The organism is Collinsella sp. CLA-ER-H4 (assembly GCF_040092395.1).
Classification (GTDB): Bacteria; Actinomycetota; Coriobacteriia; order Coriobacteriales; family Coriobacteriaceae; genus Collinsella.
This window is the reverse complement of sequence record NZ_JBBNLQ010000002.1, coordinates 172,463-287,805: the sequence shown is the minus strand read 5'-3', so window position 1 is coordinate 287,805 and position 115,343 is coordinate 172,463. Positions and strand designations below refer to the sequence as shown.

The window sequence follows — 115,343 nt, the reverse complement described above, 5'->3', positions numbered from 1 at the left end:
GAGACCGCCTACACCGCCGTGGGCACAACGCGCGAGCGCGTGGTCGTGCAAAGTCTCTCCAAGGAGAACATCGACCAGCCGGTGCTCGTGAACGGCGATTTGCCCGAGAGCGCCGATGAGGTCGCGGTGACTTCGAAGTTCCTGAAGGCTTCGGGCAAAAAGCTCGGCGATACGGTGAGTTTTGCCGCCAATGACGCGAGCTCGTCGAACCAAAGCGCCAAGGATCAGTTTGCCGCGGGCGATTACACCATTACGGCCGAGGTCCTCGATCCCACTGATGTGAGCTCCGACTCGACAGTCAACGCCTTTCGTGCTGCTTCGGCGGCAGACTATAAGTTCTATGTGAGCGAGGACGCCGCGACGTCTTCGTCCTATTCTGCAATCCACGTGGTCGATGAGGGGGCCAAGAGCCTCAACTCCTATTCGGATGCCTACGCGGCAAAGATCAATGAGGTCAAGGGCAATATCGAGAAGATCCGCGAGGAGCGTGAGAAGGCGCGCGCTCAGGAGCTGACTGTCGACACGCCGGCAAGCTTGGATGCGGCCGAGCGCCAGGCGAATATGCTCTTTGGGATTGAGCAGGACAACATCAATCGCATGGCAGAGGGCAGCGAGGAGCGCGTGCAAGCGCAGGCCGACCTGGACCAGCGCCGTGCCGCTGCCGACCAACAGTTTGCCGACGCCCGCGCCGAGCTTTCCGACCTGGGCGAATGCACCTGGTACATCCAGGACCGCGGCAATATCGCAAGCTACTCGAGCGTGGAGAGCGATAGCTCGTCAATTGAAGCCATCGCCACGGTGTTCCCGTTCATCTTCTTTATCGTCGCCGTGCTCATCAGCCTTACCACCGCCACGCGTATGGTCGAGGAGGAGCGCACGCTCATCGGCCTGTATAAGGCGCTCGGTTATTCGCGCGGACGCATCCTGTCCAAATACGTGGACTATGCGCTGTGGGCTTGTCTGATCGGCGGCGTGCTCGGCAACATCATCGGATTTGTGGGCCTGCCGCTGTTCCTGTTTACGGTGTTCGACGACATGTACTCACTGCCCCAGATGCTGCTTTCGTACGACATCGTGTCCTCGATCGTCTCGGTGGCGCTGTTTGCCGTGGGCGTGGTGGGCGCCACGATTATCGCCTGCCGCCACGAGATGGCCGAGACCCCAGCCTCGCTCATGCGTCCCAAGGCCCCGCGTGCCGGCTCGCGCATCTTGCTTGAGCGCATCGGCTTTATCTGGCGCCGCATGGGCTTTTTGAACAAGGTGGCAGCACGTAACCTGTTCCGCTACAAAAAGCGCGCCTTTATGACCATCTTTGGCATCGCGGGCTGTACGGCGCTTGTGATTTGCGGCATGGGCATTCGTGATACGTCGGTCGCGCTTTCGCCCAAGCAGTACGGGCATATCACACGCTACGATCTGCTGGCAGTTGCCAATCCCGACGATTTTTCGCAGACGTGCGCGGCGCTCGACGAGCGCAGCGCGGCCAAGGATTCCAACGTGACCGTGACTTCGACGCTGCCGATTATGACCGACAACGTCACCTTTACATTCGGCGGAAAGAGCGAGACCGTGCAGCTGATCGTGGTGCCCGATGACCGCACGAACGATCTGGACGACTACGTTCGCCTTGAGGATGAGTCCAAAGAACCGCTCGCCTTGCGTGACGGGGACGTGTGCTTGAGCAAGAGCTCGCAACTGGTGCTGGGGATTCAGCCGGGCGACACAGCACACGTCCAGGATTCGTCACTCAACGTCGCTAAGGTCAAGGTTAGCGACATCTCGCTCAACTATCTGGGCAATACGCTTTATATGACGCAGGGCACCTATGAGCGCGCGTTCGGTCGAAGCGTGCGCCTTAACGGCGTCTTTGTGCTGCTTAAGGGCTCATCTTCTGACCAGATTGCGTTTAGCAAGAAGATTAAGAGCGACGGTTGGCTCACCATCTCGAGCACGGCCGAACATTGGCAGAACTACGAGGCGAACTTTACGATTATCAATTCTGTCGTGGTGCTCGTGACCTTTATGGCGGCGTGCCTGTCGTTTGTGGTGGTGTTTACGCTGTCCAACACCAACATTTCGGAGCGCGAGCGCGAGCTGGCGACCATCAAGGTGCTGGGCTTCCGCCGTGGCGAGGTGCACCACTACGTCAACAAGGAGACGTTGATCCTCACGGCGATTGGCGCCGCGTTGGGCGTGCCGCTGGGCGGCCTGCTTGCCGAGAGCTTTACGTACATCCTGCAGATGCCGTCGCTGTACTTTGACGTCGAGGTCGAGCCGCTGAGCTACGCGCTTGCCGTGGTGCTTTCCTTTGGCTTTACGTTTATCGTCAACCTCGCTACCAATCGTACCCTCAACAAGATCGACATGGTCGGCGCCCTCAAGAGCGCCGAGTAGCCTGCCAAAAAGGGACAGGTTTATTTTGGCAGGTTTTATCTGGGCAAACGCCGGACAACCATTAGGTGGTCCGGCGTTTGCCCCGTTTTGCTGGGGATGTTTGTCGTTCAGTGCTCTTACTGGCCAATCCAGTGTCGCGCATAGCTCTTAATGTCCTCGGTAAAACCGTCAAGGTCGTCAAGGGTGATCACGCTGTCGATAAGCAAATTGGCTATCTCGCGGTGCATAGTGCTGCGGCGAATGTCGTTTGCAATTACGCCTGAGGACAGCTTGTCTCTATTGAGGCGCTCTTCTAGTGCCCAAAATCTACTGGACGCTTCGCTGTCGCCGTTCAGCATCTCAACGTACTGACCGATGAGCTTTTCCATATAACGTTCTTGCCATTGAGGAAGCATTTTCTTAAACAGCTTCCAGTCGCTTTCGGCTACGTCGCGCATATGTCCTCCGCTCGTCAAACGGGCTTTCCATTTGCCTTTCATTTTATTTGGTTTTCGCTTGCAGGCGCGGACGAGAGGCTCTCTTTAGCCTTCGAGATTGGGCTTGAATGGGTCGTATGCCACAAAACGGGCCTATCTACTACGTTTAATCGGATACCCTCAACTATGTCGGGAAAACGAAAAATAAAACCGCAGGTAGAAGGCCTGTCGATTTTCGAAAAAGGCGGTCATGGTTGGTCCCATCGAGTTAAACGTAGTAGATAGCCCCTTTTCTTGGCGCTCGGTCAGCTCGATGCTAATCTCCGTGCCGGAACTGACTCAGTTGTTTGTAAGTTGCGGTGATATACGGACTGTTTGGCGCTTTGGAGCCTCAAAACAGTCCCTATTTCACCGCAACTTAGGAGGGATGGTTCGGGGGAGTACTAGTTGGGTGCTGCTGTCGGGCTGGGATGGTTTAGGCTCGCTTGCGATGCTTCCATTGTTTACGGCACCAACGCATGAGTGCTTTTACGACCGGGATGGTGATGAGGATTACCCAGGCGGGATGGGGCTGCCCCAGGCAAAGCCACATATAGAGAAACCATGCAATGGCGGCTGCTGGATAAACGCCGTCAATCAGCTTGGACAGGCGGCGTCGATCGATAAAGTCGCCAAGCGCGTAATAGACGGGAATCAAAAAGACGAGGAAGAGTCCCGTAGCCCATGTGCCGTAGACAATGCCGAGCACCAGATAGGCGAGGGCGACAAGCGCGGGGAAGGGGAATTTGTTCCATGTACGTCCGACCTTGGTGTGGAAATGCTTGCCATGATGGTCGAGCTTGTCGTGTGCTTCCTTCCAGCTGGAAAACGTCTCGCCGTCGATGGTGACGGTGCCGTCGTCATTGGTGTGCACGCTATGTCCATCGTCCTCAAGCGTATCGATATGCAATCCGCCTGGCCCCACATGGACCTCTTCACCCTTGCGCTCGTTAGCTACATGAATGCCACTCCAGCCAACATGAACCTCTTCGCCTTTGTTGGGATCAATAACGTGGATGCCGCGCGCGAGGGAAATATCGACAAGTGGCTTATCGCTGCAATCAGCGTGCTCAGCAGAAGCCTCAGCCTCTTCAGCCTTATCTGAAGCTTTGGTGCCGGCGTCGCTGTCCTGTGCCTCATCATCAGCCTGCGAGTCGTCAGTGCTAGCCACCGCCTCCCCATACAGCAGCTCATCCAGCGACACGCCATACAGCGCGGCGAGCGCAATAAGGTTATCGGTATCGGGCGAGGATTCGCTGCGCTCCCATTTACTGACAGCCTGACGACTCACACCCAGCTGGGCGGCAAGCGCCTCCTGAGAAAGCCCGGCAGCCTTGCGGCGATCAACGAGCCGCTGCGCCATCGCAAGATCCATGACAGTTCCTTTCATGTGGTGATCGTAATCGAATGAGCCGAGTATGCCGAGAACAGCCAGTAGCGACCAGCATTTCTAGTTAGAATCTGCCCCAACCCTACCGCAACTACCGGTAGCAACCCCTAACGACCAGCCATTTCAGGACAAATGTCAGTGCAAGTAGCAGCCAAGAGCCCCCACTCAGTAAGTTGCGGTGGAATAGTTCCTAAATTCAGCCATTTGCGGGCTAAGCAAGAACTATTTCACCGCAACTTAATTTCAGACCAGACACCCGCAGCAAGAAGACGAATAGCCTCGGCCTCCCTAGTTGCCGCAGGAGGCCCCAGGGCTTACCTCCCAAATCTTTCCGCAGGACGGAAGGACCCCGCCGCGCGAAGCGCACGGCGGGATCCAGACATGTCCGAGGACGATTTGGGAGGTAAGCCCTGGGGCCTCCGATGGGGGCGGTTCCAGCCGAGGCTATTCGTCGCCGAAGCTGATGCCCAGCGCCTTGGCCTCGCGCACCAGATCGCTCTGGGGGTCGACATACTTGAGCTTGCCGGCGACATCCTCGAGCGGCATGTGGCACATCTTGCCGTCGCGCAGGGCGATCATGTAGCCAAACTCGCCGCGCAGGCAGCCAAGCGCGGCCTCGACGCCGCACTGGGTCGCAAAGATGCGGTCCTGAGCGTCGGGCTGGCCGCCGCGCTGCGTGTGACCGGGGATAGCGACGCGGGTCTCGCGACCGGTCTTGGCCTCGATCTCCTTGGCGATGTCGTAGACGATCGACGGGCTCGTGCGCTCGGCGAGCTTCTTCTTGTACTCCTTCTTGGACAGCGCCGCGTCTTCCTTGGAGATGGCGCCCTCGGCGACGGCCACGATGGTAAAGCGGCTGCCGGTCTCCATGCGATGCTCGATGGTCTTGATGACGTTATCCATGTCGTAGGGAATCTCGGGAATCAAGATGACATCTGCGCCGCCCGCGACGCCGGCATACAGCGGGATCCAGCCAACCTTGTGGCCCATGATCTCGATAACGAACACGCGCCCGTGACTCGACGCGGTGGTGTGGATGTCGTCGATGCACTTGGTAGCGACGTCGATGGCGCTCGTAAAGCCAAACGTCAACTCGGTGCCCCAGGTGTCGTTATCGATGGTCTTGGGCAGGGCGATAACGTTGAGGCCCTCTTCGCGCAGGCGGTTGGCGGTCTTGGTGGAGCCGTTGCCGCCCAGCATAAACAGGCAGTCGAGCTGCAGCTTGTGATAGGTGTGGACCATTGCGGGCACCTTCTCGACGCCATCGGCCTCGGGAACATCCAGGCGCTTGAACGGCGTACGGCTCGTGCCCAGGATGGTGCCGCCGCGGGTGAGGATGCCACTAAAATCGGCGGGCGTCATGACGCGGAATCTGCTGTAGATAAGGCCCTGGTAGCCGTCCTCAAAACCATAGATCTCGATAGGTTCTTCGCTATTGGTCATAAGCGTTTTGACGATGCCGCGCATGGTGGCGTTTAGTGCCTGGCAGTCGCCGCCACTGGTAAGAAGACCGATCCTAAGCATGATGAATCCTTCCGGGCAAGTTATAACATGCGCATAAGTTTACCCCCGCACACTGTTGATACGGGGGTAAAACGTGTTAGCTCAAGCGTATGGAAATGTAAACAACGTCAGGCGAGCGTAAGGCCGACGGGTCTGGCTCCTTACAGTGCGAAGGCGTCGACGTCGCCCCAGTGGCGGCGCAGCGTAATAGCGGCGGCGGGTTCGGTATTGTCAAAGACGACCGACCATTGCGTATTGCTGGTGATGTCTTCCGGATTGGGTTCTTGCGCTGCGGCGCGCAGGGCTTCCCAGACAATCGTTTCGTCCTGGGCACCGACATGGGCGTCAAGGACATCGGCGATCGCGACGGCGCGCTCTTTGCCATGGCCCAGCTCGCCATTCTTTTGGTTGGGCAGCACTTCGTCGCCATAGCAGGCGTAGAAGTTCGTAACCTGGCGTACGGGAGTCGCTTTGAAAGCGCGGTCCGGATCGCGCGGATCCCACTCTACTACGTGCGCGTCACCGGCGGCGTCGTTGATAAAGAAGTGGTAATCGCGTCCTGCCATGGCGTGCATGTCGTAGGCGGAAAGCAGGTCGACAGCTTCTTGCGTGGTGGCGGCACGGTCGAGCACCAGACGGATGGCGAGCGAGGTATTGATGACGGGACGTTGCGTGTCCTGGTCACAGGGCTTGGAATCCAGAGTGAGTACGGCAATGGACACGCCGCATTCGTTAACACCGTCGAGCTGGGCAAACGGGCCCATCAACGCCGCGGCGCGTCCGGCGACGGAGTCAAGCGGAGTGTTATCGCCCAGGTTGTTAAGGGCGGCAAGCCCGATGGAAGCATAGCCGCCGCGTGGGTGATTGCGCACCAGCAGCGCCGAGGTGTCGTCCTTAAAGTCGTAATTGCGACCGGTGCGCACGCGGCCTTCGGCATCTACGGCGACAAAAGCGCTGCAGGCAAACTGGGGCGCCTGGACATGTGCCGGCACACCGGGCAGCACCTGCGCCACCACGGCATCGATGTAGGCCTGGTCGTCGCGCACGCCAGCGGCGATGATGCGATCGAGATCGTAGTCGTAGGCGATGTCGATTGCGTACAGGTCATAGCCATCCGCGTAGCCGGTCAAGCGTTTGAGCGACGCGGCGGACTTGATTTGCTTGTGATAAACGATACCGGTGGCAGCGGCAAGGCCGACGGCGACTCCCGCGACACCGCAGGTGATGGCAATGTTACGTGGCTTCATGACGGCTCCTCTCGTCCTGTTAGCGCAATTGTCGCAAAAGGAGCGCGGGCATGATGGCTCAACTTGGTGAGTGGCGCGGAATTAAGCACGGAATGAAGAGTGCGGCGCTGGCGTGGCGGGGTATGCTGGAGGGGACCATCAACCCAGCGAAAGGGGAGAGCATGACGGATCAGGAAACGCCCGAGCGCGCGCATGTGACGGCCGATGATATCGAGGCCGCCAACGACCTTATCGACTTTATCGAGGCATGCCCCAGCATGTTCCATACGGCGGCGACCATTATGGCCGAGCTCGACGAGGCGGGCTTTACCTACCTGCCCGAGAATGCGGCGTGGGACATCGAGCCGGGCGGGCGTTATTACACGCAGCGCAACACCTCGAGCGTTGTTGCCTTTAAGGTGGGCGAGGACCTGGCCGCGACGTGGGGCGAGGACGGTGTTGCCGGTGACTATCATTTTCAGCTCACGGCGTCGCACAGCGATTCTCCGACGTTTAAGGTCAAGGCCGTGCCCGAACTTGACGGTGCGGGCGAGACGCTGCGTCTGAACATCGAGGCCTACGGCGGCATGATCGACTACACTTGGTTCGATCGCCCGCTGGCGCTCGCGGGCCGCGTACTGGTGCGCGAGGGCGACCGTATCGAGAGCCGTTTGCTTGCTACCGAGCGCGAGGTCGCTATCATTCCGAGCCTTGCCATCCACATGAACCGCGGCGTTAACGAGGGCTTTGCTCCCAACCGAGCCGTCGACCTGTGCCCGCTCATCAGCGCCGGCGAGCTTAAACAGGGAGATTTTGACGCACTGATCGCTGACGAACTGGACGTTGAACCCGAGCAGATCCTAGGTCGCGATCTGTTCCTGGTCAATCGTCAGGATGCGCGCATTTGGGGCTGGGCCGACGAGTTTATCTCGACGCCCAAGCTTGACGACCTGGCCTGCGCCTATACCTCGCTGCAGGCATTTTTGGGTGCCGAGAATGCGCATGACATCTCGGTCTTCTGCTGCTTTGATAACGAGGAGGTTGGCTCCGAGACCAAGCAGGGCGCCATGTCGACGTTCTTGGCCGACGCGCTGCGCCGCATCAACGGATCGCTGGGCTTTGACGACGAGTCGTACCATCGCGCACTTGCCGCCTCGATGCTTGTGAGCTGCGACAACGCGCATGCCGTGCATCCCAACCACGCCGAGAAGTGCGACGCCCGCAATCAGGTTGTGCTCAACGGCGGTATCGTTATCAAGGAAGCCGCCAACCAGCATTACTGCACCGATGCCTTTAGCCGCGCAGTGTTCCAGGCTATTTGCGATGACGCCGACGTGCCCACGCAGGCCTTCGCCAACAAGAGCGATATGGCGGGTGGCTCCACGCTCGGCAACCTGTCGAACATGCAGGCGAGCATGCATGCCGTGGACGTGGGCCTGCCGCAGCTGGCCATGCACTCAAGCTACGAGACCGGCGGCGTACGCGACGTGATGTACGCCATTCGCGCCCTCACGGCTTTCTACGAGCGAAACCTAACCATCAACGGCGCCGAAAGTGTGGAGCTCTAAAACCTGCTAAAAGGGACAGGTTTATTTTGGCAGGTTTTATCTGGACGAATGCAAAGGGTGAAACCGAACTAGATCGGTGATACGTAGCCGCCGAGGTGCAGTGTGCCTCGGCGGCTTTTTGTGTACAGAGTACGGCTAATGCTTATAAATGCTATACATGCTTTACGTATCTACCATAGAGTTTTATGATGATTGTAAAGTATTAAGGAGAGGTCATGACCACAACAGCCGCTCAGATCAACGTACGTCTCGATGCCGATCTTAAAAGGAGTGGGGACGCCGCTCTCTCCAGGGCCGGTATGACGCCGAGCCAGGCGGTGCGAGCGCTCTGGCGGCTTGCAGCGTCGCTGGCCGATCGCCCCGGTGCGCTCGAGGATATCCTGCTGCCTAGTCGTGCCCGGGCGGAACAGCGCGAGCGCGAAAAGGCCGCCAAACGTAAGCTCGAGCTCATGGATCAGGGGTCGAAGCTGTTCGCTGCCGCTTGCCGTGAGTCGGGAATCGATATGGTCAAGGCTCAGCCATCGGACGACGAAGAGCTCAAACGGAATGCCTATGCGGATCGCTATGGCGAGGAGATGAGCTGGCTCTATGAGTGAGGCTCCAAGGCGCATCTTGGTTGACACCAACGTGTGGCTCGATTACTTCATTCCCCAGCGACGTGGTCGTTCGGTGGCGATTGAGTTTTTACGCGATGCATGCACGGCGCAGGTGGATTTGCTGTATGCGGCGACATCGTCCAAAGACCTGTTCTATTTGATTTCAAGCGAACATAAGGCATGGTATCGGCGCGAGCATGGCTCACTATCCCAAGACGCCGCCGTGGCGGCGACATCACTTGCATGGGATTGCCTCGACGTGTTGTCGCAACTTGCCACGCCGGTACCCTGCGACCTGAGTGACATATGGATGGCGAGCAAGCAGCGTAATCTCCATAGCGATTACGAAGACGATTTAATCATCGCTGCGGCAATGCGCGCAAAGGCAGATCTCCTGGTCACCAACGATGCCAAACTCTGTTCACACGCACCCGTCGCAGCAATGAGCGTAGAAGACGCAAAGAATTACTTAGCAACGCTCTAGCAATTTGAAGACCCCACAGGTTGGCCAAACGGCAGGTTCGCAGCGTCGACCGGTCCGCCGTTCGTTAGAACGGCGGAACCCTAATGTTCGATCCAGCAGCGGAGGGTCTCGCCGGCCTGCAAGTGACGCAGGTTCTCCGCTGCGATGTCGACGACGTTGTTGAGCGTGGCGGCTAGGTGGAACCAGCCGGAGACGTGTGGCGTGATGAGCATGTTGGGCGCATCCCACAACGGGCTTGTCGCGGGCAGCGGCTCGGGGTCGGTGACGTCGACCGTGGCACCGGCGAGATGACCCGACTCCAGGGCGGCAACCAAGTCGTCGGCGACCACAAGGTCGCCGCGGCCGCCGTTGGCAAAGAAGGCGCCCGGTTTCATCGCGGCGAAGAACTCGGCGTTCGCCAGGCCGCGGGTCTCGGGTGTGCTGGGCATAAAGGATGCGACGATGTCAGCCTCGGCCAGGCGCTCGGACAGGGCGTCCATGCCGTCCATGTCCTCAAACACAATGGGATAGACGAGCGGATGGCGCTTGATGCCGCGGACGTGCGCGCCCATGCTGCGGCAGAGCGTGGCAAAGTGGCCGCCGATATCGCCCGCGCCCAGCACCAGCACGTTGGCATTTTTGAGCGAGGTGACCGGGCCCAAGTCCTCCCAGCGATGCTCGCGCTGCAGGTCCTGGTAGCCGGGCAGGTGCTTCATCATAGACAGCACCATGGCAAACATGTGCTCGCTTACGGCTTGGCCGTAGGCGCCCACCGAGCAAGACAGTTTGGCGTCGGCCGGCACGGTGCCGGCGGCAAGGTAGTCGTCATAGCCGGCGGTCTGCAATTGCAACAGTTGGAGATGCTCGCATGTCGTGAGCATGTCAGGGTCGATGTTGCCCAGGATCGCGTCGGCATCGGCGATCTGCTTGCGCGTGGCGGTGTCGGCGCTCGTGTAGATAAAGTCCTCGCCCGGAGCGCTCGACTCGAGGATCGCGCGATGGCGGTCGTTGACGGGCAGCAAAACCAGGATGTTCACAAGCAGTCATCTCCGCTCAGCCTGCCAAAAAGGGACAGGTTTATTTTGGCAGGTTTTATCAGGCAAAACGTTCAAATAAAACGCCGGATGCAAGACGAGCGTGCCCGTCAGCATCCGGCGCATCTGCGGCTACCAGCTCAGCAGCTCGTAGCCGTCCTCGGTCACCACGAGCTGTACCTCGCACTGAGCCGAATCGCTGCCGTCCTTGGTGCGCACGCACCAACCGTCACCCTTGCTAATCTTGATGTCGGGCGCTCCGGCGTTGACCATGGGCTCGATGGTAAAGACCATACCCGGGGCCATGATGGTGTCCACATCGGGCGCCTCGGTGGTAAAGCCTACAAACGGGTCCTCGTGGAACTCCTTGCCAATGCCGTGTCCGCCGTACTCGCGCACCACGCTAAAACCGGCGTTCTCGACCGTCTTTTGCACGGCCTCGGCCATAACGGACAGCGGAAGCCATGGCTTGACGGCTGCCAGACCCGCCTCCACGCTGGCGCGGGTGACGTCTACCAGGCGCTGGCGCTCGGCAGAGACCTCGCCGATGCAGAACATGCGGCTCGAATCACTAAAGTAGCCGTCCAGGATCGTGGAGCAGTCGACGTTGATGATGTCGCCCTCGTGCAGCACGTCCGTATCGCAGGGGATACCGTGACAGACCACATCATTGATCGAGGTGCACACACTCTTGGGGTAGCCCTCGTAGTTGAGGTCGGCCGGCGTGCCGCCGTGCTCGACGGTGTAGTCGTAGATCATCTGGTCGATCTGGTTGGTGGTCATGCCCGCGGCGATGTGCTCGCCTACGTAATCGAGCACGCCCACGTTGATGGCGGCCGAGCGCTTGATGCCCTCGATATCGGCGGGCGTCTTGTAGAGCGTGCGGGGCAGAACCTCCCAGCCCTCTTCCCACAAGCGCTCGAGGCGCTCATCAAAGGTGCTATGGCATTTCTTATATTTTTTGCCGCTGCCGCACCAGCAAGCGTCGTTGCGGCCGGGCACGGGTCCTTTGTCAAACATGGCTAACTTCCTTTCATCCGCAGCTAGTATAGCCCACCCACGCGTCCATATAAGTTGCGGTGATATAGTTCCGATTTAAGCGGTTTAACAGCATAAATAGGAACTATATCACCGCAACTGATGGAGCGGGATGGCGGGCACTGGCTGCTGCGTGGTTTTGCTAGTAGCTCACCTGGCAGGGAATGCCGAGGGCGCGCACGCGCGCGGCAATGGCGTCGAGCACCTCGGGCGCCGCTTTGGCAAGGCCGGCGACCGGTGTCTCGCGCGCCACCGTGTAGATGGTCGCTTCTTGTGGGCGAATGCGCTCAAGCGCCGCGAGCCAGGGGGCGACGTACTCCTCGCCGGTGTTGTCGATGAGCTTGCCCTGATACTCGCCGTTCAAAAAGATCGTCTGGATAATAACGTGACCGTCAAAGCTTGCGAACGTCTCGATCTGGTGCTCTACATCGTAGGGGCCAACGGGCTGGTCGAGCAGCTGGATAAACGCCGAGTCGGCGGTATCGAGCTTAAGAATGTTGTCGTCGACCATCATGAGCGCGTCGTGCACCTCGGGGCGGTCGGCGCGCGTACCGTTGGAGAGCACGGCGATTTTGGAGTTTGGGGCAAGCTCGTCGCGCAGCGCGACGGCGCCGGCGATGGCCTGCGGAAACTCCGGTGCGGCGGTGGGCTCGCCGTTGCCTGCGAAGGTGATCACATCGGGGAGTTCGCCCTCGGCTGCCATCTCGCGCAGCTTTGCCTCGAGCGCGTCGAGTACCACGGCAGCTGTGTTGTGCGGCTCATGGCAGGGGCGCTCGGCGTTGAGGCCGTTTTCGCAGTAAATGCAGTCGAACGTGCAGATTTTGCCGCTGGCCGGCATCATGTTGACGCCGAGCGAGAGACCAAGGCGACGGCTGCGAACGGGCCCAAAGATGGGGCTGGCATTCAAAAACGTAGACATAGGCATATGCTCCTCAAGACAATTGTGCCTAAGCATAGCATCGGCTCCAAAGCAAGGTGCGGGCTCTTGCTTTACAAGTTTCGTTTTTTCACGTCGCTCATTATGCCGTGCCATGAAAAGCCTCGGGTCGGGTACAGTTAATCTGTTAACAAGGCGTAAGGCAATGCGGGTCCATCCAACCGCACTGACGTGCAACTGGATGAGCATTGATGATGGGGGCGCAACATGGATTTTACGGTCGAGAATGCGGGCACCACGATTGCCTGTCGCGAATATGCCGGCCCGGATGTGTCGCCTGATACTCCTGCCTTGGTGTGCGTGCACGGCGCTTGTGTCGACGGCACATTTTTTGACGGTATCGCTTGTGAGCTCAGCCGCAACTACCGCGTAATTGCCTACGACCGCCGCGGCTGCGGTGGCAGCAGCGATGCGGCAGACGGCAGCTATGATCTTGCCGCTCAGGCCGCCGACCTGCAAGCCGTGATCGAACACGTTGGCGCTCCGGCAAATGTGCTTGCGCATAGCGCCGGTACGTTGGTGGCGCTGGAGCTTCTTCGCACCGAACCCCATCTCGTCGCCCGTGTGATTCTGCATGAGCCGGCTGTGTCGGCCGAAGGCGTCGGTATGGGCGCAGCTCCGGTTTTGCTCGATATGATTGCGGCTGGAAAGGTTTCAAGGGCGCTCCGGCTTTTCTTGGGAGCTCTCGGCGACTTGGACCCCGAGGCTCCTGGGACGACCGAAGCGGAAGTCAAACATGCCCTGCGCAATGGTCGTTGCTTTATGGCCAATGAATACGGAACAAATATGACATATGCTCCCGACTGGGAGCGCGCCCGCGCGTCAAAGGCGGTGTCGGCCGTGTTTTTGGGCGAGCTTTCGGTCGATACACCTCGCGAGGCTGGTACGCGAGCGGCTGCCGAATATCTCGATTGCCCCCTTGTGACGATCCCGGGCGCGCATAACGGTTTGCGCGATCGCCCCGTTACGGCGGCAAACGCCGTTTGCGATGTCTTGGAGCGTTAGCACGCTCGATGACCTGCGGGGAGAGGGGCTGTTAGCGTTTCGTCATTGTTAACGAATGCGCCCATAACCGCGCGCCCGCGGCTCCGTTACCGCCGTTTGCCAGGTCATAAAAATGTAACGATAATCGCGCGTTTGCCTTCAGCTGTTAGATGTTACCCTTGTACCAATTGATATGCACCGTTGCCGTGCGTAACGATAGGAAGGGCCCCATATGCTCAATAATCACGAGGTCAATCTAACCGACGAGGAGGCTGCCGCCGAGGTCGCCCGCGTCGCGAAGACCTACCCCGTGGTGCGTTTGTTGTCGGCCGATCAGATTAAGAGCGAGCCTAACTGCTTGTTCGCCGGCGATCGCTGCCCTTGTCTGCGTCAGTCGAGTCTTGAGGCCTTGGCAGGTTCCGATGATGTATCGGAGCAGCTGCTCAATGATGGTACCGAGTACCGCGCTCGCCTGCGCCCTCTGAAGGTCGAGGGCGAGCCTCACGTCCTGCTGATGGTGCGTCCGATCGATGAGCAAGAGGCTGCAGAAGAGGACCTCGTCTACACCGACGTGCTGACGAGTGTGCGCAATCGCCGATATTACGAGGAAAAGCTCCGTAGCGCCCGCATGAATGCCGGCGTTGCGGTGATCGACCTTGATGATTTTAGGGTCTTCAACGATACGTGTGGCCGTCATGCCGGCGACCTTGCGCTCGGTGCTGTGGCGACAGCCATACGCAGCGGAATTCGTTCGACTGACGAGCTTGTACGCTATGGCTGCGACAAGTTTGTGGTCGTCATGCCCAATATTCCCTCCGATGACTTCACTCGTCGCCTGCATCAGGTGTCCGATGCCGTTCATGCCACGATTGTTCCGGGCCATGAGTACGTGAGCTTGACGGCATGTGTTGGCGGTGTTCGCATTCATGGCGAGACGGTCGATGAAGGAGTTGGCCGCGCTGTCCAGTTATTGAGCCGCGCTAAGGCAAAAGCCGGTACGGTCGTGACCGATGCCGATTCCATCGAAGCCTTCCAAAGCGAAAAGCCTTTGGTGCTTATTGTCGATGACTCCGAGATGAACCGAGCCATTCTCAACGAGATGCTCAAGGACGAGTATTGCATCCTCGAGGCCGACAACGGTCGTACGGCGCTCGACATGGTCGACCGCTATGGCGATGAGTTGTCGCTCGTGCTGCTGGATATTGTCATGCCGGGCATAAGCGGCTTTGAGGTGCTGGCCGATCTGTCGCGCCGATCGGGTATCGACAATCTGCCTTTCATCATGATTTCGAGCGAAGATTCCGATGATATGGTTCTGCGCGCGTACGAGCTGGGCGCCTCGGACTATATCAACCGCCCGTTTGACTCCCGTGTCGTGCGCCGCCGTGTAAGCAACACCATCCGCCTATACGCCAAACAGCGCCGCCTGACGAGCCTGCTGTCCCAGCAGTACAACGAGCGCGTCAAGAACAGTCGCATGCTCATCGACATCATGGCCGGCGTCATGGAGCTTCGCAACGGCGAGAGCGGCAGGCACGTTACGAACATCGAGAAGCTGACCGAGCTGCTGCTTGACTGTCTGGTCCAGCGTAGCGACACAATCTCCCTTGACAATGAGGAACGCTCTACGATTGCCCTGGCTTCGGCGCTGCACGATATCGGCAAGATGTCGATTGACGATGCGATTCTCAACAAACCCGGGCGCCTTACGCCCGAGGAGTTCGAGATTATGAAGGCGCATACCACGTTGGGCGCCGACATGTTGCTTGAGCTGGGCCGCCATCACGTCGGCAATGCGCTTATGGAATATGCGTACCAGATTGCGCGTTGGCATCACGAGCGCTGGGACGGCAAGGGTTATCCCGATGGCCTTAAGGGCGACGAGATTCCCATTGCCGCGCAGGTGGTTTCGGTGGCCGACGTGTATGATGCGCTGACGAGCGTGCGTGTGTACAAGGACGCTATCCCGCACGAGGAAGCAATCCAGATGATCCTGGACGGTAAGTGCGGTACCTTTAACCCGCTGTTGCTCGACTGCCTGCTCGAGGTGCAAGACCGTATTGCCGAGACGTTGGCACGCCCCGCCGATGTTGTCGCGTTTCCCACGATTTAGTTTGACCAAAGGAGTTTTTAACCCATGATTTCCATGCGTGAGGCGTATGAGAAGATCGGCGCTAATTATGATGACGCGTGCGCTCGGCTGATGGGCGAGGAAATGCTTAGTCGCTTTGCCCTCAAGTTTTTGGATGACGAGAGCATGGACAAGCTGGAGGCTGCCATGGCGGCGGGAGACGCTGAAGGTGCGTTTATGGCAGTGCATACGCTCAAGGGCGTGAGCCAGAACCTGGGATTCGATAATCTGTACGAGCCGGCGGTTGTGGTGACCGATGCGCTGCGCGGCGCCGATGCCGTTGACGGCGCACGCGAGGGAATGCATGCACTGCAGCAGCAATATGCGGCTACGATGTCGGCCCTGCGCGAAGCGGCTGAATAAGAGCTTGCGAGCCTTGGGCTGTGTGCCTGCCGCATATAGGCAAAAGGGTGCCCCGCCGGACCATGTGGTCGGCGGGGCACCCTGTCTGTTGTGCGGTTCGCGAGCTAGCGGGCCTGCTTTACCTTGGCCGCTGCCTCGACAAACGACTTCCACAGGTTAAAGTCGGTCTCGAGCGTCATCCACGTGTACTCAGGATGCCATTGCACGCCCAGGCAGAATGGCTGGCCTTCGACCTCGATGCACTCGGGAACGCCGTCGGTTGCCTTGGCGACCAAGCGCGTGCTTTTACCCAGACGATCGACGCAGCAGTGATGTGCCGAGTTGGTCTGGATCAGCCTGTGCCCGCCAACCGCGCGCTCCAGCAGCGAGCCCGGCACGACCTCGACGGGGTGCACGGGATCGTTGAGTACGTGGGTATGGCGCCACTGCGTGCGGCCCTCGCGCGCACCCAGGCTCGGCACGTCCATGCACAGGGTGCCGCCGGTGGCGACATTGAGCAGCTGCGTGCCTCGGCAGGTGGTAAAGAGCGGCTTCTTGGCGCGAAGCACCTCGTTAACCAGCTTAAACTCAAAACGGTCGCGAATCTCGCAGCACAGCGTGGGGTCGTAAGGACGCTCGTCGCCCCAGCGTTTGGGGTTGACGTCCGGGCCGCCGGGAATAGCGATACCGTCAGCGATTTCCACGTAATGACGGATAACATCGACGTCTTCGGTAATAGACATCTGCAGCGGCAGGCCACCGGCGGCAAGGATGGCATCGACAAAGACACTTGCGATTTCCTCGTTGGGGGAGAGCGTCTCGCTCAAAAACGGTTTTGCCTCTTCCCAACGCGGCGCGACGAGGATGAGCGGACGGTCGCCGGGGGCAACGTCGACGTGCGGGGTGTATGACGATGAAGTACGAGTTCCGATCATAGGTGTAACTTTCGAGTTTGGATGGTCATGGCGAGCGAACATGGCAATTGAGCTAGTGGCCCTTAATGGAGTTGAGGAAGTCCTGGGCGCGCTTGGTCTGGGGGTGGTCGAAGAACTCGTCGGGCGTGCCGGTTTCCACGATCTGACCGTCGGCCATAAACACGACGCGGTCGGCTACGCGGCGGGCGAAGTTCATCTCGTGCGTGATGACGATCATCGTCATGCCTTGCTGGGCCAGACGGACCATGACCTCGAGCACCTCGTTGATCATCTCGGGGTCAAGGGCGCTCGTGGGCTCGTCAAAAAGCATGGCCTTGGGTTGCATGGCAAGTGAGCGGGCGATAGCTACGCGCTGTTGCTGGCCGCCCGAGAGCTGTGCGGGCACCTTATCGGCCTGCTCGGCAACGCCCACGCGGCCCAGCAGGTCCATGGCACGCTCGCGGGCCTCGTCCTTGGAGACGCCCAGCACGTCGACCGGTCCCAGCATGACGTTCTGCAGTACGGTCATATGCGCGAACAGGTTGAACTGCTGAAACACCATGCCCAGCTCGGCACGCATGCGGGCAAGATCCTTGCCTTCCTGCGGCAGGGGCTCGCCCTCGATGAGGATCTCGCCCGAGTCGATGGTTTCCAGGCGGTTGATGGTTCGGCACATGGTCGACTTGCCCGAGCCCGAGGGGCCAATCACCACGACGACCTCGCCGCGGTCGACCGAGAGATTGATGTCGTTGAGGACGTGCAGATCGCCATAGTGCTTATCGACGTGTCTGAGCTCGATCAGCGGCTGATTGCCGGTGGAAGAGGTGCTCTGTGCCATGTGCTCGGCTCCTTATGACTCGAAATGGTAAAGCGTTAGCGGATGATGGTCGCGCCGGTCTTGTGCGAAACGTAGACAGCAGCCTTGTTAATCGCGACGTTGATGAGGATATAGATGACCGCGATAACCAGGTAGACCGACACGAGGGCGTCGTAGTTGGTAATGAGCACGCGGGCGTTTTGCATGAGGTCGGGGTAGCTCACCACATAGGCGACGGTGGTGTCTTTGACTACGACCACAAGCTGCGAAATCAACGACGGAATGATAAACCGAATGGCCTGCGGCAACACGATTTTAAAGGTGATTTTAGCTTTGGAGAGACCGAGTGCCTGGGCGGCTTCGACTTGGCCGCGCGGTACGGCGTTGACACCGGCACGGAAGATCTCGGCGAGTACGCCGGCGGCAGCGAGCGCGACGGGAAGCGTGAGCATCCAAAACGACGGCAGCGCGATCTTGTACTGGGGCAGCACCAAAAAGAAGAAGTAGATGAACAGCAGGCTCGGCACGCCGCGGAAGAAATCCGTGAGCACGCGGCAGACCAGCTGCAGCGGCTTAATGTCGCTGGTACGGCCGAGCATAAGGGCTAAGCCCAGCACCAGCGCGATGGCGCCGGCGGTGAGTGCGACTTTAACGGTGCCCTCAAAGCCGGCAAGCAGGAACTTCCAGGTGGTGAGGTGCGTAAAGAAATACCAATAGTGGACCGAAAGCTGGCCGGTCACATAAAAGCGCTGCAACACGAGGGCGAAGAGCACGGCGACGGCAACAAGCGAGATGGCGGTGCCGATGCGAATCTTGGCGCGCATTTTGGGGCCGGGAGCCTCGTAGAGCGCATCGCGCATGGTGAGCGCGGAGGTGGAGTGCTTGCTCATCGGAGGATCCTCACCTTCTTATCAATGTAGTTGCCAATGTGGCTCACCACAAAGGCCGTGCCCAGGTAGCCGAGTGCCGAGATAAAGAACGCGGCGACGCCGCCGAGCGAGCGGGTATTGATGTAGCTCACCACGCCGGTGAGCTCTTGCGGCTTAAGCGGCACCTGACTGCCCAAGGCAGTGGTGAGCATGACGGCGATAAAGAGGTTGGTCATGGGCAGCACGCTCGAGCGCAGCGCCTGCGGAATCACGATCTTGGCGAGGATGCGGTTAAAGCTCATGCCCAGCGAGCGGGCGGCTTCGACCTGACCGACGCCGACGGTGTTGATGCCGCTCATAAAGTTCTCGGAGCCAAAGGCCGAGCCCAAAAGGACCGTGGCGACGATAACGCAGGTGCGGTAGGGCAGAACGATCTTAAGCGGCGGCAGCGCGTAGACGACGATGATGAGCAGCGCGATGCCGGGGATGTTACGGAAGACCTGGACATACAGGTCGCCAAAGACGCGCAGCGGCTTGAGCGGCGACACGCGCATCACGGTGACGGCGACGGCCAGCACCATGGCGATGGCAAACGACTCAAGCGTCATGCCCCAGGTTGCTAGCAGGGCGTCGATATAGTTCTGGCCATAGAGCGACCAAAGCTCGGAGAGACTCATGCGGACCTCCTGCCGATAAGGAAAGGGGCTCCCGTGTGTACGGAAGCCCCGACAACTCAGTGAGAAAACAGTTTACCGCAATAAAGCGCATCATGCGTTTCCATATGGTTTCGTTGCGGCCGTTACCAGGCTTGCTGCCTAGGCGCCGATCTCGGGCAGCTCGGGAACATTGGTGTCGCCCGTACGGTCGCCGATGCAGATCTGCCACAGCTCGGTCCAAGTGCCATCGTCCTCAATCTTCTTAAGGAAGTCGTTGACAAAGGCGACACCGTCGGAATCGAGCGGCAGACCGATGCCATAGGGCTCCTTGCTGCCGAAGGGCTTGCCGGCGATCTTGTACTTACCGGGCTCGCGGACCAGGGCGCTCTGCTGCATGTTGTTATCGATGACGTAGGCATCGACGCGGCCCTGCTGGAGTGCCTGGCGGGCCTCCTCGTCGGTCTTGAACTCCTGCTGGCTGGCCTTGGGAGCGAACTCCTCCAGGATGGCAGGGCCGTTGGAGCCGGACTGGACGGCGACGTTCTTGTCGGCCAGGTCGTCGACGCTCTTGATGTCGTCGTTATCGGCGAGCACCAGGATGGCCTGCTGGGTGTAGTAGTAGGGGCCGGCGAAGGAGACGAGCTTCTTGCGCTCATCGGTAATGGTGTAGGTGGCAAAGACAGCGTCGACCTGGCCGTTCTGCAGGACAGACTCGCGCGTGTCCGAGGTCACCTGGGTGATCTCGACCCTGTTCTCGCCCAGAATGTAGTTGGACAGGAGCTGTGCGATGCCGGCGTCGAAGCCGCGGGTCTGACCGTCCTTCTCGTTGAGGAGGGAGAAGAGCGTGGAGGTCTGAACGCCACCGATCTTAAAGACGCCGGCGTCCTTGACGGCCGTGGCCCAGGTGCTGGCGGCGATGGCGTCGTCATCGGCCTTGGGGCCGTCGTTGACGAGCTTGTCGAATGCCTTGGCATCGAGCGTGGCGGAAACCTCGGTATCCTCGGAGCCCTTGGGGGAGCCGGCGGCGGAACCCTTGTCGGCCTCGGCGCTGGTGTCGGAGCAGCCGGCAAGACCAAGGCCGGCGACGGTTGCGAAGGTGGCGGCAACGAAGCCGCGGCGGTCGAGAACGACCTGCTGGGAGAGGTTCTTGCTCATGGTAGAACACCTTTCTCAATAAAATCCCTAGCGGTTGAGTAGAGTTATACCCTATCGCGCTCAAATGGGTCAACACGAAATAACTCAGAAACATACTTACCTTATGGGTAATTCTACCTACCAAAAAGGGACAGGCACCTTTGTGGTGGTTCTGACCGATGCAGCGGCATGCCTTGCTGTTTTGTCTCGATCTGTAACATTTGCAGCCATTTTTGCCGAGTGACTGTTACAGATCGAGATTTTCTCTTCAGGGGAATTCGAATGTCTCGATCTGTAACAGTTAGACGGTCAAAAGGTCCCTATCTGTTACAGATTGAGACAAAGGTCAGGGACTAAGACGTCTTGTCTAGATCTGTAACAGTTAGACGGGAATTCGGGCCATGGATGTTACAGATTGAGATAATCGCGTCGCGAAAACAAAAACCTCCGCAGGGGTGCTTCCCTTGCGGAGGTTTTTTACTCGTTGAGTAGCCTTACGGCTTCGGCTGCCATGTTCTCGACCGTCATGCCGTTCTGGGCGAGCAGCTCGTTGGGGTCGTAGCGGTCGGGGAAACCCTTGGCGATGCCGAAGGTGCGCGTGCGCACTGGCGTGCAGGCCAAGTAGCACGCGACGCGCTCGCCCCAGCCGCCGTCCAAGATGCCGTCCTCGAGGGTGACAACAACGCGATGCTCGGCGGCAAGGCTATCGAGGAACTCACGGTCGAGCTCGGCTGCAAAGCGAGGGTTGACGAGCGTGGCCTCGATGCCGTACTCGGCAGTCAGACGGTTTGCCACGCGCTCACCCAGCTCAAAGAAATCGCCAAGCGCGAGCACGGCAACGTCGCGGCCCTGACGCACCACGTTGTAGCGAACGGCGCTGTAGCCGGTGTCTTCGGCGGGCGCAAGGTCGGGGCGGCTTACCAGGCCGATGCCCGGTACGCGAATCGCCACAGGATGCTCGCGATGGTCGAGCGACCAGCTCAGCATGGACAGGTATTCCTCCATGCAGGAAGGCGCCAGGTAACGCATATTGGGGAGAGCGCCCAGCATGGAAATATCAAAGAACGAAAGATGCGTCTCGGACGTGGTGCCAAAGATCGACGCACCAAACACCAGGATGGTTGCGGGGGCGTCGTTGAGGCACAGGTCGTGCCACAGCTCGTCGTAGGCGCGCTGCAAAAACGTGCCGTACACACCAAAGACTGGCTTGGCGCCCGAGCGCGCAAGCGCGGTGGCAAAGGTCACAGCGTGCTCCTCGGCAATGCCCACATCGACGAACTGTTTGCCGGCGGCAGCGCGAAGCTCGGGTGTAAAGCCCATGATGTAGGGCGTGGCGGCCGTGATGCCAACGACCTGCGGATCGCGCTCGATGGCGGCGCTGAGCGCCTCGCCCGTAATGTCGGCATAGGTGCGCGGCGCAGGCTCGCTCGGATGGCCCGGGCAGAGCTTGCGTCCAGTTGCCATGTCAAACGGACCCACATGATGCCAGCGCTCGGGATCGTTCTGGGCTGGCTCAAAGCCCTTGCCCTTGGCGGTGGAGACGTGCAGCACGATGGGATGATCGATATTGCGCAGCTCCTGCAGCGTGTCGACCAGGGCCAACACATCGTTACCAGCGTCCAGATAGCGGTAGTCGAGCCCCATCGCGCGGAAAACGTTGCGCTCACAGGTGCCGTTGCTGGCGCGCAGCTCGGCCAGATTGCGATACAGGCCGCCATGGTTCTCGGCAATGGACTGGTCGTTGTCGTTGACGACGATGATTAAGTTGCTGTCGAGTTCGGCGGCATTGTTAAAGCCCTCAAACGCCAGGCCGCCCGAAAGCGAGCCGTCGCCAATGATGGTAATGACGTTATACGTGTCACCCGCTAGGTCGCGCGCGTGGGCAAGGCCGCAGCCCAGGCTCACCGAGGTCGAGGTATGCCCCATGGCAAACAAGTCATGCTTGGACTCGTCGGGATTGGCAAAGCCGGAAGCCTCACCATAACGCTCCGGATCGATATAAGTGTACGCGCGACCGGTCAGCGCCTTATGGGCGTAGGTCTGGTGCGAAACGTCAAAGACAATCTTGTCGATGGGGGAGTTAAACACGCGATGGAGCGCGACCGTGAGCTCAACGACGCCTAGGTTGGGGGCAACGTGTCCGCCGACAGCGGCGGAGCTTTCGAGGATGGCGTGGCGAATCTCGTCGCAGAGCTGCGGGAGCTCGGCACGATTAAGAGCCTTGACGTCCTCGGGCGTTGTCGTTTGCGTAAGCAGCATCGTTGTGGGTTACTCCATGCGAATCGAGCGCCGGCGCTCCCTCGGCCGGCACAATTGCACAAGACAGTCTCGCACATTTTGGCGTTTGATATGTGACGGCGGCGCGGTAATTCGCCAACTGGTGGGGCAAAACGTTTTGTCCGATGCCATACTGATGTGTTCCATGATGTTTTTATCGATTGTGCGCAGGCCGTGGCTTGTCGCCGTGAGTCGCTGGAAGGAGGCAGCATGTCCGATGCCGTTCGTGCCGAGAAAGTCGCGCGCGAGGTAGACCATGCTGCCCGTCAACTGGCACAGGCGGGCCGTCTGGACCTGACGCGCGAGTTTATCCAGCATGGTGAAGTGACGGTCTATGCACATGTGACCTCGGTGGCGCGGGCGAGCCTGTCTTTTGCCGAGCGCCTGGGCCGCGTCGGTGTTTCGGTCGACCGTGCCTCGCTGCTGCGCGGAGCCCTGTTGCACGATTATTTTCTCTATGACTGGCACGATCCCGACCCGAGCCATCGACTGCACGGATTCCGGCATCCATTTTTTGCTCTGGCGCGTGCCGAGGAAGATTTTGAGCTGACGCCGCGCGAGCGGAATATTATCGTGCGGCATATGTTTCCGCTGGTGCCAGTGCCGCCGACGTGTCGTGAGGCTTGGATTGTATGCCTGGCAGATAAATGGTGCGCTCTGCGCGAGACGGTCGCCGGTCGTCTGCGGCGCAAGGACGAGGCGGACGATGACGTGAGTGGCGAATCGAGCGAAAAGAGGAGAGGGTAGACGGTGGAAACCGCGATTGATATGGCGTTTGGCGGCGCGACGCTTGCCGCCTGCCCACTCTCGGCACTGGTGCTCTCGTTTGCCTTTTACGGGTTTTGCGGTTGGGCATGGGAGTCGACAGTATGTGCCATGCTCAATCACGGACGATTTGCCAACAGCGGCTTTTTGCTGGGGCCGTGCTGCCCAATCTATGGCGCGGGCGGCATTGCCTGCTGGCTGCTGTTGCACGGGATTCCGGATGCCTCGAGCCAGTTTGTCGCTGCAGCACTCGTATGCAGCGTGATTGAGTACAGCGTAGGCGTGCTGTTGGAAAAAACAACGGGCGCTCGCTTTTGGGACTATTCGCACCTGCCGTTTAACTTGCATGGACGCATCTGTCTGTACTGGGCTTGCGCGTTTGGCTTGGGTGCGTCGTGTATTTGCCGTTTAGTGGAGCCGGCATTGCTGGGGCTGCTTGGCCATCTGCCGGTGCTGATTGTGCGGCTGTCCGCCTTTATCGTCGCGGTCGCGATGATGGTCGACGCGGTGTGCTCGTTGGCGAGCTGGCGCCGCCTGTCCGATCAGCTGGAGCGCGTCCGGGCCGACCTTGCCGACCGCATCAACGAGTCGCTTGCCGATGCCTCGGACTCAATGCTCGAGCGCATTCCCGAATCGACGATTGACTCGGTGGCGCAGACGCACATCCGTAGCCGTGCCGTTAATGCGTGGTTGGCCGAGCTGGGTGACGCCGCGCTCGATGCCCTTCGTGAGAAGGCTTCGATGCCGACGTTTATCGCGGATGGTGCTCGCGGCCTGGCGCTTGCCGCCCGCCGCGTGGCCGACGCCGCGCCGAGCATGCCGCGTCCGTCGCTCAGTCGTCGCCTTGCCGGCAAGCGCATGAGCCGTCCGGTGCCGAGTGTATCGCTCAGTCGTCGCGACCTACGCTTCTTTAACGCCTTCCCGCGCTTGCGCATCAATCGCTACGAAGGTGTCATTCGAGCAACTAATCTCCGCGACCGCGCCCACGAGCTGTTTCGGCGCTAGCCGGGACGGGCGCGCTCACGCCTCCCTTGCTTGCGTATTTCCCGTTCGTTTCGCGTCCGTTGTCGCGCCGTTTCCAAGATTGCGGCACCGTTTCCATTCGACAACGCAGCGTTTAACAACGCCGTATCTGGTCTACACCAGTTGCCCCTCGGCCGCATTATGGGCGCCGACAACGTTCGTGCGACCAAGGGGGAGCGAATGTACGATACGGGATCGACAACGTTTATGCTCATCTGCACCATGCTCGTGTTTTTAATGACACCGGGTCTGGCGTTTTTCTATGGCGGCCTGTCCAGGCGCAAAAATGTCATCAACACCATGCTCATGTGCTTTGGCGCCATTGGCCTGGTTGGTGTGCTGTGGATTGTTGCCGGCTGGTCGCTGGCCTACGGCGGCGACGGTTCCAGCCCGTTTATTGGAGGCCTTGACCAGCTGCTGTGCCTGCCGGTGCTCGGTCAGGTGCTGCAGGCGGCCGAGGGCAATGCCGCGGACGGTGCCGTCTACCCTCAGATCATCAACATCGCCTTTCAGATGGCATTTGCCATGATCACTGCTGCTATCGTCACGGGCAGCCTGGCCGGCCGCGTTAAGTTTGGTGCCATGACGGCCTTCCTGGGCATTTGGCTGCTTGTGGTCTATGCGCCGCTTGCCCACATGGTTTGGGGCGGCGATGGCTCCTTTATCGGCGACATCATCGGCGCGCTCGACTTTGCCGGTGGCGACGTAGTGCACATTTCGTCCGGTCTGACGGGCCTGATTCTCTGCTTAATGCTCGGCCGTCGTCGCGGCTTTGGCATGGTGAGCTACCGTCCGCATAACGTGCCGTTTGTGGCGCTGGGCGCCGGCCTGCTTTGGTTTGGCTGGTTTGGCTTTAACGGCGGCAGCGAGTTTAAGGCCGACGCCGTGGCGGCACTCGCCATCCTCAACACCGTGACGGCCAGCGCGGCGGGCATGGTCTCGTGGCTTGCCGTCGAGCGCGTGCACACCGGTCGCCCCACGCTGGTGGGTGCCAGCACCGGTTTGGTTGCGGGCCTTGTGGTGGTCACGCCGGGTGCGGGCTTTGTCGAGCCGTGGGCAGCGCTGGTCATGGGCCTGATCGTATCGCCCGTCTGCTACCTGGCTATCAGCCATCTTAAGACCAAGTTTGGCTACGACGATGCACTCGATGCGTTTGGTTGCCACGGTATCGGCGGAATTTTGGGCGGCGTGCTCACGGGCCTGTTCTGCGTGCCGGAGCTTTCGTGGACCGGTAAGGGCGGTCTGTTCTACACGGGCGACGTGTCGCTGCTCATCTCGCAGATCTTGGGCATTGTGGTGACGGTCGTCATTGTACTGGTACTCGATTTGGTGATCGCCGCGGTGGTCAAGGCGCTGTTCCATGGCAGCCTGCGCGTGGACGAGGCCGACGAGGCGCTGGGCTTGGATGCAAGTCAACACGGCGAGAGCGCGTATCCCTCCTTCTCGGGACTCGATTAGCAGCTTTCCCAAGCACCGCACCTCGGCCTTCAATCGTCGTTTGCGTACCTTAAGTACGCGGCACTCCTCTTTCAGGCCGATCTGCGGCACTTGGGAAACCTGCTAAGACCAGTCAGTTGAACTTTTTTGATTTCTGAGGTTAGTTTGCGGCACTTGGAAAACCCGCGTCTCATGTAAAGGGATACGTTGATTATTGAGAGGAATTCATTATGAAGAAGATTACGGCGATCGTTCGTGCCGAGAAGCTTGAGGTTCTTAAAGACGCGCTGTTTGCTGCCGATGTTCGTGGCATGACTATCAACCAGGTGCAGGGCTGCGGCGCACAGCATGGCTGGAAGGAATACGTGCGCGGCAACGAGTTGCTTGTCAACACGATCCCTAAGGTGCAGTTCACCCTCATCTGCGCCGATGAACATGTCGACGGCATTGTCGACATCATCTGCAACGCCGCTCGCACCGGTGCCGTCGGCGATGGCAAGATCTGGGTCGAGCCGGTCGAGGAAGTTATCCGCATACGTACCGGCGAACACGGTCCCGCCGCGGTGTAGGACAATCTTTCGCCTAGCGGGCGCGTCTCTCTTGGGGCGCGCCCGCTCTCGTCTACAATATCGTGCAGACGAAGGAGAGGCATATCCATGATCAAGATGTTTGCGAGTGACTTAGACGGAACGCTGCTGAATGCCCTGCACGAGGCAGACGGGACCATCCGCCGTGCCATTCGCGAGCTGACCGAGGCTGGCCTGCATGTGGTTCCCGCGACCGGACGCTCGACGCTGCCGGTCGGCGAGCATGGCTTTACGGGTCTGGCGCTTGACGCCTGCTGCTCCAATGGGTCCATCGTGCGCGACAGCCATGGCGAGGTGCTCAAGACCTGGACCATCGATCCGCAGGTTACCGAGGAGCTGCTCAAGGCATTCCCGGACATTTGCTTTGATTGCTCCACACCCGATGGCACGTTCTCGAGCGGTTCGTTCGAGATGCATCAGGCGGGCTTTAAAAAGGACAGCCCCATCAAGCGTATTGTGATGCGCGGCATGCGTGCACGTGGCGGGTATCATGAGGAGCAGTATTTCGATCAGTCGATCGGCGATATCTTGCGTCACGATGTATGCAAGATCAATTGTCGCGTGACCTCACCCGAGCTGGAGCGCGACCTTAAAGCATATTTGGCCGAGCGATCGGACCGCGTGGTCAACGCGCCGTTCGATCCGGTGATGTTCGAGATCACGGACGTGGCGTGCAACAAGGGCGAGAGCGTGGCCTGGCTGGCGGGCTACTACGGTATTGCCGAAGACGAGGTTGCGGTCTACGGTGACGGCGGCAACGATATCGCCATGCTCAAGCGCTTCCGTCACAGCTACGCGACCAAAAACGGCAGCGATGCCGCCAAGGCCGCCGCGAGTGCAACTATCGGCAGTTGCATGGTTCATGCCGTCCCCAAACACATGCTCGCCACCATGCGCAAGCAAAACTCCCGCACCGTCATCGAATAATGTGATAAAGGGACAGCCCCTTTGTCGCATGGGAGATGCCGGCTTTTGGCGTATAGGACTGTTACGCTTTCGCCACCAACAAATTTCGAGTTATTCGGCCTGCCGGAGGCCGTTCAAGGGCTAAAGTTGCCGTCTCGGGAACATTCACACCTCTAATGGTGTTTGATTCGGCGACGTAAGTGTGCAAATGGGCATGTATGCACTCAAATAAGGACAAAAACCCTCAGATAATCCCAGCGGTGCAGTTATACAGAACCAGCAGCGTGGCCGAATAACTCGAAAAATGTAGGTGACAGTCCGGCAACAAGCTCGGGCATGGCAAAGGAACTGTTCCTTCGCCATGCCCGAGCTCCAATCTTCTTATATACGAACAAACATTCGCATATCTAACTGCGCTTTGATAGAATCGGTATCGTTGACGGCAGTTCCATGTGCCGGGCAGCGCCCTCCATCCGATGGGAGGTGATGCCCATGACCGATTTGATTGATTTCGTGAGACTTCTGACCGCTTTGGTCTCGCTCTTCACGGCGCTTGTCGGGCTTTCCGAGGCACTCAAGCAACGTTCGAAGCAACGTAAAAGGGGTCGCCGCCGCTAAGGCGTTGACCCCTTAATCCAAGCAACGGCGCTGCCCAGCTTTCCAGAACTTGGGCTGCCGTCGACACTATTCTACCCACGAATGACATTTTGGACAATCGGTAATGCCGCTCTAAAAGCCTGGCACAACCGGCACAACCTAGGCGGTCGCTGGATGTGACAAAGAGGCTGTCCCTTCGTCACATTCCAAATATTGCCTTTACGTGTTGATGCACACGGTGTGCAATAATACTCGCACTGTGCAATAGCGCACAGGCTGAGTAACAAGGAGGACGCTTGTCCCAGCTCGAGAAATGCGATCGCCGGTCTCTTCGCTCGCAGCGTGCCCTTCGCCAGGCACTTGCCAGCGAGCTTGCCGAAAGCGGCGACCTTTCGCGCATTAATGTCGCGTCGCTCACCGAGCGTGCCGGCCTTACGCGCCGCACGTTCTATTCGCACTACCGCGATATTCCCGACTTTATCAATCAAATCGAGGATGGCTTGCTGGCCGAGATCCGTGAGCGCATTGAGCTCATCACTGCAGCTCAGTTGCCTGACCTCTATCACAACATCGATGAGCTCGAGCCAGCACCCGGTTCGGTTGAGCTGCTTCGCTATCTTGCGGCTAATCGCGACCTTATCGGGGCCCTACTGGGCCCGAGCGGCGACCCCGCCTTTATTAAAAAGATCATCGATACCGCACGCGAGGCCGTGGTGCCGCGTGCACAGACGGGCATTTTGGGCTTGGCGCTGGGCACCTTCTTTGACTACTACGTCACCTATGTCGTGAGTGCCGAGGTCGGCATGATTCAGCGCTGGTTTGAGCGTGGGCTCACCGAATCGCCCGAGGCCATGGCGCGCATTATGACGGTGCTCGCTTTTGTGCGCCCTGGTGATCTGTATGGCCAACCCATCGATATCAACGTGCCGGAATACGGCATGAAGTTATTGAATTTGCAGCTCGAGGACGCGGCCGACACCGCCGCAGCCGTCGAGTCCAACAACTAAGAGGAGAGAAAATGAGCAAACTCGTCGAGGGCATTAAGGACCGTATGGTTGCTGCCGCGCGCGAGGCCGCGCCTGCCGTGGTGGACGCCGCGCAGAAGGCCGCGACCGCGGCTGCCGAGAAAGTTGCCGAGGCAGTTGCCGATGCCAAGAACGCGGCGGGGGAGACGCTTGCCGCCGACGCAGCCACGTCCGTCGTAGCCGAGCCCGCAGCCGCCACTGCCGCCCAGGCCCCCGAAGGCGCGATCTTCAACCCCGAGAACGCTCGTGGCAACCTGCACCTGGGCATCGACGTGGGCTCCACCACCGTCAAGCTCGCCGTGCTCAACGACGACAACCAGATCGTCTACGCCAAGTACCAGCGCCACCACACCGACGTCCGCGCTTGTGCCCGCGACCTGTTCGAGGGCGCTGCGACCGTGCTGCCGACGGCCCAGATGACCTGCGCCATTACCGGCTCGGGCGGCCTGCTGCTGTCCCAGTGGCTCGACCTGGAGTTTGTCCAGGAGGTCATCGCCAGCAAGCGTGCCGTCGAGACCCTCATCCCGGCCACCGACGTCGCCATCGAGCTGGGCGGCGAGGACGCCAAGATCATCTACTTCGACAACGGCATCGAGCAGCGCATGAACGGCACCTGCGCCGGCGGCACGGGCGCCTTCATCGACCAGATGGCCACTCTGTTGCACACCGACGCCAGCGGCCTTAACGAACTCGCGGCCAACGCCACCACCATCTATCCCATCGCCAGCCGCTGCGGCGTTTTTGCCAAGACCGACGTGCAGCCGCTGCTCAACGAAGGCGCCCGTCCCGAGGACGTCGCCGCTTCCATCTTCCAAGCCGTCGTGACCCAGACCATCTCGGGTCTGGCGTGCGGCCGTCCCATCCGCGGCAACGTCGCCTTCCTGGGCGGCCCGCTGCAGTACCTCTCCGAGCTGCGCCACCGCTTCTACCTCACGCTCAACCTGGACGAGGAGCACCGCATTGTGCCCCAAAACGCTCACCTGTTTGTGGCGAGCGGCGCCGCCATGGCGCATGAGTCCAACAAGCTCAGCACGTTCCCGCAGCTCATCGAGGCTATAGATGCCTTGGGTGACACACAGGGTGCCGAGGTCGAGCGTCTGGATCCGCTCTTTGCCACCGACGAGGATTTTGCCGAGTTCAAGACTCGCCACGACACCGAGGTCGTCCCCAAGGGCAAGCTCGACGGCTACACCGGCCGCGTGTTCATCGGTATCGACGCCGGCTCCACCACCATGAAGGCCGCGCTCGTGGGCGAGGACGGCCAGCTGTTGCACACCTGGTACGGCAACAACAACGGTGACATCCTGGGCACGGCCAAGGTCATCATGGCCGATTTCTACAACCACATCCCCGCTGGCTGCACCATCGGCCACGTGACAACTACGGGCTACGGCGAGGCGCTGCTCATCGAGGCGCTCAAGGCCGACTCCGGCGAGATCGAGACCGTTGCGCACCTGCGCGGCGCCAAGGCATTCCTGCCCGGCGTCGAGTTTATCCTGGACATCGGCGGCCAGGACATGAAGTGCCTGCGCGTCAAGGACGGTGTTATCGAGCACATCATGCTCAACGAGGCCTGCTCGTCGGGCTGCGGTAGCTTTATCGAGAGCTTCGCCGTCTCTATGAACATGGACGTGCGCGCGTTCGCCGATGCCGCTATCCATGCCAAGGCCCCCGTCGACCTGGGTAGCCGCTGCACGGTCTTTATGAACTCGCGCGTCAAGCAGGCGCAAAAGGAAGGCGCCACGGTGGGCGACATCGCGGCCGGCCTGTCCTATTCCGTCATCAAGAATGCCCTGTTCAAGGTCATTAAGCTGCGCGACCCCAAGGAGATCGGCAGCCAGGTGATCGTCCAGGGCGGCACCTTTATGTCCGACGCCACGCTTCGCGCATTTGAGCAGCTCACCGGCGTTCATGCCGTGCGTCCCGACATCGCCGGCTGCATGGGAGCCTATGGTGCGGCCCTGCTCGCTCGCGATCGCGCCGGCGCCGATGGCACCTCGACCATCCTTTCAGCCGAGGACATCGCGCACCTCACCGTGACGCAAAAGCATGTCCGCTGCGGCCGTTGCTCCAACAACTGCCAGCTCACCGTCAACGACTTTGGCGGCGGCAGGCGCTTTATCACCGGCAACCGCTGCGAGAAGGGCGCCGGCCACAAAAAGCAGAAGACCGAGGCCCCCAACCTCTTCAAAAAGAAAAACGAGCTGCTCTTTAACCGCGAGATCCTGAGTCCCGACGAGGCCCCGCGTGGCACCGTGGGTATCCCGCGCGCACTCAACATGTACGAGAACTACCCCTTCTGGCACGCGTTCTTTACGCGCCTGGGCTTTAGCGTGCAGCTGTCCGACCAGTCGAGCAAAAAGACCTACCAGGCGGGCATCGAGTCCATGCCGTCCGAGAGCGTGTGCTACCCGGCAAAGATGAGCCACGGCCATGTGATGAACCTCATCGACCGCGATGTCGACTTCATCTGGATGCCGTGCGTGCGCTGGGAGCGCAAGGAGGATCCGACGGCTGGCAACTGTTACAACTGCCCCATCGTCATGAGCTACCCCACAGCGCTGGCGCTCAACATCGACGAGATTCGCGAACAGAACATCGAGTTCCTGTATCCGTTTGTGCCGTATCACGATAAGACCGAGCTTAAGCGCCGTCTGTACCAGGTGCTCGCCGTCGACCGTGTGGCCGATGCGCAAGCCGGTCGCGGTCGCGTGCGCGGTCCCAAGATCACGCGCTCCGAGGTCGATGCCGCCGTCAACGCTGCTTTTGAGGCCGATGCGCGTTTCCACGAGGATATCCAGACCATGGGCGAGGAGGCTCTTAAGTGGGTCGAGGACCATGGCGGTCACGGCATCGTGCTCGCCGGTCGTCCCTACCATAACGACCCCGAGATCAACCACGCCCTGCCCGAACTTATCTCGAGCTTTGGCTTTGCGGTCTTTACCGAGGATTCGCTTGCGCATCTGGTAAAGCCCGAGCGTCCGATTCGCGTCGTCGACCAGTGGATGTACCACAGCCGCCTGTACGCCGTCGCCCGTTTTGTGACGATGCGCAACGACCTGGACCTGATCCAGCTCAACTCTTTCGGCTGCGGCCTGGACGCTCTGACCACCGACCAGGTGCAGGAGATCCTGGAGGCCAGCGGCAAGATCTACACCGTGCTCAAGATCGACGAGGTGTCCAATCTGGGCGCCGCGCGCATCCGTATCCGCTCGCTCATGGCCGCGCTCAAGGACCAAGAGGCCGAGCGCTTGGCCGAGGCCACGGCTGCGGGCGAGGCCTACGAGCAGGGCGATGCCGCGCCGGTGGCGCCCTCCACGGATGCTCCCGCGTTTGCGAGCCGCAAGTACACGTTTGGGGCTCAGCGCGAGAGTGCTTCGACCGCGTGGCCCAAGGTGCCCTTTACCGAGCAGATGCGCGAGGAGGGCTACACCATCCTGTGCCCGCAGATGGCGCCGATTCACTTTGACCTGGTCAAAGAAGTGTTCCGCGGTGCCGGCTACAACTTGGAGCTGCTGCCCTCGACCGACCACGATGCCGTCGAGGCTGGCCTGCGCTACGTGAACAATGACATTTGCTATCCGTCGATCCTGGTGACGGGCCAGATCATGGAAGCCATCGAGAGCGGTCGGTACGACCTGTCCAAGACGGCCGTGGTTATCAGCCAGACCGGCGGCGGCTGCCGTGCCACCAACTACATCGCACTCATCCGCAAGGCCCTGCGCGAGAGCGGCCACCCCGAGATCCCGGTGATCTCGCTTTCGGCCGTGGCGCTGGGCGAGGACAACCCCGGCTTTAAGATTACGCCGGCGCTGCTTAAGCAGGCAGTCTACGCGGTACTCTTTGGCGACGTGATGATGCAGATGCTCTATCGTTGTCGCGCGTACGAGGCCACGCCCGGTGCCGCCAACGCACTCTACGAGGAGTACATGGCGCGCGCCCGCAAGCTGGCGCCTAAGTTCAACAGGCACAACTACACCAAGTTGTGCCGCGAGGCCATCCGCGCGTTCGACACCATGCCGCTTGTGGGCGAGGGTACCAAGCCGCGCGTGGGCGTGGTCGGCGAGATCTTGGTCAAGTTCCACCCTACGGCCAACAACCACGTGGTCGATGTGATCGAGCGCGAGGGCTGCGAGGCCGTGGTGCCGGGTCTGCTCGACTTCTTCCTGTACTCCATGAGTAATGCCGAGCTGCAGAAGGACGAGCTGGGAAGCTCCGCTACCACGCGCGCGGGCATGCAGGCGCTCATCAAGCTCGTGGACTGGATGCGCACGCCGGTGGAGGAGATGCTCGAAAAGTCCCGCCGCTTTGAGGCGCCCGAGCGCATCGGCACCATGGCCGACAAGGCCCGTACGGTGCTTTCGGTGTGCAACAACATGGGCGAAGGCTGGCTGCTCACGGCCGAGATGCTCGACCTGATCGATCATGGCGCACCCAACATCATCTGCACGCAGCCCTTTGCGTGCCTGCCCAACCACGTGGTGGGCAAGGCCGTGATCAAGGAGCTGCGCCGTCAGCACCCCGAGAGTAACATTGTCGCGGTGGACTACGATCCCGGTGCGTCCGAGGTCAACCAGCTCAACCGCATTAAGCTCATGATCAGCGTGGCCAAGGAAAACATGCGCGCCGGCAAGGGCTTTAAGCTCGAGAAGGTGGCGCCGCTCGCGATGGACGAGGTCACTGGCCAGATGCGTGCCCATGATGGCTGCGTGAGCTGCGGACCGGCCAGCGAGGAGGCCGTTGCATCGGTCGCCAAGCGTCTGGGACACGGCATTAAGAAGTAGCTGGCCTGCTATGGGCTAGATATGAGACAAACGGGTGGTGGCCGTATCGGCTACCACCCGTTTTGCTGGACATATGTTGCGGAAATGACCTTGCTACAGCCTTCCGTGGGCTTGTCCGATTTTTGGGCCGGTTCGGGCTTTGAGGACAAGTTGCTGCAGGCCCAAGGCGATTTTTCGCTCAACGCAGGCCAGCACAGTGTGACCTATCTGCCGAGCTCCGATACGGCGGCAACCGCTCGCTACCAGGTGCTGCTGTACGACAACAACTTTGGTGCGGCCGAGAGCTATCCCAAGTTCGACTGGGGCCAGCTGGGCGCCGCGGTGGTGACCGATTACAACAAGGGCACGCATTCGTTTGGGCGCATCTTTACGGTGGACGAGGTGGCGCGCACCTGCGAGCTCGAAGACCAGATCGCCGTGCCGTTCTCGGGCTACGTCAGCAGTGCGCAGCACGTCGGCGATTCAGATAGTATGCTCGTGGCTTCGGGCCAGGCCAAGACCTTTACCGAGTACGACCGCTACGGTCTGCCCATCACCACCTACGAGATGGAAGCCGAAAAGTATATCTACCGCGTGTACAAGTACGAGCTGTAGGGCCGCGCTCCGCATCACTTCACATCAAACTCCACGCGATCAAGTTCGGGCACGTTGAGGTCGATGAGCTTGCGAGCAACGTGACGGTCGTGTGCCCCAAGCGCCTCGCTCGTCGTTACATGGGCGACAATCTCGCGCTCGACGATGCCTTCCTCGTCGCCTTCGGTGGCCGAGGTCTCGACGGCGACGGTGTAATCCTTAAAGCCTGGCAGCACCGCCGCAAGCTCGCGCGTGGTTTCGGTGACGCCGTAGCCGTCCTGCACGCCGGCCTGCGCCGAGCCAATGGAACCCGCGGTCATAACGATGCAGGGGATGGCAAAGACTACCGTGCCCACAATGATGCGGCGGCGAACCTTGCGTGACAGCTCGTCGACCTCGGCATTTTCCTCGGCAGTCACAATGCCGTCGCCGTTGAGGTCGCGCTTGAGCGGCACGCGCAATAGAAGCAATACGGCTTCGGCCGCGAGTGCGATAAAGACCACGTTGATGCCAAACTCGTAGAGGGCCGAGAGAAACAGCGACCCGCTTGCGATGGCGATGCCGTAGCCCGCCGCGCACAGGGGCGGCATGAGCGCGGTCGCCACGGCCACGCCGGCGATGAGCGTGGCGGGTTCCTGGTCGCGCGAGTTGCCCAGCCCGCCTGCAAAGCCGCCTGCGAGTGCGACGGTAAGGTCCCAGACGGTGGGTGTCGAGTTGTCGATGATGGCGGCCGTGGTGGTGCCAAGGGGCGAGAGCCTAAAGTACAACGTGGATGTGACCAGGCAAAAGGCCATTTGCAGCGCAAGACCAGCGACGGCCTCGACGGTGATCTCGCGGTCGAGCGTGGCAATGCCGTATGCCATGGCAAGAACCGAGCCCATGAGCGGGCAGATGAGCATGGCGCCCACGATGGCGATGTCCGAGTCGATATCGAGGCCGATGCTTGCGATGAGCATGGCGATGATGAGGATGCACAGGTGAGAGCCGGTCAGGCGTGCCCCGTTTACAAAGCGCTTGCGAATCACGTGGTAGGGCGCGCGACCCTCGCGAATGTTGAATGCGCGCTTTAGGAAGCGGGTGGCGTTCTCCATGGCCTCGCTATGGGCGGGGCGGATGCCGTGGCGCCGGTGATGGCGTTCGCGTAGTCGCTTGATCTGTTGTTTGTCGAGTTCCATGTCCACCTCGTTCCAGCGCGGTCCGCGCAACGCGCTCGTTGTCCTAACTCTACACCGTGGCGGGCAGGGCGTCTGTTGGATGCGGGATCCGATAGGGCGGATGACGCGGGAGCAAATGCAAATCACAGACTCAATTCGATCCCGCAAGAATATGATGCACCAGCTCCTACATATGTGACGAAATTGTGAAGCACGAGAGCGCGAATTTCAAAAAAATCCGCTGGTGACCAATGTTGCGCAACAGAATTCAAAAATCAGCTCCTACATTTTGAAGCGTATGGATACATCCGTGTCAAAGGGAGAAAGCCATGGCAAACTATAGCCCACAGCACTTTGAGCCTCGGGCAAAGGCCGTCAACGTCAAAGGCGTTGCCAACCGTGCCGTCGCAACTGTTTTGACGGCGAGCCTCATCGCTCAGCCGCTCATGTCGCCGCTGGCGGCAATCGCCGCGCCGGCAGCCGACAACGGTGCTGCCGCGAAGGGCGACAGCGCTATCGAGAACGCTGTCGTCGCCGGTAGCCAGGCAACCGCAAAGACAGCCGCCCAGTTGGCCGAGGAGTCGGCAAAGCAGCTCAAGGACGCTCAGACCGCCTACGATGCCGCCCAAAAGAAGGCCGACGCGGCAGGTCAGTCTCAAAAGCAGGCGCAGCAGCAAAAGAATCAGGCCTCGCAGACCGTGACCGATAACGCCGCCGAGCAGAACGAGGCCGAGGCAGCCGCGCTTCAGGAGAAGATCGACGAGCTCAAGGCCGCCGTCGACAAGGCCGAGCAGCAGCAGAAGAAGCTGGGCGACCTGAACGATCAGCTCGATCAGGCCAACAAGAGCGTCGAGGATAAGACCCAGGCGCTCAAGGATGCCAAGGCAAAGCAAGACGAGGCCAAGAAGGCCCTCGATGATGCCCAAGCCAAGCTCGATGCCATGGGTATGGACGAGTACGAGGCCGCCAAGAAGGTCGTCGAGGACGCGCAGGCCAAGCTCGACGCTGCCAACAAGGTCGTCGCTGCCGCGCAGGCTGATCTGGACCAGGCCAAGGCCGCCGAGGCCAGTGCTCAGCAGGAAAAGCAGAATGCTGAGGCCGCTCTGACGACTGCCCAGGCCAAGAAGCAGGAGACTACCGCTGCCCTTGCCGCTGCGACCGCTGCACGCGATAATGCTCAGGCTAAACTGAACGACGCACAGGCCGCGCTCAATGTCGCGACTTCGGGCACGGGTGTCGATCTGAACGCGCTCGAGGCTGCCAAGGTCACTGCCGCCAGCGAGCTCGCGACCGCGCAGACCGCGTTCGAAGCCGCGACGACTGCAGACGCCACCGCACAGGCGAACCTGCAGGCTGCGCAAACTGCTGCCACCGCCGCGCAGGAGAAGGCCAACGCCGCCAACGCTGCCGTGGCATCTGCCCAGTCTGCATACGATGCGGCAAACAAGGAGTACAAGGACGCGGCCAGTAAGCGTGACACTGCCAAGGCCGCATACGAGAAGGCGCAGCAGACCGAAGCAGACAAGAAGACCGCGTACGATAAGCTTGTCGAAGTTCGCAAGCAGAAGCGCAGCGAGTGGGAGGCAGCCTGCGCCGCTTCGAACGCCGCGGAAAAGGCTTATGACGCTGCTAATGCCCAGGTTGAGGCTCTTGAGCAGCAGATTGCAGACCTAAGGTCCAACATGACCGTTGACCAGGAAGTCATCAATAAGGGCATGCTCGGCTTTATGGCTTACATCAGCAACAGCAGCGATTTCACTGCCCAGCAGAAAGCAAATGCTAGCGCCGCATCGTCTCTGCTCGCAGGTGCGAATAACGATAATGAGCGGTATGACAAGGCTGGCTGGTATGACAGTTACGTCGATCAGGACATGTCCCGCAACACCAATCCGCTCTCTCTTGAGCAGCTGCGCAATGCTTTGACCTATCTCGATACCCATAACAACATCCGTAAGGCGAACGGGCAGTCCGAGCTGGGCGTCAGCCTTCGCATGACGGCCGCAGCAGCCCTCAATGCGTCGTATTCCTCCCAAATTCTGAAGCACAACGACAGCTTGCAGCATTCCAACCACTACTTCGATAACGCCGAGAACATTGCCGACGGCCTTGGTGCCTATACCGGCGGCGAGACTGTCGACACACTTGGGTGGCCATATACCGGCCTCTATACGCAGGAGAAAAATAGTTACGAGAATTGGATTAAAAAGGTCGGCGCGGATAGTGAAAAGGGCAAAGACCTCATAGCTTATCGCTATGATTCGTACTATATCTCCCACCGCTATCAAGATGTGTATTTCGGCACAAAAGATGAGAACGGTAATGAAAGAGGAGACGGCTGCGGGCACTATCTCAACATTATCGATTCCGGTATGACGGCAATCGGTATTGCGGTCGGTAGCGGCAAGAACACCGATTCCGAGGTAACCGCATTCGATTACACTTCTGACGATGACCAGGCCGACTTCACGGTCTCCGAGTTCAAGAAGCTCGTGAACGACTACATCGATTCTGCCTATAACGCTGGCGGTACGCAGGCGCAGAAGGCGCAGCTCAAGGAGCTTCAGAGCAAGCTCGCCGAGGCGCAGAAGACGCTGGGCGCGGCCGATGCGGCATATCTCGCTGCTCTCAATAATCAGAAAGACACACGCGACGCCTATACCGCGGCCGACACGAACGTGAACACCGCCAAGGGCGAGTACGAGAAGGCTAAGTCCGGCACCGCCGCCGCGAAGACGGCATACGACGCCGCCGAAGCCAAACTCAAGGGTATCGACGTCAAGACGCCCAAGACCAAGCTCGACGCCGCCAAGAGCGAGGCCGCTACTGCCCAGGCAGCTCTCGATAAGGCAAACGCCACGCTTGCTGACAGCAAGACGAAGGCAGCCGATGCCGCTGCTCACAAGGCGAAGGCTCGCAGCGCCCGCGATGCCGCCAAAGCAAAGTCCGACAGGGCCAAAAAGGCCTATGACGATGCCACCGCTTCAGTCGAGGATCTGCGCGCCAAGCGCGATGCCGCAAGGGCGGATCTTGAGAGCAAAAAGAGTGCGTTTGATGACGCCACGAAGGTCGACGCCGCCGCTCAGGCCGAGGTGGAGAGGGCCCAGGCTGCACAGACCGCTGCCGCAACGGCTCTCGCAAATGCTCAGCAGGAGGTCTCCGACAAGCAGCAGGCTCTGGTCGACGCTCGGGGCAAGGCCGCTACCGCGCAGTCCGCGCTTGACGCGGCGAACGAGGCATTCCAGCGCTTCGCCGGCGCCCAGAAGGCGGTCGACGACGCCAAGGCCGCCTATGACGCTGCCGTAGACGGTGTCGCCGATGCTCAGAAGCAGCTCGAGGCCGCCAACGAAGCCGTCGTCGATGCGAACCTCGATATCTTCAAGGCCAAGGCCGAGCTTGCCAACGATGAGGCACTCAAGGCCGATCTTGAGGCTGTCGACCACAAGGCATCCCTTGCCGCGGGCACGACGGGCAACGAGAAGCTGGTCAAGCTGAACGCTGCCTACGCTCGCTACAAGGCTGCCGTCGATGCTGCCGCTGGTCTCAAGGCTGCCCTGAGCGATGCCGATGCCAAGCTGTCCGACGCCAACGACGCCTATGCCGACGCGCTTGCCGAGCTTGACGATGCCAAGGATGCCTTGGCTGCCGCGCAGGCCGAGTACGACAAGTATCATCCCAAGGCTGAGCCGCAGGCCAAGCCTCAGGTTGCGCAGGCTGCTGCAAAGGCCCCCGTTGCCAAGAAACAGGCTGCGCCTGCCGCGCTCGCCCAGACCGGTGATGACTCCGCTCTTGCGGGCGAGGTGTTCGTCATCGGCGGTATCACCCTCGTGGCCGCTGGTGTGACGCTGAGCGATCGTCGTCGCAAGCAGATGTAGCGTTTCGAGCGTAGATTCTGCAACGAACTTCAGTTCATAGCAGGAACGCTTCGATAGCTTAACCGATAAGGCCGGCTCGCTGTTAAACGCAGCGCGCCGGCCTTTCTTTGTTTCGATATCAAAAAGCCCGGTCGGTAGCCGCGAAAGCTACCGACCGGGCAAATCGTAGGCAATATGGTTGCTGTCGAGCAGCTGCTCGACTTAGCCCAGCAGGCTCAGACCGACGGAGACAAACGCTAGGATAACGCCGACGATGGACTCGCCGCCGAGCAGGCCGCTGGCGACAACCAGGCCCTGCTCCTGGAAGGCGGCGTCCTTGGTGGCCTTTTCCTCGTCAGAAAGACCGGCGGCGGCGTCGCGGTGGGCGGACCACTTGTCGTAGGCGAGCTTGACGCAGGAGCCCAGGAATGCCGTGAGTGACATGTAGAACGGCAGGTACACGCCCAGGCCGATCATCATGGCCGGAATGCCGAGCCAGTACATGACGATGCCGGCGATAAAGCCGCCCGCAAACCACGGCACGCTCGGGATGCCCGAGACCATGGTGGCGACAACGCTTGCCTGCGCGGCAACAAAGCTCTTGTCGGGGCCAAAGGCGTCCGGGCCATAGGCGGTGACGAGCGCGACCATGACGGCTGCAGCGACCAGGGCGCCCACGATGCCGCCGATGGCCTGGCCGATCCACTGTGCACGCGGGTTGGTGCCCAGCACGGCGCCGGCCTTAAAGTCGTTCATGACGTCGCCCGCAAGGCCGCACGCCACGGCTACGATGCCGGCGATAAAGAACAGTTTGACCTGCGCGATCTGTGCAAAGGCAGCCACGATGAGCATGACGATGAGGCCGAAGATCTCCATGGGGTCGATGCCCGTCTGGCCGCAGCTCTGTGCGCTCATGATGGTGGTGACAAAGGTGAACAGCGTGATGATGACAGCCGGAACGGGGCCAAGGTCGAGCGCGATGGCGACGATCACGGCGATGGCGGCAGCGCCCAGGCCGATGATGCCGGCGTCGAGCTTAAGGGAGCCCGAGATGAGCGACTGCTCGTCGGTGTCGGTGGAGCTGTCGGCGGCAAGACCGCGGACGATGCCGGCGACCTGCGGCAGGATGTCCTTGAGGACGACGGCGACGCCAAAGCCCATCATGAGGCCCATGCCCAGGGACTTGACGATGCCCTGCGCAGTCACAACGTCGAACAGACCGGCAGCGGTGCCGCCCACGATGATGCCAAAGTTGCCCAGCAGGGCGCCGGCAAACCAGAAGGCGACCGGGGCGAAGCCCACGAGGAAGCCGACGGAGAGCAGCATGGGCGAGTTGTAGATGCCAAAGGTCACGCCGGGGATGTTGAGCGTGCACAGCATGCTGGGCACCACGCCCAGGGCGTCGCGTAGCACGCTATAGATGCCGGCGATAGCCATGGAACCAAAGAGTTGCTTGCCGGTTTTGCCACCGGCCTCGGTTGCGCGCAGGGTCTGAGCTGCGGCGTTGCCGGTGGGGAACTCAAGCGCGGCGTCCACGATAAAGTGACGGTGGATGAGCGCGGTGGCCAGCAGGCCCAGGATGGTGCCGGCGAGTGCCACGATAAACATGTCGAGCCAGCTGATCTGGTCGGCATAGCCCAGCATCCAGGCGCCCGGGATGGTAAACGCCAGGCCGCCGGCGACCATGGCGCCTGCGGACATGATGGTGTGGGTGACGTTGGCCTCGTTGAGACTGGCGTTGCCCATGAGCTTAAGGAAGAACAGCGAGATGACGGCAGCGAAGACGATCGGCCAGGGGAGTGCGCCCATCTTGAGGGCGGTGTAGGCCGAGCTTGCCGTGATGATCACGCAGCCAAGGACGCCGATGACGACGCCGCGCAGCGTGAGTTGCCCGCGCATCGAAGCGCGGTTTGAGGGATTGCTCATATAGAACTCCTTTGCGTATATCCGCTTCCCCCGGGAGCGCCGCTACGGATACGGCGCGGGAAGTCGGGTTACCAAGGGCCGCCGCGTGAGCTCGCGCACGACCGCGCACCAGTATAGCCGCAAGCTAGTCATTTTGGGATGACTGGTTTAGGTAGGCGATATACTGCTGGGCAGACGAAAGGAGCGCCGACGATGGTTAATGGGTGCGCATATATATTAACGGTCGACGTGGGCAACACGTTCATTCGCTTTGGCCTATTTGCCGAGGATTCGGCTGCGGCGCAGGAATGTCCGCTTGCGACGTGCGAGATCACGACGCCGTCGAGCATCACGGCCGATGAGGCTCGTATGAGGCTCGCGCAGGTCATGGGCGCGCTGTCAGCCGATGCGGGCGTGCCGGGTGCACTCGTTCCCGCGGCCGCAGTGCTGAGCTGCGTGGTGCCGGCGCTCGAACGCCCATGGAAGGCGGCGCTTTCCCGTACCTGCACGGGGCGCGTGCTCACCGTGGGTCCGGGCCTCAAGACTGGCATGCCCGTCCACTACGACGACCCGGCCGAGATCGGCCCTGACCGCATCGCCGACGCCGTGGCGGCCCGTGCCGTCTACGGCTCTCCGTGCATCGTGATCGACCTGGGCACCACGACCAATATCGAGGTCATCGACGCGCGTGGTACCTTTGTCGGCGGCGTCATCGCGCCGGGTCTGGCACTTGGCGCCCGCTCGCTCTCGGCCGCTGCGGCGCGTCTGCCGCAGGTCGAGCCCTCGGCACCCACGCATGTGATTGGTCGCAACACGCGTGAGGCCATGCGCTCGGGCGTGGTCTTGGGCGAGGTAGCCCGCATCGACGGCATGCTCGACATGGTGCTCGCCGAGATGCGCGCGACCAAGGCCGCGGGGGAGGGCGACGTGCCCATCGTCATTACCGGCGACGATGCCGAGGCACTCGCGTCGCTGGTCGGTCACAGTCTGACGGTCGACGATGCGCTGACGTTGCGAGGACTGGCCGAGCTCTATCGCATCAACCAAAAGCCCCGCCGCGTGTAAAGGTGAGGGCGCCGGTGGGACAAACGCCCCCACCTTTCACCTGCTACAATGGGTCAAACTATTGCGATTACGGAGGTGTCTGCCATGTCGGACGATCTTCATCAAACTTCGTCAGGCAAGCGCCTGGACGTCATTAGCTGGGACGAGTTCTTTATGAGCGTGGCCATCGCCGCGCAGCGCCGCAGCAAGGACCCCAACACGCAGGTGGGTGCGTGCATCGCCAACACCAACCACCGCATCCTTTCGGTGGGCTACAACGGTACACCCTCGGCGCTCAACGACGACTTTTTCCCGTGGGGTACGAGCGACGACCCGCTGCAGGACAAGCACAACTACGTGGTCCATGCCGAGGCCAACGCCGTGCTCAACTACCGTGGCTCGCTCAAGGACCTCGAGGGTTCCACGGTCTACGTCACGCTGTTCCCGTGCCACGACTGCGCCAAGATTTTGGCTCAGGTGGGCGTGGGCGAGGTCGTCTACCTGGACAACAAGTACGCCGACACCGATGACGGCCGTATCAGCCGCCGCATTCTCGACTCCTGTGGCATCAGCTACCGCCAGGTCATCGTCGATGTTCACATCGGTACCGAGGGGCGGGCTCAGCAGTAGCGCGTGGCAACGCCAGCTGGCAACAAAAGGCAGCCAAAAGAGCCCCGTCCCAAATTGACTACTCGTGAAAGTCGCGTCTGCGCGCATGGACGGCTCGTGAGCGGGTACACGGCTGTAGTAACATAGCTTCTGTCCGCGGGCGCGCCCGCGTAATTGTGAGAAAGGAGCCCCTGTGGCTGTTAACGAAGAGCTGCTTAAGAAGGTTCTTGAAGAGATTCGCCCCAACCTGCAGGCCGATGGCGGCGATATGGAGTATGTGGGCGTTGACGACGAGGGCGTCGTCAAACTGGAGCTGCAGGGCGCTTGCGCCGGCTGCCCCATGAGCTCGCTGACCCTGTCCATGGGTATTGAGCGCATCCTGAAGGAGCATGTGCCCGGCGTTACCCGAGTTGAGCAGGTCAATGCCTCCGGCGAGGCCGAGGACCTGTACGACGAGTACGCGCCGTTCTAAGCTGCGAAAGCTGCGGACGACATACTCCGCATAGACGTTACGCCCAAATATGCGGCTGCGAGCGCAAGGCCCGCGGCCGCATTTGTATGTAGGGAGTAGGAGGGTCGACATGCTCAACGACTTCTACCATATGCTTGATCCCGTCGCGATTTCGGCGGGGCCCATCACCATCTACTGGTACGGCTTGGCCTATGTGGTCGGCGCCCTGCTCACGGCGGTCGTCATGTACCGCACGCAGCGCCGTTGGGGTTTTGACATTACGGTCGACGACCTGACGAGTGTCGTGGTCGGCGTGGTCTTTGGCCTTATCATTGGCGCCCGCCTGTTCTACGTCATCTTTTACGGCGACGGCTACTACTGGGCGCATCCGCTCGAGATCTTTGCCACCAACGAGGGCGGCATGAGCTTCCATGGCGGCCTGGTGGGCGGCATCATCGGCGGCATCATCGTATGCCGCATGTATAAGCTCGATGCATGGACTTTGGCAGACCTTGCCGTCATAGGCGCGCCGCTGGCCTTGTGCTTGGGCCGTTGTGCCAACTTTGTCAACGGTGAGCTGTGGGGCAAGCCGACCGATCTGCCCTGGGGCGTGGTCTTCGGTGGCACCGCGGGCGATATGCCGCGTCACCCCTCTCAGCTCTACGAGGCATTTCTTGAGGGCATCGTGCTCTTTTGCATTCTGCAGGTGCTCAGCCGCAAAAAGCCGCTACTGCCCCAAGGCACGTTTATGGGCGTGTTTGTGATGGGCTACGGCATCGTCCGCTTCCTCATTGAGTTTGTGCGTGTGCCCGATGCGCAGCTTGGCTATCTGCTGGGCGGCGTCATCACCATGGGTCAGCTGCTGAGCCTGCCGCTCGTAATCGCGGGCCTGGCGCTCATCATCTTTGCTCGTCGTCGCAACCAACCCCAGCGCATCTACCTCGACGCCTAACCACCACAAAGGGGACAGGCACCTTTGTGGTGGTTTGCTGGGCAACGATGACAGAACCGTAACGTTTCCCCAGATAAAACCTGCCAAAATAAACCTGTCCCTTTTTTGCAGGTTTCTAGAAAGGCTCTTTGGACTGTGAAGGATTCCGATCTCTCCACAACGGCTGCGCGCGACGCTGCCCGCATCGTCTGGTTTAAGCGCTACCCCGCCAAGCAGACTCTCATCGCATTTTTGCTCGCGCTGTTGGCGACCACGGCGTTTTCCATCGATCCCGCCCCGGTGTCGAGCAACGCAGTCTTGGCGATTGACCCCAAAGCCTCGGGCATGCTGTACGTGTGCTACGAGGTGCTCCTCTCGTTTGCCGGCCATACCGACGCGGTCATGCTGCTTGCACTTGCCTGCCTGCTCACCTTGCCGTTTCGCTACGTGTTCTTTGGCCGTGGCGACACCTGGCGTCCATCGATCATTCTGCCGTCGCTGTTCTTCGCCATCTGCATGGTGTTCGGCCGCAGCTACGATCTCACCGACTCGGCTGAGATTGTCCTTGGCGACAAAGCCCGCATCATCTGCGCCTGGATTGGCGGCGCGGGCTGGATGCTTCTGGCGATCGTGGCCTTCTACCTTGCCTTTGAGTGCCTAGATTGGCTGAGCTCCCGACGCATTCCGTTTTCCGAAGCGCACTTTGGCCGCGTATGGCGTGTGACTCACGCCGTGCTCTCGGTCCATCCCTTTGCCGGGCCCTTCCTGGTGCTTATGATCGTCTGGGCGCCCACGCTCATCGCTTCGCTGCCTGGCCTTTTTATGGGAGATACGGGCGCGCAGATTCGCCAGTGGTTCAACTATCCCAACGGCACGAGCGACTACCTGCGCCTACTCAACCCCAACGTGCTGCTCAACGGACATCACCCCGTGGTGCACACGGCTATCATCGGCTCGTGCGTTCAGCTGGGGCTTTCGCTGTTCAACAGTGCTAACGCAGGTCTTGCCATCTACACCTGCGCTCAGTTTGTCATCACGGCTGCCTGCATGGCCTATTCCATTTCGTCGCTGCGCAAACTGGGCGTGAGCCTTCCGGTTCGCGGTGCGATCCTGCTGTTCTTTGCGTTTATGCCGATGTTCTCTAACTACGCGGCGCTGCTCACCAAAGACGTGCTCTTTGCCGACGCGTTCTTGGTGCTGCTGGTACAGACCGTTAAGCTCGTGGCATGTGGCTTGCCCCGTCGTGATGCCAATGTCGAGCGAGCGGGCGAGAAAGCCCCCGTGCTCTTTGCGCGCCACGACTGGCTGCTGCTCGCTCTGGGCGCCATGGGTTCCACGTTCCTGCGCAACGGCGGCCTGGTGTTTCCCCTGGCGGCATGCGTAATCGCGGCGGCGTTTTGCGTATGGGACGTGCATGTGGCTCGTCGTGCAGCCAAGCAGACTGGTGCTGCGCCTTCGGGCGCCATCCCGCGTTTCCGCTGGGTTGGCGTTCTCGCGGTGCTCGCGCTCTGCCTTGCCTCTAATATGTATTTCACCAAGGTCTTTATGCCGGCGCACGATATCACGCCTGGTTCCAAGCGCGAAATCCTTTCGATTCCGTTCCAGCAGACGGCTCGTTTCGTCCAAAAGCACGACGGCCTCAACTCGGGCGTCAACCCCACGGTTAAGGAGGACGGCACCATCGTGGAGGCTCCTTGCGACGGTTCGGTGACCGACGAAGAGCGTGCCGTGATCGATCGCGTACTCAAGTACGAGAATCTGGGCCGCCGTTACAACCCGGATAAGTCGGACGCCGTCAAAAATTGCTTTAACGAGTACGCCTCGCAGGAGGACATCGATGCCTATTTTGAGGTGTGGGCCCAGATGTTTAAGAAGGATCCCGAGTGCTATATTTCGGCGCTTATCAATAACTACTATGGTTATTTTTATCCGAGCGCGCGCGATGCCTGGGTCTACAGCACGGCGCGTAGTGCCGAGATCATGGCGCGTCCCGACAACCTCAAGTACTTCGACTTCCATCCGGTTGACAGCAACGTGGTGCGCTGGTGCGACCACCTGATCAATTTGTACCGTGTGGCGGTGCAGCGTGTTCCCTTTATCTCGCTCACCATGAGCTCGGCCACCTATGTGTGGATCATGATCGCCGTGGTGGTCTACTTGCTGCGTCGTCATTCATGGCGTGCGCTGGCGATCTGGGTGCCGCTGTTGGGCGTGCTCGCTGTGTGCCTGATTGGCCCGTGCAACGGCTCGACTTACATGCGCTACCTGTATCCGGTCATCGCCTGCATGCCCTTCGCCATCGGCGCCACCGTCACCCGCAGCGACTTCTTCTGGTTCTAATTTGGTGCATTGAGGGCCAGGTTTCTTTGCACCAAAGGGGGCATCATCACGACGCCTTCATTTTGGGGTTTATCTCGCAGGCCAGTAGGTATATCATAACGACGTTTGTTTATATTGCCCGAGCATCTGCGCTGGGCTTTAGGTCGAAACCGATAGGAGACACGTATGTCCGGACACTCTAAGTGGGCCACAACCAAGCATCGTAAGGGCGCGCAGGACGCCAAGCGTTCCGCCCTCTTCTCCAAGCTCAGCCGCAACATCACCGTTGCTGCCCGTCTCGGCGGTGACCCGCTGCCCGAGAACAACGCCAGCCTCGCCGCTGCCGTTGCCAAGGCCAAGGCTCAGTCCATGCCTAAGGACAAGATCAAGTCCGCTATCGACAAGGCTTTTGGTTCGGGTGCCGACGCTGCCGTCTACGAGAACATCGTGTACGAGGGCTACGGTCCCGCCGGTGTCGCCGTCTACGTCGACTGCCTGACCGACAACCGCAACCGTACCGCCGCTGATGTCCGTTCCGCCTTCTCCCACGCTGGTGGCAACCTGGGCACCTCCGGCTCCGTCGCCTTCCAGTTTGAGCGCAAGGGCCAGATCGTCGTCGCCAAAGAGATCCTGGACGAGAACGCCAAGAAGGAGACCATGATCGCCAACGGTGCTGCCGGTGACGAGGATGAGTTCATGATGGCCATCGCCGAGGCCGGCGGCGAGGACTACGAGGACGCCGGCGAGGAGTGGATCGTCTGGACTACCGCCAACGAGGTCATGGCTGTCTCCAAGGCGCTCGAGGAGCAGGGCGTCCAGGTCAAGGGCTCCGAGACCACCATGGTCCCGACCACCCCGACCGAGGTCTCCGGCGCCGACGCCAAGAAGGTTCAGCGCCTCATCGACCGTCTTGAGGAGCTCGACGACGTCCAGGATGTTTACAGCACCATGGACATGACCGACGAGGTCATCGCTGCCCTCGAGGAGGAGTAGCGCCTGCACGGGTTAAGCCGTGCATATCTGGGCATAATGAAGCGAGCATGCAAGCCTCGTGGAATAGATGAGCCGGATCCGCGTGCGTAGAGCACCGGACCCGGCTCTTTTATAATGGTGCGAACCGTTTTGCATTTCGAGAGCCGAGATTTGAAGGGAGCGCCGCGTGCGCGTACTCAAACGAGCCCTAGCGATTGTGTATCTTGCCGCCGCCATCGTGGCGCTGGGTACGCTTGTCTGCCAGTTTTGGGGGCCGTATACGTATCGCTTTATGCTGCTGATGCGCGACCCCATGCCGCGCATTGTCGTGACGGCATGCGGCGGAGTTGTGGCGATCGGCGTGCTGGTAAGCTTCTTTCGCCTGATGTTTGCTCGTCGCGAGCCGTCCTGTGTGCATCCGGCGGGGGAGCGCAATATCGAGGTCACCCTTGCGGCGCTTTCTTCGTGTGCTAGGGCTGCTGCCGAGCGCGACGACCGCGTGATGGTCGAGCATGTCGAGGCCCGCGTCCAAGGCTCCGACGATTCGCACGTCCGATTTAAGGTCGAGGCTATCGCGCTTGACGATAAGGACGTGGCATCTCTGGCTACTGCGATGCAGCGGCGCATCGAGGAAGCTTGCGACACCATGCTTGGCACGCCGGGCACGACCGCACGCGTTCGTTTTTTGCCGTCCAAGACTACCGTCCAGACCGTGGAGGTTTCCGGTGAGTGATACCAATCAAGACAAGACCGCTCGTACGCCGCGCCTGACGATTGACCAGAGCGCCACGCCGGCGAACGAACCTGTTGATTCCAAAGCAGAGGCAACCGAGTTGCAAGACGCGGCAGCCGCGGATTTTGACGAGGCTATGGGTCTCATCAAGGGTACGGGCGCTGCCATCTGGAGCTATGCTGTGCGTCATCCCAACACCACGCTCGGTGCCGTCGCTGGCTTTATCCTTGCCGTGTTGGTGCTCACGCTCGGCCTGTGGGACACGCTCGTCATTGCATTCTTCGTGCTGATCGGCGCCGTGATCGGCCAAATTCGCGACGGCGAAAACGGGATCGTCAACTTCTTCGGCCGTCTGTTTAGCGGCCGCTAATATGTATTCGACTGTCGCATCCGCGGCAGGCATAAGGAGGAACCATGGCTTTTAATACGAAGGTCGATGTGGCCGATACCGAGCTCGAGGAGAACGAGGCGGTCGTCGCCGAAGCCGAGGATGTAGAACTCGAAGGTCAGTCCCTCGCCGAGACAGAGGCCGAGTCCGATGTGGATGAGGATGACGAGGAAGCGGACGAGTCCGAGGACTCGCTGACCTATTCCAACGGTGTGATCGAGAAGATCGTTGCCATGGCCACCCGCGAGGTTCCGCACGTTCTGGGCATGAAGGGTAACCTCATGCACTTTGTGCAGGAGCAGTTTGGTGCCGAGAATCTGACCAAGGGCGTGACGGTCGAGGTCACCGATGACAATCGCGTGGTCGTCAACATCTCCGTCATTATCGAGTACGGCGCCTATGCGCCCGCGATCTTCGACGATGTCAAGGCACGTGTCACCGAGCGCCTTGCCGCGATGACCGGCCTTGAGGTGGCGGGCGTCAACCTGCGTATCGAGGACGTCATCACCCCCGAGGAGTACGAGCACCGCACCAGCCAGCACGAATAACCTTCCAAAAAGGGACAGGTTTGTTTTGGCAGGTTTTATCTGCGAAAACGTTAAACGGCCGACCGCGCAAGCAAAAGCGTGGCCGGCCGTTTTTTGTATGCCCCCCGTTGTAGGCATACCGCTCGTCTAACTAGGGGTTGCAATCGTCGCGTTCCGCGTTACCCTAATGGGCGCATTGTTTCCAAATCGTTAACGAGGAGTTGCCGTAATGGCCGACGAGCACGAAACAGAAAGCAAGGCATGGGCGATTGAGGCCGCCGCTGCAGAGGCGGCATCGCGTGCTGCCGAAGAGGTGCATCGTCCTCCCGTAGTGCCGATGGAGCGCGTGGTTGATCGCACCGATATCGAGCGCGGCGAGCGTGCCGGCCAAAAGCGCAGCCAGGAGCCGGGCTTCCCGCGCTTTTTTGCCGAGCTCAATCTGGGCCTGATTCTTACGGCCTTTGCCATCGTTGCGTTTAAAACCCCTAATCACTTTGCTTTTGGCGGCACCTCGGGCGTGTCGGTCATTCTGTCCACGCTGTTCCCGACCCTGCCCGTCGGCGTCTTTATGTGGATTATCAACGCGGTTCTCGTCGCTTTGGGCTTTATCTTTTTGGAACGCAAGGCGATTCTTTGGAGTGTCTTCGCCTCGTTTGCGCTGTCCGCCTATGTTTCGCTGTTTGAGCTCTTTATTCCGACCGATGTCTCGATGACGGGCGATATGTGGCTCGACCTGTGCTTTGCCGTCATCTTGCCGGCGCTCGGCAGCGCTATTGTCTTTGACATCGGCGCCTCGACGGGTGGCACGGACATTCTTGCCATGATCCTCAAGCGCCGCACCACGCTCGAGATTGGCCGCGCCCTGCTGCTGGTCGATATCGGTATCGTGACCATCGCGGCCTTTTTGTATGGCCCGCGTGTCGGTCTGTATTGTGTGCTCGGCCTGTTTGCCAAGACGCTCGTGGTCGACAAGGCCATCGAGAGCATTCACCTTCGTAAGGTCTGCACGGTCATTTGTTCCGAGCCCCTTAAGGTCGAGGAGTTTATCGTCAAGCATCTCAACCGTACGGCGACCATCAGTCGCGGCTACGGTGCCTTCTCGGGCAAGTGCGTGACGGTGATCATGAGCGTGCTGAGCCGTCGCGAGGCCGTGCAGCTGCGCCGTTATGCGCGCGAGGTCGATCCGGGTGCCTTTATCACGATCGTCGACAGTTCCGAGATTGTCGGCAAGGGTTTTCGCGGCACGAACTAGTGCGAACGCATCTATCAAACAATCGAAAAGCGCCTCGCGCGTTGCAAATACGTCATCTAAGAGTATTTGTCCTCACATTGGGTGATAATGATGCCAAAGACATCGTTTGCGATCCAGGTGATTCGCTCTAGATACGAAGGGATGATTTCGATGTTCTGTTCGCAGTGTGGCGCTCCTATGGGCGATAACGACAAGTTCTGCGGTGTGTGCGGTGCTCCTAATGCTGGTGCTGCAGCTTCCACCCCTCAGGGTCAGCCTCAGCCTCAGCAGTTTGTCCCTCAGCCTCCCATGAACGCGTCCAAGGGCTGTGTGGCTCAGGCGTTTGAGGATATGACTAAGACTCCGGGCGTGCTTCAGCGTGTATGCCAAATCGCGTTTTTGCCGGCGCTGATTTGCGTTGTGTGGTGCTCGTGTTGTTTATTCCCGTTATTGGCGGCATTGCGGCTGCCATCGGCTTTTTGGCAGCTTGCATTGCGAGCGTGTGCGGTTCCGGCTTTGGTATCGAGTGGGGTCGCGATCTGTCGCTCAAGGTCGATGACGGCATGGACCGTCCGCTGATACGTTCCACGTCGTTTGGTCTCGGAGTCTTTTCGAGCGTTATTTCGGTCGTGCTCGAGGTTATCGCTGCCATTCCCGTTATCGGTGTAGTGCTTTCGCTGGTGGAGGGCGTGGTAATTGGCGCCGCAGGCTCGTATTCGTATTACGGCTCTTATGCGCTCGAAGCTGCGCTGTTTGGCTCGCTTGGCCTGCTTGTCCTGGCGCTAATTGCCTCGGCGATTCTGGGTGTCTTCTTTAAGATGTTCGCCGACATCGCCGTGATGCACTTTGCGGTGACCGGTCGCGTCGAGAGCGCGTTTTCGCTCGACAAGGTCTGGGCGGCGTTTAAGCACAACAAGACCAAGCTGTTCTGCGCTTCGTTCCTTCCGGAGTTTTTGACGGGCCTGGTTTCCAACGCCATTACGTGGATCTTGACAGCTGTCTTTGGTGCCATCGCCGGAATTGGCGCGTACGGCTATTACTATCGCCCCACGGGTATCGAGGCGATTGTTACCGCCGGTGGTGTCACGCTCGTATTGTTCCTGATGCTGATTGCATTCGTCACGGTGTTCCTTACGGTCTTTGGCAAGATGCTCAAGCACCGTGCCGTTGGCTATTGGGCTGCACGTTATGCAAGCGAATGGACCGATGAGGACAAGGACGACGTTTTGACTTTTGTGCTCCCGGGTGAGAAGAAGCCTGCTCCTGCGGGATTCAATCCCACGGCAGCCACTGGTGCTGCGCCTGCCCCGGCACCCGCGCCTGCACCTGCCCCGGCACCCGCGCCTGCCCCTGCCCCGGCACCTGCTCCTGTCCCCGCACCGGCGTCCGAGGCGACGCCTGCGGAGCCCGATTGGGATGCCGTTGCCACGCCGGCGGATGAGCCGGGCGATAATCCTGCTGCCGAAAACAATCAAACCGAATAGTCGGTCGAGGCGCCCTGGGCAACTGAGCCCGGGGTGCCTTTTTCTACTGCGAAAGCAAGAAAATGCCTGGGAAAACGGTTGCAGCAAAATTTCTCGGAAATTGGTCAATGTTGCGCAACAACGTCGCGGCTATTGTTGAGAACGTAGACGTGTAAGGTTTGAAGGCGTGCGACGCCTTAGGAAAAGGAGAGGCTCATGTTCTGTCCCACTTGTGGTTCTCCCATTTCGGATGATGCCAAATTCTGCCCTGTTTGCGGATCCGCCGTTGGTGCCGCTTCTGCCGCTGCGGCCCCGCAGCCCCAGCCCGCTCCGGCCCAGGCTATTCAGCCCGCGCCCCAGCCTCAGCAGCAGTACACCGGTCAATACGCCCAACAGTCCGCATCCGCTCCGATGGGCTATGGCCCCATTAAGGCTGACCGCAGCCTGATCGGCTGGCTGCTGCTCTCTCTTGTGACCTGCGGTATCTATTCGTTCTACTTCCTGTATTGCTTGGCACGCGACGTCAACACGTTGTGTCAGGATGACGGCGATTACACGCCGGGTCTGGCGGAATTCATCCTTCTATCGTTTGTGACCTGCGGCTTCTACGCGTACTACTGGTATTACAAGATTGGCAACCGCCTGCAGGCCAACGCTCCTCGCTACGGCCTGGTGTTCCAGGAAAACGGCACCACCGTTCTTCTGTGGCAGATCTTCGGCGCGCTCCTGTGCGGCCTTGGTCCCATCTTCGCTATGAACATCATCATCAATAATACCAATGCCATGGCAACGGCTTACAACACTCGCCTTGGCGCTCGTGACTAACAATAAGGGCGGCGTGAACAGCTCCCAGGGACATAGGGGCACGGCAGAGCTCCTTCGCCGCGCCCTTTTTTGCACCGGCGCGCTCTTTGTCGCCTGGCTCGCGCTCTACCTGCTCGATATCGGCTGCATTTTTCGAATGATGACGGGCGCTCCTTGTCCGGGATGCGGCATGACGAGGGCGTGGCTGGCGGCGCTGCGTCTCGATTTTGCGGCGGCCTTTGCCTACCATCCGCTGTTTTGGGTGGTGCCGATTGCGTTTGTGCTCGCGTTCGTGCGCGAGGAGGTGGCATCGAGCAAGCTAAAGCGTGGTGTCGACATTGCAGTCACCGTGTTGTGCATGCTGGTCATCGCCGTATGGATCGTGCGCCTCATCAATCCGGTAGATGCCGGCCTACTCTTTGGCGGCCATGCGCCCGCCGGAGTCCCCGACGACATCATCCACCTCGAACCCCCACGCTGGCTCACCATCCTTCGCTCTTTCCTGTCGTGATGGAGGACGCGCTAGAAAGGCGGTCGACACATAAGCGGGGGCGAACGTTGAGATAACGTTCGCCCCCGCTTTGCTCTAGCCAGGTTGTTATGGGTGGGCGTGATGGCTACTCGTCGCGCTTCTCCTCGTGGCGAGCGGCAGCCCGCGCATCGTGGATGCCCTTGATTGCAGCATGGCGGGCGGTGCGAGCATCGTGCATGGCGTCGCGCGCCTCAGCGGCCGTTGCCTTGGCAGAGCGCAGCTTGGCGGCCAAGTCGGGGTTGGTCTCGGCAACCGCGGCGATCGTGGGGCCGTCGAGCTCCTCTTGCGTGGGCTCGGCCAAAAAGTCGATGGCATATTGGGCTGCCACCATGGAGCCCTTGGCCAGCACGGTCTCGTCGATCTTGTAGAAGCAGGAATGTTGGGCGTACGTGGCGCCAATCTTGGGGTTGCGCGTACCTACAAAGGCGAGCACGCCCGGTACGCGACGCAGGTACTCCGAAAAATCCTCGCCCGAAAGCGTGCCGCGATAATGGCCTTGGCCGGTGGGGCCCAGGCACTTGATTACAGCATGACGGCAGCGCTCGCTCGAGGCGGCGTCGTTTTCGACCTTGTAGTTGGCGATGGTGTAGTCGGTGAGCTCTGCCTCGGCGCCCAAGGCGGCCGCGGTATGCTCCACGATGCGGCGCATAAGCTCCGGCATTTCCTCGTGGGTCGAATCGCCGTAGGTGCGCACCGTGCCGGCGAGGTAGGCCGTGCCGGCGATAACGTTGCGTGCGGTGCCGCCGTGCAGCTCGCCGACAGTGATGACAGCCGGCTCGTAGGGGCTGATCTCGCGCGAGACGATGGTCTGCAGGGCGTTGACGATCTCTGCGGCCACCATGACGGCGTCGTGACCGCGCTGGGGCATGGCGCCGTGGCACGAGGTGCCGCGTACATCGATACGGAACCAGTCGGTATTGGCCATGCGCGGTCCGGGCTCGCAGCTCACGGTGCCGGCGTCGACCTCACTCCAGATGTGCGCGGCGTAGGCGCCATCGACGCCGTCGAGCACACCCGTGCCGATCATGAGCTTAGCGCCCTGGCCGTTTTCCTCGCTGGGCTGGAATACGATGCGGACTTCGCCGTGGATGTCGTCGGTCATATGGCGCAGGATTTGCAGCGTTCCGAGCATCATGGCGATATGGCAGTCGTGGCCGCAGGCGTGCATGCAGCCCTCGTTGACGCTGGCGAACTCCTCGCCGGTCTGCTCGGTGACGGGCAGGGCGTCGATGTCGGCGCGCAGCAGGATGCGGCGGCGTGGCGTGCCGTCCTCGCGGTAGGCATCCGGCGCGGTACCGCGAAGCGTTGCCACCAAGCCGGTCTTGAGCGGACGCTCGTAGGGGATATTCATGGCGTCGAGCTGGTTGGCGATGTCGGAGGTCGTGCGCTCCTCGGCAAGGCTCAGCTCCGGGTGCTTATGGAAGTGCCGGCGCTGCTTGATGATGTAGGGTTCAAACTCGGTAGCGATATCTTGGATGGCCGCGGTGACGTCGTCTGCCGCGCGAGCCTCGGTCGCCGCCATAATCTGCTGTGCCTTGGTCTTCGTCATGGTCGATTTGCTCCTTGCTGGGTTGATCGCAAAATCGTACAGGCTCTCTCCAGTATGCCACCTGCCGCTAGGGCTGGTAAAGTTGCCGTTTGCCGCTTGGGGTTTTGTTACAAGGGCGGGGGAGTACACTCGGGGGTGTTGAATTTCCTGCCAGAGATGGGGATGCCCATGCAACATATCGATCGGATTATCCGCTCCAAGAACGTCTTTACCGCGCAAGACGGCATCGATACCGCCCGCGAGCTGGCGATTGCCATCGCAGGCGACCGTATCGTCGCAGTCGGTGCGCCCGATGACGTGATTGCCGCCGCGCCTGCCGCCACGCCGGTTATCGACTACGGCGAGCAGTTTGTCTGCCCAGGTTTCCATGACGCTCATCTGCACTTCTTCCATACCTCGGTCGGCTCCTCGCCGTACATGCTCATGGATATGGGCACGTCCGAGGCTGCGCTGGTGCAGCACGCGCTCGAGTTTTCCCAGGACCTGCCCGATGACGCTTGGGTTGTGACGCAGGGCTGGCGCGACTACCGTTGGGACCCGCCCGAGCATCCTACCAAGGCGTCGCTCGATGCGGCATTCCCCGATCGTCCCTGCGTTATGTATTCGGGCGACGGGCATACGCTTTGGCTCAACAGCCGCGCACTCGAGGCGCTCGGCGTCACACGCGACAGCGAGCCGCCAGCGGGCGGCAGCTACGACAAGGATGCAAACGGCGAGCTCACGGGCATTGCTCACGAGGCGGCTGCCATGCAGCTGCTACCGCGCTGCCTGGAGTGGCTGGGCGAGGACCGCATCGCGAGCGCTTACGCCGACCAGATGAAGCGTATGGCCGAGCAGGGCATCACCTCGATCTGCGATATGTCGCTCATGCCCATGCCGGGCTGCGATTTTATCCGCGACGACGTCTACGACAAACTGCAGGCAGCCGGCAAACTGGGCATCCGAGCCCATCTATTCCCCACACTGCTGGATGACCAATCGCGCTTGGAAGAGCTACAGACCCGCTACGCGAACAACGCGCTGCTCTCGGCGCCTGGTTTTAAGCAGTTCTTCGATGGCGTGTCGAGCGAACACACGGCATATCTCACCGAGCCCTATACCAATCCGCGCTTCCCGGGCGACCAGGGCCGTCTGACGGTTCCGGCTGAGCGCATGCGCAAACTGGTTCTGGCGGCCGCGGAGCGCGGTCACACCGTGCGCATCCACGTCATTGGTGACGGCGCGATTCATGCCGCGCTGGATATCTTCGAGGAAGCGGCCGACCTGTACGGCCTGCCCCAGCACGGTCATAACACGCTTGAGCATCTGGAGAACCTCTTGCCCGAGGACATCGACCGCCTGCGCAAGCTCGACGTGGTTGCCTCGAGCCAGCCCTGCCATATCACGCTCGACCCGGGTGGTCCGGAGCGCGACCTGGGCTTGGAGCGCAGCCGCATCATGTGGCCGTTCGCAACCTATAAGCAGCGCGGCATTCGCCAAGCCTTCGGCACCGATAGCCCCATAACAGCTGTTACCAGCATGAACGTGCTCTACACGGCCATCACGCGCCAGGACCCCAAAAGCCACTGGCCCGAGGGCGGCTGGTTGCCGAGCGAGCGCATCGATGCAGCAACAGCCCTGCGCAACTACACCCTGGGCAGCGCCTATGCAGCGGGCGACGAACAAAATCTCGGCAGCCTGGAGCCCGGCAAATACGCCGATCTGGTAGTCCTGGACCAAAACCCGCTCACCATCGACCCCCAAGAGCTCCAGGCTACCAAGGTTCAAGCAACCTACCTGGCAGGTAACTTGATTTACGAGCGCTAAGTATTCATGCCGTACCGTTAAGCGCGGCTCGGGCAGCCAATTTTGGGATAACGCTCGAGCCGCGTTTGTTTGCCGGTGAGGATTTGTTAGGAGCGTCCCCGCTCTGCTGGATTTGGGCGCAGGGCGGACGCGCCGCTGCCCTGCGCGCTCAATTTGGACACCAGCAATGCTATCTCTTGGTGTTTTGCATACTTCCCATTACAGATTGCATAAAAAGGCTGGGATATTTTTCATGATCCTGATGTACCCCCGCCCGTGCCGTGCAAAAAACGGAGTATTCAGCACCGCGAGCTCTGCCGGTGCCGCTGCAGTCGGGTAGCATTGCGGAGATCGACGTCATTTTGGGGTCCGACGTGGCGCGAGGCATGCTTGTTTGTCTCGACGAGGCCTGTCTGCCGACCCAAATCGCCGGTCGAAGGCTACCGTGGGACTAATTAGATGCGCCCGGTGCGTATGCATTTGTCCCGGCCTGCTGAAAACTCCCAAAAATGCACGGTGCTCCCCAGGGGACCCGTGCTCGCAACGAAAACCATGCCCATGTCGCTATCCGCATCGCCTTTTTGCTGCACTGACTTTTCTGAATGCCGGGCTCGAATTAGTTAACCTGCCTCCGGAGCCACACGGGAGCCACTGCTAAGTTATCCCCCGGCATTCAGAAAATCTAAGTGCCAAAAAATAAGATTTTTTGACTCTGTGTTGTATAACCAGCCATTCGTGGGTACCATTCAACGCGTACGCAAACAAAAAGGGTTAATTCGCGTGGTATAACCGCGCGGCCCAAAAAGGAGGAGACAAGCATGTCGTCTTTGAAGCCGCTTGCAGATCGTGTTCTGGTCAAGCCCGACGAGGCCGAGCAGAAGACCGCTTCTGGTCTGTATATCGCCAGCAACGCTCAGGAGAAGCCGCAGCGTGGCACCATCGTTGCCGTTGGCGCCGGCAAGGTCAACGACAAGGGTGAGCGCATCCCCATGGACGTCAAGGTCGGTGACGTTGTCATCTACGGTAAGTTCGGTGGCAACGAGGTCAAGGTCGACGGCGAGAAGTATCTGCTGATGCGCGCCGACGACATCTACGCCGTCGTCGAGGCCTAGTCTCGTCAGAATCTCTGATTCGTCTTTGAACGCGCCCGCCGCATAGGACTCGGAAGCGGCGACGCGAGTCACATTTCTTTTGGAGGATTATCTACCATGGCAAAGAACATTACGTTCAACACCGATGCCCGCGCTAAGCTTGCCAAGGGCGTCAACACTCTGGCCGACGCCGTTACCGTCACCATGGGCCCCAAGGGTCGCTACGTTGCGCTGCAGCGCACGTTCGGTGCCCCGACCATCACCAACGACGGAGTTTCCGTCGCCAAGGAGATCGAGCTCGAGGACAACATCGAGAACATGGGCGCTCAGCTGGTGAAGGAGGTCGCCACCAAGACCAACGACACCGTGGGTGACGGCACCACCACCGCAACCCTGCTCGCCCAGGCCATCGTCAACGACGGCCTGCGCAACGTCGCCGCTGGCGCCAACCCGCTGGCCATCCGTCGCGGCATCGACAAGGCCGTCAACGCCGCCGTCGCCGAGATGAAGAAGCAGGCCAAGCCGGTCGAGACCAAGGAGCAGATTGCTTCCGTCGGTACCATCTCCGCCGGTGACCCCGAGGTCGGCGAGAAGATCGCCGAGGCTATGGAGGTCGTGGGCAAGGACGGCGTCATCACCGTCGAGGATTCCCAGACGTTCGACATCACCATCGACACCGTCGAGGGCATGCAGTTCGACAAGGGCTATGTCTCCGCTTACTTCGTCACGGATAACGACCGCATGGAGGCCGTGATGAAGGATCCGTACATCCTCATCACCGACCAGAAGATCTCCAGCGTTCAGGACATCATGCCCGTTCTCGAGGCTGTCCAGCGCGCTGGCCGTGGCCTGCTCATCATCGCTGAGGACATCGACGGCGAGGCTCTGCCTACCCTGGTCCTCAACAAGATCCGTGGCGCCCTCAACGTCTGCGCCGTCAAGGCCCCGGGCTACGGCGATCGCCGCAAGCGCATTCTCGAGGACATCGCCGTCCTCACCGGTGGCCAGGCTGCCCTGGACGAGTTGGGCGTGAAGGTCGCTGACATCACCGCCGATATGCTCGGTACCGCTAAGTCCGTCACCATCTCTAAGGACAACACCGTCGTCGTCGGCGGCGCTGGCTCCAAGGAGGCCATCGACGCCCGTATCGCTCAGATTAAGGGCGAGATGGAGAACACCACCTCTGACTTCGACCGTGAGAAGCTCCAGGAGCGCCTGGCCAAGCTCTCCGGTGGCGTTGCCGTCATCAAGGTCGGCGCTGCTACCGAGTCCGAGCTCAAGGAGATCAAACATCGCGTCGAGGACGCCCTGCAGGCCACCCGCGCTGCTGTCGAGGAGGGCATTGTCGCTGGCGGCGGCGTCGCCTTCATGGACGCTGCTCCTGCGCTCGATGCCGTCGAGATCGATGACCCCGAGGAGAAGATCGGCGTCGACATCGTCAAGAAGGCTCTGACCGCTCCGGTCGCCACCATCGCCAAGAACGCTGGCTTTGAGGGCGCTGTCGTGGTCGACAAGGTCGCCGAGCTGCCCGCCGGCCAGGGTCTCAACTCTGCCAACGGCGAGTGGGGCGACATGATCGAGATGGGCGTCCTCGACCCCGTCAAGGTCAGCCGCGTCACCCTGCAGAACGCTGCTTCTGTCGCCAGCCTGATCCTCATCACCGAGGCCACCGTCTCCGATGTGCCCAAGAACACTCAGCTTGAGGACGCAATCGCTGCTGCTACCGCTGGTCAGCAGGGCGGCGGTATGTACTAAGGCCGACAAGGTCTAGAACTCCCACCGGGAATCCGGGGGCGGGACGGGGACTTCTCTCCGGAACGTCCTCGGACATGCAAAGAGGCTCCGCATCGCGCTTCGCGCTGCGGAGCCTCTTTGCGTCCTGCGGAATATTCCGGAGAGAAGTCCCCGTCCCGCCCCCGGATTCCCTGCGTTTACGGCCTTGAGGTCGGCTCGCGGAGAAAGTCGTGGTTGATGGGAGTACGTGTCCCTTTCGCTGTTTCGCGGCTTTGCCGCGAAAGGCGCGTTACTTTGGGATGGGTGGGGAACGCGGTTGTTGCGGCAACTGGTCCTCGCCAGAAATTACCCTTGGTGTACTTGCGCCTCTCTTCCCTCGTGCTACACTTGCAATTGCTGTTTCAGGGCGGGGTGAAATTCCCCACTGGCGGTAAATCGGGCGGTGCCAAAGGGGTGCCGTGGCGCAGGCGAGGTGTCTGCGACCGAGCCGATGAGTCCGCGACCCGAGCGTGTGTTGGTTCGCATGCCGGCTGAACTGGTGAGATCCCAGTACCAACGGTTAGAGTCCGGATGAAAGAGGCAGGTGATCTTATGTCTGAACAGTCGCAGCATATCCATTTTGAGAACACGAATAGGTGGAGCACCAAACAGCTCGTTACCATGGCGCTGATGTGCGCCTTGGGCGCCCTGTTTATGTATGTGCAGCTACCCATCCTTCCCTCGGCGCCGTTTTTGACGTATGACCCGTCGCTGGTGCCGGCGATGGTGTGCGGGTTTGCGTATGGTCCCGGCGCCGGTACCGCTGTTGCCGCTATGGCTATCGTTATCCATGCGCTCACCACGGGTGACTGGGTCGGCGCGCTTATGAACTTGGTTGCCACGCTGGGCTATATTCTGCCCGCGGCTATCGTTTACCAGAAGATGCACACCTATAAGGGTGCCGTGATTGGCCTGGTGCTCGGCGTCATTGCCGCTACAGCGCTGTCTATGGTCGCAAACCTTACCATTGGCGTATGGTTCTGGTATGGCTCGGTCGATGTGATCGCCCCGCTCATGATTCCTGCCGTACTGCCGTTCAACCTTATCAAGACCGTGCTTAACTCGGTGTTGACGCTGGCGGTGTATAAAGCAGTCTCCAACCTCATCACGCCTAAAAAGGACCAGGTCAAAGGCCGCGCATGATTGAGTGTCGGGGCGTTTCCTTTAGCTATGACGGTGCCGTGTCGGCACTCGACGGTGTCGATCTGAACATCGAGGACGGTGAGTTTTTCTGCATCCTCGGTGGCAATGGGTCGGGCAAGTCGACGTTTGCCAAGCATCTGAATGCGCTGTTGCAACCCGATGCGGGCACGGTACGCATCAACGGCATGGATGCGTCCGACCCCGAGCTGGTCTACGACATTCGTTCGACCGCGGGCATGGTATTCCAGAATCCCGACGACCAGCTGGTGGCAACGCTTGTCGAAGATGACGTTGCGTTTGGTCCCGAAAACCTTGGCGTGCCATCGGTACAAATTGCGCAGCGCGTACGCGAGGCGCTGAAGGGCGTGGGCCTGGTGGGCTTTGAGCGCCATGAGACCCACGCGCTTTCGGGCGGCCAAAAGCAGCGCATGGCGCTTGCCGGCGTGCTCGCCATGGAACCGCGCGTGCTCATATTGGACGAGGCTTCCTCGATGCTCGATCCGCGTGGACGTCAGGGCCTTATGAAGGCTTGCCGCGCGTTGCACAATCGCGGCATGACCATCGTGATGATTACGCACTTTATGGAAGAGGCCGCCGAGGCCGATCGTGTCGCGGTGTTTCGGGCGGGGCGCGTTGCCATGCTCGGTACGCCCGAGGAAATCTTGACGCGGGCAGACGAACTTGCGCAGCTCAACCTGGATATGCCGGCGTCGTGCTGTCTAGGTAGGGCACTTCGTGAGAAGGGCGTGCCCGTTTGCGCGCAGGCGCGCGAGGCAGATATGGTCGCCGAGATTGCACAGGTTTATGCCGAGCGGAGCGGGGCGGACGTCGCAGTGCAGCCTTCCGCATCCGATTCTCGTATGCTTGACAATGCATCCTCTGCAGCCGACGGGATGGCCGCGTCGGAGCCCGTTATCGAGATTTCGCATCTCTCGCATAGCTATTCGCTGAGCGCCCGCGAGCGTCGCCGTTGGCACAAGCGCTCAGCCGTCGAGGGCGCATCGAACAAACAGGCTCTCTGGGGCAACGACCCCAGCAGTCCGTGGGCACTGCGTGATGTATCGCTGACGGTGCGTCGTGGCGAGTTCTTGGGCCTTGCGGGCCATACCGGTTCGGGTAAGTCGACGCTGGTTCAGCATCTCAACGGATTAATCCGCCCGCAGGAGGGGAGCGTTTGCGCGCTGGGGCTCGACCTTTCAAGCAAGAAAGATGCCGCCGCGGTTAAGGCAAAGGTCGGCGTGGTGTTTCAGTATCCAGAGCGTCAGCTGTTTGCCGAGACCGTGACACAGGACGTGGCATTTGGTCCGCGTAACCTTGGCTTGTCGCAGGCCGAGGTCGCCCGCCGCGTTGAGTCATCGCTCGCGCGCGTGGGTCTCGACCTGGCTACGGTGGGCGACAAGAACCCCTTTGAGCTCTCCGGCGGGCAGCAGCGGCGCGTGGCGTTTGCTGGCGTGCTTGCCATGGAGCCTGAGGTCCTGGTGCTCGATGAGCCTATGGCAGGGCTCGATCCGGCGGCGCGCAGTGATTTCCTGGAGCTCATCGATCGACTTCACCATGGGGGCCTGACCGTCGTCATGGTTTCGCACAGCATGGATGACCTGGCCAATTGCTGCGACCGTATCGTCGTAATGAACGAGGGCACGGTATTTGCCGAGGGCAGGCCCGCTCAGGTTTTTGCGCATGCCGATGAGCTTAAATCAATCGGCTTGGGTGTTCCCGCTGCCCAGCGCATGGCGCTGGCGCTTGCGAAGGCAGGCGTGCCGCTGCGCTTTGACGGCCTCTATACGGTTGAGTCGCTGACAGACGAGTTGGTGGACCTGCTAATCGGCCGCTCGGACGGTCCTTCTAACGTCGCGGACATTGCTAAATCCAAGACGGTCGAGCGAGAGGAGGGCTGCTAATGGAGGCGTTTTCGTTTGGCAGCTACTATTCCGGCGATAGTGCAATCCACCGCCTGGACCCGCGAACTAAGTTGCTCTTGGGCTTTGTGTTTCTGATCACGACGCTCACGGTCAGTAGCTTCCGCGGACTGGTCCCGGTCGCAATCTTCGTTGTCCTGATCTATACCGTGTCTCGGGTGCCGGCTCGTCGCGTCCTGTCATCGATGGCGCCGCTGCTGGCGATCGTCATCGTGGTCGCGGTGCTCAACCTGTTTTCCGACCAGAGCGGGCGCATCCTGTGGCAGCTCGGCTTTTTGCAGATAAGCGAGGGCTCGCTGCATTCCGCTGCCTTTATGGCGTGCCGTCTGACCTTGATGATGGCTGGTATGAGTGCCATCACGCTCACCACACCGACGCTCGACCTCACCGCGGGCTTTGAGCGCCTGCTCGCGCCGTTTGCGCGTGTGGGACTTCCTGCGCACGAGCTCGGTATGATCATGGGTATCGCGCTGCGCTTTATGCCGCAGTTTGCCACCGAGATGAAGCAGACGGCCGATGCACAGGCGAGTCGCGGCGCGCGCGTGACGGGAGGCCTGCTCGGCGGTGTGCGTATGCTCGGCAGTGTGGCGATTCCGCTGTTCACGGGTGTGTTCCGTCATGCCGAAACGTTGTCTGCCGCCATGGATGCACGCTGCTATCACGGCGAGCAGGGCCGCACACGCCTGCATACGCTTGCGTTTGGCCGCGGGGATGCGCTGGCAGCGGTGGTGACGACGCTGCTGCTCATCTGCGTCATCGTCATCAATCTTCAACTTGTTTAGGCGCGATTCGAGCGCAGGAAAGGGGTCCCTATGACCGACAACGATCGCACGGCGCAGCTCGAGCGCGCCTGTTCGTATCTTAGGCGTATTCCGGCGTGGTATCTCGCCACGATCGACGTGACGGACGGATATCAGCCGCGCGTGAGGCCGTTCTCGTTTGCCATGGTCGATGATGGCAAGCTGTGGTTTTGCACCTCGCGCGATAAGGACGTGTGGGCCGAGCTCAGCGCGAACCCCAAGTTTGAGGTTTCGGGTTGGAAACCGGGGGAGTGTTGGATCGTGCTGACCGGCGAGGCCGCGCTCGAGGACGACGCGGTCGTGAGCGACCGGGTGCGCCAAGCCGGCTTTAAGCACATGGTGGGCATCGGCGAGCAACACGATAGTGCCAACGACGGTCGCCTTGCGTTTTTCTCGGTGCGAAATATCGCCGCCCGCTTCTGTGATATCGACGGCAGCGAGGAGCGCCTGGAGCTTTAGCTCACACAAACCAGGCTCTCAAACTGGCTAGTACAGGAGGAAACGTGGACGGATTGAATACGGTGTTGGAGTATCTGACGTCGGTGCCGGCGTGGTACTTGGCGACGAGCGTGGACGGGCAGCCACATGTGCGTCCGTTCTCGTTTGCACAGATTCAGGACGGCAAGCTGTGGTTTGTGACAGCGCGCACTAAAGATGTGTGGCAGGAACTGCTGCAAAACCAGCGCTTTGAGGCCACGAGTTGGTGGCCGGGCCATGGCTGGCTCATCTTGCGCGGGCGTGCCGGCTTGGATGACCGGGCTTTAGACGAAATGCGCGAAGCCGGGTGGAAGCATCTAGAGCGCCTGGGCGAGCACTATGAGGGGCCTAACGACCCCACGCTCGTCTTCTTTAGCGTCGAAGATCCCGAGGCTTTTATCTGCAATCACGACGAATGGGTGCCGGTCGAGCTCTAGCCAGCTGGCTCATCCTAACAACTTAGTTTTCGCATGGGCGGGCCCCGTGTTGCCCGGCACCGTAAGGAGTGCCGGTCAATACGGGGCCCGCTCTATTTGTCAATTCCTTCAAGCGAATGTGTCGGGAATGTTTCAATGCATGAATATGCAAGCCATTTACGTGTAAATGCATCTTTTGGTGCTAAAGTTTCAACCCACTTCATAACGACCGCTGCGAAATGCGCATCGGTGCATAAATCGCAGACAAGGAGTCTGATATGTCTTTGAAGGTTGGAATCGTCGGCGCGGCTGGATATGCCGGAGCCGAGCTCATTCGCCTCGTGCTCGGCCATCCCGAGTTTGAACTTGTTGCCATTACGTCCAACGCCGATGCCGGCCAGCCGTTGTCTGCGGTGTACCCGAGCTTCACCGGCGTAAGCGATCTTGTCTTCACGACGCATGATGCCCCCGAACTCAAGAACTGCGACGCGGTATTTTTGGCCGTGCCGCACACGGCTGCCATGGCTCAGGTGCCCGCCCTGCTTGCCGCGGGAGTCTCCTGCATTGACCTCTCGGCCGATTATCGCCTGAGCGATCCAGCCACCTTTGAGGCCTGGTATGCCGCCGAGCACACGAGCCCCGAGTTGCTCAAGACCCGCGCTTTCGGTCTGCCCGAGCTGTTCTCCCAGGATTTGGAGACCGCCGCATCCGACCATGCCACCGGAAAGCCCGTGTTGGTCGCCTGCGCCGGTTGCTATCCCACCGCAACGAGCCTTGCCGCCGCGCCCGCCGTGCGCGCTGGCTGGGTTGCCCAGAGCGGCCCCGTGATCGTTGATGCCATCAGCGGTGTGACGGGTGCCGGCAAGTCCTGCAACGCTCGTACGCATTTTTGCAGCGCCGACGAGAACTTGGAGGCCTACGGCGTGGGCAAGCATCGCCACACGCCCGAGATTGAGCAAATCCTTGGCCTGACCGATCGCGTCGTCTTTACCCCGCACCTGGCACCGCTCAAGCGCGGCCTGCTCTCCACGGTGACGCTGCCGCTCACGCCGCAGGCCATCGACTCCCTGGCTCTTGAGGATGTCGTCGACTATTACAAGCAGTTCTACGCTGGACGCACCTTCGTGCGCGTGCTCGATGCCGGCCAGCAGCCCAAGACGGCTTCGGTCGTCGGCACCAACGCCGCCCAGATTGGCCTTGCGTTCAACAAACGCGCGGGCGTGCTGGTGGCGACGGGCGCCATCGACAATCTGTGCAAGGGCGCTGCGGGCCAAGCGGTCCAGTGCGCCAATATCGTCTTTGGCTTTGACGAGCGACGAGGCTTGCCCACAGTGGCGTGCCCGGTGTAGCACATTCGATTGTTAACGATTTGGTAGTCGGGCATCGAGTGGGGCGCCACTCTTAAGCTGGTCTCATGATCACGACTGGCATGGCGCACCAACCGATGTCCGTTTTTTGTTTGACATAAGGAGTCATAAAGACGATGAATACCGAGCTGTTTGATATCAAGATTCGCGCCGTCGAGGGTGGCGTTACGGCTGCGGCTGGTTTTAAGGCTGCAGGCATCCACGCTGGGTTCCGCAAGAACCCCGAGCGTCTGGATTACGCGCTCGTCGTGCCCGATAAACCCTGTCCCGGTGCCGGCGTGTTTACCACCAATCGCTTTTGCGCGGCGCCCGTGCAGGTGAGCCGTGCCAACCTGGGCGGTGCCGACAAGGGCTACGGTATCATCGCCGGCGTTTCGGTCAACTCTGGCAATGCCAACGCCGCTACGGGTGAGACCGGCCTTGCATGCGCGCGCGAGACGTGCAGCATCGCATCGCAGGTCATCGGCTGTGAGCCCCAGCAGATTCTGGTTGCCTCCACGGGTGTGATTGGCCAGATTCTGCCGATCGACACGTTTGAGACCGCCATTCCTGCTGCCTACGAGGCGCTCTCCGCCCACGGTGGCGCCGATGCCGCTCGCGCCATCATGACGACCGACACGCACTCCAAGGAGTACGCCGTGTCCTACGTCAGTGAGGCTGCGGGTCATGCGGGCAATGTCTATACGGTAGGCGGAATGTGCAAGGGCTCGGGCATGATCATGCCCAACATGGCCACCATGATCGCAGTTATCACCACCGATGCCCCCGTCGAGCCTGCGGCACTTCATGCCCTGCTGCTCTCGACCGTCAAGCAGACCTTTAACAAGGTAACGGTCGATTCCGACACCTCGACCAACGACACCTGCATCATGCTTGCCTCCGGTGCCGCTGCCGCAGATGCCGAGCCTATCGTCGAGGGCTCCGATGCCTTCGACGAGTTGGCATTTGCCGTGCACGAGGTGTGCGAGAGCCTGGCACGCAATATCGCCGCCGATGGCGAGGGCGCATCCAAGCTTGTTACGGTCAACGTTACCGGCGCCGTGAACGACGAGGAAGCCGATATCGCCGCCCGTGCCGTTGCCAACTCGCCGCTCGTTAAGACCTGCATCGCCGGCCACGACTGCAACTGGGGTCGCGTTGCTATGGCGCTTGGCAAGTGCGGCGTGAAGTTTAATCAGGAAGACGTTTCCATCGACATGATGGGCATGCCCGTCTGTCGCGACGGTCTGACTGTTCCCTTTGACGAGGACGAGGCTCTACGACGTTTCGAGGCGCCAGAGATCGTGATCTCGGCCGACCTGGGCGCAGGCGACGCGGCAACGACCGTGTGGACCTGCGACCTCACGCATGAGTACATCTCCATCAACGGCGACTACCGTTCCTAGATTCCGGGCACGCTGCGTATCTTGCCGCGATTGCGGACAGCGGAGCACGGCGCGATAACGATATGAAAGACGAGGCAGATTATGAAATTCGCACGCGATTGTCGTTCGAGCGAATCCAACGAAGCAACCGCGCAGCTGCTGTTCGAAGCGCTGCCGTGGATTAAGAACCTGACCGGCAAGACGGTTGTTATCAAATATGGCGGAGCCGCCATGGTTGATGAGCAGCTGCGCCGCGACGTGATGAGCGACATCGTTTTGCTCAAGATCATCGGTATGCGCCCCGTCATCGTGCACGGCGGCGGCAAGGCTATCAACGAGGCGCTGAGCCATTACGATATTCCCGTCGAGTTTAAGAACGGCCAGCGCGTGACCTCGCCGGCGACTATGGATATCGTGCGCGAGGTGCTGGGCGGCAAGGTTAACCAGGAGCTGGTTGCTGCCATCAACCACCACGGCAACCTGGCCGTGGGCGTGTCGGGCAGCGATGCCGGCACGCTCATCGCCGAGCCGCTCGACCCCGAGCTCGGTCGCGTGGGCAAAGTGACGCACGTCAACACCGACTATATCGAGCGCTTGCTCGATAGCGAGTACATTCCCGTCATCGCCACCGTCGCGGCGGGGGAGGACGGCGGTTTCTTCAACATCAACGCCGATACCGCCGCCGGTGCCGTTGCCGCGGCGCTCCACGCGCATAAGGCGATCTTTTTGACCGATGTCGATGGCCTGTACAAGGACTTTAGCGACAAGGACTCGCTTATCTCCAACCTAACGCTCGACGAGGTTAACGAAATGCTCTACGGCGGCGAGGTCGATAAGGGCATGATTCCCAAGCTGCGTGCGGCCGTCGATGCGCTTACCGGCGGCGTATTTCGTGCCCACATCATTAACGGTACTACGCCGCATTCGCTGCTGCTGGAGCTGCTGACCGATGCCGGCGTCGGTACCGTGATCCATTCCACCGAGACGGCTTACGAGTTCGATACGCATCCGCATCCGCTTTCGACGTTTGCTGCGCGTCTGACCGAGAACCTCGACGAGGTCGAGAAGCTTCAGACGGTCTAGCTGACCCGCAGCCGCCCCATTCCTGCATCCATAGCCCCGCGCCGTCCGGCGCTCAACGAAAGGCATCCCATGTCACTTGCAGCTCAGCAATCGCTTGAATCCCATTACGTTATGCATACCTTTGGCCGCTCTCCGGTCGAGTTTGTCGAGGGCCATGGCATGAAGCTCACCGGCGACGATGGCCGTGAGTACCTCGACTTTCTTGCCGGCATCGGCGTGTGCAGCCTAGGTCATGGCAACCTGGCTGTGCTCTCGGCGCTCGAGGCACAGACCAAAAAGCTCATGCATGTCTCCAATTACTTCTACATCGAGCAGCGTGGACAGGTCGCGGCGCTGCTGTCCAAGCTTGCTAACGACGACGTAGATGGTGCGCGCGTGCTTGCCGATGCCATTGCCGCCGGCGATGAGACCACGGCAGCTGCTCTTGGTGCCCCGGCTGCGGGCGAGCAGGTGTGGGAGACGTTCTTTGCCAATTCCGGCGCCGAGGCCAACGAGGGCTCGATGAAGCTCGCGCGCTTGTACGCCAAGCGTGCCGGTAACGGCGGCAACACCATCGTGTGCATGCGCGGCGGCTTCCACGGCCGTACGCTCGAGACCATTGCCGCCACCATGCAGGATTGGCTGCAGGATAGTTTCCGTCCGCTGCCGGGTGGCTTTGTGGCCTGCACGCCCAACGATGTCGATGAGCTGCGTGCGATCTTTAAGCAGCTGGGGAGCGAAATTTGTGCCGTGATGCTCGAACCGATCCAGGGTGAGAGTGGCGTGCACCCCATGACCGAGGAGTTTATGGCGGCAGCGCGCGACCTAGCACACGAAGTGGGCGCCGTGCTTATCGCCGACGAGGTCCAGTGCGGTATCTTCCGCACGGGTAAGCCGTTTGCGTTCCAGACCTATGGCGTGGAGCCCGACATTATGAGTCTTGCCAAGGGCATTGCCGACGGCGTACCCATGGGTGCCGTCGTGGCAAAGAAGGAGATTGCCGACGTGTTTAAGCCGGGCGACCACGGCTCGACCTTTGGCGGTAGCTGCTTGGCCGTCGCGGCGTGTGCCGCGACGCTCTCCGCGCTTGTGCGCGGCGATTATGCCGAGCATGCTGCCAAGGTGGGTGCCTATATGGAGCAGGCGCTGGCTAAGCTTCCGCATGTGGTAGAGGTGCGTGGCCGTGGCCTGATGCTCGGCTGTGATTTGGATGATGCCGCGGGCGACGCACATGATATTGTTGCCCGCGCGCTGGCCGCCGGTGCCGTGATTAACGCTACGGGTGCTCATACGCTGCGTTTCTTGCCGCCGCTCGTCTGCGAGGAAGCCGACGTGGACAGTCTGATCGAGATCCTGTCGGGTGTCTTGGTCTAACGCAGCGCAATAACTCAATTTGGACCGGGTTCCGGACTGCGGGCGTGCCCTATGTGGCATGATTCAGCGGTCTGGAGCCCGTTTTGCCTTAGATTTGCTAAGGCAGGGAGACCTGCTGGTCAAAAAACATTAAATATGAGTACTGTTACCAGTTGAATATCATATGAAACCGACTATCTAGGATTAGTTAGACCACACATGTTCAGTTATGTTAATGGGAAAACAGCTAGCAAAGGCTTCAAATCGCTGATTCAGGGCTAGATTTACCCAGCGAAACCCAAAAATCGCTGCTACAAAATTAGTAACAGTACTCATTTTTGCCATTTTTTGGCCACAGCCTTTGTGACAGACGTGCTGGCGGGTTCGAATCCCTCTGCGATGGGCCCAAAAAAGATAGGCTCCCATCGCTGGGAGCCTATCAATTCAATGGTGGGCGATGAGGGATGTCCGCGTGCGGCTGGCGCCGCCCGCGTCCCGCTTCGTCGCTCCGCTCCTCGCGTGCTGCGCTGGAAAACGCTTGCGCGTTTCCTCAGCTCCGCACCCTGTCGGGTTCGAATCCCATGCACTGGGCCCAAAAAAGAAAGGCTCCCATTGCTGGGAGCCTATCAAATCAGTGGTGGGCGATGAGGGATTCGAACCCCCAGCCTTGTGCGTGTAAAGCACCTGCGCTAACCGTTGCGCCAATCGCCCGTGCGGAGAGAGTATAGCAAAACAATCGCCTCATTCACCTCATATCCATTAAAGGTAACTGGCGCGTGTCCACGCGGAGCTGATTCAGTTGAGATTGCCTGAACATTCCGCCCCTCTTTACGCCCTCGGGTATACTCAAAAGCTACTGATTCGATTTGATGCCCAGCAACAGCAGAGGGGATAGTATATGTGCGGTTTTGTCGGTTTTGTCGGTGGGACGGATAACCAATCCGAGGTGCTCACCAAGATGATGGACCGCATCGTCCATCGCGGTCCCGACATGGGCGGTCAGTTTATCGACGGCCGCGTTGCCCTGGGCTTCCGCCGCCTGTCGATCCTCGACCTGACCGAGGCCGGCGCTCAACCCATGGCCAACGAGGACGGCAGCGTCGTCATTGTCTTCAACGGTGAGATCTACAACTTCCAAGAACTCCGTTCCGAGCTCGAGGCCAAGGGCTACAAGTTCCACTGCGGCGCCGACACCGAGAGCCTCCTGCACGGCTACGAGGAGTGGGGCGAGGCCGTCCTCGATCGCTTACGCGGTATGTACGCCTTCGTCATCTGGGACAAAAAGAAGAACAAGCTTTTTGGCGCCCGCGACATCTTTGGCATCAAGCCGCTCTACTACTATCCCATGGCCGATGCGGGCGACGGCGCTCCGGGCGTGCTCTTTGGTTCCGAGATCAAGAGCTTCCTGGACTACCCGCACTTCCACAAGGCGGTCAACAAAAAGGCTCTACGTCCGTACATGACGCTGCAGTATTCGGCGACTGAGGAGACCTTCTTCGAGGGTGTCTACAAGCTGCCGCCGGCGCACTACTTTACCGTCGATATCCCGACCGGCAAGATGAACATCGAGCGCTACTGGGATTGCGATTACTCTGCCGTCGAGAAGCCGTTCGAAGAGTATGTCGATGAGCTGGACGAGGTCGTGCACGAGAGCGTCGAGGCCCATCGCATCGCCGACGTCAAGGTCGCGTCGTTCCTCTCCGGTGGCGTCGACTCCAGCTACATCGCCGCTTGCCTCATGCCCGACAAGACCTTCTCGGTGGGCTTTGACTACAAGAACTTCAACGAGACCAACTACGCCAAGGAGCTTTCCGATAAGCTCGGCGTCGAGAACGTTCGCAAGATGATCACCGCCGACGAGTTCTTCGGTGCGCTCGAGGACATCCAGTATCACATGGACGAGCCGCAGTCCAACCTGTCTTCCGTGCCGCTGTGGTTCTTGGCCGAGATGGCCCGCAAGGACGTTACCGTCGTGCTTTCGGGCGAAGGCGCCGACGAACTCTTTGGCGGCTACGCCTACTACGAGGATACGGTTCCGGTGCGCAAGTACAAAAAGATGGTGCCGCTGCCCATCCGTCGCGCGCTCGGTAACCTGGCGCTGCATATGCCGTACTTCAAGGGACATAACTTCCTGGTCAAGGGTGCCGAGATCCCCGAGAAGTCGTTCCTGGGACAGGCTCTGGTATGGCCGGAGCGCGAGGTCGACGGCGTGCTCAAGCCCGAGTACAACACCGGCGACGGCGCCTTTGAGCTCGCTGCACCCATCTACGCACGCGTGAAGGGTCAGCCCGAGCTGGTCAAGAAGCAGTACCTGGACATGAACATGTGGCTCCCGGGCGACATTCTGCTCAAGGCCGACAAGATGTGCATGGCACACTCACTGGAGCTGCGCGTGCCCTTCCTGGACCGCAAAGTCATGGAGTTCGCCGAGCACATTCCCGACCGCTACCGCATCAACGAGAACGGCAACAAACAGGTACTCCGCCACGCTGCCAACAAGTCGCTGCCCGATGAGTGGGCCACCCGTCCCAAGGTGGGCTTCCCGGTGCCGATTGTCTACTGGCTGCGCGAGCAAAAGTGGTACGACTATGTCAAGGAGTACTTCACCGCGCCGTGGGCAAGCGAGTTCTTCAATACCGACGAGCTCATGCACCTGCTCGATCTGCACTTTGCGGGCAAGGGCGATTTCCAGCGCAAGATCTATACGCCGCTCGTGTTCCTAGTGTGGTACAAGCGCTTCTTTATCGACGAGGGCCAGCCTTCTGTTCAGGCTGCCTAGCCTCGGCTTACGAACGCCTGCGCGTAACGGCTCCTCCGGGAGCCGTTTTTGCGTGGGTGCGTTTCAGTTACTATAAAAACCGTCCCTGCCAAATGGCTGAGAAAGGTGAAAGATGCACCATTCGGATTCCGCGACCGTGACCACGGTCGATACGCTTGCCAAGCTGCTCGACGTGTGCGGCGAGCTGCGCGCATCAGAGCAGGTTGACGAGCGTGCCGTGACCGGCTGCTCGTTTGATTCGCGCGTGGTCTCGGCAGGTGACGTATTCTTTTGCAAAGGTGCTGCCTTTAAGCCCGCGTTTTTGAGCATGGCGCTCGATGCGGGCGCCGTCGCATTTGTGTGCGAGGAGTCGCTGGTCGAGTCTCTGGAGCCGCTGGCGAAGGAGAGCGGTGCTGCGATGCTGGTTGTTGATAGTGTTCGCACGGCCATGGCCCTGTTGCCGCCGGAGGTCTACGACCGTCCCGACCACAACGTCAAGATCGTGGGCATCACCGGCACCAAGGGAAAGACCACGGCCGCTTTTATGCTCCAGTCCATCATCAAGGCGGCGGGCGAGTCCTGCGGCATGATCGGCTCGGTGAGTACCGACGATGGTATCGAGTGCTACGAGAGCACCAACACCACGCCCGAGGCCCCCGAGGTTTGGCGCCATATCGCCAACTGCCGCACGTCCGGTCGCCAGTCCATGGTCATGGAGGTCTCGAGCCAGGCGCTCAAGTACCAACGCGTCGAGAATCTGCCGTTTGACGTGGCGTGCTTCCTCAACATCGGCCGCGACCACATCTCGCCGATCGAACACCCCACGTTTGAGGATTATTTTGAGAGCAAACTCAGGATCTTTGACCAGGCAAAGACCGCCGTGGTGAATCTGGGCACCGAAGAGGTCGACCGTGTGCTGGAGGCAGCGTCGACGGCCGATCGCTTGGTGACCGTTGGGGTCGAGCGTCCCGAGGCAAGCCTGTGGGCGAGCGATGTCCGCATGCTCGGCTTTAACATCGAGTTCAACTTGCACGGCATGAGCGCCGACGAGCCCGAGGCGGGGGAGAAGGTCCTGCTGGGTATCGCGGGCGACTTTAACGTGGAAAACGCGCTGGTCGCTATCGCCGCTGCGCGCGAGATCGGCATCGGTATCGAGGCTATCAAGAAGGGCCTCTCCAAACTGCGTGTGCCGGGCCGCATGGAGGTCGTGGAGTCGAAGGACGGCCGCGTGATCTGCGTCGTTGACTATGCACACAACCAGCTTTCGTTCCGTTCGCTTTTCTCGTCGGTCAAGCGCGCGTTTCCCGCCAGCCCCGTCATTGCGCTGTTTGGCGCCGCCGGCGGCAAGGCTCAGGAGCGCCGCGAGCAATTACCACGCGAGGCCGCACCGTATTCCGACCTGATGATCTTTGCCAACGAGGATCCAGCTCACGAAGACCCGATGAAGGTCTGTCGCGAGCTTGCCGAACATGTTCCCGACGATACGCCGAACAAGATCATCCTCGATCGCGAAGCCGCTGTGCATGCGGCGTTCAAGGCGGCGCGCGAGGAGTACGTCAACCCCGATGCTCCCACCATTGTCTTGCTGCTGGCAAAGGGTGACGAGGAGCTCATGCACGTGGGCGACGAGTTTGTGCCCATCGAGAGCGACCTTTCGTTGGCCAATCGCCTGATCGATGTTACCCAGTTTGACTAATGAACCATGATGGCGGCGGCGCCCTGAGTGCGCTGTCGCCATAAGCGTGTTCCCTCAATCAAAACATGCCGTCCAAGTCCAAACCCCTCTACGTAAACGGAGTAACCATGTCCCACAACACCCTGCCGACCGTTGCCGAGCTTTCGGGCGAGATGCGCGAGCGCTTGTCCAAGGTCAAGTACGTCTTTACCGACCTGGATGCCACGATGCTCGCGCCCGGCTCGTGCGTGCTGCGCGACAACGACGGCAACCCCTCGACCAAACTCGTCGAGGCCGTCGTGGCGCTCGCTCGCGCTGGTATTCAGGTGGTTCCCACCTCGGGCCGCAACCGTACCATGATCCACGAGGACGCGCGCGTGCTCGGCCTCAACTCCTACATTGGTGAGATGGGCGGCCTGGTTATGTACGACCTCAAAGCCAACGATTGGGAGTATCTGACCGGTGACATGCCTTACGACCCCGCCTGCGGCCTTACTCCGCACCAGGTAATCGAGCAGACCGGCGTGTGCGAGAAGATCCTCGCCCGCTGGCCGCACAAGATCGAGTACCACAACGACATGTCTACCGGTTACAAGTACCGTGAGGTCACCGTCGGCATGCGCGGCGATGTGCCCGACGATGAGGTCCAGGCCATCCTGGACGAGGCCGGCTGCGGTCTGATCTGGGCTTGCAACGGTCATCTGACTCACCTGTCCAAGCCGACGACGCTCGAGCTCGATTGCGTCGAGGACGGTCGCGCATTCAACATCAACCCCGCGGGCCTCAACAAAGGCGTCGCCATTGCGCGCTTCTGCGAGCACCTAGGGATCGAGCGCGAGGAGACGTTGGCGCTCGGCGACTCCGAGTCCGACTTCTACATGGCCGATCACGTGGGTACGTTCTGCCTGGTCGAGAATGGCCTGACGAGCGCCGGCGCACCCGAGTTCCTGGCTGCTTGCGAGAACGCTTTCGTTACGCGCGGCAAAATTGTCGACGGTTGGGCGGCGACGGCAGAGCTGCTGGTCGCGGCGCGTTCGTAGTGCGGCGTCGCTGCACTTGGACATGTCTTTTCGAGAGAGACTGGTGAGGTAATGTCCGATATCGAGAATTCGGCAGGCGACACGCGCCCGATTGGCGTGTTCGATTCTGGTTTGGGCGGTCTGACGGTTGCGCGCGCCATCGCGACGGCGCTGCCGCACGAGTCCGTCTACTACTTTGGCGACACCAAACGCTGCCCCTACGGCACGCGCACCGAGGATGAGGTGCGCTCGTTTGCGTTGCAGGCGGGTCGTTGGCTTTCGAAGCACGACGTCAAGATTATGGTCATCGCCTGCAATACGGCGACTGCTGCGGCCTTGCGTCTGGCCCAGCAGGTGCTCGACGTTCCCGTGATCGGCGTGATCGCGCCGGGTGCCCGTGCGGCAATCAACAGCACGCGTACGCGTCGCGTGGGCGTGCTCGCCACCAACCTTACTATTCGCTCGGGCGCCTACACGCGCGCCATTCAGGACCTGGATGCCGGCGTCGATGTATACGGCTGTCCTGCCTCGAGCTTTGTCGAGGTTGTCGAACACGAGCTCGCCTCGGGTGCACATCTGCAGGAACAGTGGCTTGAGAACGAGGACATCTTCGATACGCCTGCCGTGCGTGCGCTGGTGGGTGCCACGGTTGAGCCGCTGCGCGACCACGGTATCGATACCGTGGTGCTCGGCTGTACGCATTTCCCGCTGTTGGTGGGACCTATCCGCCATGCGCTGGGGCCTGGGGTGCGCGTCGTGAGTTCCGCCGAGGAGACCACGCGCGAGCTGACCGATATCCTCACGCGCCGCGAGCAGCTGGCGGGCGACGCCGCCGAGCCGCAGCATCGTTTTGCCACGACGGCCGATAACATTGCCGAGTTTGCGGTGGCGGGCAGCTTTATCTTTGGTCAGCCGCTCAAGAGCATCGAACATATCGATATCGATGAGCTGAAATAGATGTAAGGCAGCCGCCAAAGCCTTCGCCACATCTTTTGCCGAAAGGAAATTTCTATGGAGTACATGCAGGTCAACCGCGCCAACGGTCGCGCCGCCAACGAGTTGCGCCCCGTTAAGCTCACCCGTGGCGTCATGAAGCACGCCCACGGCTCGTGTTTGGCCGAGTTCGGCGACACGCGCGTGCTGTGCGCCGCCACTATCGAGGAGGGCGTGCCGGGCTGGCGAAAGGGAGCTAAGGCCGGCTGGGTGACCGCGGAATACGCCATGCTGCCGGCGTCGACCGGCAAGCGCTGCAAGCGCGAGCACGCCAACCGCAAGGGCCGCTCCATGGAGATCGAGCGCCTCATTGGCCGCAGCCTGCGTACCGTCGTCAACATGAAGGCGCTCGGCGAGTACACCGTCACCGTCGACTGCGATGTGATTCAGGCCGATGGCGGCACGCGTACAGCGAGCATCACCGGCGCCTGGGTGGCGCTGCACGACGCCCTCGCCATGTGGGTCGAGGCGGGAAAGATCGATCACATCCCGCTTACCGGCCAGGTGGCTGCCATCTCCATGGGCGTTGTCGACGGCAATACGCTGCTTGACCTCGATTATTCCGAGGACAGCCATGCCGAGGTCGACATGAACCTTGTCGCCACCGACACCGGTGAGATGATCGAGCTCCAGGGTACCGGCGAGCAGGCGCCCTTTGACCGTAAGCGCCTCAACGCCCTGCTTGACCTGGGCGACAAGGGTATCGCCGAGCTCATCGAGCTTCAGCGCCAAGCCATCGCCTAACCTGCCAAAAAGGGACAGGTTTATTTTGGTAGGTTTTATCTGCGGAGACGTCTAGACACAAGACTGCCGTTGATTGAGAGGGGAGAGGCGGAGACCCTCGTCGCCCTCGGCGCGGCATTGCTATAGAGACAAGGAGGCCAGTCATGGCACTTGAGAAGATTGACATCGACACTCTCGACCCGGCGGCGACCATCGTCGTGGCAACGGGCAACGCCCATAAGCTCACCGAGATCGAGGCCATTTTGGGCAAGGTCATGCCCGAGGTGCGCTTTGTGGCGCTCGGCCAGCTGGGTGATTTTGAGGATCCCGAGGAAAACGGCACGACGTTTTTGGAGAACGCCATCATCAAGGCCCAAGCCGCGGTTGAGGAGACGGGCCTTATGGCCATTGCCGACGATTCTGGCTTGGTCGTCGACGCGCTGGACGGTGAGCCTGGCGTGTACAGCGCACGCTACGCGGGCGTGCACGGCGACGATGCCGCCAACAACGCCAAGCTTCTCGTTAACCTGGAAGGCGTGGCAGATGAGGACCGCACCGCGCGCTTTATGAGCGTCGTCGCGCTCATCGACACGGACGGTCTGGTTACCTATGGCGAGGGCGCCTGCGAGGGCGTTATCGCGCACGAGGGCCGCGGCGATCACGGCTTTGGCTACGACCCGCTGTTCCTGCCGGTCGACACGCCGGGCAAGACCATGGCCGAGCTCACGGCGGACGAGAAGAACGCCATCAGCCATCGATTCCATGCGCTCGAACACCTATCTGCCAAACTGACGGGCGAGGAGTAGGCCGTGCGTGCGGTGGTGCAGCGCGTACTCAACGCCGGCGTGACGGTCGATGGCGAGTGCGTGGGCCGCATTGGACGAGGCTACCTGGTGCTGCTGGGTGTGGGCCATGGCGATACGCGTGCCGAGGCCGACAAGCTGTGGGGCAAGCTCCGCGGGTTGCGTATCAACGAGGACGAGAACGGCAAGACCAACTTGGCGCTTGCCGATGTCGACGGCGAGGTGCTCGTGGTGTCGCAGTTCACGCTGTTCGCCGACTGCCGCCACGGTCGCCGTCCGTCGTTTACGGATGCCGGCGCACCCGATGTTGCCAACGAGCTCTACGAGTACTTCCTGACGCTCGTTCGTCAAGATGTCGAACACGTGGCGCACGGCATTTTTGGCGCCGATATGAAAGTCGACTTGGTCAACGACGGCCCATTCACCATCGTCTTGGACACCGATAGTCTGTAAGTAGTCAATTTGGGACCGGGTATTTAGCTGCTTGCGTATGGCCACAACAGGGTGCTATAGTATTAGAGTTTTGTCTATCTTAGGGGTATTATCCCCTTTTTGAATTGCACCTTCTGGAGGCCCTGTTCATGGAAGAGATGGAAGTCAATCACGTCGACGACATCCACGAGAAGCTGACCGATATGGTGGGCGATCGCGTCAAGGTTAAGGCCAACATGGGCCGCACCCGCGTTGTCGAGCGCATGGGCACCATCAAGAGCGTCCACCCCGCCGTCTTTATCGTCGAGGTTGACGAGCGTCGCGGCCGCAAGTCGCGTCAGTCCTATCAGTATATCGATGTCCTCACCGGTCAGGTCGAGCTGTTCGACCCCGAGAGCGGCGAGCATATCTTTACCCCGCTCGGCAATCAGCTCGAGGAGCACTAACGGTGACCGATTGGTCCCTGACTCTTTCCGCGCCGGCAAAGATTAACCTCTACCTGGGGGTTCATACCGAGCGCGATGACCGCGGCTACCACAGGGTCGATTCCCTGATGGCAGCCGTCGGTCTTTCCGATACCGTGACGGTCACGCCGGCGCAGGCGCTGACCGTTCAGACGGTTCCGGCATCAGATTTTCCCATGCAAAAGAATACGGCGTATCGGGCTGCGGCTGCTATGGCCGATCATTATGGTCGCGAGGCAAACATCTGCGTGACGATTGAGAAGCGCATTCCATTGTGCGCCGGCTTGGGCGGCCCCTCGACGGATGCGGCCGCGGTCATTGTCGCCTTGGCGGAGCTCTGGGGCATTGATCGCACCGACCCAGCGCTCGACGACATTGCGCGGGGCATTGGTGCTGACGTCCCGTTCTTTTTGCACGCGAGCCCTGCGTTCTACGTAGGTGGGGGAGACGTGCTGGCAACTGAGTACCCCGCACTGCCCGTGACGCCCGTCGTGCTGGTTAAGCCGCGCGAGGCGAGCGTTTCGACAATTGAGGCCTATCGACGTTTTGACGAGGCCCCGGTGCCTGCGGAGAAGCCCGGCGCGATAGCTTCTGCCTTGCGTGCTGGTGATGCCGAGACGGCATATGCGCTCATCCATAACAACTTGGGTGTCATTTCCGCACAGATGGAGCCGCAGATTCAATCGGTTCTTGATTGGCTGCGTAAACAGGACGGCACCGTTGCTGTAGATGTGTGCGGATCGGGTGCCTGCTCGTTTGCCATTTGCCACACCGCCGCCATGGCCGAAAGGCTTGCCGACGCTGCCCAGCAAAACGGCTGGTGGTCCTGCGCGACGGAGCTCATTCCCAACACGGTTCGCGTCGAAGTGCCAAAGAAGTAAAAATTTCTCTAGCACACGACGGAAATCTTTGTTACTATAGTCGAGCTAACGGGTTGTGGCTCAGTTTGGTAGAGCACTGCGTTCGGGACGCAGGGGTCGCTGGTTCAAATCCAGTCAACCCGACCAGAGCATGAGGAGGGACCGCTTCTTGCGGTCCCTTTTTTTAGCTATTGTTGTGATACCGCGATACCCGCGGTATACTCATTCGAGCTTGTCTCGCTGTATTGTGGAGGTCTACATGTTTGGACTGAGGGCTCCTGAGCTCATCATTATTCTCGTCGTTGTCCTGATTATCTTCGGGCCCAAGAACCTGCCGAAGCTCGGCAAGTCCCTCGGCTCTACCGTCAAGAATATCCGCGAGGGTATGGAGGGCGACGATAAGGCCGAGACCAAGCAGGCCGAGGAGGTCGTGGTCGAGCAGTCCGAGGAGGACAAGGAGATCGCTGAGCTCGAGGCCAAGCTCGCTGCTGCCAAGAAGAAGCAGGCGGAGGACAGCGACGCGGACGCAGAGTAGTCCCATCCCTTTGGGGTGAGCACCTGACCGGCTTGCCCGCAGGCTAGCCGGTCTTTTTCGTTTTGTTGACAGTTGATTGTTTGATCAGAGTTGGGGAGATATCCGTATGGACGCAAGCCAGATCGTACTGACCGCTGAGGGCCGCCAGAAGCTCGTCGAGGAGCTCGCTTGGCGTGAGGGCGATTACGCCAAGGAGATCGTCGAGGACATCAAGGAAGCCCGCGCGTTCGGCGACCTTTCGGAGAACTCCGAGTACGATGCCGCCAAGGACAAGCAGGCCCAGAACGCCGCTCGTATTGCCGAGATCCAGGCCATCCTCGCCAACGCTCAGGTTGCTGCCACCACGGGCGATCTGACCGTTTCCATCGGTTCCACCGTTTCTCTGATTGATCCCAACGGTGAGGTCATGGAAGTCACGCTCGTCGGTACCACCGAGACCAACTCGCTCGAGCACAAGATCTCCAACGAGTCGCCGGTTGGCCACGCCATCATCGGTCACGGCGAGGGCGACTCCGTCGAGGTCGTTACGCCTTCCGGCAAGACTCGCGTCTACACCATCGCCAAGATCGCACGCTAGACCACGGTCCCGCGTAAAGGTATGTTTTCGCTCCCTGGGACCGAATCCTGGGGAGCGTTTTAGTTTGAGGAGCTAACTTATGGCAGAGAACCAGAACGCCGCCGATCAGGCATCGACGCTCAACGACGAGCGCGCCACCCGCCTGGCCAAGCGCGCCGCCCTGTTCGAGGCGGGCCAGAACCCCTATCCCGAGCACTCTGAGCTTGAGGACTACGTCGCCGATATCGAGGCTAAGTACGCCGAGCTTGCCGATGGCGAGGACACCGAGGACGTCGTGAAGATCGCCGGCCGCGTGGTCGCCAAGCGCGGTCAGGGCAAGATCATGTTCATCGTCGTGCGCGATGCGACTGCCGAGATTCAGCTGTTCTGCCGCATCAACGACATGGACGAGGCTGCCTGGAATACGCTCAAGGCCCTCGACCTGGGCGACATCCTGGGCGTGACCGGCGTGGTCGTGCGCACCCAGCGCGGCCAGCTTTCCGTTGCCCCTAAGAGCGCGACCCTGCTTGCCAAGGCCGTTCGTCCGCTGCCCGAGAAGTTCCACGGTCTTTCCGACAAGGAGACCCGCTATCGCCAGCGCTATGTCGACCTGATCGCCAACGACGACGTTCGCGAGACCTTCCGTAAGCGTTCGCAGATTCTCTCCACTTTCCGTCGCTTTATGGAGTCCGACGGCTACATGGAGGTCGAGACCCCCATCTTGCAGACCATCCAGGGCGGCGCTACTGCCAAGCCGTTCATCACGCACTTCAACGCGCTCGATCAGGAGTGCTACCTGCGTATTGCTACCGAGCTGCACCTCAAGCGCTGCATTGTCGGTGGTTTTGAGCGCGTGTTCGAGATCGGCCGTATCTTCCGTAATGAGGGCATGGACCTTACCCACAACCCCGAGTTCACCACGATGGAGGCCTACCGTGCCTTCTCCGACCTCGAGGGAATGAAGGCGCTCGCCCAGGGTGTCATTAAGGCGGCTAACAAGGCCATCGGCAACCCCGAGGTCATCGAGTACCAGGGCCAGACCATCGACCTTTCTGGTGAGTGGGCCAGCCGTCCCATGACCGACATCGTCTCCGACGTGCTCGGCAAGCAGGTTACCATTGACACACCGGTCGAGGAGCTTGCTGCCGCCGCGCGCGAGAAGGGCCTGGAGATCAAGCCCGAGTGGACTGCTGGCAAGATCATCGCCGAGATTTACGATGAGCTGGGCGAGGACACCATCGTCAACCCCACGTTCGTGTGCGATTACCCCATCGAGGTCAGCCCGCTTGCCAAGCGCTTTGAGGACGACCCGCGCCTGACTCACCGCTTTGAGCTGGTTATTGCCGGTCACGAGTACGCCAACGCATTCTCCGAGCTCAACGACCCGGTCGACCAGGCTAAGCGCTTTGCTGCCCAAATGGCCGAGAAGGCCGGCGGCGACGATGAGGCCATGGAGTATGACGAGGACTACGTGCGCGCCCTCGAGTACGGTATGCCTCCCGCGGGCGGCATTGGCATCGGTATCGACCGCGTGGTCATGCTGCTCACCAACCAGGCTTCCATCCGCGACGTGCTGCTGTTCCCGCATATGAAGCCCGAGAAGGGTTTCCAGTCCGGTGCCGCTGCCGCCAAGGCTGCCGAGGCCGGCAACGCCGCGAGCCCGTTCGTTAAGTCGCTTAAGCCCACGCTCGATTACTCCAAGATCGCTGTTGAGCCGCTGTTCGAGGAGTTCGTCGACTTCGATACCTTCTCCAAGAGCGATTTCCGCGCTGTGAAGGTCAAGGCATGCGAGGCCGTCAAGAAGTCCAAGAAGCTGCTGAACTTTACGCTCGACGACGGTACCGGTACCGACCGCACCATCCTCTCCGGTATTCACGCTTATTACGAGCCCGAGGACCTGGTCGGCAAGACCTTGCTCGCCATCACCAACCTGCCTCCGCGCAAGATGATGGGTATTCCCAGCTGCGGCATGCTGATCAGCGCTGTCCACGAGGAGGAGGGCGAGGAACGCCTCAACCTGATCCAACTCGACGCCTCCATCCCCGCCGGCGCAAAGATGTACTAACTGGTTACGCGGTTCTACGAACCGCGTAACCAGTTGACGCTGCGCGCCGCCCAGGGCGACAATTTGTCATTCAAAAGGCAAGGCATGACCAGAAGGTCTATGCCTTGCCTTTTTCATGCCAACTTGTTCGCCCTGGACGTCGCTCGCTGTCCGTCCTCTACCTGCGGCGTTGACTTGATTGATACTTAGAACATCGATGTAGTCATTAGGGACGCTCTTAAACGACTATCCAACGGCTATTGCGCGCATGGCTCGCATGACAGCCGTCTCTTTTATGTTTCCTTTAGCCGTCGCTGTCTAGGATGGGGGTTAGTCGACAGGAAGGGAGCACCGGGATGGACGATGCGAGCGAGCGCGCGATTGAAGAGGACATGCTCGATCAGTTCAATTACTTTGACGATGAGGACGAGGAGCTGATTGACCGTCGCGAGCCAGCGCCGCTTGATTCCTTTGATCTGGTCGATGAAGAGGCTGATGAGGTTGAGGGTGAATCAGTGGAGCCCCCACAGCCTCCGCGCCTTGACTCACTGCTTTCGAGAGCCCCCATGCACCACGGCGTTCGTGCCGGCGCGCTCCATATGAAAACTGACTGGCACCAGATCGTGACGGCAGGCGATGAGCTTGCCGTCGATGCGCCGCTCACCGATAAGTCATCCATCATCTGCCGTACCGGCATGCTTATGCTGGCAAGCGGAACGGGTGCCTGGCGCGTGCGCGATACCATGAATCGTGTTGCTGCCGTACTGGGCGTCACGATTCACGTCGACCTGAGTCTTCTGTCGTTTGAGTGCACCTGCATCGAAGATGGCCACTGCTTTAACGAGGTTGTCAGCCTGCCCACAACGGGAGTCAATACCCATCGCATTTGGATGATGGAGAGCTTCTTAAAGGAAATCGAGACGTATGGGCGCCGGTTTACCGTGCACGAATACCACGAGATGCTTAAGACCGTCGAGAGCTCAAAGCCCGATTACTCTCCCTGGCAACAGGGCCTTGCGGCAGCCTGTGCTTGCGGCGCCTTCGTCTTTTTGCTCGGCGGCGGCCCTATCGAGATGGCCTGCGCATTCGTAGGCGCTGGTGTCGGCAACTTTGCTCGCTCCCATATTCTCAAGCAGGGTCTTGGCCAGTTTAGCGCGCTGACGACGGGCGTTGCGCTCGCTTGCGTTTCGTATCTGCTGGCATTGCTCGGCCTTGGCCAGGTCGTACCGAGGGCAATGTCGCACCAAGAAGGCTATATCGGTGCCATGCTCTTTGTGATTCCCGGCTTTCCCCTCATTACGGCAGGCCTCGACATCGCTAAGCTCGATATGCGAAGCGGCATCGAGCGTCTTTCGTATGCCGTGTCGATTATTGTGATGGCGACCCTTGTGGGCTGGATGGTTGCCGAGTGTGTGGGGCTGGCACCGGATGATTTTGCCCCGCTCGGCCTTTCGCCGCTTGCCCTTACGCTCCTGCGCGTGGTGATGAGCTTCGTTGGCGTATTCGGCTTCTCGGTGATGTTCAACAGCCCGGTAAAGATGGCCGCGGCAGCTGGGCTGATCGGCGCCGTGTCCAATACCTTGCGCCTTACGCTCGTCGATGCGCCGACGATGCTTCCCTTCCTGGGCCTCAGCGTGGGAATGCCTCCCGAGGCGGCAGCGTTTATCGGCGCGCTGGTATCGGGGCTGCTGGCAAGCTTGGCCGAAGTCAAGCTCACCTACCCACGTATCGCCCTCACGGTGCCATCAATTGTCATTATGGTGCCGGGCCTGTATCTGTATCGCTCGATGTACTACATGTGCACCTTCGATACGGTCAATATGCTCGGTTGGTTTGTGCGTGCAGTGCTCATCGTGGCGTTTTTGCCCGTTGGTCTGGGTGTGGCACGTACACTCACCGACCCTCGCTGGCGCCACACCAGCTAATTGGTGCAAGGAGGACAGGTCACTTTGCATCAAATGAGTTGCGGTGAAATAAAGACTGAATTGCTGCTTAAAGGGTCAAAACAGTCCGTATTCCACCGCATCTTATGGGGTCGGGGATTATTGGTGCCCTGCATCTTCATAAACTCAACGCTTACGAAGCGCAGCCCTTTCATGCTAGGCTGGTTTCACCACATAAGTAGTCGCAGACGCACGTACCACGGGCGGGCGAGATGAAGTCCCAACAGCTCCATCTTGCCCGCCCGTTTTTGTTGCGTGGTGCCGCGGCGTAACACGGAAAGGACCATGCCCTTTATGCCTATCAACAAACGAGAGAGCCTGCTGTTCACCTTTATCATGTGCTTTTGCATGGTGCTCTGGATGAGCATCTACAACGTTGCCCTGCAGCATGGGGCCATCAACGGCGAGGTTGTTGCCGCCGCGTGGCTCGGCTTCCCCGTTGCCTACATCTTTGCCATGTGCTGCGACTGGTTTATCGCCAGCCACCTTGCCAAGGGCTTCGCCTTCAAGTTCCTGGTTACTCCGGGCAAGAGCTCGCCGCTTGCCATGACGCTCGCCGTCAGCTCCTGCATGGTTGTCCCCATGGTCATCATCATGTCGCTCTACGGCGCGTGCGAAGGCCTGCTCCATATGCCCGGCGGCCCGCTTGCAAATCTGCAGATGCTGCCGATGATGTGGTTCATCAACATCCCGCGCAACTTTATCATGGCTCTTCCTTGGAACCTGCTGGTGGCCGGTCCGGTTGCTCGTTTTGTCTTCCGTCGCGCCTTCCCTATGGGAACCGTCTTTGAAGAACAGCATATGGAGCTCGTGCGCATGCCTGGCGCTCCCGTTGCCGATGCCGTCAATGACGTTGCCGAGAGCATGGACGCCGAGCCTGCCTGCTAGGCAACAGCCTCTAACCTAGAGCGCCCGCCGCACCCGGCGATTCCTTTTTTGTAGACGTTGTCGTATGGCTGCATGCGGAAAAGGCCCCAGCGGTTAACATATACTCCATATGGGTAAAGAGACCAAAGCGCCGCCACGAGTGGCGCTTTGCGTTTGAAAAACTAGCTCGTCTAAGAGGAACTAGCATGTTAGACCGTTTTACCGATCGCGCGCGCAAGGTCATGTCCATGGCCAAGCAAGAGGCGCTCGATCTGCACTCAAATAAGGTGGGCACCGAGCACCTGCTGCTTGCGCTCGCTAAGGAGGACGAGGGTATTGCCGCCGAGGCACTGCGCTCGCTCGATATCTCCTACGATGACATCATGGATACCCTCAAAGAGGTCCAGACCACGGTTCCCGAGCCCAGCGAGGAGACCGAGGCTGCCAAGCTCGCCTTTACGCCGCTCGTCATCAGCGTGATGGAGCGCTCCTTCCGCGTGGCACGCGAGAACAACCAGACCTACGTTTCGACCGAGCACTTGCTGATCGGCATCGTCGAAGAGGGCAACGGCATGGCCATGGACATCCTCATGCGTCTGGGTGTGTCGTCCGCCTCCATCAAAAAGGCTATCGAGAAACTCACTGCCAAGGACCAGGATAAGAAGCGTCCGCTCGCCGGCGCCGGTGCTGGTCGTCCCGGTGCGGGCCTGCCGTTCTTTAGCGGCTCGGATGCCTCTCAGCAAAAGGGGAGCGGCACCGACACGCTCAAGCAGTTCGCCACCAACCTCACTCAAAAGGCGCGCGACGGCGAGCTCGATCCCGTGATTGGCCGCGAAAAGGAAGTCCAGCGCATGATGGAGATCCTTTCGCGCCGCACCAAGAACAACCCGCTTATCCTGGGCGATCCCGGCGTGGGCAAGACGGCCATCGTCGAGGGCCTGGCGCAGCAGATCGCTGCCGGCAACGTGCCCGAGAACCTCATGAACCAGAATATCTGGACGCTCGACCTGCCGGGCCTCGTTGCGGGCGCCAAGTATCGCGGTGAGTTTGAGGAGCGCCTCAAGAACGTGATCCAGGAGGCGACCGAAGCCGACGACGTCATCTTGTTTATCGACGAGATGCACACCATCATCGGTGCCGGTTCTGCCGAGGGTTCTATCGATGCGAGCTCTATGCTCAAGCCCGTGCTCGCGCGCGGTGCTTTCCAGATCATCGGTGCCACCACGGCCGAGGAGTTCCGCAAGTACCTCACCAAGGACCCGGCCTTCGAGCGTCGCTTCCAGACCATTGATGTCGAGGAGCCGAGCGTCGAGGACACGGTCAAGATCCTGACCGCGCTCAAGCCGCGCTACGAGGAGCACCACCATGTGCGCTATACGCAGGGTGCTATCGAGGCCGCCGCGAACCTTTCCAACCGCTACATCCAGGATCGCTTCCTGCCCGATAAGGCCATCGACCTCATCGACGAGGCCGGTGCCCGCGCTCGCATCGCCGCGAATCGCGCGCCCGAGCCGGTGCGCGAGGCCGAGCATCGTATGGAGGAGCTCAAGGCCGCCGCGCAGGAGGCCACCGAGAGCGATGACATGAACAAGGCCGCCGAGATCACCGAGCAGCAGAAGGCCGCTGAGATTGAACTCGCCGAAGCCAAGGCCGCCTGGACCGCCGAGCTCGACGCCAGCCCGCTCACCATCGACGTGAGTCAGATTGCCGACATCGTGTCCGTGACCTCTGGCGTGCCGGTTTCCTCGCTCACCGAGAGCGAGAGCCGTCGCCTGCTGCAGACCGAAAGCGTGCTCAAGACCCGCATTATCGGCCAGGACGAGGCCGTCGAGGCCGTCGCCAAGGCCGTGCGCCGCAGCCGCTCGCCGCTCAAGGACCCGCGTCGTCCCGGCGGCAGCTTTATCTTCCTGGGTCCCACCGGCACGGGCAAGACCGAGCTCGCCAAGACGCTCGCCGAGTATCTCTTTGGCAGCAAGGATGCGCTCATCAGCTTTGACATGTCGGAGTTCGGCAGCGAGTTCGAGGTCTCCAAGCTCATCGGTAGCCCTCCGGGTTACGTGGGCCACGACGAGGGCGGCCAGCTCACCAAGGCTGTGCGTCGCCACCCGTACTCGGTTGTGCTGTTCGACGAGATCGAGAAGGCGCACCCCGACATCTTCAATATCCTGCTGCAGGTGCTGGAGGAGGGCCGCCTGACCGATAGTCAGGGCAAGACGGTCGATTTCCGCAACACCGTGATCATCATGACGTCCAACGTGGGCGCCCGCGAGATTGCGCAGGATGCGAGCGTGGGCTTTGGCACCACCGGCGAGCAGGGTCTCACGTCGAGTGAGATCCGCGGCCGTGCGATGGGCGAGCTCAAGCGCCTGTTCCGTCCCGAGCTGCTCAACCGTATCGATGACATCGTGGTGTTCCAGAAGCTTTCGGGCGAGAACCTGACTAAGATTGCGCACCTGCTGGTGGACGATCTGCGCCAGCGCCTGATCGCAAACGGCATGAACATCAAGCTCACCGATGCGGCCTATGACAAGATCGTGGCCGAGGGCACCGACCTCACCAACGGCGCGCGTCCTCTGCGTCGTGCCATCCAAAAGCTCATCGAGGATCCGCTGTCCGAGGAGCTGCTGGCCGGCGAGTGGGGCGAGGGCGATACCGTCCTGTGCGACGTGGTCGACGGCAAGTTTGTCTTTAGCCACGGCACGGGTGAGATTCCGGCGCCGCGTCCGGCGGGTGCACTCGGGGGCGATACCGCTCCGGCGGCGCCGCACACCGGAAACGCCGCACCTGTGAGCAGTGGCGTGAACTCGGGCCCCGGCGGCATGATGCAAGCCGGTTCCGGCGCGCTGTAGGGCGTGGCGACAATTTGATACGCGCAATCGAGGCGCTCCGGAAAGGGCGCCTCGATTTGTAGAGCTGCGGAAGTTGTGACCGTTACGCTATACGGTCCACCGTTAGCCGATGATGCGAGGGCGCTCGGCGTTTTCGACTGGTTTATGCACGCAAAGTCTGGGAATATACAAGTCGCATATCTTACTGTCTAACCAGTTGCGCCAAGGAGGCACCATGGACTACAAGATCACCGGCTATGAGCCCGCCCAGCTGTTCCATTTCTTTGAGGAGGTCAGCGCGATCCCCCGTGGGTCTGGCAATGAGAAGGGCATCAGCGATTTCCTGGTCGCGTTTGCCAAGGAGCGCGGCCTCGATGTGTATCAGGACGAGGTCTACAACGTCATCATTCGCAAGCCCGCATCTGCCGGCGCCGAGAATGCCCCGACCGTAATGCTGCAGGGCCACATCGATATGGTGTGCGACAAGTTGGGCTCCGTTGAGCACGACTTCACGACCGATGGTATCGACTTGGTCGTCAAGGACGGCGTCCTCACCGCCAACGGCACCACCCTGGGCGCCGACAACGGCATCGCCGTCGCGCTTATGCTTACCGTGCTCAACGACGATTCGATTGCCCATCCGGCCCTCGAGTGCGTATTCACCACCGACGAGGAGACCGGCCTGGTCGGCGCCGAGACGCTCGACAAGTCCCAGATCAGCGCCCGAACCATGATCAACCTCGATTCCGAGGAGGAGGGCGTGGCTACCGTCAGCTGCGCCGGCGGCGTCGTCGTTACCTACACCTGCCCGATCGCGCGCGAGCACAAGACCGGTAGCACCCTCACGCTCGACATCTCCGGCCTGCTGGGCGGTCACTCCGGCAGCGATATCCACCTGGAGCGCGGCAATGGCAACCTCATCATGGCCCGCATCATCGACCGCCTGATGGTTGCCGGCGAGCCCGCCATCGTCAGCTTTAACGGCGGCACCAAGGACAACGCCATCAACCGTGAGTGCAAGGCTGTTCTGGTCTACGCCGACCACGCTGCCGCCGAGGCTGCGGCCGAGATCGCCCGTGGCATCATCGCTGACGTCACTGCCGAGCTCGAGGTCTTCGACCCCGGCTTTACCTGCACTGTCGAGATTGCCGACGACGCCGAGGTCGAGGCCATGGACCAGAAGTCCGCGCTTGCCCTCATCCGCGCCCTGCGTCTTGCCCCTAACGGCGTGATTCGCCGCAACGTCGCCACCGACGGCTCCGTCGAGGTTTCCTCCAACATCGGTGTGGTTGCCACTTCTGACGACGAGGTCAAGATCATGCTGTCCCCGCGCTCCTCGATCACCTCGCTGCAGAACGAGTTCAAGGACCGCCTGCAGACGCTGGCCGATGTCCTGGGCTTCGATGCCAAGTTTGAGTTTGAGTATCCCGGCTGGAGCTATGCCGAGCATTCGCCGGTCCGCGACGTCTTTGTCGAGAGCTATCGCGAGCTCTTTGGCTCCGAGCTGCGCATCGAGTCCATTCACGCCGGCCTTGAGTGCGGCCTGTTTGCCGAGGCCCTGCACGGCCTGGACGCCATCGCCGTGGGCCCGACGCTCTCCGATGTCCACACCCCGGACGAGAGCATGGAGCTCGCTTCTGCTGAGCGCTTCTACGAGCTGCTCATCGACGTCCTCAAGCGCCTCGCTGCGTAAAGGTTGCGCTAGCAGCAGTCCGAGCCACGTGCTAGCGGATTGCAAATGAAATTATGAGGGGGGCATCCGAGCTTTTGCGACGGGTGCCCCCCCTCTTTTTTGTTTGATAATTGCGAAATTACGGCCACCTAGTCCATTTCTGCCCTGATGAGGTCGAGGGTGCGCTGGCAGTTTTCGCGGACGGGGCCGAGCATATGCTCGCGCAGGTCCGCCATGCCGGGCAGGTCGGCGTATTCGTCCATGACCTCTTCCATGCAAATGGGTACCTCGTAGGCGAGGTCCATCATGGTCGCAAAGCAAAACTTCTCGGATAGCCCGGCATCGATGAGCGTCGCCTCCAGCGTGGGGTCGCCCATACCGTGGTATCGGCGGATAGCGCCTGGACCGATGCACCCCACACGATTTTCGCCGCCAATGCTCATGGCAAGGCGCGCCCGGCGGCGCATGCGCTCATACGCCAAACCCGACGCGACATCGTACATTCGAGCCATCATGGCTGCGCCGTCGTTTCCAAGGAGCAGGGAATAGTTTTTCGCGTGCGCATCCGGTGCGCCGATGATGGCGTTAAAGAAAAGTATCTGCGTAAACAGATACAGGTTAAGTTGATGGTGGCTCGTATTTACGAGGAGCTCTTGAATGTCGCGTGTGGTCGGGCCGCCGTCTGCCGTGTACTTTTGAGCGGGCATCACCCCAAGTGCCTGACAGAGGTCTTCTTGATGTAGGCGCCTGATCGTTCCGTCTTTGACTTTCACGCGGTCATAGCGCTCAACAATGAGGGCAGGTTCGTCCTCAAACATACGATATTCGACGTTTGCCGTTGCGATGCCGGCGCGCTGGGCGCTTTTCATGCAGACAAACTCATTGAGAGCCTCGAGTTTAAATCCGATAACGCCATTTTTGAAAATATGCGTCGTGGGCGAGGAGCCCATGCATTCGCACCAGCGGCCGTTTATGAACGCGAGCGCGAACTTGCCCTGGTTGCCTCCAAGTGACCAACTTTCATCTAGACCCATCCACGATGCATCGCGGTCATCTCTGATCGACTTGAGACGAAGAGCAATTTCGTGGTCGTCTATAGGGCGGTATTCGCCAGCGCGATACAGGACGGCGTCGGCATCTTCTTCGGCACAAAACTGCACTCCGCCCGGACAGTCGAGTCCGATATGGCTGAGCAACGCAACGGGATTGTTGGGCCTAACGTCGAATTCGGCGGCAATCGCTTTTCGTTGGTCCTCGCTGTCGGGTAGAAGGCCAAACAGGTACGGGTTCATGACCTGTTGTCCGTATGTGCGATTCGATACGGGTATGTTGGTCGATAGGGCTGGCCCGTCATAGTCATGATCGTAGGTAAAGCTGATAAGACCGTTCTCATCTTGCGTGAGCGTTCCAGCAGGCACGCCGCAAATAATGGTCCGAAGTGATGTTCTGGCCATTGGCTATTTCCCTTCGGACATGGTTTGGCTAGATGCGTTTGCGGCAATCGAGACTCCGAGATTGGACATGGCGAAATCGGCGAAGATCTCGTCGTAGAGTGCGGATGTAAAGGGGGTATCTGGAAGAGCCGGAATGGCGGTACTACGACGGTTGCGATGATGAGGACGTTGAGTGTGATGGCGCCTGGGGATGCTGCGAGGCAGCGGATTGGCATGCGGGGCGTCGACTGGTCGCTCGTTTTTCGCTTCGTCGATATCCCCTTGTGCTGCGAGTACCAGTCCAAGAGCGTCGAAAATCGCCAGCAACTTGTCGAGTCGAATGCCGGTGGCGTCTCCTAGCTCGAGCGATGCGAGCAGGCGCTCCGAAACACCGGCCTTTTTGGCGAGGGCGGCACGGGTGAGACCCTGAGTCTCGCGTGCCTGGCGCACGTAGATGCCAGCTTGGCGCGGTGTGGTGATGGGAAGGGTATCCACGGCTATCTCCTAACGTGCAGACTTTTGCATATCAGTATGACATGCAAAAGTCTGCACGAATAGGCATTATGCAAAACTCTGCATGAGACTCCTACATTGACGTTGGCTTATGAGAGGCGTTTTTTATATCGCGAGGATCCCCAGATGCTCGAGCAAGATCTTAAGCCCGATGAGGATGAGCACGACGCCACCCACGATGGTGGCGGGTTTTTCGTAGCGCGCGCCAAAGGTGTGGCCGATCGCTACGCCGGCAACGGAGAAGATAAACGTTGTGACGCCGATAAGCGATACAGCGGGAACGATGTAAACCGAGAGCGCCGCAAATGAGATGCCTACGGCTAGGGCGTCGATTGAGGTGGCGATGGCGAGGATCAGGTATTCGCCCAGGTCAATCTTTTCGGCATCCTTGCCGTCGTCTTCATCCTCGTCTTCGGTAAAGGCTTCCCACAGCATTTTGCCGCCGATGAAGGCCAAAAGGATAAAGGCGATCCAATGGTCGATGGGTCCGATGATGCCCATGAATTGACTGCCGAGCGCCCATCCGATTACGGGCATGCCGGCCTGAAAGCCGCCAAAGAACAGGCCGAGCACCACGGCGACTTTAAGGTTGATCTTCTTCATGCCAAGGCCCTTGCAGATGGAAACGGCAAAGGCGTCCATCGAAAGGCCAACGGCGAGCAACACGAGCTCTGCGAGTCCCATAGTCTGGCTCCCTCTCTGCGGGCGGGCCCGCGTGTACCTCTTGGGGGAGTAACAAAAAAGACCCGTGGCGTACGCGTTGCGCGCACAGCCACGAGTCTCGTTCATTAAGGCAAGCCAGGCCGCATCGGCCAGTGTGTTGACTTGCCGCGCCACCGGAGGCGAACCCGATCACGCGACTACTCCCTCATTTATGCGAATCCCGATGCTACCACATAAGCAGCTCATTTGGATTGGGGCTCTCAGCTGTGTTCGCTCATTCTGTAAGCATCGGATTTCGCGAGCGCCGTGGGGACAAACCGTGAGAAACTATTTAGCGTTTATGGAGCGTATACGATGGGAGCGATGCCTTGGATAAGAACGAGCTGCAAAAGCGTATGGAACAGGCCATTCGCCTGACGGCACCTGGCCAGCCGATCCGCACCGCCCTCGACATGATCATTGCCGGTCACCTGGGCGCCCTTATCTGCGTCGGCGACACCGAAAACGTGCTCGCCGCCGGTAACGACGGCTTCCCGCTCAACATTTCGTTTACCTCGAACCGCTTGTTCGAGCTTTCCAAGATGGACGGCGCCATCGTTATCGATGGCGACCTCACCCAGATCCTGCGCGCCAACTTCCACCTCAATCCCGATCCCTCGCTCGCCACGAGTGAGACGGGCATGCGTCACCGTACTGCCGCTCGCATGTCGGTGCTCACCGACGCCATCGTGATCTCGGTCTCGGCTCGTCGCGCCGTCGTTAACGTGTACGTCCACGGCAAGAGTTACGAGATCCAGCCCGTCACCACCATCATGAGCTCGGTCAACCAGCTCGTCGCCACGCTCCAGACTACCCGTCAGTCGCTCGACCGCTCCCTGCTGCGCCTGACGGCCCTCGAGCTCGACGACTACGTCACGCTCGCCGACATTACCGGTATTTTCTCGAGCTTCGAGATCATGCAGCAGGCAAAGACCGAGCTTAAGGATTGCATTGTCAAGCTGGGCAACCAGGGCAAGCTCGTGCAGATGCAGCTCGAGCAGCTCGCGGGCTCCAGCATGGATACCGAATACGACTTGATGATCCGCGACTACGCAAGCGATTCCTCTGAGGCCAACGCCGAGAAGATTCGCGCTGAGCTGAGCCGCATGACGCCTAAGGACCTATCCGACCCGCAGCACGTGGCGGCAGTTCTGGGCTATGACGACCTGGACGAGGACTCCGTCATGACGCCGCTGGGCCTGCGTACGCTTTCGCGCGTGTCCGTCGTGCGCGACGGCGTGGCCGAGAAGATCGTCGACGAGTACGGCTCACTGCAGGAGCTCATGGACGACATCAGCGAGGATCCGGAGCGCCTGGGCGACTTTGGCGTTAACAACCCTGCCATTCTTGCGGACTCGCTGTACCGCATGAAGGGCACCAAACAGGGGAACGCATAATGGCGCCCGTATGTGCCGTGGTCGTTGCCGGTGGCAGCGGCCAGCGCTTTGGTAACCCCGGTGGCAAGCAGCTCGTCAATGTAGCGGGCCGTCCGCTCATGAGCTGGTCCATCCGCGCGTTCGATCGTAGCGACAAGGTCGGCCACATTGTGGTGGTGTGTCCTGCCGAGCGCCGTGCCGAGATGCGCCGCCTGGCCATCGACCCGTTTGACTATGACACGCCCATCAGCTTTGCCGATGCCGGCGATACTCGTCAGGATTCCACCCGCGCCGGCGTGCATGCGGTGCCGGCGGGTTTCGAATATGTCGCTATCCACGACGGCGCCCGTCCGCTCATCACGACCGAGGCTATCGACCACGCTATCGACGTGCTCGTGAGCGACCGTGCTCTCGACGGTGTCGTGTGTGGACAGCCCGCGATCGACACGCTCAAGATCGTCGACGGCGATAATATCGTCGAGACGCCGCCGCGTGAGCTCTATTGGGCCGCGCAGACGCCGCAGATCTTTAGTGTCGACGCCATGAAGCGCGCCCATGCCGCGGCGATTGCCGAGGGCTTTATCGGCACGGATGATTCGTCACTGGTCGAGCGCATGGGCGGACGCGTCCGTTGCGTTCAGAGCCCGCGCGATAACCTTAAGGTGACGGTGCCCGAGGACCTGCGTCCCGTAACCGCGATTCTGCTTGGCCGCATGGCCGAGGGAGAGGACCTTCCCCATGTTCAGTAACCTGCGCATTGGCCATGGCTACGACGTCCACCGTCTGGTGGAGGGGCGTCGATGTATCATCGGCGGTGTCGACATTCCCTACGAGCGCGGCCTGCTGGGCCACTCGGATGCCGATGTGCTCGCGCACGCCTTGGCCGACGCCATTCTGGGCGCCTGCCGCGGGGGAGACATCGGCAAGCTATTCCCCGATACCGACCCCGCCTATGAGGGTGCTGATTCGATGGTGCTGCTCGCTCGCGTGATGGACTATGCGCGCGAGCTGGGCTTTGAGTTTGTCGATGCCGATTGCACCATTGCCTGTCAGCAACCCAAGATCACCCCGCACCGCGATGCCATGCGCGCCAACCTTGCCCATGCCCTGGGCGTTGACGTCGAAAACGTGGGCGTCGCCGCCACTACGACCGAAAAGCTCGGTTGGGAAGGCCAGGGCGAGGGAATTGGCGCCTGGGCCGTCTGCCTGCTACAGAAAACCGTTAAGGAGTAACGAATGCGTATCTACAACAGCGCTACCCATAAAAAGGAAGAGTTCCAGCCCATCGAGTCCGGCAAGGTTCGCATGTACGTGTGCGGCCCCACGGTCTACGACAACATCCACATCGGCAATGCCCGCACGTTCATCAGCTTTGACGTGATTCGTCGCTGGCTCATCGCGAGCGGCTACGAGGTCACGTTCGCCCAGAACCTCACCGACGTCGACGACAAGATCATCAAGCGCGCCAACGAGCAGGGCCGTACGGCCGCCGAGGTCGCGACGGAGTTCTCCGACAAGTTCATCGGCGTTATGCGCGCTGCCAACGTGCTCGATCCCGATGTGCGCCCCCGCGCCACCAAGGAGATCGGCCCCATGATCGCCATGATCAAGACGCTTATCGAGCAGGGCCACGCTTACGCAGCCGATAACGGCGATGTGTACTTTGCTGTGCGCAGCGATTCCAACTATGGTCAGGTCTCGGGCCGCAACATCGACGACCTTATGGTGGGTGCGCGCATCGAGGAGAACGAGGACAAGAACGACCCGCTCGACTTTGCCCTGTGGAAGGCCGCCAAGCCCGGCGAGCCCAGCTGGCCGAGCCCCTGGGGCGAGGGCCGTCCCGGTTGGCACACCGAGTGCGCCGCCATGGTGCACCGCTACCTGGGCACCCCGATCGACATTCATGGCGGCGGCTCCGACCTTGCCTTCCCGCATCACGAGAACGAGTGCGCCCAGGCCACCTGCGCTTGGCACCAGGGTTTCTCCAACACCTGGATGCACACGGGCATGCTGCTGGTCGACGGCGAGAAGATGTCCAAGTCGCTCGGAAACTTCTTTACGCTGGCCGAGGTGCTCGAGCAGCACTCTGCCGCGGCTCTGCGCCTGCTGATGCTGCAGACGAGCTATCGCTCGCCGCTCGACTTCTCCTGGGAACGTCTGGAGGGTGCCGAGAACTCGCTCACGCGTATCGCCGGTACGGTCGAGAACCTGCGCTGGGCCGCGAACCATGCGACGGCCGATGCCGATGAGGCAGCATCCGAGGCATTTGCCGCCAAGGCCGCCGAGACCCGCGCCGCCTTTAAGGAGTGCATGGACGACGACTTTAACACCGCCGGTGCCATGGGTGCCGCCTTTGGCTTTGTCACCGAGTGCAACCAGTATTTGGAGCAGGCGGGCGATGCTGCCGACAAGGCCGCAGTCCGGACTGCCGCCGATACGCTGACCGAGCTGCTCGATACGTTTGGCGTCGAGCTTCCCGAGCCCAAGCTCGAGCTGCCGCTGGGCCTGCTGGGCGTTGCCGCCGGCCTGGTCGCCTACACTGGTGACGACGTGGACGAGGCAGCTTCCAAGATTCTCGAGGCTCGCGCCGAGGCCCGTGCCGCCAAGAACTGGGATCTGGCAGATGCCATTCGCGATCAGCTCAAGGACCTGGGCCTCACCATTGAGGATACGGCCGCAGGTACTCGTATTAAGAGTCTCTAGTATTTGTCGACCGTTCGAGGTGCGGCAGATTGCCTTGAAAGAGGAGGGCATAGGCCTTGTGGCCATGCCCGACGATTGAAAGGCAAGGTGCCGTGGCTCGGACGGTCGATTCTTGTTCGTTATCTATTTAAGGAGGCCGCTTTATGGCCGACAATCGCAAGCGCGCACCGCGTGGAGGCAAGCAGGCTGCTTCTGGCTCGCGTCCGATTCGCCGCAACGACCGCGCTGCCACTCCCAAGGGCCAGCGCGAGCGCTCCCAAGCCCAGGCTGCGCGTCCGCAGCGCGATCGCAACCGCGACGCTGCCCAGGCTCCCAAGGGTGAGTTCATCGAGGGTCGCCGTGCTGCTGCCGAGGCGCTGCGCACCGGTTTTCCCATCAAGTGCGCGCTCATTGCCGAGGGCGGGGAGCGCGATGCCGCCTTGTCGCGCCTGGTCGACGACCTCAACGCTGCGGGCGTCCGCATCAAGTATGTGCCGCGCGCGCAGCTCGACGCACTGTCGAGCCATGGCGCTCACCAGGGTATCGCGCTCGAGGTTGGTAACTTCCCTTACGCCGATGTCGCCGACATCCTCGACCGCGCGGGTGACGGACCGGCGCTCGTCGTCGTGCTCGACCATGTGACTGACGACGGCAACTTTGGTGCCATCGTGCGTTCCGCCGAGGTTGTGGGCGCGGCCGGCGTCATCATCGCCAACAAGCGCGCCGCCGGCGTGACCGTGGGCAGCTACAAGACTTCAGCCGGCGCCGTCATGCATCTGCCTATCGCGCAGGTGCCCAACATCGCCCGCGCACTCGACGATCTTAAGGACGCTGGCTTTTGGGTGGGCGGTGCCTCCGAGCACGCCGAAGGCAGTTGCTGGGATGCTCCCTTCGAGGGCCGCGTGGCGCTCGTCATGGGCTCCGAGGGCGACGGCATCTCGCGCCTGGTGCTCGAGAAATGCGACTTTTTGACCAAGCTTCCCCAGCGCGGCATGACCGAGAGCCTCAATGTTGCCCAGGCGACCACGGCGCTGTGCTTTGAGTGGCTGCGCCGCAACGCCGGCGAGCTCATGGGGGAGGAGTAGCGCATGTCCAAAAAGAACCGTGCCAAGTCCAAGGCCAAGCGCTTTGGCGAGGGCTCGGCCAAGCCGATTGTTTCGGCCGCGACCTATGGCGTGGGCGGCAATGCGTTTGCGCAGGCCATCGCCGATCCGGTCTCGACGGTGCACTCCAACAAGCCCGAGCTGCTGGTGGTCGACGGCTACAACGTGATCCACTGTACGCCGCGCTACGAAAAGCTCGTGTACGACCATTCTGACGATCCGTATTCCAGCGACGTTCACGATATGGCGCGCACCGCCCTCATTAACGACGTGGCGGCGTTTGCCCAGGGCCGCTACGAGGCCGTGATCGTGTTCGACGGCGCGGGCAATATCTCCAACGAGCGCCCCAACCTGCCGGCCCGCGGCGTGCGCGTCGAATTTTCGCCGACGGGTGTTTCGGCCGATACCGTGGTGCAGAAGCTCTGCATCGAGGCACGCGAGGAAGGTCGCGCGTGCTCCGTGGTATCGAGCGACGGCACGATCCAGGCCGTCGTCATGGGCAAGGGCGTCACGCGCATCTCGAGCCGTATGCTGGTGGACGAGATCAAACAGATCGATAACGACGTTCACGAGGCAGAGGAAGCTCCGCAAATCAAGATGACTCTGGGCAGCCGCCTGAGTCCCGATGCCCTGGCCAAGCTCAAGGCCCTGCGCGGACGGTAGGGGAGTTGGCGGGGCAATGCTGCCTTGCTAACTCCATTCAGCGATGTCGATCATTCTTTCGAGGCGCCACGTTAGCGCCTCTTTTAGATAAGGCAGTCTCGCTGCTAGGGCATCGTTTTTAGACAGAATCTCGATTGCCTCGTCGACAAAACCTTCGAGTTTGCCCCCGTCAAACCAGCTCATATCCTCAACAAGCAACATTTGTTTGGCGGGGCTTGAATGAAATTGTGCGCTGGTAAAACTGTGCTCTCCTGCCCTAAGCTCCTCTAGTGATATGTTGCACCAGAGTGATGAGCCTGAATCGAAGATGGGGGCTGGTCTGCAGACTAGTGAGTTGACGTTTCGCACGAGGCCGAAGTTGCGCCAATGACGATCGTAGTTGGCAATGATGTCGTCACATACGATCATGCGGTCAAGGGCATCCTTGACGCCTGTCACCCCGAGCTCCTCGCAGTTTGCTACATATCGCTCGTAGTCGGTTAGCCGTTCATCTGCGTTTGCGTGCTGGTTTACATAGAACGCAGGGACATACTCTTCTTCATCAGTTAAGAAGACATCGCATATGCTCAGGGCAGAAGTGCCCGTGCCCTCGAGCGAGTAAGGTACATAATCGCAGGCGTTTAGGATGCGACGGTGGAGCGCGGTCGCCACCAGCTCGTTATAAGGTTCCTGGTTCAGGTGCGCTCCTGCCTTATGCAGAATTCGACGCTCGCCCTCGCACGTCCAGTACTTTTGAAGATTGCCGTCCGAGGTGTTATCGGGCTTTGCGGCAGCCGCTTTTCCCTCTGGGGCAAAGGGCGCAATGGACAGCGAGACGTCATCAAAGGCGTTATTGAAGAAGTTGATATCCTCCCAGGCGAGACCGGAATCTTGGGGTCTAATCCAATACTGGTCGGATAGGGAGAGGCCGAGATTTCGCTGGACGAGTTCATCGGGAACATCGACTGCGGCTTCTGCAAGCAGGGAGGCTAGCCCAATGCGTGCGAGCGGGATACCGCGGCCGCGCCACCAGATGCGGAAGGAGTCGAGCGATATGGGGCTATTAGGGCCAAATACCCCAATAGGGGCGTGGGCGTAATCGATGTCGGCGCCGATGTGGGTAAAGTCTTTTCGCGATGTGCTGTAGACCAGCTGAGCGACTTCGTGCGTGCGGTTCATGAGGGTGAACGCGATCTCGCTCTTACCGTGGCCGCGGCGGGGACGTCCCCCCGTTTTGGTCACGGAGCGGAGTCGCGTGTCAACGCTGTCTTTGTCGATGAGCCATACACCAGAAGCCTTGCGGGCCTCAAGTGCTCCGTTTTTTATGAGCTCCTGCACCCTGCGCGGAGTGATGCCGAGCAGTTCGGCGGCTTCCTTGGTGGTAAGCATCGCGAAACCCTTCGTTAGAACGAACAGTTTTATATATAGCAATTGTAATTAAAACTATTCGTTCTTGCGAATAGTTTTAAGATATGATCGGTCGAAGGGTCTGTTGCGCCCCGTCCTCATTTCCTTTATTCTTAACTGGCTTCGCGCGAAAGCGCCAAGTGTGCCAGTGTGGCGCAACGGTAGCGCAACTGATTTGTAATCAGTGGGTTGCAGGTTCGATTCCTGTCACTGGCTCCATGAGAGTTTCGGGCTCTGTTCCCTTGTGGGACAGGGCCCGTTTCTATTTATGTCTATAAGTCAGCGGGTGTGGCGCCAACCAAGCTTCAGGTTTGTCTCGATCTGTAACACGAAGGGGCGGAAAACCGTTCTAGTTGTTACAGAATGAGACGTAAGCCGGGGTCGCCGCGTAGTATCTCGATCTGTAACAGATAGGAGAGGAATGACCCTCTTACTGTTACAGATTGAGATGAAAACGGTGAGGCCCCTGGTCTACTTGATCGCACCGGGGAAGCTCCGATCTCGACCTATATATAGGTGCAAATAAGCCGTTATCGAAGCTCGATCCTGAAGGTGTACTCTACTACACCAAAGTGTTACCTCGGGAAACGTCACCTCAGTATCCAAAACCACCGTCCTTCATATCCAAACTCAACAAAACAGCAGGTCACGGCTATATAGATACGCCCGGGGCCGTGTATCTAGAGGTTTTCGTTGACAGCCCCCAAGGTTGCATCGTATTATCTTTTTCGTTCGCGGGGGCGGCGGTCCAAAAGACCAAAGGACCTGCGGATACTTGAACGATTGGGAGTTTGCCCGAGTGGTTAATGGGGACGGGCTGTAAACCCGTTGGCTCTGCCTACATAGGTTCGAATCCTATAGCTCCCACCCGTCAAGTGCCTGTATAGCTCAGTCGGTAGAGCACTTCGTTGGTAACGAAGAGGTCACCAGTTCAAGTCTGGTTGCAGGCTCCATCCGGCGGTGTAGCTCAGTTGGTTAGAGCACACGGTTCATACCCGTGGCGTCACTGGTTCGAATCCAGTCACCGCTACCATAGGTAACACGGTGGCTTCTCAATAGTATGTTGAGAAGCCACTATGGTATAAAGGCAAAGTCCCGTCCGGGGACGACCTGTTTAGAGGAGGGCTTTATGGCCAAAGAGAAGTTTGAGCGCACTAAGCCGCATGTTAACATCGGCACCATTGGTCACGTCGACCACGGCAAGACCACGCTGACCGCTGCCATCACCAAGGTTCTCTCCGAGACCGAGGGCTGCAAGGCTGACTTCACTGCGTTCGAGAACATCGACAAGGCTCCCGAGGAGCGCGAGCGCGGCATTACGATTTCCGTCTCCCACGTTGAGTACGAGACCGCTGCCCGTCACTACGCTCACGTTGACTGCCCGGGCCACGCTGACTACGTCAAGAACATGATCTCCGGCGCTGCTCAGATGGACGGCGCTATTCTGGTCATCGCCGCTACCGACGGCCCCATGGCTCAGACCCGCGAGCACATCCTGCTCGCCCGTCAGGTCGGCGTTCCCTACATCGTCGTCTTCCTGAACAAGTGCGACATGGTCGACGATGACGAGCTCATCGACCTCGTCGAGATGGAGACCCGTGAGCTCCTCTCCGAGTACGATTTCCCCGGTGACGACATCCCCGTCATCCGTGGTTCCGCTCTGGGCGCTCTCGAGGGCGACGCCAAGTGGATGGACGCTATCCGCGAGCTCATGAAGGCCGTCGACGAGTACATCCCGACGCCTGCTCGTAACAACGACCTCCCCTTCCTGATGGCCGTTGAGGACGTTATGACCATCTCCGGCCGTGGTACCGTTGCTACCGGCCGTGTCGAGCGCGGTGAGCTCAAGCTCAACGAGCCCGTCGAGATCGTCGGCATCAAGGATACCCAGAACACCGTCGTTACCGGTATCGAGATGTTCCGTAAGTCCATGGACTTCTGCGAGGCTGGCGACAACGTCGGTCTGCTGCTCCGCGGCATCAAGCGCGAGGACATCGAGCGCGGTCAGGTTCTCTGCAAGCCCGGTTCGGTTACCCCGCACACCAAGTTCACCGGCGAGATCTACGTTCTGACCAAGGAGGAGGGCGGCCGTCACACCCCGTTCTTCGATGGTTATCGTCCTCAGTTCTACTTCCGTACCACCGACGTTACCGGTACGGTCAAGCTCCCCGAGGGCACCGAGATGGCTATGCCTGGTGACCACATCACCATCGAGGGCGACCTCATCCACCCGATCGCCATGGAGGAGGGCCTGCGCTTCGCTATCCGCGAGGGTGGCCACACCGTCGGTTCGGGCATTGTCTCCACGATCATTGAGTAAATTAGCTCTTTGATATAGCTGACTTAGAGAACCCGGCACTTATATGGGTGCCGGGTTCTTTTCTGCAATGGATATTGAGCCGTTGCTGGTGTCGAGAGGATCGATAATGGTCCTGGATGCACCGTCGATTAGCTCTCGATGGCTTCATTGATGTGTTCCAAATATGAATGGATCCACCGAGAACCAATTGACTCGAGGTTTTCATTGACAGCACTTACGTGGAGCTGATAAAGTAACAACTCGTGCCCGTACGGGGCGGAAATGAAAGGTTCAGGATACATGCGTACTCTAGTTACTCTTGCGTGCACTGAGTGCAAGCGCCGCAACTATACGACCACCAAGAACAAGTCGACCATGCCTGATCGTATGGAGATCAAGAAGTATTGCCCCTGGTGCCGTCACCACACGCTGCACAAAGAGACTCGCTAGTCTCTAGTCACATACGCCAGTAGTTCAATTGGTAGAGCATCGGTCTCCAAAACCGAGTGTTGAGGGTTCGAGTCCTTCCTGGCGTGCCAGTCATTATTCCGTAAGCTCCCACTTGGGGGCTTACGGTTTACTCATGTATAAGCGCATTGCGCGGAGGTAACCCAAATGGCCAACAAGAAGAACAAGAAGAAGGCTCAGCAGCCGGCACCTGCCAACAAAGCTGCCGCCAACTCCAAGGTTGAGGCCAAGAAGGCCGTTGCCAAGAAGAACGAGAAGGCTGCGAAGTCCAAGAAGAATGAGAAGCCTGGTTTCTTCGCCCGCACCAAGAAGTATTTCGCTTCGGTCAAGTCCGAGATGAAGCGTGTCACGTGGCCCGATAAGAAGGAGCTCGTGAACTACTCGGTTGTCGTTTGCGCTTCTCTGATTGTCGTCGGCGTCGTCATCGCTCTGCTCGATGCTGGCTTTGGCGAGGCTCTTGCTCTGTTCTCTGGATTGAGGGGCTAAACCATGTCTAAGCGTTGGTACGTCGTTCACACTTACTCTGGATACGAGAACCGCGTTAAGTCCGATCTCGAGCATCGCATCGAGACTATGGGCATGCAGGACCGTATCTTTGATATCGAGATTCCTATGGAGCGCGTCACCGAGATTAAAGAGGGTGGCAAGCGTGAGACCAAGGATTCCAAGATCTTCCCGGGTTATGTCCTGGTCCGCATGGAGATGGATGATGATGCTTGGACGTGTGTTCGTAACACGCCTGGCGTCACCGGTTTCCTAGGCGGCAACGGCAAGCCCGCTCCGCTTTCCCGCGACGAGTACAACAAGATGACTCGTCGTCCCGGTAAGGGCGATTCGCCCAAGCGCACCTCGGTTGATATTGAGGTCGGTACGTCCGTCCGCGTCACCGATGGCCCGCTTACCGACTTTGATGGCAAGGTCTCCGAGGTTAACACCGAGGCTGGCAAGCTCAAGGTCACGCTGATGATCTTTGGCCGCGAGACGCCGGTCGAGCTCGACTTTAACCAGGTCGCTGTCATCGCTTAAGTTTTCGTCCGTTCGCGCGAGCGTGCTTCTTCTGTGACTGCTCATCTCAGGAGTGCTTCTAACACGTGCGTGCTTACGATATAGCAAGTACTTCACACTCGTGATTCGAAAGGAATGACCATGGCTGAGAAGAAGGTTGCCAACGTCATTAAGCTCCAGATTCCTGCTGGTGCAGCTAACCCCGCTCCTCCCGTCGGCCCCGCCCTGGGCGCTGCTGGCGTGAACATCATGCAGTTCTGCCAGGCCTTTAACGCCGAGACGCAGGACAAGAAGGGCGACATCATCCCCGTTGAGATCACTGTCTACGAGGATAAGTCCTTCTCCTTCATCACCAAGACCCCGCCGGCGGCTCACCTCATCAAGAAGGAGCTGAACCTCAAGTCTGGTTCCGCTAAGCCCCAGGCCGACAAGGTTGGTCAGCTCTCCCAGGAGCAGCTCACCAAGATCGCCGAAATCAAGATGCCGGACCTCAATGCCAACGACATTGACGCGGCCAAGAAGATCATCGCCGGTACTGCCCGTTCCATGGGCGTCACCATCGCTGAGTAGCGATTTCTTATGGTAACGACGGGTGCTCCGACCGGGGCGCCCGTTTAATGTGTGCAATAGGGCACACGATACGATGTGGGAGGGCTCACGCCCGTTTAACCACAGGAGGTAATGCACATGGCTAAGCATGGTAAGAGCTATAACGCCGCTGCCGAGAAGATCGACCGCGCCACGCTCTACACCCCCCTTCAGGCTGCCAAGCTCATCAAGGAGCTCGACACTGCCAAGTTCGACGAGACCGTCGAGGCCCACTTCCGTCTGGGCGTTGATACTCGTAAGGCCGACCAGAACATCCGCGGTTCCATCTCCCTGCCCCACGGCACCGGCAAGACCATTCGTGTTGCCGTCTTCGCCGAGGGCGAGAAGGCCCGTGAGGCCGAGGCTGCCGGCGCCGACATCATCGGTTCCGACGAGCTCGTCGCCCAGATCCAGAAGGGCGAGATCAACTTCGACGCCGCTATCGCTACGCCGAACATGATGGCCAAGGTTGGCCGCATCGGTAAGATCCTTGGTCCCCGTGGCCTCATGCCGAACCCCAAGCTCGGCACCGTGACCATGGACGTCGCCAAGATGGTCTCCGAGCTCAAGGCTGGCCGCGTTGAGTACCGCGCCGACCGCTACGGCATCTGCCACGTGCCCCTGGGCAAGAAGTCCTTCTCTGAGCAGCAGCTCGTCGAGAACTACGCTGCCCTGTACACCGAGATTCTGCGCGTCAAGCCCTCTTCTGCTAAGGGTAAGTACGTCAAGTCCATCTCCGTGTCTTCCACCATGGGCCCTGGCGTCAAGGTCGATCCCGCTGTCCAGCGTGACTTCCTGGCTGAGTAACTGCTAGTTATTGCCTGAGCAAAGCAAGCATTGCTAAAGAAACCCGGCTCTGCCCTGCGCAGGACCGGGTTTCTTGCTGTCTCGTGGCAAAACCAACACGAAGGGACAGGCACCTTTGAGGTGGTTACCAGGGTGTTCTGGCTGTTGAGGACTCGATGGCATCGTGGCGTTTGAGCTCGCGGCGCATGGTTTGCGAATTGAGCCAGGCTGCCTGCCAGCCACGGATGGGGTAGCGCGTCTGGTCGAGCTCAAACTGCGTATAGCCGCAGGCGTTGATGATCGTCGTTCCACACACATGCTGCCGCTTGCGCTGAAAATCGTAACCGTAGCTTTGGTGTACATGCCCATGCACCATGTAGTCGGCCCCCCAGGACTCAAGCGCCGTGTTAAAGCACTCAAACCCTCGATGCGGCAGATTGTCCAGATCACCCATACCGGCGGCGGGTGCATGGGTAAGCAGAATGTCGCACCCGCCGACCATCCTAACCTTACGCGACAGCTTACGCATGCGCTTGGACATCTCGCGTTCGGTGTACATGTTGGCGCCGTCGCGATAACGCATGGACCCGCCAAGGCCCGCAATGCGAATCCCTCGGTACGTGTACACGCTGTCTTCCACGCAGATACATCCGCCCGGTGCATGACGTGCGTAGCGGTCATCGTGATTGCCGCGCACGTAGATGAGCGGCTTGTTGATGACCGTAACCAAAAACTCAAGATAGTCCGGGTCCAGATCGCCGGCGGACAAAATCAGGTCGACTCCCTCAAAGCGTTCCTTGCGAAAGCACTCCCAAAGGCATCGTTCTTCGGTATCGGCTATGGCAAGGATTTTCATAGGGCAGGGACTTTCGGCTCATCGTCGAGCTGCGGAATGGTGCCTACCACGTTATCCGCCAGCCAATTCATCTCGACAATCTGCGTGCTCGGCAGCGGAGGAAAGCCTTCGATCTGTACCACGCCGTTCTGGCTGTGGAGCTCGCCGCCAAAGGGGTTGATGGATCCCTCGACAATGCCGTTGCGGAGCAACTGCACGAGTTTGCGCGTCTGGTAGGGTAGGCCCGGAGCGTAACGGATGTCGATAACGCCGGAGCTCATGCCGTACCAGTAGTTGACGGCGCGCACTTGGTTGTCATCGCTGGTTTCGTCCCACGTGCCGTGCAGAAGGCTGCGAACGATGAGCTCGTAGTAACGGCCCCAGTTCCATACCGGCATGGCGATGCCGGAAACCTTGCCATCGACCAGGCGGTGGAGTCCGTAGGCCGTGGGGTCTTCGAGCGACTTTGACATGTCAGCGCCGGTCATGACGCTCACGCCTTCGCGGCACATGGCCTCGGCAAGACCGCCGGCGGGCACATCGCCCCAGGTGAGGATAATTTGCGCGCGGGGGTCGAGCAGCGAGGCGCCGATGGCAAAGGCATTGATCTCGCTGAGCGCGCCGGATGCGAAGACCGACGCGTGGTAGCCGATGCGATGGTTGTCCGCCATGCTGGCGGCAAGGGCGCCCAGGAGGAACTTGGCCTCGTACATCTTGCCAAAGTACGAACGAACGCTTTGGTGGGGAAGGCCGATAGAGCAGTTAAGGAACCGAACCTGGGGATACTCAACGGCAGCTCTGAGCGTGTATTCCATCAGGCGGTGCGAGGTCGAGAAGATGACGCTGTCTCCATGTTTGACAGCCGTTTCCACGGCGGCGTAGAACACGTCCGGATCGTGACAGTCCTCGAACGCCTCGGTGCGCACGATACCGTCAAAGTGCTCATCGAGATACTGACGTCCTTGGTTGTGCAGACTGTCCCAGCTCGACGCCGCACAGGGGAACTCATGGATAAAGGCGATACGCAGGGGGTTGGCCGCCGAATAGACAGTCTTGCCCATAAAGAAGTTGAGCACGCCGGAGGTGGACTTGGCGGGCGACTCCTCCTCATCGACGCTCGGCGCTTCGACAAGATCGACCTTGTCCTCGTCATTTTTGCCGGCAATGACCAGCTCGCGCCAAATCTTGCACAGGCGGTTTACGACGATATCCGTCGGCGTATCCAGTAGGCGGTCCTGGTTGTACACATTGAGGTAGACGAGCATGTGGTCGGCGGGCGTAATGTCCAGGTGGTCGCCGCCTGCGCGAAGGTAGGCGCGCTTAAAGAGCAGGAAGGTGTGGCGCAGGTAGTCGACCTTTTTCTGCGGCCATTTTTCGATAAGGTTCTGACCGAGCATCTTGGCGAGCGTCTCGTAGCTTCCCTCACGCGAGAACTCGATCTCGTATAGGGGGCAGACGCGCCAAAACGCGCAGAATTCACCGTACAGGCGGCTTTCGACGGAATCCCATGTGCCGGGGTAGAGACGGGTGACCCTGGCCGAAACCGTTGGAGCGTCCAGGAATTTGAGGACACTGACGCGTTTGTTGCCTTCCTGGACATAGAACCGATGCATGAACTCGGTGACGATGATGGGGTCGCGATAGCCCTCGGTTACCTGGATGTCGTAGAGGTTGGACCACTTGCGGGCGAACTCGGTGTTAAACGGCAGCAGGGGCATAAAGTTGCATGAAAAGGCGGACTGACGGCCTTTGGTGACCGTGCCGACGACCATTTCGAGCGGAATATCCCGCAGGCCGACGCTCACTCGCTGACCTAAGGGGAGCTGAGCAACCAAGCTATCGAGGTCTGTAAGGTATGGATGCTCGCTTTGGCTAATGGCGCGACGGCGTCCCTGTTCGCCGCGCTTGCGTGCTTGACGATAGGCCTCTTCCATGGTGTCTACTCCCTTAGTCGTTTAAACAACGATATGAACCATGGTACCACGAATGAAAACCACTACAAAGATGCCTGTCCCCTTTGCGGTGGTTTAGGCGATGATGGGGGCGATGGCGCGGATGCAGGCGTCGGCTGCCGTGAAAGTAGTGCTGTCGTCGCTGACGATAAAGATGATCTTTCCTTTGATGCCAAAGTCGCCGATTTCGCTAAAGAGTACGTAGGGCTCCTTGTCAAAGCCCGAGATGGGCGAGACGGCCGTTTTGGTTGCGCTCGTGAGCTCGTCTGCCAGCACGTCAAGGGAAGCCCACTTAGACGTGTCCTTTACGGCAACGGGCACGGCCACGCGCCCAAAGGGCATCAAATGCACGAGCGTGTTCTTGGAGATGTTGGAATTGGGCACAATGATGGTCTGTCCACAGGCATCCTCAATCGTTGTATGGCGCCAAGTGATGTCTTGGACAACGCCGGATACGCCGCCGACCTCGATATTGTCGCCGGGTTTGATGATGCCCATAAACGTCACCTGCATGCCGCCGATAAGGTTTGACAGCGTGTCCTGAAAGCCGAGCGAGATGGCGATGCCGCCGACGCCAAGAGCGGCGACGAGGGCGTTTGCGTTAATGCCAAAACAGTTGTCGAGGATAAAGCTGCCGCCAATCATCCAGATGACGGCGCGCGCGATGTTGATGAAGATACTCGATGCCGGAAGCGGGTTATCGTCTCGGTTGAGCAGATGGTTCAGGGTCTTGGATACGACCTTGGCGGCGACGGCGGTGCCTATCGCCAAGATGACGGCCCAGATGATGTTGTGGACCCACCGTTGCTCAAAGAAATGAAGAATCGGCTCAAACAATTCCATGTAGGGAAAACCTCCTAATGATCGTTCAACCATGATACCCACCAAGAAGCCCGTCCGATCAAATTCGGACGGGCTTCTGTGCTCGATATAAGGTTTACGCGGCGGGGCTGTAAGGCCCGGCGGTGTAGCTTAGCGTCGACGCTTCCAGATAATGCCGAGCATGATGACGATGATGCCGCCGATAAGGCACGCGCCAACTACTGCCAGCGTGCGGTCTCCCGTTGCGGCGAGCTTACCGGTCGTCTTCTTGGTGATGACCTTCGTGGTCGTCGTGTCCGTCTTAGGCGAGGGCTTAGGCGTCGGGGCCGGTGTGGGCGTGGGGTCCACGGCTGCGGAACCGAAGCCGATGGTGCCGGCGAGCCCGGCCATCTTGCTCTCCCAGCCGTTCTGTCCAATCAGCGCCCTCAGCGCCGCCTCGCACGTGCCCCACTCGGTGTACTTGGTGGCGTGTGCAAAGGTGGGAAAGTCGGTCGTGTTGGTGATGATGTAGTTGTTGGTGGCGACGGTATAGGTCTTGGCGGGGTCGAGCGTACTGCCGTCCTTGGTGAGTGTGGCACTCACAATGCGCTTGCCTTCGGGCTGCGTCCAATCAATCGTCACGTTGATGCCGCCAAAGGAGAGAACGCTGCCAGAGTCATCGCGCCACTTGTACTTGTCTTGCGCCTCCTGCTCGGTATGGCCGGCTGCCACGTAGGCTTGCTGAAGCTCGTAGCTGTGATTGCACTCGTCGCTGATCTGCAGTGAGTGCTCGAGCGCTGCCAGGAAGTCCGCGCCGGTCATGGTCCAGGTCTCCACGGTGTTGCCGTAGGGCGAGATGGCGATGAGGTTGCCGGCGGTCACGTTGCCCGCCGCGATGCCGCCGCGGATGCCGCCAGCGTTTTCGATAGCGAGGTCCGCGCCCGTCAGGGCAAGATAGGAGCCGCAAATCACGTGGCCGATGGTCTGGGCCTTGGTGGTGTCGCCCTCCTTGCTGGGGCGGAAATCAGTGGTGCGCACCATTTCCCAACCATGCGTGCCTGCGGCGTCCTCGCCGTAGAAATAGTTGGTGGCGGATGTGCCGAGCACCTTGTTCGATTCGTTTTCAAAGGCCTCGTCGAGCGGCTTGATCTTGTTGCGGACGTCTTCAAGGCGGCTATGGTAGTCGGAGCCCTTGTCGGGGTCTGCCAAAAGGTCGTTGACGTTCTTGGCGGTGTAGAGCTTCTCGTCGCTGCCGTCTGCAGGGACCGTGACCGTGTCATCGTCGGTCGTCTCGGTGTCATTCGTGTTGTACTTGTACGGAATGGAAAGCAGCCCCACCTCGGCAAAGGCGCTGCCCGCCTCGACAACGTGGATCGTCTTGCCGTCGGCTCCCGTCACCTTTTCGTTAAGGTTGATGTGCTCGTGGCCTGCGATAAGGGCATCGACGCCACGGAGCCGCGTGGCAAAGGTCTTGGCGTCGAGCGTGTGCGCAATACACACAACAACATCGCAGCCCTCCTTGCGCAGCTGCTCTGCCTCGGCATTGATGGCGTTCGCGGCACTCGAGAAGCTGGTGCCCGCGACCAGGTCCGCGCGTAGCGAGGATCCCAGCGACTCATCCATGGCACCCACGACGCCGACCTTGATTTTGTAGTCGAATGTGGAGTGATCTTCGCTATCCTCCCAGGTGCGATCGAGCGTCTTCGTGATGCTCGAGCTCCATACGCCGCTCGTAGACTTCGCGTTCGCGCAGAGCATGGCGAAGGGCGTGCCGGTGGTGCTGTAGCCGGTCATGGTGCGGAGTTTGCCCGCGCCGTAGCTCCAGTCGTGGTTGCCTGGCGTGGTCGCGTCGTAGCCGTCGGCGTAGAAGGTGTCCATGAGCTCGGCGATGCTCTTGCCCTCGCTCATGGTGGCAAAGGACTGCCCGTGGAAGGTGTCGCCTGCATCGAGCAGAAGATCGGGGGCGCTGCCTTGGGCGCTATAGAGAACCGCCAGTCCGTCAAAGCCGACAGTGCCGGTGCCCTTGCTTGCGTTGTAGCTGTACTTGTAGCTGCCGTGGATGTCGTTGGTGTGCATGACGGCCACGGAGCCGTCAATAGCGGCGGGCAGGTTCCCCGCGAAAGCGAGGCTTGGGATGCCTGCGAGCGCGCCGGCAAACAACGCGGCGGCTAACGCAAGGCGGGGGAGTCTTTTCATGGCAGTTTCCTTAGTCCTTAGCCAGAATGTCTGGTTGAATATCGGATTATCGACATAATATGCGAAAACCGCCGCAAGGGCGTCTGTCCCTTTGCGGCGGTTTTGACGTTTGCGCAGATAAAACCTACCAAAATAAACCTGTCCCTTTTTGGCAGGTTTTAGCTCAGCAGCATGCGGTCGTTGGCGAGCTCGCCGCCCGAGACCTCCTCGAACTTCTGCAGCAGGTCGGCTACGGTGAGCGACTTCTTCTCATCGCCTGCCACGTCGTAGATCACGTGGCCTTCGTGCATCATGATCAGACGGTTGCCCAGACGGATGGCATCGTTCATGTTGTGCGTGACCATGAGCGTGGTCAGGTGGTTCTCGTCGACGATCTCCTCGGTCAGGTTGAGCACCTTAGAGGCCGTCTTGGGGTCGAGCGCCGCGGTGTGCTCGTCGAGCAGCAGCAGGCGCGGCTTGGTGAGCGTGGCCATGAGCAGGGTGAGTGCCTGGCGCTGACCGCCCGAAAGCAGGCCGACCTTGGCGTTGAGGCGCGTGTCCAGACCGAGGTCCAGGCGCTTGAGCAGCTCAACGTACTCGTCCTTCTCGGCCTTGGTGACGCCCCACGAAAGACCGCGACGCTGGCCACGGCGCTTGGCGAGGGCCAGGTTCTCGGCGATCTGCATGTCGGCTGCGGTGCCGCGCATGGGGTCCTGGAACACGCGGCCCAGGTACTTGGCACGCTGCGACTCGCTCAGGCGCGAGATATCGGTGCCGTCAAGCTCGATAACGCCCGAATCGAGCGGATACACGCCGGCGATCATGTTGAGCAGCGTGGACTTGCCGGCGCCGTTGCCGCCGATCACGGTTACAAAGTCGCCGTCGTTAAGGGTGAGGTCGACACCGGTAAGAGCGCGCTTCTCGGTGACGGTGCCCTTGTTAAAGGTCTTTTTGACGTGCGAGAGCTTAAGCATCTGCCTCATCTCCCTTCGTGTAGGAGCTGCGGAGCTTATAGCGCTCCCAAACCACGGGCACGCACAGGGCCACGGCGACGATCACGGCGGAGAGCAGCTTCATGTCGTTGGCGTCCATGCCCAACTGCAGCACGATGGCGCGGATAAGGAAGTAGACCACGGAGCCAAAGACGGCAGAGGCTAGGCGGACGCTAAACTGCGTGAGTCCGCCGGGCAGCAGGCGGCCGAGCACCTCGCCGATAACAATGGCGGCAAGACCGATAACGATGGCACCGGTGCCCATACCAATGTCGGCATACTTTTGGCTCTGGCAGATGAGCGCGCCCGAAAGGCCGATGAGGGCGTTGGAGAGCACGAGGGCGATCATCTTGGTGGAGTTGGTGTTGACGCCCAGAGCGCGGATCATGTACTCGTTGTTGCCGGTGGCGCGCAGCGCCGAGCCGATCTCGGTGCCAAAGAACCAATACAGGATGGCAACGATAGCCACGGCGAGCAGGATGCCCAAGATGATGGCAACGGTGGACTGCGGCAGACCGGTCATATTGCTGACGGCCGAGAACACGGTGCCCTTGGCAAGAATGGGCGTATTGGACTTGCCCATGATGCGCAGGTTGATGGACCACAGGCTGATCTGGGTGAGGATTCCGGCGAGGATCGCGGGAATCTCAAAGACGGTGGTCAAAATGCCCGTGACGGCGCCCGCGATGGCGCCGGCGCACATGCCGGCCAGCACGGCGAGCAGCGGGTCGACGTTGTTATTGACGATGAGCACAGCGCAGACGCAGCCGCCGAGGGCAAAGCTGCCGTCGCAGGTCATATCGGGAATGTCGAGCAGGCGGAACGTGATAAACACGCCAAGCACCATAATGCCCCAGAGGACGCCCTGCGAAACGGCGCCCTGCAATGCAATGAGCATGCTTCATACCTCCTAGGATAGGGTGGACACGTGATTCACCATAATAGCGGTAACAATGCATAGAAGAGCTGCGGACAGACGTTTTGTTTTACCTGAAACAAGCAGGGCGGACGCCGGTCTACAGCGCCCGCCCCTGTGGCTCAGATATTGAATAACGCGGCTAAAGCGCGAGCACGGGCTCTAGACGCATGCCGCGTATGGCATTACGCGTCCAGAGCGGAAAGGTCGATGCCCAGGGCCTCGGCCATCTCGTCATTCTTGACGACGACCAGGTCCTTGCTCGAGAGGTGCTTGATTGGCATGTCTTCGGGCTTGGCCTCGCCCTTCAGGATCTTAACGGCCATCTCGCCCGCGGCGTAGCCCAGGTCCTCATAGTTGATGGAGAGGGTGAACAGGCCGCCGGCCATGCACATACCCTCCTCGCCAGTCACGAAGGGGAGCTTGTTCTCCTTGCAGATCTGGCCGACCTGCGAGGCACCCGCGGCGATGGTGTTGTCGGTGGGGGAGTACAGCGCGTCGACCTTGCCCACGGCAGACTCGACGACGGACTGAATCTCGTTGGAGCTCGAGACGGTGAAATCGGTGTACTCGAGGCCCAGCTTGTCGAGTTCCTTCTTGGCGGCCTTGATCTGGACGTCGGAGTTGGACTCGGCGGTGCAGTAGAGCAGGCCGACCTTTTTAACGTCGGGCAGGACCTTCTGCATCATCTCGAGCTGCTCGGCGACCGGGGTGAGGTCGGAAGCGCCCGTGACGTTGGTGCCCGGCTTGTCGTTGTCCTGGACCAGGCCGGAGGCGGCGTAGTCGGTGATGGCACAGCCCACGATGGGGATATCGGCCGTGGCGCCGGCGGCAGCCTGCGCGGCGGGCGTGGCGATGGCATAAATCAGGTTGACGTTGTCGCCCACAAACTTGTCGGCAATGGACTTACACGTGGACTGGTCGTTCTGGGCGTTCTTCTGGTCGATCTTGACCTTAAGGCCGCTCTTCTTGATGGCCTTGACAAAGCCGTCGTTGGCGGCATCGAGCGCGGAGTGCTCGGTGAGCTGCAGAACGCCGATGGTGTAGTCGGAACCGGCGGCAGCGGAGCCGGAACCAGAGTTGCCGCCGCATCCGGCGAGCGGGGCGAGCGCGAGCAGGCCGGCGGAGACCAGAAGGCTCCTGCGGCTGATGGTGATGTCCTTCATATCATTACCCCCAGTATAAAAATGGCTGGAAACACTGCACTGGGACAAAGTGCAAGTGGAACTATAGTAGCGCTGATGTCCATTTTTACAACAGCCTGGCGGGTTTTTTAATACAGAATCGGATGGGCGGTACGGGTAGTCGAATGGGCGGCGGAGGGTCTTATGCGGCGGAGGAGGCGTCGTCCTCGTCCAGGGCGGCGAAGAGTTTCTTGCCGTCGAGCAGGCGCGTGCTGACGTTTCTCATACGGGCGATCTCGACGGTGCGCAGCGTATCGTCGGTGCCTCGGGCGTCGTAGACCGTTCCCAGCAGATACGAGATGCCATCGCGCTGCCTGATGGCAAAGGGACGGAGTGTCATCCGTGCTGCTTCGGTTTCGCCGCGTGTCGTGACGCTCGAAATATCAAAACTCACCGTGGTTCCGTGGTCGATGGCCTGCTCGACGAGCTCGCACGTGTCGATGCGCTTGATGGGCGTGCGTGTTGCCTTGGTAGCCTTGCTGCCTGCGCTTGGAGCGGGTTCGGGTGTATCGAGGTAGCCGCGAACGTCGGCGCTCGCCATGGCAACTAAGTGCTGCGCCATGCTCTTGCGGATAGCGATAGGCGTGGAGCGGTTGCGCATGACCATACCGTGGAGCCGGATGATCTCTTCATCGGTGAGCGGGCGGGTAAGAAGTTTGTAGCCCACGCCGCGTTTGTACTCAATTTCGTATCCGGCATGGCGAAGCGCGGAGATGGCGGTGTAGATGCTGCGCCGCGCCGCCGAGATGGGCATGCGGGCGGGGTCGTCGGGATGGGCGAGGCGCCGGATTAGCTCATCGGAAAGCATGGCCTTGTCCTCGCCGGTGTTTTCGCTTAATAGTTGCAGGATGCGAACGGCGCGATAGGCTGCCATCGAGGCGGCGCCCCTCGTCGTGGTGTCGTAGGTTTCAACAGCGGCTTCGGTCATCGTGCCCACGTCCTTTCCGTTTTGGGTGGCGACGGTATGGAGCCTAGGACGTGGGGCTTTCCTAGGGGCGCAGGGCGCTCTGGGCGGTCGGTAGTCGTCGGCAAACGGCGGGTCGAGTTTTCAACAGCCCTGCTCAACTGACCAAAAACTTGCCAAAAGCTTGACGGATGCTGTTGAAAAAAGCGTCTCTCGACCGATGTCGAGAGACGCTTATGCGATGAGCGTTGGCGTGTGGCGACGCGAGCTGGCGTCCGACGATTAGAAGTCGGCGTTGCCCACGGTGCGCGGGTGCGGCAGGACGTCGCGGATGTTGCCCACGCCGGTCAGATACATGACCAAGCGCTCGAAGCCCAGACCGTAGCCGGCGTGCTTGCAGGAACCGTAGCGGCGCAGGTCAAGGTAGTACTTGTACTGCTCGGGATTCATGCCCAGGTCCTTGATGCGGGCCTCGAGCAGATCCAGGCGCTCCTCGCGCTGGGAGCCGCCGATAATCTCGCCGATACCGGGAACTAGGCAGTCGGCGGCGGCGACGGTCTTGCCGTCTTCGTTCATGCGCATGTAGAACGCCTTGATCTCGGCCGGGTAGTCGGTCACGAAGGTCGGGCGCTTAAAGTGCTCCTCGGTCAGGAAGCGCTCGTGCTCGGTCTGCAGGTCGATGCCCCAGCTCACGGGATAGTCAAACTTGTGACCGGCGGCGACGGCCTGCTCCAGGATTTCGACGGCCTCGGTGTAGGTAACGCGGGCAAAGTCGGAGTTGGCGACATGGTCCAGGCGCTCGAGCAGACCCTTGTCCACAAACTTGTTGAGCATATTGAGCTCGTCGGGGCAGGTTGCCATGACGTCCTTGAGGACATACTTGAGCATGGCCTCGGCGTTATCCATGTAGTCGTTAAGGTCGGCAAAGGCCATCTCGGGTTCGATCATCCAAAACTCGGCGGCGTGGCGC

At 60.2% G+C, this 115,343-nt stretch carries 99 protein-coding genes, 7 tRNA genes and 1 riboswitch (2 of these 107 running past the window's edge); of the genes, 76 read left to right on the top strand and 30 right to left on the bottom strand.

The annotated features are described in order from the left end of the window. A protein-coding gene (locus tag AAAX34_RS03330; protein WP_349109957.1) for an ABC transporter permease crosses the window boundary here: on the top strand, nt 1-2,394 show its 3' portion. The gene continues 372 nt to the left of window position 1, outside the view; the window shows 2,394 of its 2,766 coding nt (coding positions 373-2,766); the start codon falls outside the window, past its left edge; its stop codon occupies nt 2,392-2,394. A gap of 116 nt (nt 2,395-2,510) precedes the next feature. On the opposite strand, the gene AAAX34_RS03325 is transcribed toward AAAX34_RS03330, so the two are convergent. The 4 genes from AAAX34_RS03325 to AAAX34_RS03310 all read right to left on the bottom strand — a co-directional run bounded on the left by AAAX34_RS03325 (nt 2,511) and on the right by AAAX34_RS03310 (nt 6,989). Further along, entirely contained in the window at nt 2,511-2,831 is a 321-nt protein-coding gene (locus AAAX34_RS03325; RefSeq protein ID WP_349109956.1) for a hypothetical protein, read from the bottom strand. A 454-nt stretch (nt 2,832-3,285) separates the two neighbouring features. Next, complete coding sequence (locus AAAX34_RS03320; RefSeq protein WP_349109955.1) at nt 3,286-4,224, bottom strand: helix-turn-helix transcriptional regulator; 939 nt, start codon at nt 4,222-4,224, stop codon at nt 3,286-3,288. A 459-nt stretch (nt 4,225-4,683) separates the two neighbouring features. Continuing rightward, nucleotides 4,684-5,763 (bottom strand): ATP-dependent 6-phosphofructokinase, encoded by a 1,080-nt coding sequence (locus AAAX34_RS03315; RefSeq protein ID WP_349109954.1) that lies wholly within the window; start codon nt 5,761-5,763, stop codon nt 4,684-4,686. Nucleotides 5,764-5,903: 140 nt separating this feature from the next. Next, entirely contained in the window at nt 5,904-6,989 is a 1,086-nt protein-coding gene (locus AAAX34_RS03310) for a carcinine hydrolase/isopenicillin-N N-acyltransferase family protein (RefSeq protein WP_349109953.1), read from the bottom strand. A gap of 161 nt (nt 6,990-7,150) precedes the next feature. Between AAAX34_RS03310 and AAAX34_RS03305 the strand changes: the two genes are divergently transcribed. The 3 genes from AAAX34_RS03305 to AAAX34_RS03295 all read left to right on the top strand — a co-directional run bounded on the left by AAAX34_RS03305 (nt 7,151) and on the right by AAAX34_RS03295 (nt 9,616). After that, nucleotides 7,151-8,536 (top strand): M18 family aminopeptidase, encoded by a 1,386-nt coding sequence (locus tag AAAX34_RS03305; RefSeq protein WP_349109952.1) that lies wholly within the window; start codon nt 7,151-7,153, stop codon nt 8,534-8,536. A gap of 215 nt (nt 8,537-8,751) precedes the next feature. Next, nucleotides 8,752-9,132: a hypothetical protein gene (locus tag AAAX34_RS03300; protein WP_349109951.1), complete on the top strand. Its 381-nt coding sequence runs from the start codon at nt 8,752-8,754 to the stop codon at nt 9,130-9,132. Between the two features lie 16 nt (nt 9,133-9,148). Further along, entirely contained in the window at nt 9,149-9,616 is a 468-nt protein-coding gene (locus tag AAAX34_RS03295) for a PIN domain-containing protein (protein ID WP_349109950.1), read from the top strand. An 80-nt stretch (nt 9,617-9,696) separates the two neighbouring features. Here AAAX34_RS03295 and AAAX34_RS03290 read toward each other — a convergent pair whose 3' ends face one another. The 3 genes from AAAX34_RS03290 to AAAX34_RS03280 form a co-directional block, all read right to left on the bottom strand. Continuing rightward, the gene (locus tag AAAX34_RS03290) at nt 9,697-10,632 is read right to left on the bottom strand and encodes a D-2-hydroxyacid dehydrogenase (RefSeq protein ID WP_349109949.1); all 936 of its coding nucleotides are present in this window, start codon (nt 10,630-10,632) and stop codon (nt 9,697-9,699) included. Nucleotides 10,633-10,761: 129 nt separating this feature from the next. Next, nucleotides 10,762-11,649 (bottom strand): methionyl aminopeptidase, encoded by an 888-nt coding sequence (locus AAAX34_RS03285; protein ID WP_349109948.1) that lies wholly within the window; start codon nt 11,647-11,649, stop codon nt 10,762-10,764. A 160-nt stretch (nt 11,650-11,809) separates the two neighbouring features. Then, on the bottom strand, nt 11,810-12,586 hold the full coding sequence (locus AAAX34_RS03280) for a radical SAM protein (protein ID WP_349109947.1): 777 nt from the start codon (nt 12,584-12,586) through the stop codon (nt 11,810-11,812). A gap of 225 nt (nt 12,587-12,811) precedes the next feature. Here AAAX34_RS03280 and AAAX34_RS03275 point away from each other — a divergent pair, with 225 nt between their 5' ends. The 3 genes from AAAX34_RS03275 to AAAX34_RS03265 all read left to right on the top strand — a co-directional run bounded on the left by AAAX34_RS03275 (nt 12,812) and on the right by AAAX34_RS03265 (nt 16,082). Beyond that, a complete protein-coding gene (locus AAAX34_RS03275; protein ID WP_349109946.1) occupies nt 12,812-13,609 on the top strand; it encodes an alpha/beta hydrolase in 798 nt (265 codons plus the stop codon). 211 nt (nt 13,610-13,820) lie between these two features. Further along, nucleotides 13,821-15,701, top strand: a complete 1,881-nt coding sequence (locus AAAX34_RS03270; RefSeq protein WP_349109945.1) for an HD domain-containing phosphohydrolase — start codon at nt 13,821-13,823, stop codon at nt 15,699-15,701. Nucleotides 15,702-15,725: 24 nt separating this feature from the next. After that, nucleotides 15,726-16,082: an Hpt domain-containing protein gene (locus AAAX34_RS03265; RefSeq protein WP_349109944.1), complete on the top strand. Its 357-nt coding sequence runs from the start codon at nt 15,726-15,728 to the stop codon at nt 16,080-16,082. 104 nt (nt 16,083-16,186) lie between these two features. Here the strand turns inward: AAAX34_RS03265 and AAAX34_RS03260 are convergent, their stop codons facing one another. From AAAX34_RS03260 to AAAX34_RS03235, 6 genes are all read right to left on the bottom strand, one after another. After that, nucleotides 16,187-16,996, bottom strand: coding sequence for a gamma-glutamyl-gamma-aminobutyrate hydrolase family protein (locus AAAX34_RS03260; RefSeq protein ID WP_349109943.1), 810 nt, complete (start codon nt 16,994-16,996; stop codon nt 16,187-16,189). A 52-nt stretch (nt 16,997-17,048) separates the two neighbouring features. Then, on the bottom strand, nt 17,049-17,813 hold the full coding sequence (locus tag AAAX34_RS03255; protein ID WP_022094659.1) for an amino acid ABC transporter ATP-binding protein: 765 nt from the start codon (nt 17,811-17,813) through the stop codon (nt 17,049-17,051). A gap of 35 nt (nt 17,814-17,848) precedes the next feature. Then, nucleotides 17,849-18,682: an amino acid ABC transporter permease gene (locus AAAX34_RS03250; protein ID WP_329738393.1), complete on the bottom strand. Its 834-nt coding sequence runs from the start codon at nt 18,680-18,682 to the stop codon at nt 17,849-17,851. Next, nucleotides 18,679-19,338, bottom strand: coding sequence for an amino acid ABC transporter permease (locus AAAX34_RS03245; protein WP_349109942.1), 660 nt, complete (start codon nt 19,336-19,338; stop codon nt 18,679-18,681). Before AAAX34_RS03245 ends, AAAX34_RS03250 begins: the two co-directional genes overlap by 4 nt. 138 nt (nt 19,339-19,476) lie before the next feature. Then, nucleotides 19,477-20,472, bottom strand: coding sequence for a glutamate ABC transporter substrate-binding protein (locus AAAX34_RS03240; RefSeq protein WP_349109941.1), 996 nt, complete (start codon nt 20,470-20,472; stop codon nt 19,477-19,479). A gap of 456 nt (nt 20,473-20,928) precedes the next feature. Beyond that, nucleotides 20,929-22,710: a 1-deoxy-D-xylulose-5-phosphate synthase gene (locus tag AAAX34_RS03235; RefSeq protein WP_349109940.1), complete on the bottom strand. Its 1,782-nt coding sequence runs from the start codon at nt 22,708-22,710 to the stop codon at nt 20,929-20,931. A gap of 228 nt (nt 22,711-22,938) precedes the next feature. Here AAAX34_RS03235 and AAAX34_RS03230 point away from each other — a divergent pair, with 228 nt between their 5' ends. From AAAX34_RS03230 to AAAX34_RS03190, 9 genes are all read left to right on the top strand, one after another. Then, nucleotides 22,939-23,475, top strand: coding sequence for an HD domain-containing protein (locus AAAX34_RS03230; RefSeq protein WP_349109939.1), 537 nt, complete (start codon nt 22,939-22,941; stop codon nt 23,473-23,475). A gap of 3 nt (nt 23,476-23,478) precedes the next feature. Continuing rightward, nucleotides 23,479-24,498 (top strand): putative ABC transporter permease, encoded by a 1,020-nt coding sequence (locus AAAX34_RS03225; protein ID WP_349109938.1) that lies wholly within the window; start codon nt 23,479-23,481, stop codon nt 24,496-24,498. Nucleotides 24,499-24,696: 198 nt separating this feature from the next. Then, nucleotides 24,697-25,974 (top strand): ammonium transporter, encoded by a 1,278-nt coding sequence (locus tag AAAX34_RS03220; RefSeq protein ID WP_349109937.1) that lies wholly within the window; start codon nt 24,697-24,699, stop codon nt 25,972-25,974. Nucleotides 25,975-26,183: 209 nt separating this feature from the next. Continuing rightward, nucleotides 26,184-26,522 carry a P-II family nitrogen regulator gene (locus AAAX34_RS03215; protein ID WP_117629936.1) on the top strand — a complete coding sequence of 113 codons (339 nt, stop codon included), beginning with the start codon at nt 26,184-26,186 and terminating at the stop codon, nt 26,520-26,522. A gap of 87 nt (nt 26,523-26,609) precedes the next feature. After that, nucleotides 26,610-27,467, top strand: a complete 858-nt coding sequence (locus AAAX34_RS03210) for an HAD family hydrolase (RefSeq protein ID WP_349109936.1) — start codon at nt 26,610-26,612, stop codon at nt 27,465-27,467. 471 nt (nt 27,468-27,938) lie between these two features. Further along, on the top strand, nt 27,939-28,064 hold the full coding sequence (locus AAAX34_RS03205) for a hypothetical protein (RefSeq protein WP_349109935.1): 126 nt from the start codon (nt 27,939-27,941) through the stop codon (nt 28,062-28,064). A 275-nt stretch (nt 28,065-28,339) separates the two neighbouring features. Continuing rightward, nucleotides 28,340-29,050 carry a TetR-like C-terminal domain-containing protein gene (locus AAAX34_RS03200; RefSeq protein ID WP_349109934.1) on the top strand — a complete coding sequence of 237 codons (711 nt, stop codon included), beginning with the start codon at nt 28,340-28,342 and terminating at the stop codon, nt 29,048-29,050. Nucleotides 29,051-29,061: 11 nt separating this feature from the next. Continuing rightward, nucleotides 29,062-33,852, top strand: a complete 4,791-nt coding sequence (locus AAAX34_RS03195) for an acyl-CoA dehydratase activase-related protein (RefSeq protein WP_349109933.1) — start codon at nt 29,062-29,064, stop codon at nt 33,850-33,852. Nucleotides 33,853-33,873: 21 nt separating this feature from the next. Beyond that, complete coding sequence (locus tag AAAX34_RS03190; RefSeq protein ID WP_349109932.1) at nt 33,874-34,446, top strand: aryl-sulfate sulfotransferase; 573 nt, start codon at nt 33,874-33,876, stop codon at nt 34,444-34,446. Nucleotides 34,447-34,460: 14 nt separating this feature from the next. Here the strand turns inward: AAAX34_RS03190 and AAAX34_RS03185 are convergent, their stop codons facing one another. Continuing rightward, the gene (locus AAAX34_RS03185) at nt 34,461-35,600 is read right to left on the bottom strand and encodes a DUF389 domain-containing protein (protein WP_349109931.1); all 1,140 of its coding nucleotides are present in this window, start codon (nt 35,598-35,600) and stop codon (nt 34,461-34,463) included. 308 nt (nt 35,601-35,908) lie between these two features. Between AAAX34_RS03185 and AAAX34_RS03180 the strand changes: the two genes are divergently transcribed. Next, nucleotides 35,909-39,451 carry a CAP domain-containing protein gene (locus tag AAAX34_RS03180; RefSeq protein WP_349109930.1) on the top strand — a complete coding sequence of 1,181 codons (3,543 nt, stop codon included), beginning with the start codon at nt 35,909-35,911 and terminating at the stop codon, nt 39,449-39,451. A gap of 201 nt (nt 39,452-39,652) precedes the next feature. On the opposite strand, the gene AAAX34_RS03175 is transcribed toward AAAX34_RS03180, so the two are convergent. Further along, nucleotides 39,653-41,356 (bottom strand): OPT/YSL family transporter, encoded by a 1,704-nt coding sequence (locus tag AAAX34_RS03175; protein WP_349109929.1) that lies wholly within the window; start codon nt 41,354-41,356, stop codon nt 39,653-39,655. A 192-nt stretch (nt 41,357-41,548) separates the two neighbouring features. Between AAAX34_RS03175 and AAAX34_RS03170 the strand changes: the two genes are divergently transcribed. From AAAX34_RS03170 to AAAX34_RS03110, 13 genes are all read left to right on the top strand, one after another. Then, nucleotides 41,549-42,400: a type III pantothenate kinase gene (locus AAAX34_RS03170; RefSeq protein ID WP_349109928.1), complete on the top strand. Its 852-nt coding sequence runs from the start codon at nt 41,549-41,551 to the stop codon at nt 42,398-42,400. A gap of 84 nt (nt 42,401-42,484) precedes the next feature. Then, on the top strand, nt 42,485-43,009 hold the full coding sequence (locus AAAX34_RS03165) for a dCMP deaminase family protein (protein WP_161115098.1): 525 nt from the start codon (nt 42,485-42,487) through the stop codon (nt 43,007-43,009). A gap of 172 nt (nt 43,010-43,181) precedes the next feature. Continuing rightward, on the top strand, nt 43,182-43,460 hold the full coding sequence (locus tag AAAX34_RS03160) for a NifU family protein (RefSeq protein WP_035137589.1): 279 nt from the start codon (nt 43,182-43,184) through the stop codon (nt 43,458-43,460). Between the two features lie 109 nt (nt 43,461-43,569). Then, on the top strand, nt 43,570-44,391 hold the full coding sequence (lgt, locus tag AAAX34_RS03155; protein WP_349109927.1) for a prolipoprotein diacylglyceryl transferase: 822 nt from the start codon (nt 43,570-43,572) through the stop codon (nt 44,389-44,391). A 135-nt stretch (nt 44,392-44,526) separates the two neighbouring features. Further along, nucleotides 44,527-46,710 carry a DUF6020 family protein gene (locus AAAX34_RS03150; protein WP_349109926.1) on the top strand — a complete coding sequence of 728 codons (2,184 nt, stop codon included), beginning with the start codon at nt 44,527-44,529 and terminating at the stop codon, nt 46,708-46,710. Between the two features lie 165 nt (nt 46,711-46,875). Then, nucleotides 46,876-47,682 carry a YebC/PmpR family DNA-binding transcriptional regulator gene (locus tag AAAX34_RS03145; RefSeq protein WP_006234926.1) on the top strand — a complete coding sequence of 269 codons (807 nt, stop codon included), beginning with the start codon at nt 46,876-46,878 and terminating at the stop codon, nt 47,680-47,682. Between the two features lie 166 nt (nt 47,683-47,848). Next, complete coding sequence (locus AAAX34_RS03140; protein ID WP_349089378.1) at nt 47,849-48,394, top strand: hypothetical protein; 546 nt, start codon at nt 47,849-47,851, stop codon at nt 48,392-48,394. Further along, entirely contained in the window at nt 48,387-48,764 is a 378-nt protein-coding gene (locus AAAX34_RS03135) for a DUF2273 domain-containing protein (RefSeq protein ID WP_233540326.1), read from the top strand. Before AAAX34_RS03140 ends, AAAX34_RS03135 begins: the two co-directional genes overlap by 8 nt. A gap of 44 nt (nt 48,765-48,808) precedes the next feature. After that, nucleotides 48,809-49,330 (top strand): Asp23/Gls24 family envelope stress response protein, encoded by a 522-nt coding sequence (locus AAAX34_RS03130; RefSeq protein WP_349109925.1) that lies wholly within the window; start codon nt 48,809-48,811, stop codon nt 49,328-49,330. Nucleotides 49,331-49,538: 208 nt separating this feature from the next. Beyond that, nucleotides 49,539-50,561, top strand: a complete 1,023-nt coding sequence (locus AAAX34_RS03125; RefSeq protein ID WP_349109924.1) for a YitT family protein — start codon at nt 49,539-49,541, stop codon at nt 50,559-50,561. Nucleotides 50,562-50,923: 362 nt separating this feature from the next. Next, nucleotides 50,924-52,024 (top strand): DUF4013 domain-containing protein, encoded by a 1,101-nt coding sequence (locus AAAX34_RS03120; protein ID WP_349109923.1) that lies wholly within the window; start codon nt 50,924-50,926, stop codon nt 52,022-52,024. A gap of 195 nt (nt 52,025-52,219) precedes the next feature. Continuing rightward, on the top strand, nt 52,220-52,828 hold the full coding sequence (locus AAAX34_RS03115) for a DUF4234 domain-containing protein (protein WP_349109922.1): 609 nt from the start codon (nt 52,220-52,222) through the stop codon (nt 52,826-52,828). Next, nucleotides 52,821-53,318, top strand: a complete 498-nt coding sequence (locus AAAX34_RS03110; protein WP_349109921.1) for a DUF2752 domain-containing protein — start codon at nt 52,821-52,823, stop codon at nt 53,316-53,318. The genes AAAX34_RS03115 and AAAX34_RS03110 overlap by 8 nt, the downstream gene beginning before the upstream one ends. A 106-nt stretch (nt 53,319-53,424) precedes the next feature. On the opposite strand, the gene AAAX34_RS03105 is transcribed toward AAAX34_RS03110, so the two are convergent. Next, entirely contained in the window at nt 53,425-54,888 is a 1,464-nt protein-coding gene (locus tag AAAX34_RS03105) for a M20 family metallopeptidase (RefSeq protein WP_349109920.1), read from the bottom strand. A 162-nt stretch (nt 54,889-55,050) separates the two neighbouring features. On the opposite strand from AAAX34_RS03105, the gene AAAX34_RS03100 reads away from it, so the two are divergent. The 12 genes from AAAX34_RS03100 (at nt 55,051) to AAAX34_RS03045 (ending at nt 69,459) form a co-directional block, all read left to right on the top strand. Further along, nucleotides 55,051-56,694 (top strand): amidohydrolase, encoded by a 1,644-nt coding sequence (locus AAAX34_RS03100; protein ID WP_349109968.1) that lies wholly within the window; start codon nt 55,051-55,053, stop codon nt 56,692-56,694. Between the two features lie 797 nt (nt 56,695-57,491). Further along, nucleotides 57,492-57,785, top strand: coding sequence for a co-chaperone GroES (gene groES, locus AAAX34_RS03095; RefSeq protein ID WP_022094351.1), 294 nt, complete (start codon nt 57,492-57,494; stop codon nt 57,783-57,785). 96 nt (nt 57,786-57,881) lie between these two features. Continuing rightward, a complete protein-coding gene (gene groL, locus AAAX34_RS03090; protein WP_006234938.1) occupies nt 57,882-59,519 on the top strand; it encodes a chaperonin GroEL in 1,638 nt (545 codons plus the stop codon). A 372-nt stretch (nt 59,520-59,891) separates the two neighbouring features. Further along, nucleotides 59,892-60,084, top strand: a riboswitch (FMN riboswitch). A gap of 5 nt (nt 60,085-60,089) precedes the next feature. Continuing rightward, nucleotides 60,090-60,680, top strand: a complete 591-nt coding sequence (locus tag AAAX34_RS03085; RefSeq protein ID WP_055252299.1) for an ECF transporter S component — start codon at nt 60,090-60,092, stop codon at nt 60,678-60,680. Further along, nucleotides 60,677-62,581 (top strand): energy-coupling factor transporter ATPase, encoded by a 1,905-nt coding sequence (locus AAAX34_RS03080; RefSeq protein ID WP_349109919.1) that lies wholly within the window; start codon nt 60,677-60,679, stop codon nt 62,579-62,581. Before AAAX34_RS03085 ends, AAAX34_RS03080 begins: the two co-directional genes overlap by 4 nt. Continuing rightward, nucleotides 62,581-63,381: an energy-coupling factor transporter transmembrane component T gene (locus tag AAAX34_RS03075; RefSeq protein WP_349109918.1), complete on the top strand. Its 801-nt coding sequence runs from the start codon at nt 62,581-62,583 to the stop codon at nt 63,379-63,381. The genes AAAX34_RS03080 and AAAX34_RS03075 overlap by 1 nt, the downstream gene beginning before the upstream one ends. 30 nt (nt 63,382-63,411) lie before the next feature. Next, a complete protein-coding gene (locus AAAX34_RS03070) occupies nt 63,412-63,858 on the top strand; it encodes a pyridoxamine 5'-phosphate oxidase family protein (protein WP_349109917.1) in 447 nt (148 codons plus the stop codon). A gap of 44 nt (nt 63,859-63,902) precedes the next feature. After that, nucleotides 63,903-64,313 (top strand): pyridoxamine 5'-phosphate oxidase family protein, encoded by a 411-nt coding sequence (locus AAAX34_RS03065; protein ID WP_099432117.1) that lies wholly within the window; start codon nt 63,903-63,905, stop codon nt 64,311-64,313. 257 nt (nt 64,314-64,570) lie between these two features. After that, entirely contained in the window at nt 64,571-65,641 is a 1,071-nt protein-coding gene (gene argC, locus AAAX34_RS03060) for an N-acetyl-gamma-glutamyl-phosphate reductase (RefSeq protein WP_138339573.1), read from the top strand. A 134-nt stretch (nt 65,642-65,775) separates the two neighbouring features. After that, nucleotides 65,776-67,044 carry a bifunctional glutamate N-acetyltransferase/amino-acid acetyltransferase ArgJ gene (argJ, locus tag AAAX34_RS03055; protein WP_171025109.1) on the top strand — a complete coding sequence of 423 codons (1,269 nt, stop codon included), beginning with the start codon at nt 65,776-65,778 and terminating at the stop codon, nt 67,042-67,044. Between the two features lie 81 nt (nt 67,045-67,125). Further along, entirely contained in the window at nt 67,126-68,106 is a 981-nt protein-coding gene (gene argB, locus AAAX34_RS03050; protein ID WP_343001555.1) for an acetylglutamate kinase, read from the top strand. Between the two features lie 69 nt (nt 68,107-68,175). Next, nucleotides 68,176-69,459, top strand: coding sequence for an aminotransferase class III-fold pyridoxal phosphate-dependent enzyme (locus tag AAAX34_RS03045; protein WP_138339576.1), 1,284 nt, complete (start codon nt 68,176-68,178; stop codon nt 69,457-69,459). 614 nt (nt 69,460-70,073) lie between these two features. On the opposite strand, the gene AAAX34_RS03040 is transcribed toward AAAX34_RS03045, so the two are convergent. Further along, nucleotides 70,074-70,149 (bottom strand) — tRNA-Val (locus AAAX34_RS03040). Between the two features lie 187 nt (nt 70,150-70,336). Between AAAX34_RS03040 and asnB the strand changes: the two genes are divergently transcribed. From asnB to AAAX34_RS02955, 17 genes are all read left to right on the top strand, one after another. Further along, nucleotides 70,337-72,217 (top strand): asparagine synthase (glutamine-hydrolyzing), encoded by a 1,881-nt coding sequence (asnB, locus tag AAAX34_RS03035; RefSeq protein ID WP_161115110.1) that lies wholly within the window; start codon nt 70,337-70,339, stop codon nt 72,215-72,217. 112 nt (nt 72,218-72,329) lie between these two features. Beyond that, nucleotides 72,330-73,892, top strand: coding sequence for a UDP-N-acetylmuramoyl-L-alanyl-D-glutamate--2,6-diaminopimelate ligase (locus AAAX34_RS03030; protein ID WP_349109916.1), 1,563 nt, complete (start codon nt 72,330-72,332; stop codon nt 73,890-73,892). Between the two features lie 107 nt (nt 73,893-73,999). Continuing rightward, complete coding sequence (locus AAAX34_RS03025; RefSeq protein WP_349109915.1) at nt 74,000-74,911, top strand: HAD-IIB family hydrolase; 912 nt, start codon at nt 74,000-74,002, stop codon at nt 74,909-74,911. A 51-nt stretch (nt 74,912-74,962) separates the two neighbouring features. Then, complete coding sequence (gene murI / locus AAAX34_RS03020; RefSeq protein WP_271760995.1) at nt 74,963-75,847, top strand: glutamate racemase; 885 nt, start codon at nt 74,963-74,965, stop codon at nt 75,845-75,847. Nucleotides 75,848-75,901: 54 nt separating this feature from the next. Next, nucleotides 75,902-76,627, top strand: a complete 726-nt coding sequence (gene rph / locus AAAX34_RS03015; protein ID WP_349109914.1) for a ribonuclease PH — start codon at nt 75,902-75,904, stop codon at nt 76,625-76,627. Nucleotides 76,628-76,770: 143 nt separating this feature from the next. Then, nucleotides 76,771-77,412 (top strand): RdgB/HAM1 family non-canonical purine NTP pyrophosphatase, encoded by a 642-nt coding sequence (gene rdgB, locus AAAX34_RS03010; protein ID WP_022094898.1) that lies wholly within the window; start codon nt 76,771-76,773, stop codon nt 77,410-77,412. 3 nt (nt 77,413-77,415) lie between these two features. After that, nucleotides 77,416-77,862: a D-aminoacyl-tRNA deacylase gene (dtd, locus tag AAAX34_RS03005; RefSeq protein WP_349109913.1), complete on the top strand. Its 447-nt coding sequence runs from the start codon at nt 77,416-77,418 to the stop codon at nt 77,860-77,862. 128 nt (nt 77,863-77,990) lie between these two features. Further along, nucleotides 77,991-78,287, top strand: a complete 297-nt coding sequence (locus AAAX34_RS03000; RefSeq protein WP_006234957.1) for a Veg family protein — start codon at nt 77,991-77,993, stop codon at nt 78,285-78,287. Between the two features lie 2 nt (nt 78,288-78,289). Beyond that, nucleotides 78,290-79,186, top strand: coding sequence for a 4-(cytidine 5'-diphospho)-2-C-methyl-D-erythritol kinase (ispE, locus tag AAAX34_RS02995; RefSeq protein ID WP_349109912.1), 897 nt, complete (start codon nt 78,290-78,292; stop codon nt 79,184-79,186). Nucleotides 79,187-79,235: 49 nt separating this feature from the next. Then, nucleotides 79,236-79,312 (top strand) — tRNA-Pro (locus tag AAAX34_RS02990). A gap of 112 nt (nt 79,313-79,424) precedes the next feature. Further along, a complete protein-coding gene (tatA, locus tag AAAX34_RS02985) occupies nt 79,425-79,700 on the top strand; it encodes a twin-arginine translocase TatA/TatE family subunit (RefSeq protein ID WP_022094895.1) in 276 nt (91 codons plus the stop codon). 106 nt (nt 79,701-79,806) lie between these two features. Continuing rightward, a complete protein-coding gene (gene greA, locus AAAX34_RS02980; RefSeq protein WP_006234960.1) occupies nt 79,807-80,277 on the top strand; it encodes a transcription elongation factor GreA in 471 nt (156 codons plus the stop codon). A 79-nt stretch (nt 80,278-80,356) separates the two neighbouring features. Then, a complete protein-coding gene (gene lysS / locus AAAX34_RS02975; protein WP_349109911.1) occupies nt 80,357-82,321 on the top strand; it encodes a lysine--tRNA ligase in 1,965 nt (654 codons plus the stop codon). Between the two features lie 335 nt (nt 82,322-82,656). Then, nucleotides 82,657-84,225: a threonine/serine exporter family protein gene (locus AAAX34_RS02970; RefSeq protein ID WP_349109910.1), complete on the top strand. Its 1,569-nt coding sequence runs from the start codon at nt 82,657-82,659 to the stop codon at nt 84,223-84,225. Between the two features lie 312 nt (nt 84,226-84,537). Next, a complete protein-coding gene (locus AAAX34_RS02965; protein WP_349109909.1) occupies nt 84,538-85,131 on the top strand; it encodes a DUF2798 domain-containing protein in 594 nt (197 codons plus the stop codon). Between the two features lie 185 nt (nt 85,132-85,316). Further along, nucleotides 85,317-87,959, top strand: coding sequence for an ATP-dependent Clp protease ATP-binding subunit (locus AAAX34_RS02960; protein WP_349109908.1), 2,643 nt, complete (start codon nt 85,317-85,319; stop codon nt 87,957-87,959). A 214-nt stretch (nt 87,960-88,173) separates the two neighbouring features. After that, on the top strand, nt 88,174-89,631 hold the full coding sequence (locus tag AAAX34_RS02955; protein WP_349109907.1) for an aminoacyl-histidine dipeptidase: 1,458 nt from the start codon (nt 88,174-88,176) through the stop codon (nt 89,629-89,631). 128 nt (nt 89,632-89,759) lie between these two features. Here AAAX34_RS02955 and AAAX34_RS02950 read toward each other — a convergent pair whose 3' ends face one another. The 3 genes from AAAX34_RS02950 to AAAX34_RS02940 form a co-directional block, all read right to left on the bottom strand. Continuing rightward, nucleotides 89,760-91,064 (bottom strand): type II toxin-antitoxin system HipA family toxin, encoded by a 1,305-nt coding sequence (locus tag AAAX34_RS02950; RefSeq protein ID WP_349109906.1) that lies wholly within the window; start codon nt 91,062-91,064, stop codon nt 89,760-89,762. 3 nt (nt 91,065-91,067) lie between these two features. Beyond that, on the bottom strand, nt 91,068-91,538 hold the full coding sequence (locus tag AAAX34_RS02945; RefSeq protein WP_349109905.1) for a helix-turn-helix domain-containing protein: 471 nt from the start codon (nt 91,536-91,538) through the stop codon (nt 91,068-91,070). Nucleotides 91,539-91,661: 123 nt separating this feature from the next. Continuing rightward, nucleotides 91,662-92,240, bottom strand: a complete 579-nt coding sequence (locus AAAX34_RS02940; protein ID WP_349109904.1) for a manganese efflux pump MntP family protein — start codon at nt 92,238-92,240, stop codon at nt 91,662-91,664. A 347-nt stretch (nt 92,241-92,587) separates the two neighbouring features. Here AAAX34_RS02940 and disA point away from each other — a divergent pair, with 347 nt between their 5' ends. From disA to AAAX34_RS02910, 6 genes are all read left to right on the top strand, one after another. After that, the gene (gene disA, locus AAAX34_RS02935) at nt 92,588-93,655 is read left to right on the top strand and encodes a DNA integrity scanning diadenylate cyclase DisA (RefSeq protein WP_022093923.1); all 1,068 of its coding nucleotides are present in this window, start codon (nt 92,588-92,590) and stop codon (nt 93,653-93,655) included. Continuing rightward, entirely contained in the window at nt 93,655-94,383 is a 729-nt protein-coding gene (gene ispD / locus AAAX34_RS02930; RefSeq protein WP_035137545.1) for a 2-C-methyl-D-erythritol 4-phosphate cytidylyltransferase, read from the top strand. The genes disA and ispD overlap by 1 nt, the downstream gene beginning before the upstream one ends. Further along, a complete protein-coding gene (gene ispF, locus AAAX34_RS02925; RefSeq protein WP_006234975.1) occupies nt 94,373-94,867 on the top strand; it encodes a 2-C-methyl-D-erythritol 2,4-cyclodiphosphate synthase in 495 nt (164 codons plus the stop codon). The genes ispD and ispF overlap by 11 nt, the downstream gene beginning before the upstream one ends. A 3-nt stretch (nt 94,868-94,870) precedes the next feature. Next, nucleotides 94,871-96,337 carry a cysteine--tRNA ligase gene (gene cysS / locus AAAX34_RS02920; RefSeq protein WP_349109903.1) on the top strand — a complete coding sequence of 489 codons (1,467 nt, stop codon included), beginning with the start codon at nt 94,871-94,873 and terminating at the stop codon, nt 96,335-96,337. Nucleotides 96,338-96,480: 143 nt separating this feature from the next. Further along, nucleotides 96,481-97,401 carry a 23S rRNA (guanosine(2251)-2'-O)-methyltransferase RlmB gene (rlmB, locus tag AAAX34_RS02915; protein ID WP_349109902.1) on the top strand — a complete coding sequence of 307 codons (921 nt, stop codon included), beginning with the start codon at nt 96,481-96,483 and terminating at the stop codon, nt 97,399-97,401. A 3-nt stretch (nt 97,402-97,404) separates the two neighbouring features. Then, nucleotides 97,405-98,082 (top strand): NYN domain-containing protein, encoded by a 678-nt coding sequence (locus AAAX34_RS02910; RefSeq protein ID WP_346968886.1) that lies wholly within the window; start codon nt 97,405-97,407, stop codon nt 98,080-98,082. A gap of 27 nt (nt 98,083-98,109) precedes the next feature. Here AAAX34_RS02910 and AAAX34_RS02905 read toward each other — a convergent pair whose 3' ends face one another. Beyond that, nucleotides 98,110-99,450: a DNA-binding protein gene (locus AAAX34_RS02905; protein ID WP_349109901.1), complete on the bottom strand. Its 1,341-nt coding sequence runs from the start codon at nt 99,448-99,450 to the stop codon at nt 98,110-98,112. 162 nt (nt 99,451-99,612) lie between these two features. On the opposite strand from AAAX34_RS02905, the gene AAAX34_RS02900 reads away from it, so the two are divergent. From AAAX34_RS02900 to rplA, 11 genes are all read left to right on the top strand, one after another. After that, nucleotides 99,613-99,687, top strand: a tRNA-Thr gene (locus AAAX34_RS02900). Between the two features lie 566 nt (nt 99,688-100,253). Beyond that, nucleotides 100,254-100,335, top strand: a tRNA-Tyr gene (locus AAAX34_RS02895). A 10-nt stretch (nt 100,336-100,345) separates the two neighbouring features. Continuing rightward, nucleotides 100,346-100,421 (top strand) — tRNA-Thr (locus AAAX34_RS02890). Nucleotides 100,422-100,424: 3 nt separating this feature from the next. Further along, a tRNA-Met gene (locus AAAX34_RS02885) sits at nt 100,425-100,501 on the top strand. A 96-nt stretch (nt 100,502-100,597) separates the two neighbouring features. After that, nucleotides 100,598-101,788 (top strand): elongation factor Tu, encoded by a 1,191-nt coding sequence (gene tuf / locus AAAX34_RS02880; RefSeq protein ID WP_035137538.1) that lies wholly within the window; start codon nt 100,598-100,600, stop codon nt 101,786-101,788. Nucleotides 101,789-102,067: 279 nt separating this feature from the next. Beyond that, entirely contained in the window at nt 102,068-102,217 is a 150-nt protein-coding gene (rpmG, locus tag AAAX34_RS02875) for a 50S ribosomal protein L33 (RefSeq protein WP_022093895.1), read from the top strand. A gap of 13 nt (nt 102,218-102,230) precedes the next feature. Further along, nucleotides 102,231-102,306: transfer RNA gene (locus AAAX34_RS02870), tRNA-Trp, on the top strand. Nucleotides 102,307-102,382: 76 nt separating this feature from the next. After that, on the top strand, nt 102,383-102,721 hold the full coding sequence (secE, locus tag AAAX34_RS02865) for a preprotein translocase subunit SecE (protein ID WP_035137537.1): 339 nt from the start codon (nt 102,383-102,385) through the stop codon (nt 102,719-102,721). A 3-nt stretch (nt 102,722-102,724) separates the two neighbouring features. Continuing rightward, on the top strand, nt 102,725-103,261 hold the full coding sequence (gene nusG, locus AAAX34_RS02860) for a transcription termination/antitermination protein NusG (protein ID WP_099432095.1): 537 nt from the start codon (nt 102,725-102,727) through the stop codon (nt 103,259-103,261). A gap of 120 nt (nt 103,262-103,381) precedes the next feature. Continuing rightward, entirely contained in the window at nt 103,382-103,810 is a 429-nt protein-coding gene (gene rplK, locus AAAX34_RS02855; protein WP_055285217.1) for a 50S ribosomal protein L11, read from the top strand. A 117-nt stretch (nt 103,811-103,927) separates the two neighbouring features. After that, entirely contained in the window at nt 103,928-104,635 is a 708-nt protein-coding gene (gene rplA, locus AAAX34_RS02850) for a 50S ribosomal protein L1 (protein ID WP_349109900.1), read from the top strand. Between the two features lie 124 nt (nt 104,636-104,759). Here rplA and AAAX34_RS02845 read toward each other — a convergent pair whose 3' ends face one another. The 9 genes from AAAX34_RS02845 to asnS form a co-directional block, all read right to left on the bottom strand. Continuing rightward, nucleotides 104,760-105,470 carry a metallophosphoesterase gene (locus AAAX34_RS02845; RefSeq protein WP_349109899.1) on the bottom strand — a complete coding sequence of 237 codons (711 nt, stop codon included), beginning with the start codon at nt 105,468-105,470 and terminating at the stop codon, nt 104,760-104,762. Continuing rightward, entirely contained in the window at nt 105,467-107,383 is a 1,917-nt protein-coding gene (locus AAAX34_RS02840; protein WP_349109898.1) for a BMP family ABC transporter substrate-binding protein, read from the bottom strand. The genes AAAX34_RS02845 and AAAX34_RS02840 overlap by 4 nt, the downstream gene beginning before the upstream one ends. Before the next feature lie 93 nt (nt 107,384-107,476). Beyond that, entirely contained in the window at nt 107,477-108,244 is a 768-nt protein-coding gene (locus tag AAAX34_RS02835) for a mechanosensitive ion channel domain-containing protein (RefSeq protein WP_195239368.1), read from the bottom strand. Nucleotides 108,245-108,373: 129 nt separating this feature from the next. Then, the gene (locus AAAX34_RS02830; RefSeq protein ID WP_349109897.1) at nt 108,374-110,398 is read right to left on the bottom strand and encodes a 5'-nucleotidase C-terminal domain-containing protein; all 2,025 of its coding nucleotides are present in this window, start codon (nt 110,396-110,398) and stop codon (nt 108,374-108,376) included. 158 nt (nt 110,399-110,556) lie between these two features. Then, nucleotides 110,557-111,351, bottom strand: a complete 795-nt coding sequence (locus tag AAAX34_RS02825; protein WP_022093887.1) for an ABC transporter ATP-binding protein — start codon at nt 111,349-111,351, stop codon at nt 110,557-110,559. Continuing rightward, complete coding sequence (locus tag AAAX34_RS02820) at nt 111,344-112,267, bottom strand: ABC transporter permease (protein WP_006234992.1); 924 nt, start codon at nt 112,265-112,267, stop codon at nt 111,344-111,346. The genes AAAX34_RS02825 and AAAX34_RS02820 overlap by 8 nt, the downstream gene beginning before the upstream one ends. 203 nt (nt 112,268-112,470) lie before the next feature. Then, nucleotides 112,471-113,451 carry an ABC transporter substrate-binding protein gene (locus tag AAAX34_RS02815; RefSeq protein WP_195361885.1) on the bottom strand — a complete coding sequence of 327 codons (981 nt, stop codon included), beginning with the start codon at nt 113,449-113,451 and terminating at the stop codon, nt 112,471-112,473. 160 nt (nt 113,452-113,611) lie between these two features. After that, nucleotides 113,612-114,397 carry a hypothetical protein gene (locus AAAX34_RS02810; RefSeq protein ID WP_117745796.1) on the bottom strand — a complete coding sequence of 262 codons (786 nt, stop codon included), beginning with the start codon at nt 114,395-114,397 and terminating at the stop codon, nt 113,612-113,614. A gap of 258 nt (nt 114,398-114,655) precedes the next feature. Then, a protein-coding gene (gene asnS / locus AAAX34_RS02805; protein ID WP_117635367.1) for an asparagine--tRNA ligase crosses the window boundary here: on the bottom strand, nt 114,656-115,343 show its end. The gene runs 716 nt beyond the window's last position; 688 of the gene's 1,404 nt are visible here — the last part of the coding sequence; its start codon lies beyond the right edge, outside the window — the gene reads right to left on this strand; the stop codon is at nt 114,656-114,658.

Coding starts and splice junctions, on each gene's coding strand:
- AAAX34_RS03080 (WP_349109919.1), top strand. CDS start 60,677: ATGATTGAGTGTCGGGGCGTTTCCTTTAGCTATGACGGTGCCGTGTCG.
- AAAX34_RS03185 (WP_349109931.1), bottom strand. CDS start 35,600: ATGGAACTCGACAAACAACAGATCAAGCGACTACGCGAACGCCATCAC.
- AAAX34_RS03190 (WP_349109932.1), top strand. CDS start 33,874: ATGAGACAAACGGGTGGTGGCCGTATCGGCTACCACCCGTTTTGCTGG.
- rph (WP_349109914.1), top strand. CDS start 75,902: ATGGAGTACATGCAGGTCAACCGCGCCAACGGTCGCGCCGCCAACGAG.
- nusG (WP_099432095.1), top strand. CDS start 102,725: ATGTCTAAGCGTTGGTACGTCGTTCACACTTACTCTGGATACGAGAAC.
- AAAX34_RS03075 (WP_349109918.1), top strand. CDS start 62,581: ATGGAGGCGTTTTCGTTTGGCAGCTACTATTCCGGCGATAGTGCAATC.
- AAAX34_RS03165 (WP_161115098.1), top strand. CDS start 42,485: ATGTCGGACGATCTTCATCAAACTTCGTCAGGCAAGCGCCTGGACGTC.
- AAAX34_RS03130 (WP_349109925.1), top strand. CDS start 48,809: ATGGCTTTTAATACGAAGGTCGATGTGGCCGATACCGAGCTCGAGGAG.
- ispF (WP_006234975.1), top strand. CDS start 94,373: ATGTTCAGTAACCTGCGCATTGGCCATGGCTACGACGTCCACCGTCTG.
- AAAX34_RS03270 (WP_349109945.1), top strand. CDS start 13,821: ATGCTCAATAATCACGAGGTCAATCTAACCGACGAGGAGGCTGCCGCC.
- AAAX34_RS03025 (WP_349109915.1), top strand. CDS start 74,000: ATGTCCCACAACACCCTGCCGACCGTTGCCGAGCTTTCGGGCGAGATG.
- AAAX34_RS03305 (WP_349109952.1), top strand. CDS start 7,151: ATGACGGATCAGGAAACGCCCGAGCGCGCGCATGTGACGGCCGATGAT.
- AAAX34_RS02820 (WP_006234992.1), bottom strand. CDS start 112,267: ATGCTCATTGCATTGCAGGGCGCCGTTTCGCAGGGCGTCCTCTGGGGC.
- AAAX34_RS03265 (WP_349109944.1), top strand. CDS start 15,726: ATGATTTCCATGCGTGAGGCGTATGAGAAGATCGGCGCTAATTATGAT.
- AAAX34_RS02835 (WP_195239368.1), bottom strand. CDS start 108,244: ATGGAATTGTTTGAGCCGATTCTTCATTTCTTTGAGCAACGGTGGGTC.
- tuf (WP_035137538.1), top strand. CDS start 100,598: ATGGCCAAAGAGAAGTTTGAGCGCACTAAGCCGCATGTTAACATCGGC.
- secE (WP_035137537.1), top strand. CDS start 102,383: ATGGCCAACAAGAAGAACAAGAAGAAGGCTCAGCAGCCGGCACCTGCC.
- AAAX34_RS03070 (WP_349109917.1), top strand. CDS start 63,412: ATGACCGACAACGATCGCACGGCGCAGCTCGAGCGCGCCTGTTCGTAT.
- AAAX34_RS03120 (WP_349109923.1), top strand. CDS start 50,924: ATGCCAAATCGCGTTTTTGCCGGCGCTGATTTGCGTTGTGTGGTGCTC.
- AAAX34_RS03195 (WP_349109933.1), top strand. CDS start 29,062: ATGAGCAAACTCGTCGAGGGCATTAAGGACCGTATGGTTGCTGCCGCG.
- AAAX34_RS02815 (WP_195361885.1), bottom strand. CDS start 113,451: ATGAAGGACATCACCATCAGCCGCAGGAGCCTTCTGGTCTCCGCCGGC.
- AAAX34_RS03045 (WP_138339576.1), top strand. CDS start 68,176: ATGTCACTTGCAGCTCAGCAATCGCTTGAATCCCATTACGTTATGCAT.
- AAAX34_RS03180 (WP_349109930.1), top strand. CDS start 35,909: ATGGCAAACTATAGCCCACAGCACTTTGAGCCTCGGGCAAAGGCCGTC.
- AAAX34_RS03030 (WP_349109916.1), top strand. CDS start 72,330: ATGCACCATTCGGATTCCGCGACCGTGACCACGGTCGATACGCTTGCC.
- rpmG (WP_022093895.1), top strand. CDS start 102,068: ATGCGTACTCTAGTTACTCTTGCGTGCACTGAGTGCAAGCGCCGCAAC.
- AAAX34_RS03115 (WP_349109922.1), top strand. CDS start 52,220: ATGTTCTGTCCCACTTGTGGTTCTCCCATTTCGGATGATGCCAAATTC.
- lgt (WP_349109927.1), top strand. CDS start 43,570: ATGCTCAACGACTTCTACCATATGCTTGATCCCGTCGCGATTTCGGCG.
- AAAX34_RS03275 (WP_349109946.1), top strand. CDS start 12,812: ATGGATTTTACGGTCGAGAATGCGGGCACCACGATTGCCTGTCGCGAA.
- AAAX34_RS02810 (WP_117745796.1), bottom strand. CDS start 114,397: ATGACCGAAGCCGCTGTTGAAACCTACGACACCACGACGAGGGGCGCC.
- rplK (WP_055285217.1), top strand. CDS start 103,382: ATGGCTGAGAAGAAGGTTGCCAACGTCATTAAGCTCCAGATTCCTGCT.
- AAAX34_RS02970 (WP_349109910.1), top strand. CDS start 82,657: ATGGACGATGCGAGCGAGCGCGCGATTGAAGAGGACATGCTCGATCAG.
- AAAX34_RS03250 (WP_329738393.1), bottom strand. CDS start 18,682: ATGAGCAAGCACTCCACCTCCGCGCTCACCATGCGCGATGCGCTCTAC.
- AAAX34_RS02825 (WP_022093887.1), bottom strand. CDS start 111,351: ATGCTTAAGCTCTCGCACGTCAAAAAGACCTTTAACAAGGGCACCGTC.
- argC (WP_138339573.1), top strand. CDS start 64,571: ATGTCTTTGAAGGTTGGAATCGTCGGCGCGGCTGGATATGCCGGAGCC.
- AAAX34_RS03170 (WP_349109928.1), top strand. CDS start 41,549: ATGGTTAATGGGTGCGCATATATATTAACGGTCGACGTGGGCAACACG.
- AAAX34_RS03000 (WP_006234957.1), top strand. CDS start 77,991: ATGGAAGAGATGGAAGTCAATCACGTCGACGACATCCACGAGAAGCTG.
- groES (WP_022094351.1), top strand. CDS start 57,492: ATGTCGTCTTTGAAGCCGCTTGCAGATCGTGTTCTGGTCAAGCCCGAC.
- AAAX34_RS03085 (WP_055252299.1), top strand. CDS start 60,090: ATGTCTGAACAGTCGCAGCATATCCATTTTGAGAACACGAATAGGTGG.
- AAAX34_RS02960 (WP_349109908.1), top strand. CDS start 85,317: ATGTTAGACCGTTTTACCGATCGCGCGCGCAAGGTCATGTCCATGGCC.
- groL (WP_006234938.1), top strand. CDS start 57,882: ATGGCAAAGAACATTACGTTCAACACCGATGCCCGCGCTAAGCTTGCC.
- argJ (WP_171025109.1), top strand. CDS start 65,776: ATGAATACCGAGCTGTTTGATATCAAGATTCGCGCCGTCGAGGGTGGC.
- AAAX34_RS02965 (WP_349109909.1), top strand. CDS start 84,538: ATGCCTATCAACAAACGAGAGAGCCTGCTGTTCACCTTTATCATGTGC.
- AAAX34_RS02830 (WP_349109897.1), bottom strand. CDS start 110,398: ATGAAAAGACTCCCCCGCCTTGCGTTAGCCGCCGCGTTGTTTGCCGGC.
- AAAX34_RS03230 (WP_349109939.1), top strand. CDS start 22,939: ATGTCCGATGCCGTTCGTGCCGAGAAAGTCGCGCGCGAGGTAGACCAT.
- AAAX34_RS03280 (WP_349109947.1), bottom strand. CDS start 12,586: ATGTCTACGTTTTTGAATGCCAGCCCCATCTTTGGGCCCGTTCGCAGC.
- AAAX34_RS03315 (WP_349109954.1), bottom strand. CDS start 5,763: ATGCTTAGGATCGGTCTTCTTACCAGTGGCGGCGACTGCCAGGCACTA.
- AAAX34_RS02950 (WP_349109906.1), bottom strand. CDS start 91,064: ATGGCCAGAACATCACTTCGGACCATTATTTGCGGCGTGCCTGCTGGA.
- AAAX34_RS03235 (WP_349109940.1), bottom strand. CDS start 22,710: ATGCTGCTTACGCAAACGACAACGCCCGAGGACGTCAAGGCTCTTAAT.
- asnB (WP_161115110.1), top strand. CDS start 70,337: ATGTGCGGTTTTGTCGGTTTTGTCGGTGGGACGGATAACCAATCCGAG.
- cysS (WP_349109903.1), top strand. CDS start 94,871: ATGCGTATCTACAACAGCGCTACCCATAAAAAGGAAGAGTTCCAGCCC.
- AAAX34_RS03215 (WP_117629936.1), top strand. CDS start 26,184: ATGAAGAAGATTACGGCGATCGTTCGTGCCGAGAAGCTTGAGGTTCTT.
- AAAX34_RS03310 (WP_349109953.1), bottom strand. CDS start 6,989: ATGAAGCCACGTAACATTGCCATCACCTGCGGTGTCGCGGGAGTCGCC.
- AAAX34_RS03175 (WP_349109929.1), bottom strand. CDS start 41,356: ATGAGCAATCCCTCAAACCGCGCTTCGATGCGCGGGCAACTCACGCTG.
- AAAX34_RS03285 (WP_349109948.1), bottom strand. CDS start 11,649: ATGTTTGACAAAGGACCCGTGCCCGGCCGCAACGACGCTTGCTGGTGC.
- AAAX34_RS03125 (WP_349109924.1), top strand. CDS start 49,539: ATGGCCGACGAGCACGAAACAGAAAGCAAGGCATGGGCGATTGAGGCC.
- AAAX34_RS03260 (WP_349109943.1), bottom strand. CDS start 16,996: ATGATCGGAACTCGTACTTCATCGTCATACACCCCGCACGTCGACGTT.
- AAAX34_RS03325 (WP_349109956.1), bottom strand. CDS start 2,831: ATGCGCGACGTAGCCGAAAGCGACTGGAAGCTGTTTAAGAAAATGCTT.
- AAAX34_RS03220 (WP_349109937.1), top strand. CDS start 24,697: ATGTACGATACGGGATCGACAACGTTTATGCTCATCTGCACCATGCTC.
- argB (WP_343001555.1), top strand. CDS start 67,126: ATGAAATTCGCACGCGATTGTCGTTCGAGCGAATCCAACGAAGCAACC.
- AAAX34_RS03320 (WP_349109955.1), bottom strand. CDS start 4,224: ATGGATCTTGCGATGGCGCAGCGGCTCGTTGATCGCCGCAAGGCTGCC.
- AAAX34_RS02905 (WP_349109901.1), bottom strand. CDS start 99,450: ATGCTTACCACCAAGGAAGCCGCCGAACTGCTCGGCATCACTCCGCGC.
- AAAX34_RS02910 (WP_346968886.1), top strand. CDS start 97,405: ATGTCCAAAAAGAACCGTGCCAAGTCCAAGGCCAAGCGCTTTGGCGAG.
- tatA (WP_022094895.1), top strand. CDS start 79,425: ATGTTTGGACTGAGGGCTCCTGAGCTCATCATTATTCTCGTCGTTGTC.
- AAAX34_RS03105 (WP_349109920.1), bottom strand. CDS start 54,888: ATGACGAAGACCAAGGCACAGCAGATTATGGCGGCGACCGAGGCTCGC.
- rplA (WP_349109900.1), top strand. CDS start 103,928: ATGGCTAAGCATGGTAAGAGCTATAACGCCGCTGCCGAGAAGATCGAC.
- AAAX34_RS02845 (WP_349109899.1), bottom strand. CDS start 105,470: ATGAAAATCCTTGCCATAGCCGATACCGAAGAACGATGCCTTTGGGAG.
- AAAX34_RS03210 (WP_349109936.1), top strand. CDS start 26,610: ATGATCAAGATGTTTGCGAGTGACTTAGACGGAACGCTGCTGAATGCC.
- AAAX34_RS03255 (WP_022094659.1), bottom strand. CDS start 17,813: ATGGCACAGAGCACCTCTTCCACCGGCAATCAGCCGCTGATCGAGCTC.
- lysS (WP_349109911.1), top strand. CDS start 80,357: ATGGCAGAGAACCAGAACGCCGCCGATCAGGCATCGACGCTCAACGAC.
- ispD (WP_035137545.1), top strand. CDS start 93,655: ATGGCGCCCGTATGTGCCGTGGTCGTTGCCGGTGGCAGCGGCCAGCGC.
- AAAX34_RS02840 (WP_349109898.1), bottom strand. CDS start 107,383: ATGGAAGAGGCCTATCGTCAAGCACGCAAGCGCGGCGAACAGGGACGC.
- AAAX34_RS03145 (WP_006234926.1), top strand. CDS start 46,876: ATGTCCGGACACTCTAAGTGGGCCACAACCAAGCATCGTAAGGGCGCG.
- rlmB (WP_349109902.1), top strand. CDS start 96,481: ATGGCCGACAATCGCAAGCGCGCACCGCGTGGAGGCAAGCAGGCTGCT.
- rdgB (WP_022094898.1), top strand. CDS start 76,771: ATGGCACTTGAGAAGATTGACATCGACACTCTCGACCCGGCGGCGACC.
- greA (WP_006234960.1), top strand. CDS start 79,807: ATGGACGCAAGCCAGATCGTACTGACCGCTGAGGGCCGCCAGAAGCTC.
- AAAX34_RS02955 (WP_349109907.1), top strand. CDS start 88,174: ATGGACTACAAGATCACCGGCTATGAGCCCGCCCAGCTGTTCCATTTC.
- AAAX34_RS03300 (WP_349109951.1), top strand. CDS start 8,752: ATGACCACAACAGCCGCTCAGATCAACGTACGTCTCGATGCCGATCTT.
- AAAX34_RS02940 (WP_349109904.1), bottom strand. CDS start 92,240: ATGGGACTCGCAGAGCTCGTGTTGCTCGCCGTTGGCCTTTCGATGGAC.
- murI (WP_271760995.1), top strand. CDS start 74,963: ATGTCCGATATCGAGAATTCGGCAGGCGACACGCGCCCGATTGGCGTG.
- AAAX34_RS03205 (WP_349109935.1), top strand. CDS start 27,939: ATGACCGATTTGATTGATTTCGTGAGACTTCTGACCGCTTTGGTCTCG.
- AAAX34_RS03240 (WP_349109941.1), bottom strand. CDS start 20,472: ATGAGCAAGAACCTCTCCCAGCAGGTCGTTCTCGACCGCCGCGGCTTC.
- AAAX34_RS03100 (WP_349109968.1), top strand. CDS start 55,051: ATGCCCATGCAACATATCGATCGGATTATCCGCTCCAAGAACGTCTTT.
- AAAX34_RS03245 (WP_349109942.1), bottom strand. CDS start 19,338: ATGAGTCTCTCCGAGCTTTGGTCGCTCTATGGCCAGAACTATATCGAC.